Raw genomic sequence first — 113799 nt, forward strand, 5'->3', positions numbered from 1 at the left:
AGCTTGCCGAGTTCGGTGGCGATGTCCTGGAGTCCGTCGGCGAACTTCCCCTGGTCCTTCGTGTCGAGCGCGTCGACCTGCTTCTTCAGGCCGGCGTAGGAGGTGGACAGGCCGTTCAGGGCGGTCACGGCGTCCTGCTTCTTCTTCTCGCCGCCCTCGACACCGGGCGGCGGCCCCGCCTTCTGGATGGCCTGCGCGAGCGCCTTGTAGGCATCGGACATGTCCTGGAAGGCCTGGGAGTCGGTCTTCTGGACATTCGCCGGGGCGTTGTTGTCGGTGGCGGCACTCTTGATCGCGGCGTTGGCCGCGTCGACCTTCGCGTCCTGGGCGGGCAGCGCGTCGCAGACCTGTTTGGCCCAGGCGTCGAGTTCCTTGTCGCCGTCGTCGCTGCTGCTGCATCCCGACAACGCCAGTACGAGTACCGCACCGCCGGACAGTGCGGCCGCGAGCTTCTTGTTCACCGGATCGGTCCCTTCCATGGCTCTCGGCCCCGGAACATACACGCCGACCGGGTGACAACCCCAGAACGAATGTCCGCTATGAAAATAAATGAAGCCATTTATACCAAGAGAGAGAAGGCTCACGACCCGGGCCCGCGCGCAGCGGGGCGGGCGGACGACGCGTCACCACGTGCCGTCCGCCCGCCCTTTGAGCTGCGGGCCGTTCCCGGCCCCTACGAAACCACCGCCGGATCCGTGGACTTGGCCGGTTCGGCGGCGTTGTCCTCGTCACCCATGGCGATGCCGCGCCGCTTGGAGACGTAGACCGCGCCGACGATCACCACGAGCGCGAGGACCGCGATCGCGACCCGTACGCCGAGGTTCTCGTCGTCGCCGTAGCTGAACTCGATCACCGCGGGCGCGATGAGCAGCGCCACCAGGTTCATGACCTTCAGCAGTGGGTTGATCGCGGGTCCCGCGGTGTCCTTGAAGGGGTCGCCGACGGTGTCGCCGATGACGGTCGCCGCGTGGGCCTCGCTGCCCTTGCCGCCGTGGTGGCCGTCCTCGACGAGCTTCTTGGCGTTGTCCCAGGCACCGCCGGAGTTGGCGAGGAACACCGCCATCAGCGTGCCCGCGCCGATCGCGCCCGCGAGGAACGCGCCGAGGGCGCCGACGCCGAGCGTGAACCCGACGAAGATCGGCGCCAGCACCGCGAGCAGTCCGGGCGTGGCGAGTTCCCGCAGGGCGTCCCTGGTGCAGATGTCGACGACCTTGCCGTACTCGGGCTTCTCGCTGTAGTCCATGATCCCGGGCTTCTCCCGGAACTGCCGCCGCACCTCGTAGACCACGGAACCCGCCGAACGCGACACCGCGTTGATCGCCAGCCCCGAGAAGAGGAAGACGACCGCCGCGCCCGCGATCAGGCCGACCAGGTTGTTGGGCTGCGAGATGTCCATCATGAGGGTCATCGGCGCGCCGTCCCCGGAGAGCTTCTCGCCGACGTCCCGCGCGCCGGTGGTGATGGCGTCGCGGTACGACCCGAAGAGCGCCGACGCGGCCAGCACGGCCGTGGCGATGGCGATGCCCTTGGTGATGGCCTTGGTGGTGTTGCCGACGGCGTCGAGGTTGGTGAGCACCTGCGCCCCCGCCCCCTCCACGTCGCCGGACATCTCGGCGATGCCCTGCGCATTGTCGGAGACGGGTCCGAAGGTGTCCATCGCGACGATCACACCGACCGTGGTGAGCAGGCCGGTGCCGGCCAGCGCCACCGCGAACAGCGCCAGCATGATCGACGTACCGCCGAGCAGGAACGCCCCGTACACGCCCAGGCCGATCAGCAGGGCGGTGTACACGGCCGACTCGAGGCCGACGGAGATGCCGGCGAGGACGACGGTGGCCGGACCGGTCAGCGAGCTCTTGCCGATGTCGCGCACCGGGCGGCGCGTGGTCTCGGTGAAGTAACCGGTCAACTGCTGGATGACGGCGGCCAGGACGATGCCGATCGCCACGGCGACGACGGCCAGGACGCGCGGGTCGCCGTCCTTGCCCAGGATCGCCGCGTCGGTGACGCCGTCCAGGTCGGCGTACCTGCCGGGGAGGTAGACGAACACGGCCACGGCGACCAGCACGAGCGAGATCACCGCGGAGATGAAGAAGCCCCGGTTGATCGCGGACATGCCACTGCGGTCGGAGCGGCGCGGCGCCACCGCGAAGATGCCGATCATGGCCGTGATCACACCGATCGCGGGCACGAGCAGTGGGAAGGCGAGGCCGGCGTCGCCGAAGGCCACCTTGCCGAGGATCAGCGCGGCGACCAGCGTCACGGCGTACGACTCGAAGAGGTCGGCCGCCATGCCCGCGCAGTCACCGACGTTGTCGCCCACGTTGTCGGCGATGGTCGCGGCGTTGCGCGGATCGTCCTCCGGGATGCCCTTCTCGACCTTGCCGACCAGGTCGGCACCGACGTCGGCGGCCTTGGTGAAGATGCCGCCGCCGACCCTCATGAACATCGCGATGAGCGCCGCGCCGAGACCGAAGCCCTCCAGCACCTTCGGCGCGTCGGCCGCGTACACCAGCACCACGCACGAGGCGCCGAGCAGACCGAGCCCGACCGTGAACATGCCGACCACGCCGCCCGTGCGAAATGCGATCTTCATCGCTTTGTGCGAAACGGCCGTGAGATCCTTTTCCGGTTCCCCTTCCGCCGGAGTCGCTTCCCGGGCCGCGGCGGCGACCCGCACATTGCTGCGCACGGCGAGCCACATGCCGATATAGCCGGTGCCCGCCGAGAACGCCGCGCCGACCAGGAAGAAGATAGATCGTCCGGCACGTTGATTCCAGTCGTCCGCGGGCAGCAGCATGAGCAGGAAGAACACCACGACTGCGAATACGCCGAGTGTGCGCAACTGCCGGGTCAGGTAGGCGTTGGCGCCCTCCTGGATCGCCGCCGCGATCTTCTTCATGCTCTCGGTGCCCTCGCCCGCCGCGAGCACCTGGCGCAGCAGCACGCCCGCGACCACGAGCGCGGCCAGTGCGACGAACCCGATGACCACCACGAGGAGTCGGTTGCCGTCGGTCAGCACTGCGGCCGCGAGGGTTGTGGAGTGGTCCAACCGATGAGGGAGAGAAAGCCCCGCCATTCGTCCTCCTTGACGCTTGGGCTGAGCTCAAGATGTGGACGGATTCTAGGTACCGGAACCTGATCAAAACAGTGTGCGGCAAACGGAATTCGCCTTCGCGCGAAAATCCGTCACGGTAATGCCCTCAAAGCATTGTCGTTCGTGAATGGATTCACGAAAATCCGGCAAGATTCACTTGTCCGCCCGGCAAGATTCACTTTTTCAAGATTCACTTGCTGGCACCACTGTAAGCGCGCCGTCGCACCTGCGCACATGCCGAAGGGCCCCACCTCGTGGGGCCCTTCGGGTACGCGTGTGTCCGGTGGGCCGGACGGGGAGCGCCGGGGTCAGCCGAGCGCCGCGGCCGACGGCGCGGTCGGCCACGTCATGCGGATCAGCCCGCCGTGTTCGCCGGCGGTCACCTCCACGTCGTCGACGAGGCCGCTGATGACCGCGAGGCCCATCTCGTCCTCCTCGACGTCCGCGTCGACTTCACCGGAGCCCGGCACCCGGTCGCCGGGCGCGACGCGCGGAGCCTCGTCGCCCACCTCGATGGAGAACTGCTTCTCCTCCTCGATGAGCGACACCTTCACCGGGGCGGTGATGCCACCGCTCTGATGGAGTCCGACGGCACGGGAGCAGGCTTCACCGACGGCGAGCCGGACCTCGTCGAGAACGGCCTCGTCCACTCCGGACCTGCGCGCCACCGCTGCCGCCACCAGTCGGGCGGTCCTGACGTGCTCGGGCAGCGCGCTGAAGCGGAGCTCAACGGTGGCCATGCATCCCCCTCGGAACTACGGGCGTGCTGTCGGGGGGCCGGGCTGCCGAAAGCCCGGTACCCCGGTGTGTTCAACTGGGCCGTCCGGGCCACACGGGCCCGGACGGGGTGGTCAGTCGGTGGCCGCGACCGCTTCGTCGACCGAGGTGTGAATCGGGAACACCTTGGTCAGACCGGTGATGCGGAAGATCTTCAGAATGCGCTCCTGGTTGCAGACCAGGCGCAGCGAGCCCTCATGGGCACGCACCCGCTTCAAGCCACCGACCAGCACGCCGAGCCCGGTGGAGTCGAGGAAGTCCACGCCCTCCATGTCGACGACAAGGTGGAAATTGCCGTCGTTCACCAGCTCGACCAGCTGCTCGCGCAACTTGGGCGCGGTATATACGTCGATTTCGCCACCGACCTCGACGACCGTACGATCGCCGACGGTACGGGTCGACAGGGACAGGTCCACGGATCCTCCAGCACCTTGCTATCGAGCGGTCGTCCCTCGGAACACCTGAGCAGGAGCCCCCGGGACGGTACGCCAGCCGCGATGGCATTCAATCACTTACCGGCAGGCGTGCACGACGCCTTGGCTCCATTGTCCGTCACGCCAGTGACACACTCGGTGCCGATGGCCAAGAATCACCGATCCGATCGATCCCCGGCACAGCCCGCGCCCCGCCTGTCGCCGGGCCGGATCCTGGACCGGCTCGCCCCGGGACCGAGCCGGGCGTCGCGCATCACTCATACGGAGCATGTGCCCCCGCGCGCGGGCCGCCATGCCGTCTGGCCTGACCGGATTCGTCCGGAGGTCGTCGCGGCCCTGCAGGCCTGCGGCATCGAGCATCCCTGGGCGCACCAGGCCGCGGCCGCGGAGCACGCCCTGGACGGCGAGTCGGTGGTCGTCGCGACCGGAACCGCCTCAGGCAAGTCTTTGGCATATCTCGTACCGGTCCTGTCCACCCTCCTGGACGGCTCCCAGGCGCCGAACGGGCGTGGCGCCACGGCGCTGTACCTCGCGCCGACCAAGGCGCTGGCGGCGGACCAGTGCCGATCCGTGAAGGAACTTTCACAACCGCTGGGCACCGCGGTACGCCCGGCGGTGTACGACGGCGACACGCCGGTCGAGGAACGCGAGTGGATCCGCCAGTACGCCAACTACGTCCTCACCAACCCGGACATGCTGCACCGCGGCATCCTGCCGTCCCACCCCCGCTGGTCCTCCTTCCTGAAATCGCTGAAGTACGTCGTCATCGACGAGTGCCACACCTACCGCGGCGTGTTCGGCTCCCACGTGGCCCAGGTGCTGCGCCGCCTGCGCCGCCTGTGCGCCCGCTACGGCGCCTCCCCCGTCTTCCTGCTGGCCTCCGCGACGTCCGCCGAGCCCTCGGTGGCCGCCGGCCGCCTCACCGGCCTCCCGGTGGTCGAGGTAGCCGACGACGCCTCACCACGCGGCGAACTGGTGTTCGCCCTCTGGGAGCCGCCGCTCACCGAGATGCGGGGCGAGAGGGGCGCTCCCGTCCGCCGCACCGCCACCGCCGAGACCGCTGAACTCCTGACCGACCTGGCCGTCCAGGGCGTCCGCACCGTGGCTTTCGTCCGCTCCCGGCGCGGCGCGGAGCTGATCTCCCTCATCGCCCAGGAACGCCTCGCCGAGGTGGACCGCTCACTGTCCGGGCGTGTCGCGGCCTACCGCGGCGGCTACCTCCCCGAGGAACGCCGTGCTCTGGAGCAAGCCCTGCACTCGGGTGAACTCCTCGGTCTGGCCGCCACGACCGCCCTCGAACTCGGGATCGACGTCTCGGGTCTGGACGCCGTCCTCATCGCCGGATACCCCGGTACCCGCGCCTCGCTGTGGCAGCAGGCAGGGCGGGCGGGACGATCGGGTCAGGGAGCGCTGGCCGTGCTGGTCGCCCGGGACGACCCGCTGGACACCTTCCTCGTCCACCACCCGGAAGCCCTGTTCGACCGACCGGTGGAATCGACCGTCCTGGACCCCGACAACCCCTACGTCCTCGCCCCGCACCTGTGCGCGGCCGCCGCCGAACTCCCCCTCACCGAAGAGGACCTGGCACTGTTCGGCCCCGAGACCGAGGCACTGCTGCCCCAGTTGGAGGCCGCGAGACTGCTGCGCCGCCGGACGAAGGCCTGGCACTGGACCCGCCGCGAGCGGGCCGCCGACCTCACGGACATCCGGGGCGGAGGCGGCCGCCCGGTCCAGATCGTCGAGTCCGGCACGGGCCGTCTGCTCGGCACGGTCGACGAAGGCGCCGCCCACTCGACCGTTCACGGGGGAGCGGTCCATCTGCACCAGGGCCGCACCTACCTGGTGCGCTCCCTGGACCTGGAGGACTCGGTGGCCCTGGTCGAAGAGGCTAATCCGCCGTACACGACGGTCGCCCGCGACACGACGGCGATCTCCGTGCTGGAGACGGACGTCGAAATCCCCTGGGGTGAAGGCCGGTTGTGCTACGGCTCCGTCGAAGTCACCAACCAGGTGGTCTCCTTCCTGCGCCGACGCGTCATCACCGGTGAAGTACTGGGCGAGTCGAAGCTCGACCTCCCTCCTCGTACGCTGCGTACGCGGGCCGTGTGGTGGACGGTCACCGAGGACCAACTGGACGCCGCCCGCATCAATCCCGAGATCCTCGGTGGAGCCCTGCACGCCGCCGAGCACGCGTCCATCGGCATGCTGCCCCTCTTCGCGACCTGCGACCGCTGGGACATCGGCGGCGTCTCGATCCCCCTGCACCCCGACACCCTCCTCCCCACGGTCTTCGTCTACGACGGCCATCCCGGCGGCGCGGGCTTCGCCGAACGTGCCTTCCACACGGCCCGTTCCTGGCTGACGGCCACCCGCCAGGCCATCGCCTCCTGCGAGTGCGAGGCCGGCTGCCCGTCCTGCATCCAGTCCCCCAAGTGCGGCAACGGCAACGACCCTCTGCACAAGAGAGGCGCGCTCAGGCTCCTGACGGAACTGCTGCGGGGCGCGCCGGCGGAGGACGGCGGGACGGCGAAGGACGACAGCCCGGTGGAGAACGGCGGGACGGCGGAGGAGAGGGAGTCGGGAGAGCGGACGGAGTAGGCGGTGCGGCGCGGGGCCGCCCTGGGGCGGGGCAGGGAGGCCACCGTCGCCTCCCCCGGCAGCGCCGGCCCCGCAGGTCCCGCCCGGGCCCGGACCTCCACCGTGAACGGTCCCCGTCCCGCCGCCGCCGTCACGTCCGCCACCTCCCCCACCACCACGCACCGCACCAACCGTGCGCCCTGTGCCCGCGCCAACCGGTCCGCGCGGGCGCAGGCCGCCTCGGTGCCGTCCGTCCAGTGGTCCGCGGCCGCGAGTGCCGCGAGGTCGGCACCCCCGGCGGCACGGTGCCGGGCCAGGACAGCCTGCCCGAGGGCGAGTACGGCGCCGAAGACCACACACAGCACGGCGAGCACAGCGAGAGTCCATACGGTCGCGGATCCACGGTCGGTCCGACCTCGGCTCCGTGCCACGAGACCGCCCCTCCAGCCGTGGAGCCCCTCCCCTCCCGGGGGTGTCCCACGGGCAGGAGCGCCGACACCGCCTCCCCTCCAGCGCCGATGTCCGGCAGCGCCGCGGCCCGCCCGGAAACGCGCGGCACCTCCCCCGCATCCCCTCACGGTCCCGCCTCCGATCCGGCCCCGGCACCGCCGCCGTCCACCGTGATCCCCGCGTCCTCCGCCGCCGCCACGGCTTCCTCCCGTACCTCGAACGGCAACCCGCGCAGCACCGGCGGCCTCGCCACGACCACCACCCGGACCTGGTCCCCCTCCCGGGTGACCGACACCCGCGCCCCACGCGGTGCCGTCGCCCGCGTCACCTTCACGACCGCGTCGGCCGGGTCCTGCCGGGCGGCGGCCCGGGCGCCGGTCCTGGCCGCGTCCACGCACTGGATCTGGGCGGCCATGACCAGCAACCCCCAGACCAGCGCCATGGCGAACGCCACCAGCACCGGCAGCACCACGGCCGCCTCCGCCGTCACGAACCCCCGGTCCCCGCCTCGCGGCCGGTTCCGCTCACGTGCCCGCACTGAGTGCCCGCTTCACGATGTCCTGCAGCTCCGCCGCGACCGCCCCGCTCGTCACGACCTGGTAGAGGGCCACGGCGAACGCCACCGCCGCAACGATCCCCATCGCGTACTCGGACGTCACCATCCCCGCGTCCCTCCGCGCCACACGCACCCGGCGCACCAGGAAACGCAGCCTCGCTCGTACTGCCTTGCTCATTTCGACCCCCGTGAGTCTCGATCCCACTCATCGATGACCGGTCCCCGTGGACCAGCCGAACTGCTTGACCTGTTCGACCTGCTCGACCTGCTTCAGCCGCCTCCCTTGCCGTGCTTCTCCAACCGCTTGCACTCACAGGACGGCCCCGCCGACCGCCTTACCCGGCATCGTCGGCATCGTCGGCATCACCGGCCGGGACCGACTGACCCGGCCGCCCGTCAGATCCCCCTCACGGCCCACCCCCTCCCAGCACCCCGCCCGCCAGGCCGATCACGACGGGAACGATGCCCACGGCGATGAAGGCCGGCAGGAAGCACAGCCCCACCGGTGCGGTGACCATGACGGCGGCTCGTCGGGCGCGGGCCGTGCCGGCGCGGGCCCAGTCGGCGCGGGCGTCGGCCGCGATCCGGGCAACCGGCACCGCCGCCGGGAGACCGGACACGTCGGCGCGCTCCAGCAGCCGGGCCAGCGCCTCCGCCCCGGGCGCCGCTGCCAACCTCCGCCAGGCACTCGCGGGTTCACCTCCCAGACGCACCTCGGCGGCACCACGTGCCAACGCTCCTCCGACAGGCCCGTCGAGTGCTTCCCCCACGGCTTGTGCCGCGATCACCGGCCCCGCCCCCGCCGCGATGCACGCGGCCAGCAGATCGGCCGCGAGCGGCAGCTGCCGGGCCGCGGCCCGCACGTCGGCCTCACTCATCGACTCCGTCGTCTGCCGCCTGCGGCGCCACCACCACAGCACCGCCGCCCCGGTCAGCCCCAGGCCGAGACCGGCGATCCCACCGCCCAGCATCCACCCGGCCCCCACCGCTGCCGCCTCCGGCAGCCACCGGCGTACGGCCTCCCGCACCCCAGGCCGCGGACTCTGCGGCTCTGCCGAGCGGGCCAGCACCTCGGCGAGCCGCAGCCTCGCCCGCCGCCGTCGCCGCAAGGTGTCCGCGCACCGCACCGCCCACCCGAGGGCCATGGCGATTCCCACGGCCACCCCCAGCCTGTGGAGAACTTCCGCACTCATCCCGCCTCCCTCCCACTCGTTCGTCCTCCGGCCGCCTCACCCGGACGACCGCCGTAAACCCGCCTCGCACCCCCTCTTCCCCTCACCTCAAGCCCCCTCCGCACCCCGCATGATCCGCAGCGCCCACCACATCCCCAGCCCCTCCAGCACCCCACCGACGAGCAGGCACCCGAGGCCGGCCCCGGTGTGCAGCAGGACCTGCAGTGGGTCCGCGCCGAGTGCCGTGCCCAGGAGGAGGCCCAGGACCGGCAAGCCGGCAAGCATCACCGTGGTGGATCGGGCCCCAGCCAACTGAGCCATCAGGTCGGCGCGTTGGTCGCGTTCGGCGCGCAACGCCCCTTCTAGGCGGTCGAGTCCGACCGCAAGCCCCGCTCCCTGGTCCACGGCCACCCGCCAGCACGCCGCGAGCCCCAACAGACCGTCGGCCCCGGGCTGCCGTGCCGCACCGGTCAGCGCGCCGGGCACATCACCACCGAACCGGGCGGCCGCCAGCACGGCCGCCTGGGCCTCGCCGAGCCCTCCCGAGTCGCGTGCGGCGCGCTGCAAGGCCTCACCGGGTTGCCTCCCGGAGCGCACCTCCCCGGCGAGCGCCGCGCACAGCGCGATCACCGCGTCAGCCCGGCGTTCGCCCGCCCGCCGCGCCGACCGGGCCCGCCGCGCACGGCGCAGCAGGGGTACCCCTGCCGCCCCCGCGGCGACCGGCAGCACCGAGCCGCCGAGCACGGCCACAAGCAGTCCGACGACCGGTGACCACCACTCGGGCCGCCAGCGTCCACGCGCGCGCCGCAGATCGTGCGCCAGGTCCTGCCATGACGGTGGCCCACTGCCGGCCACCTCGCCCCCGGCCAGCAGCAACTGCGCCCGCCGAAGCACCGAGTACGGTCCGCACCACAGCAGGACCGCCACCCCGGCACAGGCAACGGCCGCGCTCATCGGCACCTCACCCATTCCGCCTGTCACGCTCACGGCTCCCCTCACTCCTCTCGCATCGCAGCAGCTCCCTCAACCGCTCCCAGCCGCGCTCGTACGCGAACGCATCCGACTGCCACCGCAGCGCCGGCACGGTCCGCACCAGCCCCGAGGGGTCCCGCTCCAGCACATGCACCTCGGCGATCCGCCTTCGCCCGGCCGGGTCGCGCACAAGGTGCAGCACCACGGACAGTGCGGCCGCCAACTGACTGTGCAGAGCCGCCCGGTCGAGCCCGGCCGCCGTGCCCAGCGCCTCCAGCCGGGCGGGAACGTCGGCGGCGGCATTCGCGTGGACCGTGCCGCACCCGCCCTCGTGGCCGGTGTTGAGCGCGGCCAGCAGATGGACGACCTCCGCTCCGCGCACCTCGCCCACGACCAGCCGATCCGGCCGCATCCGCAGCGCCTGCCGCACCAGGTCCTCGAGCGTGACCAGCCCGGCGCCCTCCTGGTTGGCCGGCCTGGTCTCCAGCCGGACGACGTGCGGGTGGTCAGGCCGCAGTTCCGCCGAGTCCTCCGCCAGCACGATCCGCTCCCCCGGCCCGACCAGGCCCAGCAGCGCGCTGAGCAGAGTCGTCTTGCCGGTGCCGGTGCCTCCGCTGACCAGGAAGGACAGACGGGCCCGCAGCAGTGCTCGCAGCACCTCGTCCCCACCCGGCGGAACCGTGCCCGCGGCCACGAGTTCGTCCAGGGTGAACGCCCGCGGCCGTACCACTCGCAGCGCCAGACAGGTGCAGCCGACGGCCACCGGGGGCAGTACGGCGTGCAGCCTGGTTCCGTCGGGCAGCCGCGCGTCGGCCCAGGGCCGGGCGTCGTCCAGGCGGCGTCCGGCCACCGCGGCCAAACGCTGCGCGAGGCGCCGCACGGCGGACGCGTCCGGGAAGGAGACGGCGGTCAGCTCCAGGCCACCGCCCCGGTCCACCCAGACCCGGTCAGGGGCCGACACCAGGACGTCCGTCACGGACGGGTCGGCGAGCAGTGGCTCCAGCGGGCCGCTGCCGACCAACTCGGACCGCAGTTGCTCGGCCGCCCCCAGCACTTCCGCGTCCCCGAGAACACGCCCCTGTTCGCGCAACGCCTGCGCCACGCGTGCGGGTGTCGGTTCGGCTCCGCTCTCGGCGAGCCACTGCCGTACGCCGTCGAGGAGTGCGCCGGATCCTCGCGGGCGGTCGAGCCGGGGCACAGTGCTCATACGGCGCCCGCCTCGGTCAGCGCCCGCTCCCAGAACTCCTTGCAGAAACGGGCGAGCGGTCCGCGCGCGGACCCACCGGGCGGTGCCTTGCCGCCGTCCGGGCGCAGCAGGCCGGACTCGACGGGCACCTCGCCGGCCAACGGCAGTCCGAGGAGGCGGGACACTTCACGGTCGTCGAGTCCGGGGGCGTACGGACCGCGTACCGCCACCCTCAGGTCGCGCAGGACCATGCCGACGGCGGACGCGACGCGTCCGGCCGCCGCGACGGCGCGCAGTTCGGCGGGGACCACGAGGAGGCCGACGTCGAGCTGGGCGAGGACCTCGGCGACCCCGTCGTCGATGCGCCGCGGCAGGTCGACGACGACCGTGCCGCCGCGGCGGCGGGCGGCGGCGAGCACTGCCCGCACGGCCTGTGGCGGGACGGCGACACAGTCACCGCGGTCCCAGCTGAGCACGCGCAGCTGATGCAGTGCGGGCAGCGACTCTTCCAGGGCTCCACCGCCGACGCGCCCTCGTGAGGCGGCGAATGCCGGCCAGCGCAGACCTTCGACGGTCTCACCGCCGAGCAGTACGTCGAGTCCGCCGCCCAGTGGATCCGCGTCCACCAGGAGGGTGCGCAGTCCCTCACGCGCGGAGGTGACGGCGAGAGCACAGGCGAGCGTGGACGCTCCGGCCCCGCCGCGCCCGCCGACGACTCCCACGGTGAGGGCGGGCCGCCCGACGCCCTCGGCGACGTCGGCGATCCGGTCGACGAGCCACTGCTCGCCGTCGGGGAGCACCAGGACGTGGTCGGCGCCGATCTCGACGGCCCTGCGCCACACCCCTGAGTCGTCCTGATCGTGCCCCACGAGGACCACTCCGCGGCGGCGGACCGCGCCACGCACGCGGCGTGCGGCGTCGTCACCGACCAGGACGAGCGGCGCGGACTCCCAGCCGCCCCGCTGCGCGGGCACCGAGTGGTGCACCTCGGGTGTGGCACCGGCCGCGGCGCACAGCCGCAGCAGGTCGTCGAGGAGTGCCGCGTCCTCGGTGACGATCAGTGGCCTGCCCTGCCGCCCTCCGACGGCGGGCGGCGGGTCGTGTGTGACGGCTCCGGTCACGGTTTTCCTCCCCCTTCGCCGCGTGACGCGCAGTCCTCTGCGGCCCCGCGAATCCCGTACGTGTGAAGAACCGGCACCCGGTCTCCATATGAAGGTCCGCCGGAAACCGGCTCGGGCGCCCGGCAAACGGAACCGGCCCGGAACTCGGCGTGAGCGAACGTGTGGGATTCACGGTGCAACGAAGCCGGAAATCGTGTGGATCTTGGTGGATAACTGTGGACCAGTGGGGAGTTGTGAATATCACCGTCACCCGTACCAGTGAGCGCCGTCCGCCCTGCGCAGGGCGCCCGCGGAGCAGCCAGCCAACTACACAGGGTGACAGGTCGTGGACGTGCCGAAGGGGCGACCTTCGTCGCGTCGACAGGGGAACGGCTCCGCACAGAGGGGGAAAATCCGTCCGGACATGCGACGACCCCCGCCGGGGGGGAGAGCGGGGGTCGTCTCCACGGCCGACTCGGGGGGGGAGGAGTCGGACCGGGTTAGCACGGTCGCGAACGATCCGTGACTTCCATGGTGTACCCGAGAGCCTTCTCAGGCAAACCCACACGCCGACCTTACGCCGAATGAGCTGCCCCTATGCTCAAGGGTGTGGAAAACCACTCCTTGCCCCGTACAGCGGCCTTCTTTGACCTGGACAAGACGGTCATTGCGAAGTCGAGCACACTCACCTTCAGCAAGTCCTTCTACCAAGGCGGGCTGATCAACCGCAGGGCGGCCTTGCGTACCGCGTATGCGCAGTTCGTCTTCCTCGTCGGCGGTATGGACCACGACCAGATGGAGCGGACTCGCGAGTACCTCTCCGCGATGGTCCGCGGCTGGAACGTCCGACAGGTGAAGGAGATCGTCGCCGAGACCCTTCACGATCTGATCGACCCGCTCATCTATGACGAGGCGGCCTCCCTGATCGAGCGGCACCACACCGCCGGCCGCGACGTCGTGATCGTGTCCACATCGGGCGCCGAAGTGGTCGAGCCGATCGGCGAGCTGCTCGGCGCGGACCGCGTGGTCGCCACCCGGATGGTCGTGGGCGAGGACGGCTGCTTCACCGGGGAGGTGGAGTACTACGCATACGGCCCGACCAAGGCCGAGGCCGTCAGGGAACTGGCGGAGTCCGAGGGCTACGACCTCGCGCGTTGTTACGCCTACAGCGACTCGGCGACCGACCTGCCGATGCTGGAGGCGGTCGGTCATCCACACGCCGTGAATCCGGACCGTGCGCTGCGCCGTGAGGCCGTCGCGCGCGGATGGCCGATCCTGGACTTCCACCGGCCGGTGCGCCTCAAGCAGCGGATTCCGGGGTTCTCCGTCCCGCCCCGTCCGGCGCTCGTCGCGGTGGCGGCGATGGGAGCCGCGGCGGCCACGGCGGGTCTGGTCTGGTACGCCAGCCGACGGCGGGCGGCGGCGACCGTCTGAGCCGCGATCACGCGCGGCCCTCCGCGACCGATTACCACCTGTTTGAGAGTAAAAGTAAAGAACGGACGCCAGCACTTCCGCTTACCGGGGTCCTGGAGTACAAAGGAGTCAACGGCCCGCGAGACCAAGGACATCCGAGAGGATCACCTTAATACCGCATTTGGCCCCACGGACCGAAGCATGAACACCGAGCACCCACGCGACGTCGACCCGTCGATTACGGGCCAGCCGCACCAGGTGACGGGCGAAGTTCCCGACCTGATGGGCATATATCGAGGACGCTTGGTAACCCGGTGAACATGCCAGCGGCGGTACGAGACCTCGTACCGCCGCAACTCTTCTCCGGCTTCTTCCGGGGTGCCCGGCTCCCTCGGGGGCGCCTTTCCGTCACGCCGCCCCGCGCTGAAGCGCCTCGCACACCGCTGTCGACTCGCGGGCCCCCAGTTCCACCGCCCTGCCGCAGTGGGCGATCCAGGCCGCCATGCCTTCCGGGGTACCGGAGACATAGCCGTCGAGGGCCGCGAGGTAGGCCGCCCGGCCCAGTTCCGCATGGCCCACCTCGGCGGGGCAGACCGCCTTGGGGTCGAGGCCGCTGCCGATCAGCACGATGCGCTCGGCGGCGCGTGCCACCAGGCCGTTGTGCGAGGCGAAGGGCCGCAGGGCGAGGAGTTCGCCGTGGACGACGGCGGCGGTGACCAGAGCAGGCGCGGAACTCCCCGCGAGGATCAGCTCGGACAGCCCCTCCAGCCTGCCGGAAACCTCGTCCGCACTCGGCTGGGGCAGCTCGATCAGCGGCTCTGCGACCGCCTCACCCGACCGCCTGGGCCGCCCCACCTCGTCGCCGTCGGTAGCCGCGGCGACCAGGTGCAGCCGCGCCAGCACCCGCAGGGGCGACTGCCGCCAGATGGACAGCAACTGGCCCGCCTCGGCGGTCAGCCGCAGCGCCGCGCCGACGACCCGTGCCTCGTCGTCGGCTCCGAAGTCGCTGCGTCGGCGCACCTCCTCCAGGACCCAGTCCGCCCCGGACAGCGCCGCCGAGCCGCGGGAGCCACGCAGGGCGGCCTCGGAGGTGATCGCCGCGCTGCGTCGCCGCATGACGCGGTGCCCGTAGACGCGGTCCACGGCTTTGCGCACGGTCTCGACGGAGTCGGCCACCCCGGGCAGCGATCCCAGGGCTGCGAGCGGATCGGCGGTAGCGCCTGTCGTACTCATGAGTACGACACTACGCAACAGAGGCACGGACCCCACGAAGGAGTGGTCTTCTTCACGCGGGAGCGCGACGCAACGCGTATGCGGCACTACTCTTGGTGAACATGAAAATTGCTTTCGTCGGGAAGGGCGGCAGCGGCAAGACCACGCTGTCCTCCCTCTTCGTCCGTCATCTCGCGGCCGGCGGCGCGCCGGTGATCGCGGTCGACGCGGACATCAACCAGCACCTGGGCGCCGCACTCGGGCTCGACGAGGCAGCGGCCGCGGCGCTGCCCGCGATGGGGGACCGACTGCCGCTGATCAAGGACTACCTGCGCGGCTCCAACCCCCGCATCGCCTCCACCGAGACAATGATCAAGACGACCCCGCCCGGCGAGGGTTCGCGGCTGCTGCGGGTGTCGGAGGACAACCCGGTGTACGACGCGTGCGCCCGGCCGGTGGAACTCGACGGCGGTGCCGTCCGTTTGATGGTCACGGGCCCCTTCACGGACGCCGACCTGGGGGTCGCCTGCTACCACTCCAAGACGGGAGCGGTGGAGCTGTGCCTGAACCACCTGGTGGACGGCCGCGACGAGTACGTGGTCGTCGACATGACAGCGGGCTCGGACTCCTTCGCCTCCGGCATGTTCACCCGTTTCGACATCACGTTCCTCGTCGCCGAGCCGACCCGGAGGGGGATCTCCGTCTATCGCCAGTACAAGGAGTACGCCCGTGACTTCGGCGTCGAGCTGAGGGTGGTGGGCAACAAGGTCCAGGGCCAGGACGACCTCGACTTCCTCCGCGCCGAGGTCGGGGACGACCTGCTCGTGACGGTCGGCCACTCGGACTGGGTGCGCGCCATGGAGAAGGGCCGGCCGCCCCGGTTCGACGCCCTGGAGGACGCCAACCGCCGCGCGCTGGATCTGCTGCGGGCGACCGCCGACTCGGCGTACGAGCGGCGCGACTGGGGGCGCTACACACGCCAGATGGTCCACTTCCACCTGAAGAACGCCCAGTCGTGGGGGAACGAGCGGACGGGGGCCGACCTGGCTGCGCAGATCGACCCCGGCTTCGTCCTCGGCGAGAGCCTGACCGCCTCGGTGTGACGGTCGCGCGGGCCGGTCCCGCGCGCCCCCGCCCACGACCGACCGCTACCGCTTGACCGCCGGCGCCCCGGGCACGCCCTTCGGGGCCGGGGCGGAACCGCCGGAGAGGAAGGACGCCCAGCCCTGCTTCGGGGCCTCGCCGACTCCGAGGGCGCGCAGCTTGGCCAGGGTCTGCGGGTCCTGGGCGTCCAGCCAGTCCGCGAGCTGCCGGAAGGAGACGCAACGCACCTCCTCCTTGGTGCACACGTTCTCCACGACCTCCTCGATGGCGCGCATGTACGTGCCGCCGTTCCAGGACTCGAAGTGGTTGCCGATGATCAGCGGCGCGCGGTTGCCGTCATAGGCCCGCTGGAAGCCCCTGAGCAGGCCGTCACGCATCTGGTCGCCCCAGTACTCGTGCTTGGCGGGGTCACCCTGGGTGGCGGTGCCGGACTGGTTGACCATGAAGTTGTAGTCCATGGTGAGCTGCTCGAAGGAGTGGCCGGGGAAAGGCACGAGCTGCATGGACAGATCCCACAGGCCCTCCTTCTTGCCGGGCCAGACCTGGTTGTTGACGCCGCTGGTGTCGTAGCGGAAGCCCAGCTCCCGGCCGGCCCTGCGGAAGTTCTCCTGCCCTTCGAGGCAGGGGGTGCGGGCGCCGATGAGTTCCTTGTCGTAGTCGAAGGGCAGCGGGGCCGCCTGCGCCATGCCGGTGTTGGTCTTCCAGGTCTTCACGAACTGCTTGGCCTGGGCGATCTCCTCCTTCCACTCCTCGACCGACCACTCACCGACGCCGCCCTTGCCACAGAAGTGACCGTTGAAGTGGGTGCCGATCTCGCTGCCCTCCAGCCATGCCAGACGGAGCTGCTTCACGGTGTCGGCGATGCCCTGCTCGTCGTTGAAGCCGATGTCGGAGCGGCCCGGCGAGTGCTGGGGCGGCCTGTAGAGGTCACGCTTGTGCTCCGGCAGCAGGTACACGCCACTGAGGAAATAGGTCATGGTGGCGTTGTTCTCCTTGGCCACCTTGCGGAAGTGGGAGAACAGCCGCTGGCTGTCCTCGCCCGCGCCGTCCCACGAGAAGACGACGAACTGCGGCGGCTTCTGCCCCGGCTTGAGGCGCTCCGGTCTGGGCAGATGGGGCTGAGCCCCGGTGAAAGCGGTGGAGCCGTCGCCGATGAGGCGGACGGCGTTCCCGGGCGCGGGGGCCGCCGGCTTCGCCTTCTGGGGCCCCGACGCCCCTCCTTCAGAACCGTGGGAACCACCGGTTCCCGTAGCGCAGCCGGCGAGCGCCGCGACCGCCGCGGCGATCACGGCGCCCGCGGCGATCCTCTGGGTGGCGGCCATCTTCCGCCCACCTTCTTCCTTCTCCAGGGCCAACAACGGTGCCGTCAACGTCACACGAGACCCGAAAAGGAATTAATACGACAAGCCGACCAAATGCTCAGTTCACTCACCTGAGTGGCCGGTTAACCCATTTGCCCTAAAAATCCATTCTTAGCCTTTACTCTGCATTACGATTCGTTTACTGATAGTTGATCCATCCCGCCGCTGTACGCCGTGACCCACGGCCGCAAATGCGACCGCGCAGCCCCGGAGGAGACGGGAAAATGTCAACCTGCGTCCCCGCTCGTACGCCGGACTCGCCACAGACCGAGCGCGTCCACCCACCCCACAACCCGCCGCCCGCACCGCACCGCCGCTTCCGCGTGGCGGGCGCCGACGTATCCGCCGCGATCGCGGTCTTCCTTATCGCCCTGCCCCTGTCCCTGGGCATCGCCCTGGCCACCGGCGCCCCCCTCCAGGCGGGCCTGGTCGCCGCCGCCGTCGGCGGGCTCGTCGCCGGACGGTTCGGCGGCTCACCTCTCCAGGTCAGCGGTCCCGCCGCCGGCCTGACCGTCGTCACCGCCGACCTCATCCACCGCTACGGCTGGCAAACCACCTGCGCCATCACCGTCCTGGCCGGACTAGCCCAACTCGGCCTCGGCTGCCTGCGCGTGGCCCGCAGTGCGCTCGCCGTCAGCCCCGCCATCGTGCACGGCATGCTCGCGGGCATCGGCGTCACCATCGCCGTCGCCCAGCTGCACATCGTCCTCGGCGGCAACCCGCAGAGCTCCGTACTCGACAACCTGAGCTCCCTGCCCGCCCAGTTGCTCGACCTGCACCCGGCCGCGGTGGCGGTCAGCGTTCTCACGCTGGCCCTGCTGCTGCTCTGGCCGCGCCTGCCCGGCCGCCTGGGCCGTCTGCTGCGCAAGGTGCCCGCCGCGCTGGTCGCCGTCACCGGGGCCACCGCGACCGCCGTGTCGGCCGGGCTCACCCAGCCCCGGGTCGAGCTGCCGTCCTGGAGCAGCCATGCCCTGGTGGGGCTGCCGGAAGGGCCGGTGCTCGGACTCGTCGCCGCCGTCCTCACCATCACGCTGGTGTGCAGCGTGCAGTCGCTGCTCGGCGCGGTCGCCGTGGACAAGCTGATCGCCGCCCGCCCCGGCCTGCCCGCCCCGGTGGGCCGCTCCGATCTCGATCGCGAACTGCTCGGCCAGGGTGCCGCCAATCTGGTCTCCGGCGCACTGGGCGGACTGCCCGTCGCGGGCGTGGCGGTACGCAGTTCCGCGAATGTGCACGCCGGTGCCGTCAGCCGGAACTCCACCATGCTGCACGGCGTTCTCGTAGTAGTCGCCGCGCTGCTGATGGTCCCGGTCCTGGAGCTGATCCCGCTCGCCTCGCTCGCAGCCCTGGTCATGGCCGTCGGCATCCAGATGGTGTCCCTGCACCACATCCGCACGGTGACCCGCCACCGAGAGGTGCCGGTGTACGCCCTCACCACCCTGGGCGTGGTGTTCCTCGGCGTCCTGCAGGGCGTGACTCTGGGGATCGCCGTGGCCGTCGCCGTCTCCATGCACCGCCTCGCCCGCACCCGCATCACCCACGAGGAGAAGGAAGGAGTCCATCACGTACACGTGCGAGGACAGTTGACGTTCCTGGCGGTGCCGCGCCTCAGCCGCGCTCTGCACCACGTGCCCCAAGGTGCCCATGTGATCGTCGAGTTGGACGGTTCCTTCATGGATCACGCGGCGTACGAGGCACTGCAGGACTGGCAGAGAACGCACACCGGGCAGGGCGGCTTCGTCGAGCTGACCGGCCGCCGCTCCGGGGCGGGGACCGTCCGCTCAGGTTCCGGTTCCGACGGCGAGGGTGACGACCCTGCCGCCCCACCCGTCAAAGTCGCCGTCTCCGCCGGCACGGCGGACAGTCCGCTCACCGGCTGTCGCTGCCGTCCCTGGACACCCTGGCGCAACCATCAGTGCGACGGCCCGATGTCGGCACCGCCGCCCGGTGTCCACGCCACGGAGCACCAGGAGAGCCTGTCGAAGGAGCCGTCCGGCGAAGAACCGGACGGACGGACCGGCACGCTCCCCGCGGAGTCCGCCCGGTCGGCCGCCGCGAGCGGGCTCGCCAGGTCCGCCACGCCACCGGCACTCACCGAGCCGACCGAACAGGCCGGACAAACCCCGCACACCCAGCGGATCGAACAGGCCGGACCCGCCGAACAGCCCGGGCATGCCCGGGCCCTCGGTGCCGCCGGCTCCCGGCCCAGTGCGCGTCAGCTGCTCCGCGGGATCAGCGCGTTCCAGCGAAACACCGCACCACTGGTACGGGGCGAGCTGGCACGGCTGGCGCGGGAAGGGCAGCAGCCGTCCCAGCTGTTCCTCACCTGCGCCGACTCGCGGCTGGTCACGTCGATGATCACCTCCAGTGGTCCTGGCGACCTGTTCGTGGTGCGCAATGTGGGCAACCTCGTGCCACCGCCCGGCGAGGAGAGCGGGGACGACTCGGTGGCGGCCGCGATCGAGTACGCGGTGGACGTGCTGAAGGTGCGGTCCATCACGGTCTGCGGGCACTCCGGCTGCGGGGCCATGCAAGCGCTGCTCAACGCCGAACCGGGTGACGCTCAGACACCGTTGCAGCGGTGGCTGCGGCATGGGCTGCCCAGCCTGGAGCGGATGGCCGACGCCGACCGGCCCCGGGCGCGGCTGGCCGGGCGGGCGGCCGCCGACGCGGTCGAGCAGCTGTGCCTGACCAATGTGGTCGAGCAGTTGGACCATCTGCGGGGCCATGGGTCGGTGGCGCGATCACTGCGGGCCGGCGAGCTCGAGCTGCACGGTATGTACTTCCACGTGGGCGAGGCACAGGCGTACCTGCTCGGTGAAAACCGCACGGGCGAGGGCGAACGCGAGGTGTTCGACCATGTGGGGGTGGCGGATCTGAGCGCGTGAGCGACCGGGGCGGGGCAACTGTGCCGCACTGCGGTCGGTCCGCCCCGCCCACTCCTCGCGAGCCCACCCGGCATCGCCCGGCTCACGCTCCCTCGGTGCCCGCACATCGACACCCGTCCACCCGCAGGTTCCCCCAGCCTTGCCACCTCGCCCCGCCCCCCTTCAGCCCGCCGCCCGCATCCCGCCCCCCATGAGTGTGAAAGCCGTTACACCCCATGAACTCCGTCCGGCCGGGATCCGTGGGTACGGATGACTCGAAGCGACAGAAAGAGCGCCGCGCCACACGGCCCCAACAGGTCTAAACCAATTTTCTGTCGACCCTTGTCACCGGCCCCCGGGTCTGATGAGCTGTGGCCTGGGACACAACGGACACCCTTGGAAAGGGAGATGTCGTGAGCAACGAAAGCCTGGCCAACCTGCTCAAGGAAGAGCGCAGGTTCGAGCCGCCCGCCGATCTGGCCGCCGGCGCCAATGTCACGGCGGAGGCGTACGAGCAGGCCAGGGCTGACCGGCTGGGTTTCTGGGCCGAGCAGGCGCGTCGGCTGGCCTGGGCCAAGGAGCCGACGGAGACCCTGGACTGGTCGAACCCGCCGTTCGCCAAGTGGTTCAAGGACGGCGAGCTGAATGTGGCGTACAACTGCGTCGACCGGCACGTGGAGGCCGGGCACGGCGACCGGGTCGCCATCCACTTCGAGGGCGAGCCGGGCGACAGCCGCGCCATCACCTACGCCCAGCTCAAGGACGAGGTCTCCCAGGCCGCCAACGCCCTGCTGGAACTCGGGGTCCGCGCGGGCGACCGGGTCGCGGTCTACATGCCGATGATCCCCGAGACGGCCATCGCGATGCTGGCGTGCGCCCGGATCGGGGCCGCGCACTCGGTGGTCTTCGGCGGCTTCTCCGCCGACGCGCTGGCCACCCGCATCCAGGACGCCGACGCCCGGGTCGTCATCACCGCCGACGGCGGCTACCGGCGTGGCAAGCCGTCCGCGCTGAAGCCTGCCGTCGACGAGGCGGTCACCAAGGCCGGCACCGTCGAGCACGTCCTGGTGGTGCGGCGCACCGGCCAGGACGTCGCCTTCGACGACAGCCGTGACGTGTGGTGGCACGAGATCGTCGAGCGGCAGTCGGCCGAGCACACCCCGCAGGCGTTCGGGGCCGAGCACCCGCTGTTCATCCTGTACACCTCCGGCACGACGGGGAAGCCGAAGGGCATCCTGCACACCTCCGGCGGCTACCTCACCCAGACCGCCTACACCCACCACGCCGTCTTCGACCTCAAGCCCGAGACGGACGTGTACTGGTGCACCGCCGACGTCGGCTGGGTCACCGGCCACTCCTACATCGTCTACGGGCCGCTCGCCAACGGCGCCACGCAGGTGATGTACGAGGGCACCCCGGACACCCCGCACCAGGGCCGGTTCTGGGAGATCGTGCAGAAGTACAAGGTGACGATCCTGTACACGGCGCCGACCGCGATCCGCACGTTCATGAAGTGGGGCGACGACATCCCCGCGAAGTTCGACCTCTCCAGCCTGCGGGTCCTGGGGTCGGTGGGCGAGCCGATCAACCCCGAGGCCTGGATCTGGTACCGCAAGCACATCGGCGCCGACCGCACCCCGATCGTGGACACCTGGTGGCAGACCGAGACCGGCGCCATGATGATCTCCCCGCTGCCCGGCGTCACCGCCACCAAGCCCGGCTCCGCCCAGACGCCCCTGCCCGGCATCTGCGCCACCGTCGTCGACGACGAGGCCAACGAGGTACCGGACGGCGGCGGCGGCTACCTCGTCCTGACCGAGCCGTGGCCGTCGATGCTGCGCACCATCTGGGGCGACGACCAGCGCTTCCTCGACACCTACTGGTCGCGCTTCGAGGGCAAGTACTTCGCCGGCGACGGCGCGAAGAAGGACGACGACGGCGACATCTGGCTGCTCGGCCGGGTCGACGACGTGATGCTCGTCTCCGGCCACAACATCTCCACCACCGAGGTCGAGTCCGCCCTCGTCTCCCACCCGTCCGTCGCCGAGGCCGCCGTGGTCGGCGCCGCCGACGAGACGACCGGGCAGGCGATCGTCGCCTTCGTCATCCTGCGCGGCACCGCGAACGCCGACGACGTCAACCTCGTCGCCGAGTTGCGCAACCACGTCGGCGCCGCCCTCGGCCCGATCGCCAAACCGAAGCGGATCCTGCCGGTCGCCGAACTCCCCAAGACCCGCTCCGGCAAGATCATGCGCCGTCTCCTGCGCGACGTCGCCGAGAACCGCCAGCTCGGCGACGTCACCACCCTCACCGACTCCACCGTCATGGACCTCATCCAGACCAACCTGCCCACCGCGAGCAGCGAGGACTGAGCACGGCTGTCCAGGGCACCCGCCGCCCGGTGCGCCGGGTGCCCTGGACGCGCCTACCGTGGGAGCCACCGGAACGCTCCGGGCCCCCCTTAGGTAAACTAAGCAAAGGTGAGCCGGGAAGTCTGGTCGGCACGAGTTCCGTGCTGTCCACCCACCGGAGGCCCACCGTGACCGCGCCCCGCTCCGACACCCCCCGCGCCACCCCTCCCCGCAAGGCCTTCGGACGCCTGTCCCTGCCCGAGCGGAACTACGTCGCGGACGCACTGCGCACCGAGACCGTGGGCGGCGTGCTGTTGCTGGTCGCCGCCGTCGCCGCGCTGATCTGGACGAACATACCCGCGCTGCACGACAGCTACGAGAGCGTCAGCCACTTCCACCTCGGCCCCGGGGCGCTCGGGCTGAACCTGTCGATCGAGCACTGGGCGGCCGACGGGCTGCTCGCCGTCTTCTTCTTCGTCGCCGGCATCGAGCTCAAGCGCGAACTCGTCGCCGGTGACCTCAAGGACCCGAAGGCCGCCGCGCTGCCCGTCGTCGCCGCCTTGTGCGGCATGGCCGTACCGGCACTGGTCTACGTACTGACCAACCTCACCGGCGGCGGTGCCCTGGACGGCTGGGCCGTGCCCACCGCCACCGACATCGCCTTCGCGCTCGCCGTCCTGGCCGTCATCGGCACCTCCCTGCCCAGTGCCCTGCGGGCCTTCCTGCTCACACTCGCCGTCGTCGACGACCTGTTCGCGATCCTGATCATCGCCGTCTTCTTCACCGACGGCATCGACTTCGCCGCGCTCGGCGGCGCGGTCGTCGGCCTGGGCTTGTTCTGGCTGCTGCTGCGCAAGGGCGTACGCGGCTGGTACGTGTACGTGCCGCTCGCGCTGGTGATCTGGGCGCTGATGTACAACAGCGGCGTCCACGCCACCATCGCGGGCGTCGCGATGGGCCTGATGCTGCGCTGCACCACCCGCGAGGGCGAGGAGCACTCCCTGGGCGAGCACATCGAACACCTCGTACGCCCGCTGTCGGCCGGCCTGGCGGTTCCGCTGTTCGCCCTGTTCAGCGCGGGGGTGTCGATCTCGGGCGGCGCGCTCGGGGACGTGTTCACCAAGCCGGAGACGCTGGGCGTCGTCCTGGGGCTCGTCGTCGGCAAGACGGTCGGCATCTTCGGCGGGACCTGGCTGACCGTCCGCTTCACGCGGGCCTCGCTCAGCGAGGACCTCGCCTGGGCGGACGTCTTCGCCGTGGCCTCGCTCGCCGGCATCGGCTTCACCGTCTCGCTGCTGATCGGAGAGCTGGCCTTCGAGGGCGACGCGGTCCTGACCGACGAGGTCAAGGCGGCCGTTCTGACGGGCTCGCTGATCGCCGCGGTCCTGGCGACCGTCCTGCTGAAGGTGCGCAACGCCAAGTACCGTCGGATCTGCCAGGACGAGGAGCGCGACGACGACCTCGACGGCATCCCGGACGTCTACGAGGAGGACGAGCCGGCGTACCACGCGCGCATGGCGGAGATCTACGACCGCAAGGCCGCCGAGCACCGCCGGCTCGCCGTGGAGAAGGCCGCCGAGAAGGCCGCGGCGCGCCACGGGATTGCCGAAGTGGCGGGCGGGGCGGGCGAGGAGGACGACCGTCCGGCATGATCTGACGGGACGGTACAAAGACGGGACCGCACGCAGTCAGGCAGAAGACGGCGGAACCGTACAAGACGAGGGAGACCGCGATGAGCGCACCCGACGGCAGCCCGGTCGGCGCCGAACGCAGCATCGGCCAGCTGTTCGCCTCCGCGACGACCGAGATGTCGGCGCTGGTGCACGACGAGATCGCGCTGGCGAAGGCCCAGCTCAAGCAGGACGTGAAGCGGGGGGCGACGAGCGGCGGCGCGTTCACGGTGGCAGGCGCGATCCTGCTGTTCTCGCTGCCGATGCTGAACTTCGCCCTCGCGTACGGCATCCGTACCTGGAGCCACTGGAACCTCGCGATCTGCTTCCTGCTGTCCTTCGCGGCGAACGTCCTCGTCGCCGTGGTCCTGGCGCTGATCGGCGTCGCCTTCGCCAAGAAGGCCAAGAAGGGCAAGGGCGCGCAGAAGGTCGCCGCCTCGGTGAAGGAGTCGGCGGGCGTCCTGCAGAACGCCAAGCCGCACCCGCGGCTCGAGCCGGCGCAGGACCGGGGTCCGAAGGCCATCGAGGCTGTGGCACGCTCGTCGTCATGACGGACCCCGCCACCCCTTCGGCTCAGCCCTCCTCGGTCGTACGGCCCGAGTTCGTCGGCGAGACCAAGGTGACCCACCGGGAGGTCGCCGCCAACGGCGCGCGCTTCCACATCGCCGAGCTGGGCGACGGCCCGCTCGTGATGCTCGTGCACGGCTTCCCCCAGTTCTGGTGGACGTGGCGGCACCAGCTGACCGCGCTGGCCGACGCCGGCTTCCGGGCCGTCGCCATGGACCTGCGGGGCGTGGGCGGCAGCGACCGCACGCCCCGCGGCTACGACCCGGCCAACCTCGCCCTCGACATCACCGGCGTGATCCGCTCCCTCGGTGAGCCGGACGCCGCGCTGGTCGGCCACGACCTGGGCGGCTATCTGGCGTGGACCGCGGCGGTCATGCGCCCCAAGCTCGTACGACGGCTCGCGGTCGCCTCGATGCCGCACCCGAGGCGCTGGCGCTCCGCGATGCTCGCCGACGTCCGGCAGACCACGGCCGGCTCGCACATCTGGGGGTTCCAGCGGCCCTGGATCCCGGAGCGGCAGCTCACCGCCGACGACGGCGAGCTGGTCGGCCGGCTGATCCGGGAGTGGTCCGGGCCCCGGCAGCCGGAGGACGAGGTGATCGAGACGTACCGGCGGGCGATGTGCATCCCCTCCACCGCGCACTGCTCGGTGGAGCCCTACCGGTGGCTGGTGCGGTCGCTGGCCCGGCCGGACGGGATCCAGTTCTACCGGCGCATGAAGCGGCCGGTGCGCGTGCCGACGCTGCATCTGCACGGCTCCCTGGACCCGGTGATGCGTACCCGCAGCGCGGCCGGTTCGGGCGAGTACGTCGAAGCGCCGTACCGCTGGCGGCTGTTCGACGGTCTCGGACACTTCCCGCACGAAGAGGATCCGGCCGCCTTCTCCACCGAACTGGTCAACTGGCTGAAGGATCCCGAACCCGATCGGTGACCGAATCGTCGCGCCCGGTGTCCGGAACTGAACGCGTGTCCCGCGAACAGCCAATTGCCCGGCGCATAGGCCAATTGCCGGGCCACCGGGCGGTTATCGACCTTGGGGCCCGGGCAGACGTCGGGGTATGGGCTGGACGCACGACTACAGTGACGCAGTACGCGACCGCCGCTCGGCCGGTGGTCTTGACTCCCACCGACGAGGCAGCGGACCGCAGTTGCAGGGAAACGACCTCCGGGTGGGCATTCCGCTCATCCTCCGCCGCCGGGCCCGCTGGGTCTCGGTACGCCTGCGTCACCCGCGCGACTGACGCTCTCGCGCTCTCCCCTCCGGGGGCTGGTCCCCCGGAGACGAAACGCTGTTTCCCACAGTGCCGAACCGCTGCTTCCGACAGGGCGTGGTGCCGGTCGCCCGATGACCGGCACCGCGTCACAAGGCGCAGTTGTCGCTGTCCACCTGCTGGTTGGCGGCGCGTCCACGGACGATGTCCTGCCGGATCTCGTCCGCGGTGAGCGCGTAGCCGGTGTCGGCATCGTCGAGGGACTTGGCGAAGACCACGCCGTAGACCTTGCCTTCGGGCGTGAGCAGCGGGCCGCCGGAGTTGCCCTGACGGACCGTCGCGTACAGCGAGTAGACGTCGCGGCGGACGGTGCCGCGGTGGTAGATGTCAGGACCGTTGGCCGTGATGCGGCCCCGCACGCGCGCCGCGCGGACGTCGTACGAGCCGTTCTCCGGGAAGCCGGCGACGATCGCGCCGTCCCCGCTCGCCGCGTCCCCGGTGGTGAACTGCAGTACGGGCGCGTCGAGATCGGGTACGTCGAGGACGGCGATGTCGCGCTTCCAGTCGTACAGCACGACCGTGGCGTCGTACTTGCGGCCCTCGCCGCCTATCTGGACGGTCGGCTCGTCGACACCGCCCACGACGTGCGCGTTGGTCATGACGCGACGCTCGCCGAAGACGAAGCCGGTGCCCTCCAGGACCTTGCCGCAACTCTCCGCGGTGCCCATGACCTTGACGATGGAGCGCTGTGCGCGGACCGCCACGGCACTGTTCGCCAGGGCCGGGTCGGGCGGCTGGACGTCGGTGATCGGCTCGTTGGCGAACGGGCTGAAGACCTGCGGGAAGCCGTTCTGGGCGAGGACGGAGGAGAAGTCGGCGAACCAGGTGTCGGCCCGGGCGGGCAGCGCCTCGGACACGCCGTGCAGCACCGTGGAGCTACGGACCTCCTTGCCCAGCGTGGGCAGCGTCGTACCGGCGAGGGCGGACCCGATCAGCCAGGCCACCAGCAGCATCGCGACGACGTTGACCAGGGCGCCGCCGGTCGCGTCCAGCGCGCGGGCCGGGGACCAGGTGATGTAGCGGCGCAGCTTGTTGCCCAGGTGGGTGGTGAGGGCCTGTCCCACGGAGGCGCAGACGATGACGACGACCACGGCGACGACGGCGGCCGTCGTGCTCACCTCGGCGTTGTCGGTCAGCCAGTCCCAGATGACCGGCAGCAGGTAGACGGCGACGAGACCGCCGCCCAGGAAACCGATCACCGACAGGATGCCGACGACGAAGCCCTGGCGGTAGCCGACGACCGCGAACCAGACGGCCGCGACCAGCAACAGGATGTCCAGCACGTTCACCGTTCAGGCCTCGCCTCTTTCTGCCCGGCCGCGGCAGGCCGGCCGGGGTCCGGAGGGTCGCCCCCCGGATGCACACAGCACGGACGACACCCTGTCATGACCGCCAGTCGAGTGGCACCAGCTTCTCGCGGTCCCAGGGGCGCTCCCAGCCCGCGTAGTGCAGGAGACGGTCGATCACGCCGGCGGTGAAGCCCCACACAAGGGCGGATTCGACCAGGAATGCCGGGCCCCGGTGGCCGCTGGGGTGGTACGCCGTGGCGCGGTTGGCGGGATCCGTGAGATCCGCCACGGGGACCGTGAACACGCGGGCGGTCTCGTTCGGATCGACCACGGCGACCGGGCTCGGCTCACGCCACCAGCCCAGCACGGGGGTCACGACGAACTTGCTGACCGGGATGTACAGCTTGGGCAGCACACCGAACAACTGGACGCCGGCCGGGTCGAGGCCGGTCTCCTCCTCGGCCTCGCGCAGGGCGGCCCGCAGCGGGCCGTCGCCGTGCGGATCGCCGTCCTGCGGGTCGAGGGCGCCGCCGGGGAAGGACGGCTGCCCGGCGTGCGAGCGCAGCGAGCTGGCCCGCTCCATGAGCAGCAGTTCGGGGCCGCGCTCACCGTCACCGAAGAGGATGAGGACCGCCGACTGCCGCCCGCCCCCGTCCTCCGGGGGCAGGAAGCGGCTCAGTTGGAGCGGCTGCACCGTGTCCACGGTGTCCGCCACCGGGCCCAGCCAGGCCGGCAGCCCCTTCTTGCTGAGGGTCACCGCCCCGCCCTGCGTGTCACTCGCGCGCGCCGTCACCGCACCACCCCCGGGTTCTGCCCGGTCCAACGCCCGGGGGCACGCGGATCGTTCCGGTTCGGCGGGGTCGTACCCAGCCTCATCCGGCCCCCAGCGGGGCGGCGGGGCGGCCGCCCGCGTCCAGGTAGGCCTGGGGCGGGTTCAGCCGTTGGCCGGGGAAGCCGCCCTTCTCGTACTTCAGGAGCTTCTTCGCCTTCTCCGGGTCCGTCTCCCCCTCGCCGTACGCCGGGCAGAGCGGCGCGATGGGGCAGGCACCGCAGGCGGGCTTGCGGGCGTGGCAGATGCGGCGGCCGTGGAAGATCACGTAGTGCGAGAGCATCGTCCACTCGCTCTTGGGGAAGAGCGAGCCGACGGCGGTCTCGATCTTGTCCGGCTCGGTCTCCTCGGTCCACTTCCAGCGCCTCACCAGCCGCTGGAAGTGCGTGTCCACGGTGATTCCCGGGCGGCCGAACGCGTTGCCCAGGACCACGAAGGCGGTCTTGCGGCCGACGCCGGGCAGCTTCACCAGGTCCTCCAGACGTCCGGGGACCTCTCCGTCGAACTGCTCGACCAGGGCCTTGGAGAGCCCTATCACCGACCTGGTCTTGGCGCGGAAGAAGCCGGTCGGACGCAGGATCTCCTCGACGTCCTCCGGGTCGGCGGCGGCCAGGTCCTCGGGGGTGGGGTACTTCGCGAAGAGGCCGGGGGTGGTCTGGTTGACCCGGAGGTCGGTGGTCTGGGCCGACAGGACGGTGGCGACCACGAGTTGGAAGGGGTTCTCGAAGTCCAGCTCGGGGTGGGCGTAGGGGTAGACCTCGGCGAGCTCGCGGTTGATGCGGCGGGCGCGGCGGACCAGGGCGGTGCGGGACCCGCTGCTGGAAGGCCTGGGCGACCTCGGCGACTTGGACGGTGCCGGAGCTGTCGCGGTGGTGCCTGCCGTCCTGGCGGCGGTCGCCTTCTTCGCGGCCGTCCCCTTCGCCGCTGCGGACGTCGAGGCGGCCGCCTTCTCCACAGCCGCCTTCTTCACGGTTTTCGCCCTCTCCTCGTCACCACCGGAGCCCTGTTCGCCCACGGCGGAATCGCGACGTTCAACCACCCGCCCAGCCCCCTTGGCCTGTGTTCTCACCGGCTGTTCGGACACCCGGCCAGCCTAAAGCCCGACACCGACATCCGCCCCGGACCCTGAAGATCAGCCCCCAATTGGACCCCTGACGCTTACCCCAGGACACCTGTGCGGCATCCTTGTGACAGATCACACTGTTTGGACCGCCCGGCAAAATGGGGAACACGGACCCCTGGCACACGGGGGAGCAAGATCCCCTGAGCAGGTCGACAAGGAGAGAACTCGTGGACGACGTCCTCCGGCGCAACCCGCTCTTCGCGGCACTCGACGACGAGCAGGCCGCGGAGCTCCGCGCCTCCATGAGCGAGGTGACGCTCGCCCGTGGCGACTCCCTGTTCCACGAGGGGGACCCCGGTGACCGGCTCTACGTCGTCACCGAGGGCAAGGTCAAGCTCCACCGCACCTCACCGGACGGCCGCGAGAACATGCTGGCCGTGGTCGGCCCCAGCGAACTGATCGGCGAGCTGTCGCTCTTCGACCCGGGCCCTCGGACGGCGACCGCCACCGCGCTGACCGAGGTCAAGCTGCTCGGCCTCGGCCACGGCGACCTCCAGCCCTGGCTGAACGCCCGCCCCGAGGTGGCCACCGCGCTTCTGCGCGCCGTCGCCCGGCGCCTGCGCAAGACCAACGACGCCATGTCCGACCTGGTCTTCTCCGATGTTCCCGGCCGCGTCGCGCGCGCCCTGCTGGACCTGTCCCGCCGCTTCGGCGTGCAGTCCGAGGAGGGCATCCACGTCGTCCACGACCTCACGCAGGAGGAGCTGGCCCAGCTGGTCGGCGCGTCCCGCGAGACCGTGAACAAGGCGCTGGCCGACTTCGCGCAGCGCGGGTGGCTCCGCCTGGAGGCCCGGGCGGTCATCCTGCTGGACGTGGAGCGACTGGCCAAGCGGTCCCGCTGACCGCCGGGTCCGGCCGACGGCCCGTTCGTGTGGGCGACCGTCGGCGGGCTCGGACTGCCGGTACGGGCGTCGCCCGGAGGCGGACCGCCTGACTGCCCCCGCGTGCCCGACGGCACCGGTCCCGTGCGCCGGGAGGGCCCTGTCCCAGGCGTGGGTGAAAAAAGGGGAGGCCTGTCGCCGCCTCCCGCAGCACAGTGACCCCATGAACGACATCCGTCCAGGTCTGGACGCCGAGGGGTTCATCGCACGCGAAGGTTCCCTCGCGCGCGTGCCGCACGTCTTCCGTCCCGTCGTCGCCGCGGCACGGGACCGGTTGCCGCACCTGTTCGGGGAGCGGTTGCACAGCGCGTACCTGTACGGGTCGATTCCCCGTGGCACCGCGCGCGTGGGGCGCAGCGATCTCGACCTCCTGGTCGCGCTGCACGAGGAGCCCACCGAGGCGGACCGGGCGGGCGGGCGCTCCCTCGGCGAGGCCCTCGACCGGGAGTACCCGCAGATCGACGGGGTCGGCACACTGCTTCACGGCCGCGCCCGGCTGCTGGGCGGCGCCGAGCGGTACGACCTGGGCTGGTTCGTGGCGTGCCTGTGCACACCGCTGCTGGGCGAGGACCTGGCCGGGCACCTGCCCCGCTACCGGCCCACCTCCCTGCTCGCGCGGGAGACCAACGGTGGCCTCGCGCTGCTCCTCCCGAGCTGGCGCGCGCGCATCGCCGGGGCGGAGGACACCGACACGGCCCGGCTGCCGCTGGTCCGGTTCATGTCCCGGCACCTCGTGCGCACCGCCTTCACCCTGGTCATGCCCCGCTGGAACGGCTGGACCAGCGACCTGCACGAGATGGCGGAGGCCTTCGCCGCGTACCACCCCGCGCGCGCGGAACAGCTCCGCGCGGCGGCCGTACGCGGATACGAGCCGACCGGGGACGCCGACGTGCTGCGGGAGTACGTCGAGGATCTCGGGCCCTGGCTGGCGGACACGTACGCGCGCGTGCACGGCGTGAAGACACCGGGGCCGGACCGACGGGGCGCCAGTGCTGTCCTGATCCGAACGAGAGACCCTAGATGAGGCCGTGCTCCCGGAGGTACTCCAGCTGGGCCCGTACCGACAGCTCCGCCGCCGGCCACAGGGAGCGGTCCACGTCCGCGTAGACGTGGCCCACGACCTCGGCGGGGCTGCGGAGACCGTTCTCCACGGCCGTCTCCACCTGGGCGAGGCGGTGGGCGCGGTGGGCGAGGTAGAACTCGACGGCGCCCTGGGCGTCCTCCAGGACGGGGCCGTGGCCCGGCAGGACGGTGTGGACGCCGTCGTCGACCGTGAGGGACCTGAGCCGGCGCAGGGAGTCCAGGTAGTCGCCCAGGCGGCCGTCGGGGTGCGCCACCACCGTCGTACCGCGGCCGAGGACCGTGTCGCCGGTCAGGACGGCGTGGTCGGCCGGCAGGTGGAAGCAGAGGGAGTCGGCGGTGTGGCCCGGCGTCGGGACGACCCTCAGCTCCAGGCCGCCGACCGTGACCACGTCACCGGCGGCCAGGCCCTCGTCGCCCAGCCGCAGCGCCGGGTCCAGGGCCCGCACCGCCGTGCCGGTCAGCTCGGCGAAGCGGACGGCGCCCTCGGCGTGGTCGGGGTGGCCGTGGGTGAGCAGGGTCAGGGCGACGCGCTTGCCGGCCCTCCGGGCGGTGTCGACGACCGCGCGCAGGTGCCCCTCGTCCAGCGGGCCCGGGTCGATCACGACGGCCAGGTCCGAGTCTGGCTCGGAGACGAGCCAGGTGTTCGTGCCGTCCAGGGTCATCGCGGAGGCGTTCGGGGCGAGGACGTTGACCGCGCGCGGGGTGGCGGGGCCCGAGAGGACCTGGCCTCGGGGCCGGCCGGGCAGGGCGGCTGCGTCGGTCATGCGGGGCCCCCACCGGCCGGGACGTGCTTGGTGAACTCGTCGTGACCGGGCCAGGACAGCACGACCTCGCCGTCCTCGAGGCGGGCCCGCGCCAGAACGGGGGTGAGGTCGCGTGCGGGTGCGGCGGCCAGCGCCTCGGCGGCCGTGCCGTACGGCAGCAGCTGGCGCAGGGTCGCGATCGTGGGCGGCATCATCAGCAGCTCGCCCTCGTCGTACGAGGCGGCGGCGTCGGCGGGGCGGATCCAGACCGTGCGGTCGGCCTCCGTGGAGGCGTTGCGGGTGCGCTGGCCCTCGGGGAGGGCGGCGACGAAGAACCAGGTGTCGTAGCGGCGGGGCTCGAACTCCGGGGTGATCCAGCGCGTCCAGGCGCCCAGCAGGTCGGAGCGCAGCACCAGCCCGCGCCGGTCGAGGAACTCCGCGAAGGACGTCTCGCGGGCGACGAGGGCGGCCCGGTCGGCCTCCCAGTCGTCGCCGGTGGTGTCGCCGACGACGGAGTCGGGGGTCGGCCCGGCGAGCAGCACACCGGCCTCCTCGTACGTCTCCCGTACGGCCGCGCACACGACGGCCTGGGCCGCCGTCTCGTCGACGCCGAGCCGCTCGGCCCACCACGCGCGCGTGGGGCCGGCCCAGCGCACGTGCCGGTCGTCGTCGCGCGGGTCGACTCCGCCGCCCGGATACGCGTACGCGCCTCCGGCGAAGGCCATGGAGGCGCGTCTGCGAAGCATGTGGACGACGGGGCCGCTGCCGGCGTCCTTCAGGAGCATCACCGTGGCCGCGCGTTTCGGGGCGACCGGGGTGAGCGTGCCGTCCGCGAGCGCACGGATCCGCTGCGGCCAGTCCGGGGGAAACCACTGCCCATTCGCCATGGCCGGAGGCTATCCCGTGACACGTGAATGTTCGAGAGGTGCCCGAGGTCGGACGGTACGCCGGTGGCGCGGCCCCGGCCGGCCGGCGTCGACCGGGCCGGCCGGCGTCGACCGGGCGGGCCGGCCGGCTACTGCGCCAGCTCGACCTGGATCTCCACCTCGACGGGCGCGTCCAGGGGCAGGACAGCGACGCCGACCGCGCTGCGCGCGTGCACGCCCTTGTCGCCGAGGACCTCGCCCAGCAGCTCGCTGGCGCCGTTGATGACGGCGGGCTGTCCGGTGAAGTCGGCGGCCGACGCCACGAAGCCCACGACCTTCACCACGCGCGCGACGCGGTCCAGGTCACCGGCGACCGACTTGACGGCGGCCAGGGCGTTCAGGGCGCAGGTGCGGGCCAGGTCCTTGGCCTCCTCGGGGGTGACCTCCGCGCCGACCTTGCCGGTGACCGGGAGCTTGCCGTCCACCATCGGCAGCTGGCCCGACGTGTACACGTACGGGCCGGACTGCACGGCCGGCTGGTAGGCCGCGAGGGGCGGAACGACCGCGGGCAGGGCCAGGCCCAGCTCGGCGAGTCTCGCCTCGACCGCGCTCACGCCTTCTCCCGCTTCAGGTAGGCCACGAGCTGCTCGGGGTTGTTCGGGCCGGGTACGACCTGGACGAGCTCCCAGCCGTCCTCGCCCCAGGTGTCCAGAATCTGCTTCGTGGCATGGACGAGCAGCGGCACGGTTGCGTATTCCCACTTGGTCATGGGCCGACTTTATCCGCTACGACGGCGCGGCCCGGTCCCCGGCCATGTGGCCGATCGAACACCGGTTGTCCACAGCCTCCCGATTGGCTCGCGCGCCGACTGGTTACGCTCGAAGACGTGAGCAGGCTCCAGGTCGTCAGCGGCAAGGGCGGGACCGGAAAGACCACGGTCGCCGCCGCTCTCGCGTTGGCTCTCGCGACCGAGGGGAAGCGGACGCTTCTCGTCGAGGTCGAGGGCCGCCAGGGCATCGCGCAGCTCTTCGAAACGGAGGCGCTGCCTTATGAGGAGCGGAAGATCGCCGTCGCTCCCGGGGGCGGGGAGGTGTTCGCCCTGGCCATAGACCCCGAACTGGCCCTTCTGGACTACCTCCAGATGTTCTACAAACTGGGCGGTGCGGGCCGCGCCCTGAAGAAGCTGGGCGCGATCGACTTCGCCACCACCATCGCGCCGGGCCTGAGGGACGTGCTCCTCACCGGCAAGGCGTGCGAGGCCGTGCGCAGGAAGGACAGGAGCGGGCGGTTCGTGTACGACCACATCGTCATGGACGCCCCGCCCACGGGCCGCGTCACCCGCTTCCTGAACGTGAACGACGAGGTCGCGGGCCTCGCCAGGATCGGCCCGATACACAACCAGGCGCAGGCCGTGATGCGGGTGCTGAAGTCCCCGGAGACGGCCGTGCACCTGGTGACGCTGCTGGAGGAGATGCCGGTCCAGGAGACCGCCGACGGCATCTCCGAACTGCGGGCCGCGAAGCTTCCCGTGGGGCGGGTCATCGTCAACATGGTCCGGCCGGAGGTGTTGGACGCGGACGGGATGGAACTCGTCAGGACGGTGGCGCGTTCCTCTGTTGCGCGGTCGCTGTCCGCCGCGGGACTGGGCGGGGCGCGCCGGGGCGGGCACGCCGAGCGGCTGGTGGACCCGCTCCTGACCCAGGCCGACGAGTACGCCGAGCGGTATGCGCTGGAGCACGAGCAGCGGGCCGTACTGGGCGAGCTGGGTCTGCCGTTGCACGAACTGCCGATGCTCGCCGAGGGCGTGGACCTGGCGGGCCTGTACGAACTCGCCGGCGAGCTGCGGAAGCAGGGGATGTCATGAGCGCGGACCAGCCTCGGGCCCAGGAGGGCTCTCGCCGCCTCTCCCCCGCGCGCACGCTGGACGTCGACCCCCTGCTCGACGACCCGGGGACCCGCATCGTGGTGTGCTGCGGTGCGGGCGGGGTCGGCAAGACGACGACCGCGGCGGCGCTGGGCCTCAGGGCGGCCGAGCGGGGCCGCAAGGTGGTCGTCCTCACCATCGACCCGGCGCGCCGGCTCGCGCAGTCCATGGGCATCGACTCGCTCGACAACACGCCCCGCCGTGTGAAGGGCGTCGAGGGGGACGGCGAGCTGCACGCGATGATGCTCGACATGAAGCGCACCTTCGACGAGGTCGTCGAGGCGCACGCGGATGCCGAGCGGGCGGCCTCGATCCTGTCGAACCCCTTCTACCAGTCGCTCTCCGCGGGCTTCGCCGGCACGCAGGAGTACATGGCGATGGAGAAGCTGGGGCAGCTGCGGGCGCGGGACGAGTGGGACCTGATCGTCGTCGACACGCCGCCGTCGCGCTCGGCGCTGGACTTCCTGGACGCGCCCAAGCGGCTCGGGTCGTTCCTGGACGGGCGGCTGATCCGGCTGCTGACGGCCCCCGCCAAGCTGGGCGGCCGCGCGGGGATGAAGTTCCTCAACGTCGGGATGTCGATGATGACCGGCACTCTCGGCAAGCTCCTCGGCGGCCAACTGCTCAAGGACGTCCAGACGTTCGTGTCCGCGATGGACACGACCTTCGGCGGTTTCCGCACGCGTGCCGACGCCACGTACAAGCTTCTCCAGGCACCCGGGACGGCGTTCCTGGTGGTGGCGGCGCCCGAGCGGGACGCGCTGCGGGAGGCGGCGTACTTCGTGGAGCGGCTGGCCACCGAGGACATGCCGCTGGCCGGGCTGGTGCTCAACCGGGTCCACGGCAGCGGCGCCGCTCAGCTGTCCGCCGAGCGGGCGCTCGCAGCCGCCGAAAATCTTGAGGAACCCCGCATTGTGGATCAGGACGGCGGGAAAGCTGGACTTCGTAACTCTCCCGACACGTACGGCAGTTCAGAAGCAACCGCTCCAGGGACACCGGCCGCCGACGGTGGCACCGGCGGCGGCTCCCCCACCGGCCCCGACCCGGAGCGGTCCGCCGACCGGCTCACCGCAGGCCTGCTGAGGCTGCACGCCGATCGTATGCACCTGCTCTCCCGGGAGCAGCACACGTGGGACCGCTTCGCCTCGCTGCATCCCGAGGTCGCGGTCGCCGAGGTGGCCGCGCTGGCCGGCGACGTACACGACCTGGCAGGGCTGCGGGACATCGGAAACCGGCTCGCGGCCAACCGGCCGGAGCTGCCCGAGACGGAGGTCTGAGGCTGAGGGGACCCACCAGAAGACGGACCTCTCAGCGGGGACCCACCGGGGGACGGACCCCTCAGCCCACCGCCGCGTAGTTCTCGTACACCTGGTCGTCGTCGAGCGGCACGATGCCCGCTCCGCGCTCGTACTCCGAGCGCGCGGTCTCCAGGAGCCGGCGCCAGGAGGTCACGGTCGGCCGCCTGCGCAGCAGTGCGCGGCGCTCGCGCTCGGTCATGCCTCCCCACACGCCGAACTCGACGCGATTGTCGAGCGCGTCCGCCAGGCACTCGGTGCGCACCGGGCATCCGGTGCACACCGCCTTGGCCCTGTTCTGCGCTGCTCCCTGAACGAACAATTCATCCGGATCAGTAGTGCGGCAGGCGGCCTGCGCACTCCAGTCGGTTACCCAGCCCATACCGGCGCCGTCCTCTCCCGAATCGAGGCTCCCCCACGGCGGCAGCGGCATATTCACCGCCGCCAGTTGAGGACGTTACGGAAGGTGGGCACAGCGCAACACCCCCTTCGGGCCCAATCTTGAATGGTCCGAACGGACTATGCGTAAGCGGCAGATCACCCGGGGGAGTGAGCCTGCGACATGTGCGACCATCCCGGCGAATCGGGACGGTTCGCTTGAGTCACAACGGACACCGATTGACACACAAGGCGGATTCGGACACGCCCTCATCAGAAAGCGAGGAACCTCCGGAACGATTCGGGGTCGCCGGACGTATTGATACGTAGCCCTGCTGCTGTGACAGTTGAGAGCAGCTTAGGCCAAGGCATTGACGCGTGTCCGGCGAATGAGAACGTAGGCTGCCCTCATGCCAAAGAAGAGCTCGGGCGGTGGTCTGACGGCGACCCAGCAGGCCGCCAAGTTCCTCGGTGTCAGTGTGCTCGCGGGAGCCGTGCTGGCCGGCATCGCGCTGCCCGCGGTCGGGGCGCTGGGACTGGCCGCGAAGGGGTCGGTGGAGTCCTTCGACGAACTCCCCGCCAACCTCAAGACGCCGCCGCTGAGCCAGCGCACCACGATCCTCGACGCCGAGGGCGACCAGATCGCCACGGTGTACTCCCGGGACCGCACGGTCGTCGACCTCAAGAACATCTCGCCGTACCTGCAGAAGGCGATCGTCGCGATCGAGGACTCCCGCTTCTACCAGCACGGCGCGGTGGACCTGAAGGGCGTCCTGCGCGCCCTCAACAAGAACGCGCAGAGCGGCGGCGTCTCCGAGGGAGCCTCGACGCTCACGCAGCAGTACGTGAAGAACGTCTTCGTCGAGGAGGCCGGTGACGACCCGACGAAGGTCGCGCAGGCCACCCAGCAGACCATCGGCCGGAAGATCCGCGAGCTGAAGTACGCGATCCAGGTCGAGGAGGAGCTGGGCAAGAAGAAGATCCTCGAGAACTACCTGAACATCACCTTCTTCGGCCAGCAGGCCTACGGCGTCGAGGCCGCGTCCCAGCGGTACTTCTCCAAGCACGCCAAGGACCTGACCCTCGCCGAGTCGGCCCTGCTGGCCGGCATCGTCCAGTCGCCCAGCCGCTACGACCCGGTCAACGACGAGGCCGAGGCCGTCAAGCGCCGCAACGTCGTGCTGGAGCGCATGGCCGAGGTCGGCGACGTCTCGCGGGCCGAGGCCGACAAGGCGAAGCAGGCCCCGCTGGGCCTGAAGGTCACCCAGCCGAAGAACGGCTGCATCACGGCCGTGCAGGGCGCCAGCTTCTTCTGCAAGTACGTCGAGCGGGTCTTCCTCAGCGACCCGGTCTTCGGCAAGACGAGGGAGGAGCGCGCCAAGGTCTGGAACCAGGGCGGCCTGACCATCCGCACGACGCTGGAACCGCAGGCCCAGGCGTCCGTGCAGGACTCGCTGAAGGACCACGTCTACAAGTCGGACAAGGTGGCCGCGGCCACCACTCTCGTCGAGCCCGGCACCGGCAAGATCCTCGCGATGGGCCAGTCGAAGCCGTACGGCTACGGCAAGGACGAGACCGAGTACAACTTCTCGGTCGACGCCGCGATGGGCGGGTCGAACTTCGGCTTCCCGACCGGCTCGACGTTCAAGCCGTTCGTGGCCGCGGCCGCGCTGGAGCAGGGCAAGCCGGTGACGCAGTCTTACCCGGCCCCGTTCAAGATGCCGTACCCCGAGAAGGTCCAGACGTGCAGCGGGAAGCCCTGGGTCAACGTCAGGGACGAGACCCTGGAGAACGAGGCCGAGTCCGAGGTCGGACCGTACGCGCTGAAGGAGGCCATGGAGCTGTCGGTCAACACCTACTTCGTGGAGATGCTCGGCGACATCGGCATGTGCCCCGTGGTGAAGATGAGCGACGCCCTCGGCGTCGTCCAGGGCAACGGCGACAAGGTGCCCGAGGTGCCGTCCTCGATGACCCTCGGCTCGACCGGCCTCTCGCCGCTGACCATGGCGAGCGCGTACGCCGCCTTCGCCAGCCGCGGGATGTACTGCACGCCGGTCGCCATCGAGTCGATCACCCAGACCGTGGGCGGCCAGAAGAAGTCGCTGGAGGTCCCGAAGTCGACCTGCTCGCGCGCGATGAGCGAGAAGACCGCGGACAGCATCAACACGCTGCTGAGCGGTGTGACCGACTCCGGCACGGGCAAGCAGGCCGGTCTGTCCGGTCGTGCGAACGCCGGCAAGACGGGTACGACGGACGAGCGCAAGAACGCCTGGTTCGTCGGCTACACGCCGAACCTCTCGGGTGCCGTCTGGGTCGGCAGCGCCTCCCAGAAGGTCAAGATGACCAACATCTCCATCGGCGGCACCTACCACGCCCAGGTCTACGGCGGTGACACCCCCGGCCCGATCTGGCGGGACGCCATGACCGGCGCGCTGGAGGGCAAGGAGGCTCCCTCCTTCAACCTCATCAGCATCCCGAGCGGCGAGAAGGACCCCAAGGAGGACGACCGCGGCGACGACGGGAACAACGGCGACGAGGGCTTCATCGGCGGCCTCATCGACGGCGGCACGACGGGCGACACCTCCGGCGGCATCACCCTCCCGGGCAACCTGTTCCAGGGACAGGGCAACGGGAGCGGCGGCGGCAGGGGCCGGGGCTGAGACCCCGGACACCTCTTCCACGGCTACGGCCCCTGCCTCCCCTCTGGGAGGACAGGGGCCGTAGCCGTCGCCGCAGGGCGCAGGGTCCAGGTGTCGTGCGGTGGTTCGGGTCAGCCCGCGAGGGCCTTCTTGACCACGGCGGCGACGCGGCCGCCCTCCGCCAGACCGGCCACCTTCGGGTTCACGATCTTCATGACGGCGCCCATCGCCCGCGGCCCCTCGGCACCGGCCGCCCTGGCCTCCGCGACGGCCTGGGTGACGATGGCCTCCAACTCGTCGTCACTGAGCTGCTTGGGCAGGTACACGGCGAGGATCTCGCCCTCCGCCCGCTCCCGCTCGGCCGACTCCGCGCGACCACCCTGCGCGAAGGCGTCCGCGGCCTCGCGGCGCTTCTTCGCCTCGCGGCTGATCACCTTCTGCACCTCGTCGTCGGAGAGCTCGCGCTTGGTGGTACCCGCGACCTCTTCCTTCGTGATCGCGGTGAGGGTCAGCCGGAGCGTCGAGGAGCGGAGCTCGTCGCGCTCCTTGATCGCAGCGTTGAGGTCTTCCTTGAGCTTCGACTTGAGCGTGGTCATGAGGGTGATTGTCGCAGGTGCGGACGGAGCGTCGCCCCTTCATTTACGCCCGTTCGCCGACGGCTCCTCACCGGCCCGCTCGCGGCGGACAGCCGCGGCCTGCGTCGGCGGCCTGCGCGGGCGGTGTTCCTTCAAGAGGGGCACGTCAGGGGAGACGTCGGGGCGGGCGCGTCAGGGGTCGAGGGGCCAGGGGGGCACGTCGGAGGTGAGGTACCGGAGTGGCACGTCAGGGACAACTGAGGGGCGTCTCGGGGAGGTTCCGGGGACGGTGGGGTCCTGGCCGTCGAACGGGTCTGACACGATGGTCGTATGCGCGCGCGATACGGAGTACCTCTGTCCATCGCGGCGGCTGGCGCCGCCGGTCTGGTGTACGCGGCGGGTTTCGAGGCCCGCTCCTTCCGCCTCCGAAGGGTGACGGTCCCCGTCCTGCCCGCCGGGATGCGCCCCCTGCGCGTGTTGCAGGTCTCCGACATCCACATGGTGAGCGGCCAGCGCAAGAAGCAGCGCTGGCTGCGCTCACTGGCCGGTCTGCGCCCCGACTTCGTGATCAACACCGGCGACAACCTGTCCGACCCGGAGGGCGTCCCCGAGGTCCTCGACGCGCTCGGCCCGCTGATGGAGTTCCCGGGGGCGTACGTCTTCGGCTCCAACGACTACTACGGCCCCAAGCTGCGCAATCCCGCCCGCTACCTGTTCGAGAAGGCCCAGGGCCGGCACGGACTGAACGGCAACGCGCCCGCGGTCGACGTCGTCCACAACCCGTGGGAGGACCTGCGCGACGGATTCGACGGCGCGGGCTGGCTGAACCTCACCAACACCCGCGGCACCCTGAAGGTCGAGGGCGTGTCGGTCGAGCTGACGGGACTGGACGACCCGCACATCAAGCGGGACCGGTACGCGCAGGTGGCCGGCGGCCCGTCGGAGACGGCGGACTTCTCGATGGGCGTCGTGCACGCGCCGTATCTCCGCGTCCTGGACTCGTACACGGCGGACGGCTACCCCCTGGTCCTGGCCGGCCACACGCACGGCGGCCAGCTCTGCCTCCCCTTCTACGGCGCCCTCGTCACCAACTGCGACCTGGACACGGACCGGGTGAAGGGCCTGTCCACCCACACGGCGGAGAGCCGGACGGCCTACCTGCACGTGTCGGCCGGCTGCGGCACCAACCGCTACACACCCGTGCGGTTCGCGTGCCCGCCGGAGGTGACGTTGTTGACGCTGGTGGGGAGGGAGTAGGGGGAGGCATTTACGGGGCGTGCAGGACTGGGGCGGGGCGTGCGGGACCGGGCGGGCCGGGCGGGGCGTGCGGGGCCGGGCCTGCGGGGCCGGGCACCGAGGACTGACGGGTGGGCAGGGAGAAGAGCTCTCACTCGAACAGGCCACCCGTATCGCCCCTTTTACCCCCTCTTCCTAGCTTGAAGGCATGACCGCCCCGATACCCAGGGACATGCCGGACCTGCCGGCCATCCCACGGACGCACTCGCTCCTGCCCTCCTTCGTCCCCGCCTCCGCGGTGGTGGCCCCGGCACGCCGTCCACTGGCGGGCGTCCTCCGGCTGCTCATCGCGGGGACGGCGACCGGCACCGTGACCCTCGCACTGCTGCTCGGCAGCCCCCTGCGGGCGCTGAGCCACTTCTCGGTCCAGAGCACGATCCTGCTGGCCCTGGTCACCCTGGCGTCGGCCCGCCGCGTCTGGACGGCGCGCCGCCCCCTCCCCTCCGCCCTGACGGGGGCGGCACTGCTCTACGCCGTGGCCAACGGTCTGGTGTACCACCTGCTGCTGGCGGACACGGCGAGTCCGTACTCGGTGACGGGCACGACCGGCACCCCGACGGGCTGGCACGCTGTCGCCCATCACCTCCTGCACACGGTGATCCCGGCGGCGGCCGTCCTGGACTGGCTGCTGCTGACGCCCTCGGCCCACCTGCACCTGCGCCAGGCGGCGACCTGGCTGGTCTACCCGCTGGCCTACCTGGGCTTCTTCCTGACCCGCGCCGCGCTGATCACCGCCGGCACACCCGACCGCTACTTCTACCCCTTCCTGGACGCCGCGGCCCACGGCTACAAGCACACCCTGGCCAACGCCCTCCTCCTCGGCCTCTCCCTCTACGCCCTGGCCGTCCTCCTGGTCGCCCTCGACCACGCCCGCCCGCACCCCGTCCGCCACCGCGTCAAAACCGGATTTCGTCTCTAGCCACCGGTGGGCTAAAGTAAACGACGTCGCCGCGACAAGCAGTAGAGCAGCGACATCGGGGTGTAGCGCAGCTTGGTAGCGCGCTTCGTTCGGGACGAAGAGGTCGTGGGTTCAAATCCCGCCACCCCGACAGTGAAGTACCAGGTCAGGGGCCTGATCCGCATCGCGGGTCGGGCCCCTGAGTGGTTCTGCGGGCCGTTTTGGGAGCTGGGCGCCAACCGCAGCAGGGGCGGGTCGAGGCGACGTGGTCACCAGAGAGGGCAACTCCCGTCGGCAGGGGTGCATCGAGGAGGTCGAGCGCCGGCCTCGTCGCTTCCGCCCTGCCATGCACCGCGGAGACGAAATCGTCGGTTTCCCGTGCGCACGCCGGGACGAAGCGATCGTTCTCGGACCGATGTCTCTGTTGCAGCCGGCCCAAGGCCGAGGCTCGGGCGTCAGTCGCTGACGTAGTTCCTTGCCTGGGCCGCCTCATCCGGGCCTTGGCCCGCGGTGAGCCAAAACTGCGGCGTTGAACCCGCTCCTGTCTCCCAGACAGTGGCCCGACACGGCGAAGAGATCCTTACTCTGGTCGGCAACGCCTCGGCTGCCATCGGCGGGCAGCTCTCACTGAACGCGTTGCCATCGGATGCCCTGCGCCCTCCCTCCCATCATCGAACCGCTAATTCGACGCTCCCGTCACAATGCCCAGAAGCGTGAGCGTGAAGAAGGCTGCACCCCAGGCCAGTGCGTGGCGTATGCAGCGGTATTTGGTCCAGACGATCTGGGACAGGATCGCCAGTTGGCTCAGGTCCCGGGACACGGGGTCGGTACGACGCACCATGCGCTCCAGGTGTGCGACCGACACGGCCAGCCGGGCGTCGCCGAAGTAATGAGTGCGGGAGTGATGGGGGCTTCCAAGGCGTGGGGTCATGGCCAGGCCCAGTAGGACGAGTGCCGGTACACAGGCGGCACAGCCCACCCAGAGGAGGAGTTGCGGAACGACTGGGTAGTGCCGCGGAGCGATGACGCTGCCGCCGATCACACCGAGCAGGGCGGTCAGGCTCGCGCCCAGAGACGCCAGTATGAGGCCGGCTTTGTTGTCCGCCCTCGCGAGCTCCTCACGGGCCTCGGACAGCAGGACCCTGGCGAGTTCCGCGCCCCGGTCGGGTGCAGCGCCGGTGTCGTTGTCAGGATCCGTGTCGGCGCCGCCTCCGTGTGTGGTCATGCCTCCCCTTCCTTTCCATCAGTGTCAGGCGGCCGCCCCGGCGTGCGGGACGGCCGTGGTGCTGTGTTCCCGGTGCAGGCAGGTGTGTCAGACCGTCGAGGAGTGGCGGATCTCGTCCTCCAGCGCGTTCACCGCCTGCCGGACCCGAATGTTCATCGTTGCCGTGTGTTCCCGGAACGCCGCCTCCGACTCGACGCGATGGCGCCGGACCTTCTGTTCGATGGCGTCCTGGGCGATCTCGAGGTTCGCCATGGCTCGGTGCTCGGCGAGCCGGACCTCCTCGCTGTGGATCTTTACCGCGCTGTTGCTTTCACCGGTGAGCATGCGGTCGTACGCGGTCTCACCGCTCAGGTACTTCACCAGCACGGGGAGCACATCGAGCATTACGAACAGCAGCCGGACCAGCCAGATACCCACGAACAGCACCGGGTTCCCGCTCGCGAGTTCGTCGAGTGCCCGGATCCGTTCCAGGACACCGATCTCCTTCTGCTTGGCGCGCTCACCGTCCAGCCGCCGTTCGATGCCGGCGGCCCGGCTCTTGAGGAACGCGCCACGTGACGAGGTCAGCTCGGCCTCGATTGTCGAGATGCGACTGTTCATGCCGACGAGTCGCTTCTCGTTCTCACTGGTGTGGTGGACGGTCCGGTAGTCGCGTGCCTTGTCGCGCAGACGCAGGCACTCGGACGTCCGTTGATACAGGCCGGTGGCGGCTATGCGGATCAGTCGGCGGCACTCGTCACGCACCTCGGAGTCGATGGTCTCCAGTCTGGTGGTGTCCCGGTCCACCCGCTTCTGCAGGGCGGCGGCGTCCGAGCGCAAAGCGGCCAGTTCCTCGGCACGCTCGCCGGGCGTCGCGCCGAAGGAAAGGATGTACGTCCTGTCGCAGCCCTTCGGAATGGCGGTCTGCGTCGTGGACGGTACGGGATTGCAGCGGACCAGGTTTGTGCGCAACTGGTCGATGACGTCCGTGCGTTCGTCCGCAACATGCTGCTCGATGGCCGTCTGGAAGATGCGCAGCACCAACGGCTCCGCGATCACCGCGCCAAGCATCAGAGCGATCAGCAGCCGCGTGAGGAGGGGGCCGACCCGCCGCCGCGCGTTCGGCTGCGGAGTGACCAGCCAGCGGTCGAGGTTGAGCACAAACAGCATCCAGATGACCGTCGGAATCAGGGCCGTGAAGGAGACCCTGCCGAGTGCCTCGGTCGCGAAGTTCCACATGGAGAACGCCGCGATGACGGAGGTACCGAGCACTACCCCGCCGAGGGCTGTGTACTTGCTCCGCTCGTATCTGACCCTGGCCAGCAGCTCCTCGTCGACGCCGGTCAGGGTACGCAGACGTCGTGCGGCGTCGAAGCCGATGCGGTTGGTGGCACGGCCAAGGGCCTCTTCACCGGTGGTGCGGGCAGAGGGCCCCTTACCCATGATGCGTGCAGAGGGCCCACTGCCCGTGGTGCGGGCAGCGGTCCGGCCGTTTGCGGTACGGAAGGCAGCCGCCGCATCGTCGATGGCCTGACCGTCCACCGTGCCGGAGGCCGTCACATGATCCGTCAGGAAGTCAGTCAACGAGATCGTCCTCGTCCTTGACGAAACCGCCCTCCGGGTCGCGCGAACCACCCCGGCCCGTTACCGTGCGGCCGGGGCGTGCCCTTCCCGACCCGACCATGCGGGTGGTGTCCGCAGCGGCCTCGATGCCGGGCGCGGCCTGGCCGCCCATCTCCCGCAGGACCTGGTCCAGCATCTGGTGGTAGTCGACGTACTCGCTGCCGGTCGCCTGCCGCAGCAGCGTCAGCAGCATCTCGCGGCGTATCTGTGCCTCCGCCGTCTCCAGCGACTGCGCGTGGGCCCGGTCCGCCGTTTCGTCCTTGTGGCGGCGGACCGACTCCTCCTCGGTGATCCGGTGGATACGGGCCGCCACCTCGGTCACGTCGATCTCCTTCCGGGCGATGCCGAAGGCGTCCACGTGGTCGGATCCCTGGGAGAGCAGTTCCGCGATCCGGAGCGCGTCCTGGGTCTCGAAGTCGCGCTGTCCACGCTGGAGTTCCCAGGATCGCCGCTCATCGCGCAGCTTCTGCTCCCAGTCCCGCAGCTCCTGTGACGCGTGCACCTCGGCGCTGACGAACTCGATGCTCATGCCCGCGACACGCGGCGGCACGATCGCGCTGTAGGCGGTCATACGGTGGCCGGCCTCGGTGCGCACCGCGTTGATCTCCTCCACACGGTGCCCGGCGCTCACCCTTGGCAGGTCGCTGTCGCCCATCAGGTAGGCGCGCAGGGGGACGGTGACGTCGATGACGCCCTGCCGTGCGACGACGGTCGGGTCCGTCACCTGGCAGGTGAAGGACGCCCGCACGGTGAAATTGTCCGCCTCGCTCATCGACGGCAGCGGGCGCTCCACATCGACCAGGCGCGCTCGGGTGTCGACCAGGCTGACCGAGGAGGCGTCGAGCACATCGGGGTGGGACGGGTCGAACACCATGCCCTCGGGGAAGGTGCGGTAGTTCCCGCCGACCCTGAAGACATGGACCGCGCCGGGCGGCAGCGGCGGCACGTCCTCGCGGCGGCGACGCCGAGACCACCAGGTGCCCTGGACCGTGGCCAGGATGTGCTCGGCTATGACCGGGTAGTTCACTTGTTTCGGCCTCCTTGGACGGAAGGGAAGGGAGCGGTGGGGATAAGGGACGTGACGGAACGCCGGGAGTCCGCAGACGCCTGGCCGCGCAGCGGTCCGAGGAGCACCTGCGCCAGCTGGACGGCACCGGGAATCGCGTAGTCGGGGTGCTTGAACGCGATGGACAGGTGATGGCGCAGCGCGGTCCACTGCCTCGGGCTCATGGCGTTCCGCATGGCTTCGCCGAGTTCGCGCACAGTGCCGGTGGCGGACGGGTCGTCGCGCAACTGCACCAGCGTCCGGCACAGCGCGCTCACCGCCCGGCTCCGGTTGCTGCTGTGCAGGACGTCCGCCCACAGCGACGCAAGATGGCGGGCACTGTCCGGGACACTGCGCAGGAGTGCCGCGGTCACGGGCTCAGCGGTCTCCAACCGTGTGGCTTCCAGAAGTTGGACGGCGATCCTCAGCGCGATCGACCGCTCCCGGGAGCCCGGCGCCACCTTCGCGATCACGGTCCGTACGTACCGGAGGATCAACAGGGCACGTTCGGGATCTCGTTCCGCGGTCTGCAGCAGCAGCACCAGGGAGTGGCGGGCCGAGAACGCGACCCGCTCGCCCCGGCACGCCAGGAACCACAGCCACTTGAGCGTCTCCAGTCGGTAGAGCGAGCCCAGGCGACCCGTCAGCGCCATGGCCGCCGTCACCGCACGCTCCGCACCGCGGTTGTCCATCCAGCTCACGACAGTGCTCAGGGCCTGCGGGGCGAGGTGCTCGACGTCGCACATGAACTGGAGCGTCAGCGCGGCGGTCACCCGTTGGTCGGTGACGCCTCCGGACCACACCGTCAGCAGGCTCTCGTCGACTTCGACCAGCGCGTACCGGGCCAGCAGCGCGACGCCCCGGGCCACCTCTGTCCGGGTGTCCAGGTCGCCCAGCAGTGCCAGTTCGCCCAGCCACCGGCGCAGCGGATACCAGAGCTCGTAGCCGTACAGGTCGTGCAGCTCCGCGATGACGAGTTCGCGGATGCGTGGCGAGGTGAAGACCAGGCACCGCTCGCTGCGCCCGGCGCTCCGGCTCGGGCCGAGCCTGTGCTCGGTTGTCACGAGTCCCACCGCCCGTTCGCGCCACCGGGCCCGGGACTGGCCCGCCACCGCACCGCTCGCCGGCACCGCGGTCGATCCGTCCAGCTCCGCGACCGGCGTCTCGCCGCTCTGCTCCCAGTTGCGCACGTGCGCGGCGAGCGCGGCGCACTCCTTCTCGAACGTCCGCTCCGGGATGCCCTCCAGGAAAGCCAGGGCCGCGAGTGGGAGCAGATCGTCCGCGGCCGGCCTCTCGCGGAACCACCCCTGCACCCGCTCCCGGTAGCGGTCCCGCAGGGTGTCCAGCGCCTTCTCCGCACCCTCCCGGGACAGGGCCACGGCCGCTGCGACGACGTCCGCCGGCCGCCGCTGTTCGCTGACCCGCTCCCGCAGCTCCTTCTCGGTGTCCGGCTCGAGGTTGACGTCCGGCAGCTGCCTCCGGCAGTGCTCGAACAGTTCCTCGGGGTCCGGGGCCTGCCACGGCACGCAGTGGTCCCGCAGCGCCAGCCGCCGGCGGGCCGTGTCGCCCGCCGTGATCACCAGGTACGACCCCTTGCGGCCCAGTTCCTCGCTCAACCGCCTGATGTCGTAAGCCTGCACGGCCGCGGGACGCAGTTCGCCGACGTAGTCGAGGATGACGTACCCCTGCCCCGGCTTGAGGTCCTGCGAAGCTGCCAGTTCGGCGAGGGCGTTGGCGGGCGACAGACTGCGCAGCCCGGCCTCCTTGCCCAGGATCCTCCTGAGCAGGGCGAGGGAGCCGGCGCTCCGGCCGCAGTTGTCCTGGCCGGTCAGTACGACGAGAGCGTCCTCGCGCAGCTTGCCGAGCGCCTCGTCGAAGCAGGGTTGCGGCGGGACGTGGAACCGCAGGGCCCGGTCCACCTCCTCGGGCTCGATGGTGCCGGGAGCGAGTCCGGGAGACGAGGCCGCGCCGAAGCCGAATGCCGCTCCGGAGGCGTCGACGACGCCGTAGAAGTTGTTGCTGACGAGCTGGTGGACGCGGCGCAGATCGTCAAAGCCCCGGTCGTCCTCCTCCCGATCGTCCGGCTCCTCGCGCCGCTCGGCGGCCGCGTCCCTGCCGGTGCCCGGGCCGAGATCCTCCTCCCCGGCCTCCGGCGCGCCGCCGTCCTCGTCAAAAGGCGATACGGCCGGCCTCTCGTCCGGGTCCGAAGCGTCAGCCACCGGCGCTCCCGAAGCCGAAGACGGCACCCCGGGCGTCCACGGAGCCGGCCACGTTGGTGACATTGATGCTTTCGGCCTGGTACTCGTTGCTGATCGCCGTTCCATCGCCGACCCCGCTCACGGCGGCCGCTCCGAGCCGGCCCACTGTGGGCACCTCCGACACCGGATCCGCGGGTCTCCCCGCCTCTGCGGTTCCGGGCTCACGTGAGGCGGCGGTCGGCACGCCGAGCGCGGGCACACTCAGCCAGGCGGGTGCCTCGTACTCCTTCACCTGGACGGTGACGTGGGTGAAGTCAGTGGTGGACAGGGTTGTGTGACCACCCGCCACCGTGGACCGGAAGACGTCGTCGGACAGCAACAGCACCAGGTCGGCGTCCGGGTGCGCGGCCAGGGCGTCGTAAAGCTGACGCGCGCCCAGCAGCCGTGCCGTGGCCACCACGGCCGAACCGGCGAAGCCGTTTTCAGCCAGCTCCACCAGCCCCTGGTGGACGACCGCCCGCAGGCGCATCCGGGCCTCGGGCACTCGTTGGGCGTTGTACCGACGCAGCTCGGCAACGAGATGGCGGACGTAGTCGTCGACCAACCGTGGCTCGGTACCGTCCAGGGGACGCACCGCGAGCTGTTCGTCGCCCTTGCGCTGGATCTGCCACTGCGTACGGTCCAGGCCGACGCCTCTGGCAGCGCGGTCGAGCAACCGCGGCAGGTCATGCTGAATTTCGGACTGACTACGGTCGTTCTTGCTGCCGTAGGCCTGTGCGTCCACGGCTATACAGGCGCAGTGACAGAACCCGGACCACTCAAGCACCGGATCATTCCTCTCTGGGCAGGGCGTGGGCAGACATGACCCACGAAGTGCTGTCCGAGAGGCTAGGAGAGTCCGAGTGAAGTGATCCCGTATCAATACGGGTTGTCAGCCACGACTTTGGCGAATTCAAGCAGTTTCGGAACGTCACAGATGGTTATGTTCCGGTAACTGCGTTCCACCAGCCCCTTGGCGGCCAGCGCGGCCAGACTCTTTTCGGCCGTGTTGAGAGCGAGGCCGGCCAGCGACGCGAGTTCTTTCTGGGTGAGTGTCACACCGAGGTCGCACCGCTTGCCGTCGCCGTCCGGCACGGGCTGGGCGTAGGCCTGACTCAACTCGGCCAGGACCCGGGCCAGCCGGGTCAGCGAGTCGTAGGCCTGGAAATCGATCCGGCGCCGGTTGGCCCAACGCAACCGGGCGCACAGCATGTGGAGGATGGCCCGTACGGCGTCCGGGTGACGGGTGAGGAAGGTCTCCAGCGCCCGCACCTGGATGATCCGGGCAGTCACGTCACTGCACGCGACCACCGTGCCAGACCTGGGGCGCTCCTCGAAGGCCGCCATTTCGCCGACCAGGTCACCCGCTATGCGGACGGCGAGCAGCATGTCGTAACCGCTCTCCGCACTGGCGACCACCTTCACGACACCACTCGTGATCAACAGGACGTGCCGGCTCTCGTCGCCCTGCTGCAGCAGCGTCCGATGCGGCGGATAGGCGATCGGGGTTCCCTGCCTCAGCAGTTCGTCGCGTGTGGCATTCCGTAACCGGCCGAGAAAGGTGGACGGCGGCCACGCGTGATTCACCAGCACCCCCGACGATCTCGCTCTGCAGCGCCGCGCGCCGTTCAGATGCCTGACCATGTTGCCGTCGAACCGTGTTCCGGAAAACAGTCAGGGCGACAGGTGACCTATTTTCTCGCTCCGCAGCCGGAATTGACCGAATGAACGTTCCTCATTGGAACAATTGGCTCGACTTTCGACTACCGGAACCTGCCCATCACCGCGCGGCGGCTCTCGGGGAGCCGACCCGCTGCCCGAGGTCGACGATCCGGACCGGCTGCCCGGTGGTACGGGCGACGGCCTCGAAGTCGCGGTCGTGGTGCAGCAGCGCGAATCCCGCTTCTTCGGCGGGGAACGCAGGGGGATCGGTGGGCGACGACCAGAAATCAGATCGGACGTCGGGGTCCGGGAGCGGGCCGACCGTCCGGATCGTCGGCGGCGCCACCGAGGACTTGGTGACATATGGGGTGGCGACCTCGAAGGTGGCCTCGAACGCCCGCAGAAGGGCGGACCTGCCCATGCCCGAGACGCCGTCGAACACGATCGACCGGCCTCCCCGCCCTGCTGTCACGTCCGCCGTCAACGAGCGCTACTCGTCCATGTGCTCCACGCGGTCGACGAACCCGGTCCCCACCACAGCCCCCATCCGGGTCACCCGTCACAGCACTTCCGTGCTCACAGAGTCACTCGTCGACCACGGTGAATCACGGGCGAGGGCGCCGGGCCGGGAATTCGACCACAGGTTCCGGCCTCGCGATTCGCTGTGGCGTCCCGGTGCCCGGACGGCGGCCCGCGGGGCGGTGGTGGCGGTTGTTCCGTGGTCCGGGATCTGTGGCGGAGCCGGCCGCCGGGGTGGGCCGTGGGGGGATCATGGGAGGTGGGTGGATGGCATCGTGTGTGGTGCCAGACGCTGCTTCCTCGCATGGTGGGAGGGAGGCGACGAACCGGGAAAGGACCGGCGACATGATCATCTTTGGGACCAAGGGGTATCTGTACCAGCTTGCGATACTGACGCTGGTGTGCGGGCGCTGCGGCAATCCGTCCGCGCACACGCTGCGGAAGCGGGTCACGAAGTTCACGCTGTTCTTCGTGCCGCTGTTCCCGATCTCGACGAAGTACACCACGCAGTGCACGTTCTGCGGGGCGGAGCAGAAGCTGGTGAAGGAGCAGGCCGAGCACCTGCAGGCACAGGCCGCCGGCGGGCAGGGCGGGCAGGCCTACGGGCAGCCGCAGCAGCAGCCGTACCAGTCCTGACACCACCGCTGGCGTCCACTGCCGTTTCAGGTGTTCCACGTCTCGTCGTAGGGATCCTCCGGCGCGGGCGTCGGCCTGGCCGCGGTGACCTCGATGAAGGGGATCGGGCCGTCGTTGACGGGGTCCTTGACGCGGTGCGGGGTGTAGGTGCCGGTGATCTCCAACCAGGTGTCCGGCTGGAGGACCGGGGGGATGCGGCCGGTCAGGCCCACTTTGACCGGTTGGGCGTCCGCCGCGCAGCAGTTGAGGGCCATGCGGACCAGGTACGGGGTGCCGTCGCGGTCCAGTGCCAGGAAGCCGGTGAGCCGGACGCTGCGGCCGGTGAGCGTGCGGCCGTCGTCGTAGGCCGCGCGGCCCGCGTAGTCGGTCACGCTGAGGCGGAGGGGGTCCGCGGCGGGCAGCGGCGGGTAGGCCGGCGGCTCCTGGAGCGCCGTACCGGCGCGGGTGGCGCTGTACGAGCCGAGGGCCGGCGGGGCCACCAGGATCAGGGCGAGGAGGGGAAGGACGAGCAGCCAGGAGACGCGGGGCTCGGGGTGGAGGGCCCGCGGGGCCCGGGGGGTGGTGGGGCTCTTCTTCTGTCGCGTCGCCCGCCACTCGTACCAGGCCGTCGCCAGTGCCGTCGCGATCAGGACCGCGCCCGCCGCCAGGAGCAGGGGGCGCAGGCCCGCCTTCACGTAGCGCAGGTAGAGGTCGGTGGTGCCCGCGTGCAGCAGGCTCGCGCCGAGGAGGAACAGGACGGCCGACTGGGCCTGGCGGTTCACAGCAGCACCGCCCCGGTCAGGATCGCCCCGGTGATCGCCAGCACGAAGGTGACGGGCGCGAAGCGGAGGGCGAAGCCGCGGCCGAACGTACCGGCCTGCATCGCGAACAGTTTCAGGTCGATCATCGGGCCGACGACGAGGAAGGCCAGCCGGGCCGTCAGCGAGAACTGCGTCAGCGACGCCGCCACGAACGCGTCCGCCTCCGAGCAGATCGACAGGACCACCGCCAGCACCGCGAGCGACAGCACCGCCACCGCCGGGTTGTCGGCCGCCGTACGCAGCCAGTGCTCCGGAGTCACCGCCTTGAGCGTCGCCGCCGCCATCGCGCCCACCACCAGGAAACCGCCCGCGTGCATCACGTCATGGCGCGTCGAGTCCCAGAACGCCTCGCCCCTGCTGCGGCCCTCGTGCCGTGCGTGCGCCGGCGGTCGCATCCAGTCCGCGCGGCCCAGGCGGTGCCACAGCCAGCCCATGGCGCAGGCCACCAGCAGGCTCGCCACGAAGCGGGCCGGGACCATCTCCGGGTTGCGGGGGAACGCCACCGCCGTCGCCGTCAGCACGATCGGGTTGATCGCCGGGGCGGAGAGGAGGAAGGCGAGCGCCGCGGCGGGGGTCACTCCGCGGCGCACCAGCGCACCCGCGACCGGTACGGACGCGCACTCGCAGCCCGGCAGGACCGCGCCCGCCAGACCGGCCACCGGGACCGCCAGCGCGGGCCGGCGGGGCAGGGCCCGGGCGAAGAAGGACGGCGGGACGTAGACCGCGATCGCCGCCGACAGCAGGACGCCCAGGACGAGGAACGGCAGCGCCTGGATCATCACCGCCACGAACACCGTCGTCCAGGTCTGCATCACCGGGGCGGAGAGGGCGCGGCGCAGGGGGGCCTGCAGCAGCACCATGAGGAGCAGAAGGAGGGTGAGGACCAGGGGGGAGGTCAGGCGGCGGGGGGCGGGGGCGGGGGGTGCGTTCCGGTTCCCGTTCCCACTCCCGTCTTCGCTCGGGGTGCCCGCTCCCTCCGAGCCCTTCGACGTGCCCGGCTGCTTCGGGGCCTGTTCTGTTGTGGCCACGGGTGGGGCACCTCCGGGTCGCGTCGTTCTCCCTCCCCTCTCTTACGGGCTCACGGCTCCGCTCGTTCAGGGCGGATCTGGAACCACCCGTCGCGGTGAGGCAGTCTTTCCCCTCGTGGCTGGTCTACCGAATCAGGGTCCGGCGCCGGGCGGGTCCGGCGCACACATGGTGGTGTGCGGCGATGACGGGCTCGCGCACCGGCTGGCCGCGGAGCTGCGCGGGGTGTACGAGGAGCAGGTCACGCTCGTCGTCCCACCTTCCGAGCGGGCGGTACGGCCGCCTGTCGTGGGACGTGCCCGCGCGGTGTCCGTGGCGCTGCTCGACCGGGTGGTGAGCGCTGCCGTCAATCGGGCCGCCGGGAACGGCGGGGGGACGGGAGCGGGGACCGCGGCGGGAACTGCGGCGGGGACAGGAGCCGGGTCGGGCGCGGTTGCCGGTACGGCGGGAAGTGGCGAAGCCGGTTTCGTGGGGCGGGTGTTGGAGGCCGTCGAGCCGACCGAGGCCGTGCTCGCCGAGGCAGGGGTGGAACGAGCGGCCGCGCTCGCGCTCGTCTACGACGACGACGAGACGAACATCCGCGCCGCCCTCACCGCCCGTCGGCTCAACCCCCGGCTGCGGCTCGTCCTGCGGTTGTACAACCGGCGGTTGGGGCAGCACATCGAGGAACTCCTCGACCAGGCTGCCGCCTTGGCGATGGTCGGCGGGGGCGGCGGGTCCGCGGTGGGGGACGCCTCCACGACCGTACTGTCCGATGCCGACACCGCCGCGCCCGCGTTGGCCGCGACCGCCGTCGCCGGCACCAGCAAGGTCGTCCAGACGGACGGGCTGTTGCTGCGGGCCGTCGAACGGCCCGCCCGCGGAGCCGGACGGGCCGCCGATCCCGGGCTGGCCACGCTCGCCCTGCTGTCCGCGACGAGCAACGACCCGGCCTTCGCGGACGGTTCCGAGACCAGCGGGGAGCAGGGACCGCTGCTGTTGCCGGACGCGGCCACGGTCGCCGCCGCGAACGGGCGGGGCAGCGTCGTGCTGGAACAGGTGTCGTACTCGGCCGGGCCCGCGTTGCCCTCCGGGCGGGGGGTCGGGGTCGTGGCACCGTTCGCCTCCCTGTTCTCGCGGCGGCTGCGGTGGTCGCTGGCGGGGCTCGTGGGGTGTGTCGTCGCGCTCGCGGTGGCGTTGTGGCTGGTGAGCGGCGTCCATCCGCTGGGGGCGGTGTATCTGACGCTGCTGGATCTGTTCGCGATCAACGATCCGGCGGTGGGGGAGTCGACCGAGCGGCAGGTTCTTCAACTGCTCTCCGGGCTCGTGGGGTTGCTGCTGCTGCCGGTGTTGTTGGCGGCCGTGCTGGAGGGGCTGGGGACGTTCCGGGCGGCCGGGGCGTTGCGGCGGCCGCCGCGGGGGCTGGGTGGGCATGTGGTGCTGCTGGGGCTGGGCAAGATCGGGACGCGGGTGCTGACGCGGCTGCGGGAGCTGGACATTCCCGTGGTGTGCGTGGAGGCCGCCCCGGAGGCACGGGGGGTCGCGGTGGCGCGGCGGTTGCGGGTGCCGGTGGTGCTGGGGGACGTCACGCAGGAGGGGGTGCTGGAGGCGGCGAAGATCCATCGGGCGCATGCGTTGCTGGCGGTGACCAGCTCCGACACGACGAATCTCGAGGCCGCGCTGTACGCACGGTCCTTACGGCACGATCTGCGGGTGGTGCTGCGGTTGTACGACGACGACTTCGCGACCGCGGTGTACCGCACGTTGCGGGCGGCGCATCCGCAGGCGTTGACGCGGAGCCGGAGCGTGACGCATCTGGCCGCGCCGTCGTTCGCGGGGGCGATGATGGGGCGGCAGATCCTGGGGGCGATTCCGGTGGAGCGGCGGGTGCTGTTGTTCGCTTCGCTGGAGGTCGGGGGGTACGGGCAGTTGGTGGGCAAGACGGTGGGGGAGGCGTTTCGGGCCGGGTACTGGAGGGTGCTGGCGTTGGAGGGGGCCGGGCGGGAGTCGTCCGGGGCGGGGGACGAGGGGCGGGGGGCCGGCGTCGGGGTGGGGGCCGGGGTGGGGCTGGTGTGGGATCTGCCCGACTCGTATGTGCTGCGGGGGGAGGACCGGGTGGTGTTGGCCGCTACGCGGCGGGGGTTGGCGGAGTTGTTGGGGCGGCGGCGGAGGGGAGCGGCGGGAGTGTAGCCGCCTTCTTTTCTCGCCCCCGCCGCCCCTGCCCGTCCCGTCCCCAGGGGCTTCGCCCCTTCGACCCCGGCGGGGACTCCGTCCCCCGCACCCCGGCCACCGGAACCCGCTCCGGAGGTGGCTCCGCCCCCGCGCCCCGGCCGCGGAAAACCGCCGCGTAGGGGGCGGGAACCCTGAACACCGACCGGGAACACGCCCCTCACACTCCCGACCGCGGAAACCCGCTCCGGAGGGGCGGGCCCCCGGGACGGCGGCGGGGGGCGTGCCCCTTGCTCTCGCGGCACGGTGGCCCGCCCCGGGAGGGTCGGCGGTCCCCGGGCACCGGCGAGGTGTCGCGCGCCCGGTCCCGGTCTCCGCACCCCTGTGGCAGGGGGCCGGTGTCAGGGTTTCCTCAGTGGTTCAGGTGTTTCTCCGCGAACTGCAGTTCCAGGCGGACCTGCTTGATGCGTTCGTCCACCACCAGGGAGCCGTGGCCCGCGTCGTAGCGGTAGACCTCGTGGAGGGCTCCTCTCGTCTCCAGGCGGGTCACGTAGTTGTCGACCTGGCGGATGGGGCAGCGGGGGTCGTTGACGCCGGCCGAGATGTAGACGGGGGCCTTGACCTGGTCCACGTAGGTCAGGGGGGAGGAGGCCGTGAAGCGGTCGGGGACCTCCTCGGGGGTGCCGCCCAGGAGCGTGCGGTCCATCGCCTTGAGGGCTTCCATCTCGTCGTGGTAGGCCGTGACGTAGTCGGCCACCGGGACCGCCGCGATGCCCAGTGCCCACGCCTCGGGCTGGGTGCCCAGGCCCAGGAGGGTCAGGTAGCCGCCCCAGGAGCCGCCGGTGAGGATCAGGCGGTCGGGGTCGGCCAGGCCCGAGGCCACCGCCCAGTCGCGGACCGCCGCGATGTCCTCCAGCTCGATCAGGCCGACCCGGTGCTTCAGGGCGTCCGTCCAGGCGCGGCCGTAGCCGGTGGAGCCGCGGTAGTTGACGCGGACGACCGCGTAGCCGTGGTCGACCCAGGCGGCGGGGCCGGCCGCGAAGGAGTCGCTGTCGTGCCAGGTGGGGCCGCCGTGGATGTCGAACACGGTGGGCAGGGGGCCGCTCGTGCCGGCCGGCTTCTGGACCAGGGCGTGGATGCGGCCGCCGGGGCCCTCCACCCACACGTCCTCCACCGGCACCGACCCCGGGGACTTCATACCGGGCGGGTCCAGGACCGGCTCGCCCGTCGTCGAGCGGACGGTGGGCGGCTCGGCCGCCGACGACCACAGGTACTCCACGCTGCCGTCGGGGCGGGCCGTCGCGCTCGAGACCGTGCCCGGCGGGGTCGGCACCCGCACGAGTTCCCGGCTCGTCAGGTCGTAGCGGAACAGCTCGCTGCGGGCCTCGAAGCTGTGCGAGACCAGGAGCCCGGAACCGTCCGGACACCACTCCGCGCCCACGTCGCCCGGCAGGTCGAGGGCCAGGTCGCTCTGCTCGCCGGTCGCCACGTCCCAGACGAGCGGCTCCCAGCGGCCCCGGCGCTGGTGGCCGATCAGCAGGCGGGTGTCGGCGTCGACGGGCGCGAAGCCCAGCACCTCGAGACCCAGTTCCCGGGTGCCGCCCTCGGTGTCGTCCAGTTCGGCGACCGTGGAGCCGTCGGGGCGCAGGACACGCAGCGCGGAGTGCATCGCGTCGCCGTGTTCGGTGTGCTCGATCGCGATCAGGGTGCCGTCGTGGGACAGGTCTCCGACGCCCGCCGACTCGCGGTGGCGGTACAGCTCGACCGGCGCCTCGCCGAGCCGCGCCACATGGATCGTCGTGCCGTCCTCGTCCGTGGAGCGACCCACCACCGCCGTACGGCCGTCCCTGCCCAGGGCCAGGCCCGCCGGGTACGACGGGTCGAGGCCCGGTGTCGCCAGTTCGTCCTCGCCGCCCTCGAAGGGCTGGCGGCGCCAGACCCCGAACTCGTCGCCGTCCTTGTCGTCGAACCACCAGATCCAGGCGCCGTCCGGGGAGAGCACGCCGTCCGTCGTGCCGTTGGCCCGGTTCGTCACCTGGCGCTGTTCGCCGGTGGACCGGTCCCAGGCGTACAGCTCGTACGTCCCTGTCGCGTTCGACACGAACAGGGAACGGTCCGGCGCGTCCTCCGCCCAGTCGGGCAGCGACACCCGGGGCGCCCGGAAGCGCTTCTCCCAGTCCGGCATCTCCTCGTACCGCTGCGGCGCGGCGGACCCGTTGCTCTCAGTCATGGCCCCATACTGCCCGCCTCCGCCGACAAAGGAGCACCACGGCCCCCAGCCTGTGGACAAACACGAGGCCACCCACGACCGCGCCTGTGGAAAACCCCGGTCCGCCGCGGCCACGCATGTGGACAAACCCGGAAGCCACGCATGTGGACAAACCCGGACCGCTCCCCGCCACCCTGTGGACGGACCCGAGCCGCCGCAGCCGCGCGTGCCCACCCCGCCGGCCCACCCCGCGGCCGCCCGCGCGCTCGCCCGGCCAATTCACCCGCCCTCCGCCGAACCACCCGCACCCCGCGCGCCCTCCCCGCGCCCACCCCGCGGACCACTCCCCCGCCGCCGCCCCGTACCGTTGTCGGTGTGTACCGGTTTCTGCTGACGCCCCGTTGGTGGGGGATCAACGTCTTCGTGCTGCTGGCCATCCCCTTCTGCGTGTTCATGGGGTCCTGGCAGCTGAGCCGGTTCGAGGCGCGCGTGGACGACCACCGCAGCGCCGAGGCGCAGGCCGACTCGGCCCGCACGCAGGCACCGCGCCCGCTGGCCGAGATGCTGCCCGTGGACAAGGCCACGTCCGGCAGGCGGGTCACCGCGAGCGGGCGGTACGGCGACCAGCTGCTGGTCCCCGACCGCGAGCTGGACGACCGGGCGGGCTTCTACGTGCTGACGCTGCTGCGCACCGACGGCGGCAGGGCCCTGCCCGTGGTGCGCGGCTGGCTGCCCGGTACGGCCGACGCCGCCAGGGCGCCGGCCCCGCCGGCCGGCGAGGTCAGCGTCACCGGCGCGCTCCAGGCGCCCGAGACGCCCGGTGACAACGGGGTGAGCGCGCGGGGCGGGCTGCCGCCCGGCCAGACCGGCGCGATCAGCACGGCCTCGCTGGTCAACCTCGTCTCCGACGACCTCTACGACGCCTGGGTCACCCTCGACACCGCCGACCCGGGGATGACGGCGGTGCCCGCGCGCGCGCCGAGCGGCACGGGGCTGGACCTGAAGGCGTTCCAGAACCTCGGTTACACCGGTGAGTGGTTCGTGTTCGCCGGGTTCGTGGTGTTCATGTGGTTCCGGTTGCTGCGGCGCGAGATCGAGTTCGCGCGGGACGCGGAGCTGGGGATCACCGGGCCCGACGCCTCCGCGTCACCCGAGGCCCCCGCGCCCACCGGATCCCCGGCCCCACCCGGCTCCCCCGCGTCCTCCAGCTCCCCCGCGTCCGGCTCCCCCGAGTCCTCCGGGTCGCCCGCGGCGGCTCAGGACGCCGACGTCGACGCCAGCACGCCCGTCCGGTAGACCGTTCCCGCGCACGCGTCCGGCACCGTCGCGCTCACCGTCGGCGAGCCGCCCTCCGCCGTGTACGTCACCAGGACGCTGCCGTCGGCCGTGCCGTCCTCGGTGAACAGCTGGGGGGCCGTGCCGGACGTGCCGCCGGTCGTGCCGTCCGTGGTGCCGCTCTGCTCGCTCGGGGAGGGGTCCGGGGAGGACGAGGGGCCGCCGGTGGTGCTGCCGCCGTCGGTGCCGCCGCTGGTGGGGCAGGTCTCGGAGGGCACCCAGGCGAACCGCACGTCGTACGCCGAGCCCGGGGCGAGGGCCAGCTGGGAGACGTAGAGGGAGGGGTCGGGCAGGTTGGCCGCCGCGTCACCGGAGGTGTGTTCGGCGAGGGTGATCTTCGCGGGGTCGGCGGCGCCCTGTGCGGTGGGCGTCACGGACACGCTCCCGCCGACGGTGCAGCCGCTGTCGGAGACGTTGACGACGCGGAAGGTGCCGTAGACGACGCCGGCCGAGTCGGGGACCTCCACGACGGCGCTGGAGTCGCCCAGCTGGGACGTGGTGCAGGCGGGGGCGTCGGCCGGGGAGGTGGCGGCGGGGCCGGTGCCGTCGGGTGAGCCGGTCGCGCTGCCGGAGGCCTTGGCGCCGGCGGTGTCCTCGGTGCTGTCCTGGCCGGGCCGGCCGGTGGTGCCGGCGGGGGCGCCGACCTTGCCGGAGGTGCCGCCGTCGGGGTCCTCGCCCTCACCGGCGCCGCCCTGGGTCTGGGAGGCCTGGCCGGCGATGGAGGGGTTGGCGTCGGAGCCGCCGGACTGGGAGACGTGCAGCAGGGCGGGGACGGCGGTGCCGACGAAGAGGGCCGCGGCGGCCATCCCGACGGCGGCCTGGCGCTTGCGGGCCCGGCGGGCGGGGACGGCCCGCCGGAGGTGCTCCAGCGTCCCGTCGCCCGGCGCCATCTCCTGGACCGCCTGGTGCAGCATGCGGCGCAGTGCCAGCTCGTCCGAGTCGAGCCCGTCGGGACTCTGGTCGTCGAGGTGGTGGTTCACGGTTCCGTTCCCAGCGTGCGATTGCTTCGGCTCTTGCTTGTGCGGCGGCGTCATCGGCTCGTGCCACGCGTACGGCTCGTGCCGCTCGCGCGCGTCCCCGCCGTCGGGTTCCTCGCCCAGCGCGCTCACGCCGCCGCCCCCATGGCGACGCGCAGGGCGGCGATGCCGCGCGACCCGTAGGCCTTGACCGAGCCGAGCGAGATGCCGAGGGTCTCGGCGACCTGGGCCTCGGTCATGTCGGCGAAGTAGCGCAGGACGAGGACCTCGCGCTGGCGGCGCTGGAGGCCCTTCATCGCCTTGATGAGGGAGTCGCGCTCCAGCTGGTCGTAGGCGCCCTCCTCCGCGCTGGCCATGTCCGGCATCGGCTTGGAGAGCAGCTTCAGGCCGAGGATGCGGCGGCGCAGGGCGGAGCGGGAGAGGTTGACGACCGTCTGGCGCAGGTAGGCGAGGGTCTTCTCCGGGTCGCGGACGCGTTTGCGCGCGGAGTGGACGCGGATGAAGGCCTCCTGGACGACGTCCTCGCAGGAGGCGGTGTCGTCGAGGAGGAGGGCGGCGAGACCGAGCAGCGAGCGGTAGTGGGCCCGGTAGGTCTCGGTGAGGTGGTCGACGGTGGTGCCGGCGGCGGCCACCTCGTCGGTGTCACGCTGGCTGGGTACGCGGGCAGGCCGCGCTGCGGGCATGGGCGCGATCACCGGCATGCCGCCGGGCGCGCCGGGCATGCGGGGTCGGAGGGCGCCGCGGGGCGGCCGTAGGGCCGTGCCGCGGGTCGCCGGGAAGTCGAGAACCTCTGCCACGTCTGTTGGACACGTTTCCCCCCGCCGGGGTTGTACGGGCCGGCCGCGAGTTTTGCGCCGGACGTCGGCCCACCCCCTCGCGCCCCTGCCCCGGATGCCCCGCTCGCACCCGCCGGCAGCCGCACGGGCGGCGCCTCCCATGCCCTCATCTGTCCCGTTCTTCCCCTGTATGTCATCTGTACGGGCGCCCCCACGCCCCGATCCCCGCGTCCCCATACGCCGGGATCACACCTCCGCGCACCCCGAAGGGTGACCGCAAAGACGCTCCCCGCGCTCCGCGTGGTTGCGGAGGGCGGGGAGGAAAACCTTCGAACACCATAGGTGTCCGATACAAGTGGTGCCGGCCGTCGACCTGCTCACATCGCCGTACGACAGATCCTACAAACGACGAAGCCGCCGGCCGGGGAATTTCCGGACGCCGGCTCCTGTCCCACCAAGCGTTGCGGACGCCGCGAACGTCACCCGTGCTCCGCCGCCACCAGTTCGGCGATCTGCGCGGTGTTGAGGGCGGCCCCCTTGCGCAGGTTGTCCCCGCACACGAAGAGTTCGAGCGCCGTGGGGTCGTCGAGCGCCCGGCGCACCCGGCCGACCCAGGTGGGGTCGGTGCCGACGACGTCGGCGGGCGTGGGGAACTCCCCGGCGGCCGGGTTGTCGAAGAGGACGACGCCGGGGGCGGTGGCGAGGATCTCGCGGGCGCCGCCGACGGTGACCTCGTCCTGGAAGCGGGCGTGGACGGTGAGGGAGTGCACGGTGATCACCGGCACGCGCACACAGGTCACGGCGACGGGCAGCTTCGGCAGTCCGAGGATCTTGCGGGACTCGTCCCGAACCTTCATCTCCTCCGACGACCAGCCGTCCTCGCGCGGCGACCCGGCCCACGGCACGACGTTCAGCGCGACCGGCTCCGGGAAGGGTCCCGTCCGGTCGCCGACGGCCCGCCGTACGTCACCGGGGCTGGTCCCCAGTTCCGTACCGGCGACCATGGACAGTTGCCGGCGCAGTGTCTCCACGCCGGCCCGGCCCGCCCCGCTGACCGCCTGGTACGACGACACCACCAGCTCGCGCAGGCCGTACTCGGCGTGCAGCGCGCCCAGCGCGACGATCATCGACAGGGTGGTGCAGTTCGGGTTGGCGACGATGCCGCGGGGCCGGTTGCGCACGGCGTGGGCGTTCACCTCGGGGACGACCAGGGGCACGTCCGGGTCCATCCGGAAGGCGCCCGAGTTGTCCACGACCACCACGCCCCTGGCGGCGGCGAGCGGCGCCCACCGCTCGGCGACCTCGTCCGGCACGTCGAACATCGCGACGTCGACGCCGTCGAAGGCCTCCTCGGTGAGCGCCACCACCTCGACCTCCTCACCGCGCACGGCCAGCTTGCGGCCGGCCGAGCGCGGCGAGGCGATCAGTCGGATCTCGCCCCAGACGTCGGCGCGCTGGGACAGGATCTTCAGCATGACCGTGCCGACCGCTCCGGTCGCTCCCACGACCGCGAGCGTCGGTCGTCGGATCATCGCCCGGTGCCCCCGTAGACGACGGCCTCGTCGCTGTCGGAGTCGAGCCCGAAGGCGGTGTGCACGGCGCGCACGGCCTCCGGCACGTCGTCGGCGCGGGTGACCACCGAGATGCGGATCTCGGAGGTCGAGATCAGCTCGATGTTGACGCCCGCGTCGGACAGTGCCTTGAAGAAGTCGGCGGTGACGCCCGGGTTGGTCTTCATGCCGGCGCCGACGAGGGAGATCTTGCCGATCTGGTCGTCGTAGCGCAGGGAGTCGAAGCCGATGCCGCTCTTGTTCTTCTCCAGGGCGTCGATCGCCTTGCGGCCCTCGGACTTCGGCAGCGTGAAGGAGATGTCCGTGAGGCCGGTGGAGGCCGCGGACACGTTCTGCACGATCATGTCGAGGTTGATCTGCTCGTCGGCGACCGTGCGGAAGATCGTGGCCGCCTCGCCCGGCTTGTCCGGCACGCCGACGACCGTGATCTTGGCCTCGGAGGTGTCGTGCGCGACACCGGAGATGATGGCCTGCTCCACCTGCTTGTCCCCTTGCTCGATCGGCTCGCTGCTGACCCAGGTGCCCGGAAGTCCGCTGAAGGACGAACGGACGTGGATCGGGATGTTGTACCGGCGGGCGTACTCCACGCAGCGGTGGAGCAGCACCTTCGACCCGGACGAGGCCAGTTCGAGCATGTCCTCGAAGGAGATCCAGTCGATCTTCCGGGCCTTCTTCACCACGCGCGGGTCGGCGGTGAACACGCCGTCGACGTCGGTGTAGATCTCGCACACCTCGGCGTCGAGGGCGGCCGCGAGGGCCACGGCGGTGGTGTCGGACCCGCCGCGCCCCAGCGTGGTGATGTCCTTGGTGTCCTGGCTGACGCCCTGGAACCCGGCGACGATGGCGATGTTGCCCTCGTCGAGCGAGTCACGGATCCGGCCCGGCGTGACATCGATGATCCGGGCTTTGTTGTGGACCGAGTCGGTGATGACACCTGCCTGGCTGCCGGTGAAGCTCTGGGCGGAGTGGCCCAGGTTCTTGATCGCCATGGCCAGCAGGGCCATGGAGATCCGCTCTCCGGCGGTCAGCAGCATGTCGAGCTCGCGCCCGGCAGGGATCGGGGAAACCTGCTCCGCGAGATCGATCAGCTCGTCCGTCGTGTCGCCCATCGCGGAAACCACTGCCACCACCTGGTGGCCGTCCTTCTTGGCTTCCACGATCCGCTTGGCGACGCGCTTGATGCCCTCGGCATCGGCTACGGAGGAGCCTCCGTACTTCTGCACGACAAGGCCCACGTGCGCTCCTCGCTCAGTTTGTCTTTTTCCGCACGTACGCCCTTGTACTGCGGGTCGGCTCAGTCTAACGAGCGCCCGAAAACCGCCCCCGGGATACCGCATGGTGAGACTCCCGGGGGCCGTCCGGGCAGGTCGTCCAGGACAGTCCCTGCCCACTGACACCGAAGTGAAAGCCGGGAGTGAGGTTTCCCGCACTATCGGCACGCGGAGCGGCCGAGTGCTACCTGAGCGACCCCGGTCCCGGGTGGCCGCCGATCTCCTCGGCCATCACCAGGCCCGCCTCGAACTCCAGGGTGTCGTCGCCGTCGCCCTGGTCGGTGTCCAGGCCGTCCAGTTCCTGCAGGGGCTGGTTGAGGCGGACGTGGGCCAGGACCGAGTGGAGGGCGCGCAGGGTCGCCGAGGCCGTGGCGCCCCAGTTGGAGAAGTACGAGAACTGCCACCACCACAGGGCCTCGGAGGTACGGCCGGCCCGGTAGTGGACCATGCCGTGCCGGAGGTCGGCGATGACGTCGGCGAGGTCGTCGGAGATGCGGGCGGGGACGGGCGCCTTGCGGGGCTCGTAGGGGTCGAAGACCTCGGAGTAGACGTCGACCGGCTCCAGGAGACGGGCGAGGTTCTCGCGCAGCTCGTCCGCGTCGGGCTCGAATCCGGGGTCGGGCTCGTAGCGCTCGTCGGGGACGATGTCCTCGTGGGCGCCGAGGCGGCCGCCGGCCAGCAGCAGCTGGGAGACCTCCAGCAGGAGGAAGGGGACGGCCGAGTCCGGCTCGTCGCCCTTGGCGACCTCGGAGACCGCGACCAGGAAGCTCTCGATCTGGTCGGCGATCTGGACGACGAAGTCGTCCGGGTTCTGCTCGGTCGCGTGCAGCGTGGCGTCAGACATCTAGGAGTCGTCTCCCCTCGAAGGCGCGGCCGAGCGTGACCTCGTCCGCGTACTCCAGGTCGCCACCCACCGGGAGGCCGCTGGCCAGGCGGGTGACCTTCAGGCCCATGGGCTTGATCATGCGGGCGAGGTACGTGGCCGTCGCCTCGCCCTCGAGATTCGGGTCCGTGGCGAGGATCAGCTCCGTGACGGCGCCGTCGGCGAGGCGGGCCAGCAGTTCCCTGATGCGCAGGTCGTCGGGGCCGACGCCCTCGATCGGGCTGATCGCCCCGCCCAGGACGTGGTACTTGCCCCGGAACTCGCGGGTGCGCTCGATCGCCACCACGTCCTTCGGCTCCTCCACCACACAGATGACGGAGAGGTCGCGGCGGGGGTCGCGGCAGATGTTGCACAGCTCCTCCTGCGCCACGTTGCCGCAGGTCGCGCAGAAGCGGACCTTCGCCTTGACCTCCATCAGGCACTGCGCGAGACGCCGTACGTCCGTCGGTTCCGCCTGGAGGATGTGGAAGGCGATCCGCTGCGCGCTCTTGGGACCGACGCCGGGGAGCCGCCCCAGTTCGTCGATGAGGTCCTGGACCACGCCTTCGTACAACGGACTGCCGTCCTTCCTGAGGTTCCTTGCAGTACGTACGGTAGTTGGCCGCCGCCCGTCCTAGGAAGGCGGTGCGGGCGTCGCGTGGGCGACGGACATCGAAACGGCCGGGCCCGGGGCGGGGTCAGAACGGCAGGCCGGGGATGCCTCCGCCGCCGAGCCCCTGGGCGAGCGGGCCGAGCTTCTGCTGCTGGAGGTTCTGCGCGTTCTCGTTGGCCGCCTGGACGGCCGCGACGACGAGGTCGGCAAGGGTGTCGGTGTCCTCGGGGTCCACCGCCTTCGGGTCGATCTTCAGGGCGCGCAGCTCGCCGGCGCCCGTCACGGTGGCCCGCACCAGGCCGCCGCCGGCCTGGCCGTCGACCTCCGTGTTCGCCAGCTCCTCCTGGGCACGCGCCAGATCCTGCTGCATCTTCTGGGCCTGCTGGAGCAACTGCTGCATGTTGGGCTGGCCACCACCGGGAATCACGATCAGCTCCTCTTCCGGGCCTTGTTCGGTACGGGGTTTTCCCGCTCGGCACGAGCCTACGTGGTCTGTGCGGGTGTCGCTCCAGCACTCTTTCGAGTGAGTCCCGGGTGTGGCCTATACCTGATCAAGGCCCACTTCCGGGCGGAAAAGAGGCGAACCCTTCCTCTTCGCCACCCATTGGGAGGTAGGAAAGGGTCCGGCGCATCAGCACCGGGAGTCACGGTGGCATCGGACGGCATCGGGTGGCATCAGGCTTCGCGCGACGGGATCGGTCGGACAGTAGGGAGTGCCGGGTGGGTCAGCAGCCGGAGAGGCAGCCCGAGGGTCCGTCCCAGGACGGGCGGAGCGGGGGCGCGGCATGGCTGCGGCCGGGCGACCTGACCGGGCGGGCCTTTCCGCTCGGGGACTGGGGCGAGCCGGCCGAGCGGCTCGACGAGCTGTACCGATGGGTCGAGCGGGGCGCGCTGGACACGGCCGCCTGGTACCTCGCCGACCGGGTGTGGAAGCGGCGGGTGGCACGGGTCCTGCGGGGCGGGGCCGCGGCGGGGGCGGTGACGGGGGCGGCGCTGCCGCTGCTCGACGTCGCCGGGGCGACGGGCGGGGTGGCGCCCTGGGGGTACCTGGCGCTGCTGGCGGCGGCGGCGTGCCTGGCCGGCGACCGGTTCTTCGGGCTGACGGCCGGGTGGATGAGGGACATGGCCACGGCGCAGGCGGTGCAGCGGAGGCTGCAGGTGCTGCAGTTCGAGTGGGCGGCGGAGAGCGTGCGGGAGGTGCTGGGGCCGGCGGAGGGAACGGCCGGCGAGGCCGCCGAGCGGTGCCTGGGGGTGCTGCGGCGGTTCTCGGAGGACGTGACCGAGCTGGTGCGGGTGGAGACGGTGGACTGGATGGTGTCGTTCCGCACGGGGGCGGCGCCGATGGGGTTGCAGGGGGTGGGCGTCTCCGAGGGCGGGGGTCGGGGTGCCGGGGTGGCTCACGGGCGGGTTCCGTTGCCGCCCGGGGGTGCGGGGCGGCCCCACATGCCCCGGCAGCGGCCGCCCGAGCCGCGGTGACCTGCCGGTGGCCGGGCCGACCGTGACCTGCCGGTGGCGGGCCGACGGTTTCCTCGCCCCCGCCGCCCCTTCCCGACCCGATCCCGGGGACCGCGCCCCCCCGGACCCCCGCATTCGGCCTGAACGGCCTCGTCCTCGATCACCGGACGGGCTGACATGTCCTGAGCGGCGCCTTTCAGCCGCGTCAGCTCCGGCTGTACGTCAGCTTTTCGCCGGTCGTGGGGTTGAGGCGTTCCAGCCGGCCGTCCGACAGGAGCGTCACCTCCGTGGCCGCGCCCGGGGAGCAGGAGGAGAGGGGTTCGCCCGTGGTGACCTTCGAGGGGCCCAGGGCCAGGGGCGACCGTGCGGTCGGGACCTGGCTCAGGGCGGCAGCGAACTCGCAGTGGTAGGCATCGCCGTCGGCCACCAGGCGCAGGACCGTGTCGCCCACCTCGCCCTGGGTGAGGGTCAGGCGGCGGGTGTCGGCACCGTTGATCGTGGTGGTCCAGGTGCCCAGGTAGGCCTCGGGGATCCGGCCCTCCTCCGGTGAGGGGGACGGGGAGGAGGGGGAAGGCGACGGGGACGGGGACCCGGAATCCGTCGGCGTCGCGGGGGCCGACGTCGTCGGGGCCGGGAGCGCGCCGGAGGTGCCGTCGTCGCCGTTCATGAGCGCGTACACCGTGCCGCCGGCGGCGAGCGCGACCACCGCGGCGATCACGCCGAGCAGCACCGTGGAACGGCCGCCGCGGCGGGGCGGGTCCTGGAGGTCGTCGGTGTGGCCGGGGTGGCCGGGGTCGTCGCCGCGCGGGGTTCCGTGCGCCACCGCGTCGGCCGCGTAGGGGTTGTGCGGGACCGGCACCTGCATCGGCATCGGCATCGGCGCCTGCGTCGGTGGCGGCATCGGTTGCCGGGGCGGGGCCGGGTACTGCTGGGGGTGGCCGTACGCCGGGTGGGGCGCGGCCAGGGTGGGGACGTGGTCGGGCGGGGCCGCGAGGGTGCCGCGGGGACCCAAGTGGTGCGGGGCGGCCTGGGTGAAGGCTCCTTGGGGGTCCTCCGTCTCCAGGAGCCGCACGGCGTGCCGGCCCAGCTGGGCGACGAGGGCGCCCGGCAGCCACGGGTCGCGGGAGCGGCCGTCGGCGACGGTGTCCTCGGCGCCGGTGCGCTCCAGGATCCACTCCAGCGTGGGCCGGGTCGCCGGGTCCTTGCGCAGGCAGGCGCGGACCAGGTCGGCGATGCCCTCGGGCAGGCGCGTGAGGTCGGGCTCCTCCTCTGCTATGCGGAACAGCAGCGCGTGGACGCCCTGCTGGTCGGCGGAGCCGAAGGGGAGGTCGCCGGTGGCGGCGTAGGCGAGGACGGAGCCCAGGCAGAAGACGTCGCACGCGGGCGTGATCCGGTCACCGCGCACCTGCTCGGGGGCCATGAAGCCCGGCGAGCCGATCAGCGCGCCGGTCTGGGTGAGGCCGCCGTCGCCGAGCCGGGTCAGGTCACCGTCGCCGGTCACGGTCTCCAGGGCCCGCGCGACACCGAAGTCGATGACGCGCGGGCCCTCGATGGTGACCATCACGTTGGACGGCTTGAGATCGCGGTGGACGATGCCGGCCGCGTGGATGTTGGTGAGGGCGTGCGCGAGGCCGGCGGCGAGGATGCGCACCGACCGCTCGGGCAGCGGGCCGTGGTCGTGGTCCACCACCTGCTGGAGGCTGGGCCCGGCGACGTAGCCGGTGGCGACCCAGGGCACGGCGGCCTCGGTGTCGGCGTCGAGGACGGGTGCGGTCCAGAACCCGCCGACGCGCTGGGCGTTGCGCACCTCCTGGCGGAACCGTGCCCGGAACTCCTCGCGCTCGGCCAGTTCCGGCCGGACCAGCTTCACGGCGACGGTCCGTCCGCGGTCCGAGCGGGCCAGGAAGACCTGCCCCATACCGCCCGACCCCAGCCGCCCGAGCAGCCGGTAGCCGCCGATCCGCTGTGGATCCCCCGGCCCCAGCTTCTCCATGGCAGCTTCGCCTTTCCCCCACAGATGTGATGCCGCCGAGGATAAACCGGCCGTTCCGGGAGTCGAGCGGTGTGGTGTCTACGGTTCCGTAACAGGCGCTTCGGGCCGGGGTCTCCCGGTCCGAGTCACGGCCGTGCCCGTGACGGGTCCTCGGCGCGGGCCCCCTGACGTGGCGCGGCGCGGGACTCCGGGCGGGACTCGGCGCGGGACTCCGGGCGGGACTCGGGACCGGGCGGCTCCAGTTCCTCCAGCACCCGGGACAGCCGTTCCAGCACGCGGACGGCCTCGGCCAGCTCCGCCTCGCCGTACGCCTCGGCCAGCCGGTCGGCGAAGGCCGCGTGGCCGGGGTCGACACGGGCGATCGCGGCGCGCCCGCGCGCGGTGGGCGCCAGCAGTTTCGCGCGCCGGTGCGCCGGGTTGGGCCGGTACTCCGCGAGCCCCCGGCCGACCAGCAGGTCGGACACGCGCTGCACGCTCTGCCGCGTGATGCCCATGGCGCGGGCGATGCCGGACACCGGGAGGGGCTCGGTGAGGACCGCGCCGAGCACCTGCCACCACGCCGCGGTGAGGCCGGAGGGCCGGGCGAGCTCCTCCGCGACGCCGAGGAACTGGCCGTTGAGCCTGAAGACACCGAGCGCGCTCCGGCTGAGCAGGTCCTGCCGCTCCCGGCTCACCGCGTCCCGGCCTTCTGCAGGACGGCGTAGGCCTCCGGGTCGGAGTCGTGGAACAGCCGGTACCAGGCGTCCAGCACCTCGCCGTCGTACACGCCGAGGAGGCGGAGGACCTCGCGGGCGAAGGCGACGGGCTCGGTGGGTCCGGCGGTGATCAGGTTTCCGTCGGTGACGGCGTCGGCGTCGACGTAGCGGTCGCCGCCCCCGTATCCGGTGGCGGTGAGGTAGAAGGAGACGGCGCTGGTGTGGGCGCGGTCGTCGAGCAGGCCGGCACGGGCGAGTCCGGCGGTGGCGCCGCAGATCGCCGCGACGGGGGTGCCCGCGGCCAGGAACTCCCCCGCCGCCCGGGCGAAGGGCGCGAGGTCGTCGGAGGTGTCCCACAGGTCGGCGCCCGGCAGGATCAGCAGCGCGCCGTCCTCGGGGCGTACGTCCGCCAGCGCGAGGTCGGGCCGGACCCGGAGTCCGCCGAGGCTGGTCACGGGGTGCGTCGAGGGGCCGACCGTGCGGATCTCGTACCCGCCCCGGGCGAGGTGGGCGGTCGCGTGGCCGGTCTCCCAGTCGGCGAGGGTGTCGTAGACGGCGAGGTACACGGGCTTGCGGGTGGCGCGGCTGGTGTTCATGACTTCTCCTCGGCCGGTGGAGCCTTATGACAGCATGCTGCCTTTTCGACAGCATGCTGTCAATAAAGGTCCGCCGTCGTGGTCCGGTCCTGCCGTTCACGCCCGACAACCTGTCGCGGAATCCCCCCGCCCACGGAACAGGACGCCGATACCGCTTCCGCATCGCGGACATTTACGCTCGCCCGCATGACCCCTCAGACCGACCCCCAGGCCGGCGCCGCCGTGAAGGCCGCGGACCGCGCGCACGTCTTCCACTCCTGGTCCGCGCAGGAACTCATCGACCCGCTCGCCGTGGCCGGCGCCGAGGGGTCGTACTTCTGGGACTACGACGGCAGGCGCTACCTCGACCTCACCAGCGGGCTCGTCTACACGAACATCGGCTACCAGCACCCCAAGGTCGTCGCCGCGATCCAGGAGCAGGCCGCGCGCCTGACCACGTTCGCGCCCGCCTTCGCCGTCGAGGCCCGCTCGGAGGCGGCCCGGCTGATCGCCGAGCGCACCCCCGGCGACCTCGACAAGATCTTCTTCACCAACGGCGGCGCCGACGCCGTGGAGCACGCGGTGCGCATGGCGCGCCTGCACACCGGGCGGACCAAGGTGCTGTCGGCGTACCGCTCCTACCACGGCGGCACCCAGCAGGCCGTGAACATCACCGGCGACCCGCGCCGCTGGGCCTCCGACTCGGCCGCGGCCGGGGTCGTGCACTTCTGGGCACCGTTCCTGTACCGCTCCCGCTTCTACGCGGAGACGGAGGAGCAGGAGTGCGCGCGGGCGCTGGAGCACCTGGAGACGACGATCGCCTTCGAGGGGCCCGCGACGATCGCCGCGATCGTCCTGGAGACCATCCCCGGCACCGCCGGGATCATGGTGCCGCCGCCCGGCTACCTGGCCGGCGTCCGCGAGCTGTGCGACAAGTACGGGATCGTCTTCGTCCTGGACGAGGTGATGGCCGGGTTCGGGCGCACCGGTGAGTGGTTCGCGGCCGACCTGGCGGGGGTCGTGCCCGACCTGATGACCTTCGCCAAGGGTGTGAACAGCGGATACGTGCCGCTGGGCGGCGTCGCCATCTCGGGCGCGATCGCGGAGACCTTCGGCAAGCGGCCGTACCCCGGTGGCCTCACCTACTCGGGGCACCCGCTGGCCTGCGCCGCCGCCGTCGCCACGATCAACGTGATGGCGCAGGAGGGCGTCGTGGAGAACGCGAGGGACCTCGGCGCCTCCGTCGTCGGGCCGGGGCTGCGGGAGCTGGCCGAACGCCACCCGAGCGTCGGCGAGGTGCGCGGTGTCGGCATGTTCTGGGCGCTGGAGCTGGTGAAGGACCGCGAGACGCGCGAGCCGCTGGTGCCGTACAACGCCACCGGTGAGGCGAACGCGCCGATGGCCGCGTTCGGGGCCGCCGCGAAGAAGGCCGGGGTGTGGCCCTTCGTCAACATGAACCGCACCCACTTCGTGCCGCCGTGCAACGCCGGCGAGGCGGAGCTGAAGGAGGGGCTCGCGGCGCTGGACACGGCGCTGTCGGTGGCCGACGAGTACACCGCGTAGCCCCCGGGCGGAGCGGACGGCCCCCGGGCGGAGCGGACGGCCCTCGGTCACACCGGGCGGCGGTCGAGCGCACGGACGACTGCCGACGACGGCTGCCGGGGGCACCGACGGCCGTCGAGCGCGCCGGACGGCCGCGGGTGTGCGGACAAGCCGCGGACCAGCTCCTGAATTCGTCGAACGCGTAAGGTGGCGTGCTCGTACATACCGACGAGCACGCCATCGGCCGATGGCGCTCACGCCGTCGACCGGCGTACGCGACGAGGACGAGGGAGACGCCCCGACCATGCCCGGCAGCAGCGGCAAGGGCGCCGTGACCCGCAGCACCCTGCGGCAGCAGATCGCCGACGCCCTGCGCGACGAGGTGCTGGCGGGACGGCTCCAGCCGGGCCAGGAGTTCACGGTGAAGGAGATCGCCGACCAGTACGGCGTCTCCGCGACGCCCGTCCGCGAGGCACTGGTCGATCTGTCGGCGCAGGGGCTGCTGGACGCCGACCAGCACCGGGGCTTCCGGGTGCACGAGTACACCGTGGCCGACTTCCGGGGGATGGTCGAGGCGCGCAGCCTGGTCATCGAGGGCATGTTCCTCGCCCTGGACGAGGGCAGGCAGCCCTTCCGGAGCCTGGACGACCCGCGGATCGCGGCGGCCGTCGCGGGGGTGCGCCGGCGCGGCGAGGAGGCGCAGCGGGCCGCGGCGGCCGGCGACCTCACCGTGCTCATCGGCTACGACCTGCGGTTCTGGCGCGAGCTGAGCGCCCTGTTCGGCAATCCCTACCTCGCCGACTTCCTGAACCGGCTGCGCCTGCAGACCTGGGTGTGCCTGGTGCAGCACCTGCGCCGGCTGACCGAACTGCGCGGCAACCTGTGGTCCGGCCACACCGAACTGGTCGACGCCCTCCACCGCCGCGACACCGCCACGGCCCGCACTATCATCGACGCTTACCACACGCACTCCCTCGCGCTGATCGAGCGGCTGGCGGCCGGATGAGCGGGACGGACACCGCCGAGGAGTCCCACGGCGCCCCCGAGTCCCGAGAAGTGCCCGAGACCCGCAGCGCCCCCGAGACCCGCAGCGCCCCCGAGACCAGTCGGGTCCCCGGGACCCGCAGCGCCCCCGAGACCGGCCGGGTCCCCGAGTCCGGCGTCGTCCCCGAGTCCGACAGCGCCCCCGAGACCCGCAGCGCCCCCGAGACCGGTCGGGTCCCCGAGACCCGCAGCGCCCCCGAGACCGGCCGGGTCCCCGAGTCCGGCGTCGTCCCCGAGTCCGACAGCGCCCCCGAGACCCACGACGTGCCCGCGTCCCGCCGGCCTCCCGCCCTCTCCGTCGTGGTCCCCGCCTACAACGAGGAACAGCGGTTGGGCCCCACCCTCGACGCGCTCACCCGGCAGCTCGCCGCCGCCGGGGACCGGTGGGACGGCTGGGAGATCGTGGTCGCCGACGACGGTTCCACCGACGCCACCCGCGAGATCGTCACCCGGCGCCGCGACCCCCGGCTGCGGCTGGTCACCAGTCCCCGCAACCGCGGCAAGGGCCACGCCCTGCGGCTCGGCGTGGGCGCCAGCCGGGGGCGCCGGGTGCTGATCACCGACGCCGATCTCGCCGTGCCCGTCGGCGAGTTGGAGCGGCTCGACGAGGCTCTCACCGAGGGCGGCGCGGCGGTCGGCTCCCGTGCCGTGCCCGGGGCGACGCTGGGCGAGCGCCGGCACCCGGTGCGCGAACTGCTCGGCGGCGCGGGCAACCTGCTCATCCGCGGGACGGTTGTGCGCGGGATACGCGACACCCAGTGCGGGTTCAAGCTGTTCGACGGCGAGAAGGTCCGCGCCGCGTTCGCCGCGTCCCGGCTGGACGGCTGGGCCATCGACGTGGAGGTGCTGCGCCACTTCCAGCGGGCGGGCTGGCCGGTCGCCGAGGTGCCCGTGCACTGGTCGCCCCGGCCCGGCTCCAAGCTCCGCCCGCTGGACTACCCGCGCTTCCTGCGCGACCTGGTCCGCCTGCGCCTCCCCGCCGTGAGGGCCGCCGACGCCGTCGCCTGCGCCCTGTTCCTCGCCATGGCCGTCGCGCTCTACGCCGGCCGCTTCTTCGACCCGGCGCACCGTTATCTCACCGACTCCCTCCAGGACCAGAACCAGTGGGAGTGGTTCTTCGCGGTGACCGCCGACAACGTCGTACACCTGCGGAACCCGCTGTTCAGCGACCTCCAGGGGGCCCCCGACGGGGTGAACCTGATGGCGAACACCGCCATGTTCGGCCTGTCGGTCCCGCTCACCCCGGTCACGCTCCTGTGGGGTCCGGCCGTCGCCCTCAGCCTGGCGATGACGCTGGGTCTCGCGGCCACCGCAGCGGCCTGGTACCGGCTGATGCTGCGCCGGCTCGTGACGCGGCGCGGGGCGGCCCTCACCGGGGCCGCGCTGGCCGCCTTCGCGCCGCCGATGGTCAGCCACGCCAACGCCCACCCCAACTTCGTCGTCCTGTTCATGATCCCGGTGATCGTCGAGCGGACCCTGCGGCTGTGCGCGGGCACCCGGGTCACCCACGACGCCGTGGTCCTCGGCCTGATGACGGCCTACCAGGTGTTCCTCGGCGAGGAGGCCCTGCTGCTGGCCGCGCTGGGCATGGTCCTGTTCGCCGCCGCCCACGCGGCCGCGCGCCCCCGCGCGGCCCGCGCCGCCGCACGTCCCCTGCTGCGCGGCCTGGCGCTCGCCGCGGCGGTCTGCCTGACCCTGGTCGTCTACCCGCTGGCCTGGCAGTTCTCCGGACCGCAGAGCTACACCCACCTCGACCACGGGCCCGGCGCCGCCAACCCGGTGCGCGCCCTGTTCACCTTCGCCGAGCGGTCCCTCCTCGCCGGCGACGCCGGCCGGGCGGACGCCCTCTCCCTCAACCGGACCGAACAGAACGCCTTCTACGGCTGGCCCCTGCTCCTCCTCGCCCTCGCGATCACCGTCGGCCTGTGGCGCCGGCCCGTCGTCAGGGCACTGGCGTTCACCGCGGCCGCCGCGGCCCTCCTCTCCCTGGGCCCGCGCGTCCGCGTCCCGGCGACCGGCGCCGAGCTCCCCGGCCCCTGGGCACCACTGGCGCACCTGCCGCTGCTGGAATCGGTCATCGTCGGCCGCGTCGCGCTGATCTGCGCGCCCGTCCTCGGCATGCTGCTCGCCCTCGCCGTCGACCGGTCGGCGAGCATCCGCTCCCCGGCCCCGCGGTACGCCGTCCCGCTGGTCGTCTGCCTGGCCCTGCTCCCCCTGGTCCCGGCCCCGCTGCGGTCCGAGCCGCGCGCCGGGGCGCCCGCCTTCTTCACCGACGGCGCCTGGAAGGGGTACGTCGGCCCCGGCGAGTCCCTCGTGCCGGTGCCGCTGCCCGACCCCACCGCCGCCGAGGCCCTGCACTGGCAGACCGCCGCCGGCCTCGGCTTCCGGATGCCGGGCGGCTACTTCAACCGGCCCTACGGCGACGGCGACCGCGGCGGTGTCTACGGCGTGCCGCTGAACTGGACGGCGGGCCTGCTGAAGGACGTGCGGGAGACGGGCTTCGCCCAGGTGATCGACGACCGGGCGCGGGAGCAGGCCCGGCGGGACCTCGCGTACTGGCGGGCGGGCGCGCTGGTGCTCGCGCCGCAGCCGCACGACGGGCCGCTGCGGGCCACCGTGGACGAGCTCGTGGGCCGGCCCGGTAGGTGGGTGGCCGGAGTGTGGGTATGGGACCTGCACGAAGGGAGCTGACGCAGGACGCACCGACTACCCTTCCCAGTTCGGGCAGCAATGACCGCGCGACACCCTGAGTGAGGAGCTCTCTTTGGCCTGTGACCTGTGGCTGGTGCCGCTCGTCGACGTGTTGTGCCACACCCCCGACAACCCCTTCGCCGAGGAACTCGCGCAGTACAACAAGGTGCTGGCCGAGTCGGGACTCCCCCCCGTGCCGGTGTACCAGTACATGCCGGGGCTGTCCGGCGACGTCGCCCCCGTGGCCGGCTTCGACTACGACGCCCTGCACTTCCTGCGGCGCGCCTACCTGCTCCAGGTGTGCGGACTGCCGGTGACCCCGGTCGACGCCCTGGGCGGCGACTACGAGCAGCTCCTGGAGATGTTCGAGTCGACGGCCCAGCAGTCCCACCTGGTGTGGCACTACGACCACGCCGGCGCCTACGTCCCGGTGGACTTCCCGCAGCCCCTGTCCAACGACGAGCTGCTCGCCGGCGGCGGCCCGCTCGGCTCCTCGCAGTCCCTGCTGCGGGAACTCGAGTACGTCGCCCCCTCGATCGGCATCGACCCCGCCAACCCGCCGGCCGCGCCGCAGCCCCCGGCCGCCCCGACGGAGCTGGAGGAACCGGCCGCCGCGCCGCCGTACGACCCGAGCCCGTTCGCCCGCGAACGGCACGTGTGGCTCGGGCTGCACGCGGCGGCCACCAGGAGTCTGGCGCAGGGGTCGATGATCGTGTTCAGCTGAGCCGGACCGCCCCGGCCCCGGGGCTCAACGGCCCAGCTGGGAGAGGCCCTTCCGCACGTCGTCCATGTTCATCACCGGCGTGTAGGAGATCTCCGCGCCGAGGTGGAGGAAGAACGGCTCGCTGATCACCGGCATCTGGGAGCTGTCCTGCAGGTCGAAGACCATGTAGGCGGTGCGCTTGCCGTGATCGGTCGTGAAGTAGGCCGCCTCGGGGTGGATCTGCTCCGCGGTCTCCTGGATCAGCTTCTCCAGGGTGCCGTTGTGGATGGCCTCGTTTGCCTTTTCCGTGTCCATGCTTGCCTTGAGCAGTACGCGCATCGCACTCACCTTCTTCTCGTCGACGCGCGAGGGGTTCCTTCCAGCGTATGCCCGTGCGCCCGTGTCTCCCCGCGGGACCGGCGCCGCCGGACGCGCCGACGGCCGCCTCCCGCGAGAGCGGAAGGCGGCCGTCGGCACGGTCCCCGGCGGTTCTCCGGGTGCCTCAGATGAACGAGTTGATCTCGATCGTCTCGTCCCGGCCCGGGCCCACGCCGATCGCGGAGATCGGGGCGCCGGACATCTCCTCCAGCGCCTTGACGTAGTTCTGGGCGTTCTTGGGCAGGTCCTCGAAGGTCTTGGCCTTCGTGATGTCCTCGGACCAGCCCGGGAGGGTCTCGTAGATCGGCTTCGCGTGGTGGAAGTCGCTCTGCGAGTAAGGCAGTTCCTCGACGCGCCTGCCGTCGATCTCGTACGCCACGCAGACCGGGATCTGCTCCCAGCCGGTCAGGACGTCGAGCTTGGTGAGGAAGAAGTCGGTCAGGCCGTTCACGCGGGTCGCGTAGCGGGCGATGACCGCGTCGAACCAGCCGCAGCGGCGGTCACGGCCGGTGGTGACGCCCCGCTCGCCGCCGATGCGGCGCAGCGCGGCGCCGTCCTCGTCGAACAGCTCCGTCGGGAACGGGCCGGCGCCGACCCGGGTCGTGTACGCCTTGAGGATGCCGATGACCCGGCTGATCTTCGTCGGGCCCACGCCGGCACCGGTGCAGGCGCCGCCCGCGGTCGGGTTCGACGAGGTGACGAAGGGGTACGTGCCGTGGTCGATGTCCAGGAGCGTGCCCTGGCCGCCCTCGAACAGGACCACCTTGTCGTCCTCGAGGGCCTGGTTGAGCACCAGGACCGTGTCGGCGACGTACGGGCGCAGCTTCTCCGCGTAGCCCAGCAGCTCCTCGACGACCTGCTCGACCGCGATGGCGCGGCGGTTGTACAGCTTGGTCAGCAGCTGGTTCTTGACGTCGAGCGCCGCCTCGACCTTCTGCTCCAGGATCGACTCGTCGTACAGGTCCTGTACGCGGATGCCGACCCGGTTGATCTTGTCGGCGTAGGTCGGGCCGATGCCCCGTCCCGTGGTGCCGATCTTCCGCTTTCCGAGGAAGCGTTCCGTCACCTTGTCGACAGTCACGTTGTAGGGCGTGATGATGTGCGCGTTGCCGCTGATGAGCAGCTTCGACGTGTCGACGCCTCGCTCGTTCAGACCGCTCAGCTCGGAGAGCAGGACCGACGGATCGACGACGACTCCGTTTCCGATGACGGGCGTACATCCGGGCGACAGGATTCCGGAAGGGAGGAGGTGCAATGCGTACTTCTGGTCGCCCACGACGACCGTGTGGCCGGCGTTGTTGCCGCCCTGGTAACGCACTACATAGTCCACCGAGCCGCCGAGCAGGTCGGTGGCCTTTCCCTTGCCCTCGTCACCCCACTGAGCACCGAGCAGCACAAGTGCGGGCACGCGCGTACACCCCTTCCGGGTGGGGCATGTCCAGGGTCAGGGGCGTACGCGGAGGCTCTGACCACCGCGTGCACCACGACCGTCGTCGGTCGCGGCACCGCGACCGTCATCGGCCACCGCGCGACCGTCTTCGGCCGCACACCGTCGGACCCGGATGCCCCGGAATAGACGAAGCCCCTGGCGCAATAGCGCAAGGGGCTCTTGCACAAAGATGCTACCCGAGGAAGCGAGGCAGGACCGAGGTGGCGACTTTCGCGACGCCGGAGCAGCTGCTGGTGATCATCGATCCGGTCGCCCTGAGGACGGACGGAGAGTCCGTACGGATCGCGAAAGACGTGCTCAGCGCGGGTGCGGCGACGAAAGTGTGCCTCCCGGAGGACGCCGAGGAATTCGCCCGCGTCCTCGCGCGCCGCGGCTCGCGGCGGCCGGTGGTGATCGGGGACGACCGCGCGCTGATGCGGGCGGTGACCCTGCTGCACCGGCGGCGGGAGCTGGACGGATGCGCGCTGTCGATGGTGCCCGTGGGCGGCTCCCTGAGCGTCGCGCACGCCCTGGGGGTGCCCCTGGGCGCGGTCGCGGCGGCGCGGGCCGTCCTGGACGGCGCCGAGCGGCGTCTGGACCTGCTCGTCGACGACAGCGACGGGGTCGTCCTGGGCGCGCTGCGGATACCGCCGCTGTCCGGCCGGGACGCGCAGCCGGACGCGGCCGGCGTACGGCCGTGGCTGCGGACGACCTGCCGGTCCCTGGTGCGCACGCTGGTGCCGTCCCGGCCGGCCCCGGCCCCGCCTGCGCCCGGCCCCGCCCGGCTGCGCGTCGAGGTCGACGGGGTGACGCTGGTCGACCTGGACCAGCCGGTCGAGGCGGTGACGGTGACCCCGGACGCCTCCGGCACGGCGGCGGTGGAGGTCCGGCCGGTCTCGGTGGGCGCGGAGGCGTCCCCGCTGCAGGCCCGCGGCCGCACCGTCACGGTGTCCGGGGCCGACTTCCGCTACCGGGCCGACACGGCGGTGGCGGGGCCCGTACGGCGCCGGACGTGGGTGGTCCGCGAAGGCGCGCTGGGGCTGGTGCTGCCGGAGCGGTGAGCGGGACCGGGCGGGGTGCCGGACGAGGACCTGTCGAGGGACTGGGGCGCCCGGTGGCGGGGCGCCCGGGACCGGGAGTCCGGCGGTTCAGGCGATCTCCACGTCGAGTCCTTCCAGGCCCCTGATCACGAAGTTCGGTGTGCGGGCGGGCTCCGCCGCCAGGCGCAGGGTGGGCGCCTTCTCCAGGAGGGCCCGCATCGAGGCGGCCAGCTCCATGCGGGCCAGGGGTGCGCCGATGCAGTAGTGGATGCCCGCGCTGAAGGAGATGTGCGGGTTCTCCGCGCGGGTCAGGTCCAGGCGGTCCGGGTCGGTGAAGACCGCGGGGTCGTGGTTGGCGGAGCCGAACAGCATCGCGATCTCCGCGCCCCGCGGGATCACCGTGCCGTCGATCTCGATCTCGTCGAGGACCCAGCGCTCGAAGAGCTGGAGCGGGGTGTCGTAGCGCATCAGCTCCTCCACGGCGGAGGGGACCAGCGCGTGGTCGGCGCGCAGGGCCGCCAGCTGGCCGGGGTCGCGGAACAGCGCCCACCAGCCGTTGACCGTGGCGTTGACCGTCGCCTCGTGGCCCGCGTTCAGCAGGAGCACGGCCGTCGAGATCATCTCCTGTTCGGTGAGCCGGTCGCCCTCGTCGTGGGCTGCGACCATCCCGGAGACCAGGTCGTCGCCGGGCTCCTCGCGGCGGGCCGCGATCAGCTCCCGCAGGTAGGCGGAGAACTCCTGTGACGCCCGCACCGCCCGGCGGGCCGTCTCCGGCGACGGGCTCAGCTCGTACATCCCGCAGATGTCCGCCGACCACGGCCTGAGCGGGGCCCGTTCCGACGCCGGGATCCCCAGCATCTCGGCGATCACCGCCACCGGCAGCGGTTCCGCGACGTCCGTCAGCAGGTCGCCGCCGCCGGCCGCCACCAGCTTGTCGACCAGCTCACCGGCCAGCCGCTCGACGTACGGCTTGAGCCGCTCGACCGTGCGGGGCGTGAACGCCTTGGACACCAGCCGCCGGATCCGGGTGTGGTCCGGCGGTTCCAGGTCGAGCATCCCGTGGTCGTTGAGGGTGTGGAACGGCTCGTGCTCGGCCGGGGGCGCCGTCCGCCCGAAGTCCTCGTGCGTGAAACGGTGTCGGTAGGTCCGCCCGAGCCGCCGGTCCCGCAGCAGCGCCGAGACGTCCGCGTGGTGCGGCACCAGCCACTGGTCGGTGCGCTCGTAGCGGATCACCCGGCCCCGCTCCCGCAACTCGGCGTACGCCGGGTACGGGTCGGCCACGAACGCCGGGTCCCAGGGATCGAAGCGAAGGTCGTCGACTGCTGCCATGACCGGACGCTAGCCCGTCGACCCCACTGCTGACCAGGGGCGTCTCACCCGGGCCTGACCAGCCGCGCCTCGTAGGCGAACACCGCCGCCTGGGTACGGTCCCGCAGGCCCAGCTTCACCAGGATCCTGCTGACGTGCGTCTTGATCGTGGACTCCGCCACCACCAGCCGCCCGGCGATCTCCGCGTTGGACAGGCCCTGCGCGATGAGGACCAGGACCTCCGTCTCGCGCTCGGTCAGGTCGCCGTAGGACGCCTGGGCGGCGCGGGGCAGCCGGGGGCCGTCGGACAGCCGGGAGAACTCGGTGATCAGACGCCGGGTGACGGACGGGGCGAGGAGCGCTTCCCCGGCGGCCACGATCCGTACCCCGTCCGCGAGTTGGCGCGCCGAGGCGTCCTTCAGCAGGAAGCCGGAGGCCCCGGCGCGCAACGCCTGGTAGACGTACTCGTCGAGGTCGAAGGTGGTGAGGACCAGCACCTTCGCCGTGCCGTCCGCGGCCACGATCTCCCGTGTCGCCTCGATGCCGTTCAGCTCGGGCATGCGGATGTCCATCAGGACGACGTCGGGCGCCAGTTCACGGACGCGGTCCACCGCCTCGCGGCCGTTCACCGCCTCTCCGACGACCTCGATGTCCGGCATCGCGTTGAGCAGGACGGAGAAGCCCTCGCGGACCATCATCTGGTCGTCCGCGACCAGTACCCGGATGGTCATGCCGCACCGTCGTCCGCCGTGGCCATCGGCACCGGGAGGAACACGGCCACCTCGTAGCCGCCGTCCCCCGTCGGGCCCGCCGTCATCTCGCCGTCCAGCATGGTCACCCGCTCCCGCATGCCCGTGATGCCGTGCCCGGCTCCCGGTGAGGGTTTCACCAGGGCGGGGTCGGTCGGCGGGCCGTTGACGACGCGCAGGCCCAGCCCGCCGAGCACGTAGCCGATCTCCACGCGGGCGCTCGCGCCGGGCGCGTGCCGCAGGGTGTTGCTCAGCGCCTCCTGCACGATCCGGTACGCCGACAGCTCCACGCCCTGCGGCAGTTCCCGCACCGCGCCGGTCACCGCCTTCTCGACCGGCAGACCGGCCTCCCGCACGTTGGCCAGCAGCCCGTCCAGCTCGGCGAGCGTGGGCTGCGGGGCGTCCGGGGCCTCGTAGTCCTCGGCGCGGACCACGCCCAGGACCCGGCGCAGCTCGGTCAGGGCCGCGACCGCGTTCTCCCGGATCGTCGCGAACGCCTTCTCCAGCTCGGGCGGCGGGTTCTCCACCCGGTAGGGGGCGGCCTCCGCCTGGATGGCGACGACCGACATGTGGTGGGCGACCACGTCGTGCAGCTCGCGGGCGATGGTGGTGCGCTCCTCCAGCAGCGTGCGCCGGGAGCGCTCGTGCGCGGTCACCGTCTGCTGGGCCGTGACCTCCTCCTCGGCCTGCCGTCGGATGTGCCAGACGGTGACGGCGAGCAGGACGAGCGCCGAGACGACCAGCATCGGCCCGACGTTGGTGTAGTAGTGGCTCCCGCCGAACACCGCCTCGGCGACGAGGCCGTAGACGACGGTCAGCAGCCACATCCAGGCCGCCGTGCGCGGCCGGGTGCGTATCGCCACGACCGTCAGCACGAGGAGGTGGGAGATGAACGTGCCCGGCAGCCACGGCCAGTCGCTCCACGCCGAGCCGAAGGCGGCGACGAGCGTGGTGGACACCAGCGACAGCCAGAACGCCCCCACCGGGCGGACCAGGGTCAGCAGCACCGGTGCCAGCGCCAGCAGCCCGCACACCAGGCCCACCAGGCCGCTGTCCTCGGCGAAGGAGGCCAGGAAGGCGAGCGCGCCGCCCGCTCCGACCAGCGCGTGCCGGGACCAGGTCGCGTACACCCGCTTGCGGCCGGTCAGCCGGCGGGTGAGGCGGCCGTCCGGCTCGCGGCGGGGCAGCGGACGGTAGGCGAAGGCATCCTCGAACAGGTCCTCCCGCAGCCCCCGCACGGCGCCCACGGCCGCCCTGATCTCCGGGCTGCGCGGCCGGTAGGCCGCGTACGGGTCGTCCGGCGGCGTTGTCTGTGTCTGGGGCGTCTGGGTCGTCTCGGTCACATCAGCACCGTAGGGGGAGGCGGGGGCGGCGGTCGTCACCAGTGAGAGGGGTTTCGCCGGGTCCCTCTCAAGTACTACGGGCCGGGGTACGACGGGCCGGGGTACGACGGCCCCCCACCGCAGCCCCGCCGTCCCCTCACCACGCCAGCTGCGCGATCTCCTCCGCCACCACCGCGCACGCGTCCGCCACCGGGTCGATCAGTGGGAAGTGGCCGACGTCCTCCAGCAGCGTCAGGCCCACCACCTCGCCCGCCTTCGCCGCCGCGTCCGCGTACGACTCGGCGACGGCCTCCGGGACGATCAGGTCGGTGCGGCCCTGGACCAGGGTCGTCGCGATGCCGGTCGGCAGCAGCAGCGCGGGGTCGGCGTACGGCCGCCGCTCGCCGGCGTGCGCCTCGCCGCCGAGGAGTTGCCGCACCGCGCCGCCGCACACGTCGAGCTTCTCCGCGACCCCGAAGTCGGCGATCGGCGCGAGGGCGACCACGCCGCGCAGCGGGGGCGGCCCGTCGACGCGCCAGGGCGCGCCGGCCGGCAGGACGTGCCGGGCCGCGGCCCACAGCGCGAGGTGGCCGCCCGCCGAGTGGCCGGTGAGCACCGTGCGGCGGGTGTCCGCCTGCGGCAGGGCCTCCCGGACGAGGGCGGGCAGCGCGTCCAGCGCGGCGGCGACGTCGTCGAAGGTGTCGGGCCAGCGGCCCGCCGCCGTCACCGCCCCGCCCGGCGTACCACCGGAGACCGCGCCGGCGAAGACCGTGCCACCGGCGGCCCCGCCCCCGGCGACCGCCGCGCCCCGCCGGTACTCCACGTTGGCCACGGCGAAGCCCCGCCGCGCCAGGAAGTCCGCGAACGGCGTGAGGTGCCGGCGGTCGTACGGCGCCCGCCACGCTCCTCCGTGCAGGACGACCACCAGCGGCACGGGGCCGGTCGCGCCGCGCGGGGCGTAGAAGTCGATCAGCTGGTCGGGATGGTCGCCGTAGGCGGCGGTGGCGTCGGGCTCGACCGCCGGATGCGAGAAGGCCGACTCCTCCTCGGCGGCGGCCCGGGCTGCGACGGCGTCGTCCGGCATGCTCCAACCTCTCAGCGGCAAAACGGAATTGGACGGAACGGTTCTGGCGGCCCCGGTGGGGATTCGGCCGTTGGCGGGGACGGTATCAGGCCGGTGACGTGCGCGGACACACGGATGTCACGCTCGGTGAGGGTCAAACGGTTCTGTTGTTTCGTTACGCTGACGTCCTGCGCGGGACGTCGCCCGCGCGTGCGCCAAGGAGGCCGTCATGTCCGCCGAGCCCGGCACCGTGCGTCCCGGAGGGCGCACCGCACGTGTGCGTGCCGCCGTGCTGCGGGCGGCCGGGGACGTCCTGGTCGAGGAGGGTTTCGACCGGCTCGACCTCGCGGACGTCGCGCGGCGTGCGGAGGTCGGCAGGACGACCGTGTACCGGCGGTGGGGGTCCGTGACGGGGCTGGTCGCCGATCTCCTCGCCGAGATGGCGGAGACGTCGTCGCCCCGCGCGGAGACCGGGGCGGTGCTGACCGACCTGCTGGCCAACGCGGGTCTCGTGCAGCGGACGCTGGCCGACGTCCGGCAGGGGGCGCTGTTCCGGGCGGTGATCGCGGCGGCGGCCTGTGACGCGCGTACGGCGCAGGCGTTGCGGCGGTTCTACGCGGTGCGGGTCGCCGAGTGGGCACCGTGCGTGGAACAGGCGGTCGCACGCGGGGAGTTGCCCGCGGGGACCGACGCGGGGGCGGTGGTGCGGGCGGTCTCGGCACCGCTGTACTACGAGTGGCTGACCGCGGGGGTGGTGCCGGACGCCCCTGCCGCGGAGCGGGCCGCGCGCGCCGCGCACGCGGCTGCCGCGGCAGGGGTGTACGTCCGTACCGGGGGATGACCGGCCCGGTGCGACCGGGCCGGTGCGACCGGGCCGGTGCGAAGGAAGGAGCTAGCCCCCCAGCACCTCCCCCAGCACCGCCGCCGCCCGCTCCACGTCCGCGAATCCGACGTACAGCGGGGTGAAGCCGAAGCGCAGCACGTCCGGCCGGCGGAAGTCGCCGACCACTCCGCGCTCGATCAGCCGGCGCATCACCTCGTCCGCCCCGTCGCAGCGCAGGGCGATCTGGCTGCCCCGCTGCTCGTGCGGGCGGGGCGTGAGGCACTCCACCGTGCCGTCGGGGACGTACGCCGCGACGCACTCCAGGAAGAAGTCCGTCAGGGCGAGGGACTTGGCGCGGACCGTGTCGACGGACACGCCCTCCCAGACCTCCAGCGCCGCCTCCAGGGCGAGCATGGACAGGATGTCCGGGGTGCCGACGCGCCCGCGCAGGGCGCCCGGGGCGGGTTCGTAGGCGGACCGCATGCCGAACGGTTCGGCGTGCGAGTTCCACCCCGGCAGCGGGGAGTCGAAGCGGCCCTGGTGCTCACGCCGCACGTACAGGTACGCCGGTGCGCCGGGGCCGCCGTTGAGGTACTTGTAGGTGCAGCCGACCGCGAGGTCCACGCCGTGCTCGTCGAGGCCGACCGGCAGCGCGCCCGCGCTGTGGCACAGGTCCCACACGGAGACCGCGCCCGCCGCGTGCACGGCGGCGGTGAGGGCGGGCAGGTCGTGCAGCCGGCCGGTGCGGTAGTCGACGTGGTTGAGCAGCACCGCGGCCGTACGGTCCGACAGGGCCGCCGGCACCTCGGCCGGGGTCACCGGCCGCAGGGTGCGGCCGGTGAGCCGGGCCGCCGACTCCGCGATGTAGCCGTCGGTGGGGAAGGTGGTCGCGTCGACGAGGATCTCGTCCCGCTCCTCCCCCGCCAGCCGCACCGCGCCCACGACCGCCTTGAGGACGTTGACGCTGGTGGAGTCGCCCACGACGATCTGCCCGGCGTCCGCGCCCACCAGCGGGGCGATCCGGTCGCCGATCCGCTCGGGCGCGGTCCACCAGCCGCTCTCGTCCCAGGAGCGGATGCGCAGCTCGCCCCACTGGCGGCGGACGACGTCCTCCAGCCGCCCGGGGACGGACACGGGCAGCGCGCCCAGCGAGTTGCCGTCGAGGTAGACGACCTCGTCGAGGACGAACTCCTTGCGCTTGTGGGCCAGTCCGTCGGCGGAGTCCAGCTCGTGGGCCCTGTGGGAGAGACCGGACCGGAGATCAGACATGGGAGCGCGCCGTCCACAGCTCGGGGAAGACGTTGTTGCGCGCGCGCTTCTCCAGCCAGGCCACGCCGGCCGAACCGCCCGTGCCCGTCTTGGCTCCCATCGCGCGCCGGGTGGCGACGAGGTGGTCGTTGCGCCAGCGCCACACCAGCTCGGCGACGTCGGTCAACGCCTCGCCGAGGCGGGCGAGTTCGTCGGACTCGTCGCCCGCGTAGAGGGCGGTCCACACCGCCTCCACCTCCGGCGACGGCTCGTAGCGTCGGGAGACGTCACGCGTCAGAGCGGCCTCGGGGACGGCGTGCCCGCGCCGGGCGAGGAGCCGCAGGACCTCGTCGTAGAGGCTCGGCTCGTGCAGCGCCTTCTCCAGCTCGGCGTGGACGCGCGGGGCGCCGCGGTGCGGCACCAGCATCGACGCGGACTTGTCGCCGAGCAGGAACTCCATGCGGCGGTACATCGCGGACTGGAAGCCGGAGCCCTCGCCCAGCGCGCCGCGGTACGAGTTGAACTGGGCCGGCGTGAGCTGTCCGAGCGGCTTCCAGGAGGCGTTCAGCGCCTCCAGCTCGCGCACGGAGCGCTTCAGCGCGGCGACGGCCGTCGGCACGTCGTCCCGGCGCAGGGCGCCGGCCGCGGTCTCCCACTCGTGGACGATCACCGTGAACCACAGCTCCATCACCTGGGTCGTGACCAGGAAGACCATCTCTCCGGGATCGTCGGAGAGGGTGTGCTGGAGGTGGGTGAGCACGTCCGCCTTGACGTAGTCCTCGTACGGCGTCGTGCCTGCGAAGTCGAGATGCGGGGTCTCGGGCTCGTGAGCCTCGTGGGACATCGCTGTCTCCTGATGTGTACTCCGGGTAGCGGTCCGCCCCTGCCGTTACCGACACGGGGGCCCCGGTCCCCAGGGGGCATCTTCCGCAATCGTCACCCGAAAGTGCAAGGCCCGCCCGGTCGCACCGGGCGGGCCCGTACCCCGAAGGGGCCGGTCGGGACTCAGCCCGGGAGCGGCCCGGGACCGGCCCAGGACCGGCCCGGGAGCGGCCTGGGAGCGGCCCAGGACCGGCCGGGGACTAGCCCAGCGTCTGGGCCGCCGTCGGCGAGGAGTCCTTCAGGAACTGCGTGCAGCGCTCGTACTCCTCCCGCTCGCCGATCGACCCGGCGGCGCGGGCGAGGGCGTGCAGGGCGCGCAGGAAGCCGCGGTTGGGTTCGTGCTCCCAGGGCACCGGCCCGTGGCCCTTCCAGCCGCTGCGGCGCAGGCTGTCCAGGCCGCGGTGGTAGCCGGTACGGGCGTAGGCGTACGACTCCACCACGCTGCCGCGCTCGAACGCGTCGTCGGCGAGCCGGGCCCAGGCCAGGGAGGACGTGGGGTACTTGGCGGCGACGTCGGCGGGGGCCGTGCCGGCCGCGAGCAGCTCGCGGGGCTCGGGATCGTCGGGCAGGTGGGTCGGGGGCGGTCCCCCGAGCAGGTTCTCGTGAATGGACATGGGTCCAGTCTGGAGGACCCGCCGGGGTTCACGCCGACGGGGTCGCGCCCCTCCCCTCCCGCCTTCCTTCAGCTCTCCGGTTCCGCGGGCCCCGCCGGCAGCCGCGCCGACGCCCGCTCCCCCTCCAGCGGGGGTGCCAGTACGGCCCCGTGGGTCCTGCACTCCGGGTGGCGGCAGTCCGGGGGCGGGCGGCGTACGGTCGTGAAGGCGATCAGCGAGGCGACGACCAGCGCCCCCGCGCACCACAGCATGGCCCGCCCGAACGCGTCGTCGAAGGCGTCGGCCGAGCGGTACGCCTCCGCGCCCATCCCGGTCAGCAGGGGCAGCGCGGCCACCGCGACGAGGCCCGCCGCGCGCGCCGCCGCGTTGTTGATGCCGCTGGCCAAGCCCACGCGGGAGACGTCCACCGAGGCCAGGACAGTCGCGGTCAGGGGGGCGACCAGGGTGACCAGGCCGAGACCGAGCACCAGGACGGCGGGCAGGACGTCGGCGGCGTAGGAGGCGCCGGGGCCGACCCGCAGCATCAGCAGCATCCCGGCCGCGGCCAGCAGCGGGCCGGCGGTGAGCGGGACACGCGGGCCGATCCGCTCGGCCAGCTGGCCGGAGCGGGCGGAGAGCAGCAGCATCAGGACGGTCGTCGGCAGCAGGGCCGTACCCGCGCCGAGGGCGGAGTAGCCGGCCACGACCTGGAGCTGGAGCGCGGACAGGAAGAAGAAGCCGCCGAGGGCCGCGTACACGCACAGGGTGACCAGGTTGACGGCCGTGAACTGGCGGGAGGCGAAGATGCCGGGCGGCATCATCGGGTCCGGGCGGTGCCGCTCGACCCGCACGAAGGCCACCGCGGCGGCGAGACCGGCCACCGCCGCCACCGCCGCCACCGCCACGGTCGCGGACCCCCCGCCCGCCTCGATCAGCGCGTACGTCACGAGCGCGAGGGCGACGGCGCCCAGCACCGCGCCGAGGACGTCGAAGCGGCCGTGCGCCTTCCCGTCGCCCGACTCGGGGACGTGCCGCAGGGCGACCGGTACGCACAGCACGGCGAGCGGCACGTTGAGCAGGAACACCCAGCGCCAGCCGGGACCGTCCACCAGCCAGCCGCCCAGGAAGGGCCCCACGGCCGCGCCGACGCCCCCGAAGCCGGACCACAGGCCCACGGCCCGGCTGCGGTCGTCGCGGTGGAAGGAGGCCTGGATGAGGGCGAGGGAGCCGGGGGTCAGGAGGGCGCCGCCGACGCCCTGGAGGGCGCGGGCGGCGATCAGCACGCCGGCGTTCGGGGCGAGTCCGCACAGCAGGGAGGCCACGGCGAACCAGACCACGCCCACCACGAAGACCTTGCGGCGGCCGTACCGGTCGCCGAGGGAGCCGCCGAGCAGGATCAGCCCGGCCAGGGTGACCAGGTAGGCGTTGGAGGTCCACTGCAGGGCGGCGAGGTCGGCGTCCAGGTCGCGGCCGATGCGGGGCAGGGCGATGTTGACGACGGTCGAGTCCAGCATGGCCATGCTGGAGCCGAGGACCGTGGTGAACAGGATCCACCTGCCCTGGGGCGAGGCCAGCCGGACGTCGGGCATGGTCCCAGGTATACCGCGAGCCCGGCGCCGGGGCACCGGGCTCGCGAGGTACGGCGTAGCGGACCGGGATGATCCGGCCGGCGGGCCGTTACTTGATCTTCGTGCCCGCCGAGCGCAGGTTCTGCGTGGCCTCGACGACACGCGCGGCCATGCCGGCCTCGGCCAGCTTGCCCCAGGTCCGCGGGTCGTAGGTCTTCTTGGAGCCGACCTCGCCGTCGACCTTGAGGACGCCGTCGTAGTTGCGGAACACGTGGTCGACGACGGGACGCGTGAAGGCGTACTGCGTGTCCGTGTCGAGGTTCATCTTGACGACGCCGTTCTCCAGCGCGGTCGCGATCTCCTCCGCGGAGGAGCCGGAGCCGCCGTGGAAGACGAAGTCGAACGGCTTGCTGCCGGCCGGCTGACCGTACTTGGCCGCGACGCCGTCGTTGAGCTCCTTCAGCAGGTCGGGGCGGAGCACGACGTTGCCCGGCTTGTACACGCCGTGCACGTTGCCGAAGGACGCGGCGAGCAGGTAGCGGCCCTTCTCGCCCAGGCCGAGGGCCTCGGCGGTGCGGAGCGCGTCGTCGACCGTCGTGTAGAGGGAGTCGTTGATCTCGTGCGAGACGCCGTCCTCCTCGCCGCCGGTCGGGGTGATCTCGACCTCGAGGATGATCCTCGCGGCGCGGGCCTTCGCCAGCAGCTCCTGCGCGATGGAGAGGTTGTCGGCGAGGGTCTCGGCGGAGCCGTCCCACATGTGGGACTGGAACAGCGGGCCGAGGCCGGCCTCGACGCGCTTGCGGGAGAGCTCCAGCAGCGGACGCACGTACCCGTCGAGCTTGTCCTTCGGGCAGTGGTCGGTGTGCAGGGCGACCGTGACCGGGTACTTCTCGGCGACGATGTGCGCGAACTCCGCGAGGGCGACGGCGCCGGTCACCATGTCCTTGCTGTACTGGCCGCCCAGGAACTCGGCGCCGCCGGTCGAGATCTGGATGATGCCGTCGCTCTCCGCCTCCGCGAAGCCGCGCAGAGCCGCGTGCAGGGTCTGGGTCGAGGTGACGTTGATGGCCGGGTAGGCGAACTTGCCTGCCTTCGCCCGGTCGAGCATCTCGTCGTAGACCTCGGGGGTTGCGATGGGCATTCGTCCGCTCCTTGGGTGTGCGGGTTGGCGTTCTGAGTCTTACGGCCCTGACCTAGACCTTGGGTGCGACGTCATCGTCGTGCCCATCTTTCCAGACCTGCGCGGCAGGTCCGTGTGCCGGTCAAGTCCAGGTCATACCGGGTCGTCAGTCCAGACCCAGTTCATCCTTCGAGAAGGCGAACAGGTACGGCACGCCCGCACCCGCCTCGATCTTCTCCGCGGCGCCGGTCGCCCGGTCCACGATGGTCGCCACGGCCACCACCTCGGCGCCCGCCTCCCGCACGGCCTCCACGGCGGTCAGCGGGGACCCGCCGGTGGTGGAGGTGTCCTCGACGACCAGGACCCGGCGGCCCCTGATGTCGGGGCCCTCGACGCGCCGCTGCATCCCGTGCGCCTTCGCCGCCTTGCGCACGACGAAGGCGTCCAGCCTGCGGCCCCGCGCGGCGGCGGCGTGCAGCATCGCGCCGGCGACGGGGTCGGCGCCCATGGTCAGTCCGCCCACCGCGTCGAAGTCCAGCTCGGCGGTCAGGTCGAGCAGCACCTGCCCGACCAGCGGGGCGGCCTCGCCGTCGAGGGTGACGCGGCGCAGGTCGACGTAGTAGTCGGCCTCCAGACCCGAGGAGAGGGTCACCTTGCCGTGCACCACGGCCTTGTCCTTGATCTGCTGCAGCAGCGCGCCGCGTACGTCGTCCGTCATGCCCCTCAGCTTAGAGGCGGGTCCAGGACCAGGTGGTCGTGGCCTCCAGCGGCTCCAGGGGCGTGACCAGGCGCGGGAGGGTGTTCAGGCCGTCGGGCGGGCCGGTCTGCGGTTCCACGCACACGGCGGCCTCCTGCTCGTCGTAGACGACGACCCACTTCTCCCGGCTCGTCACCTCCAGGCGGAGCCGGCCCGGCCAGGTGAGGGTGACCGAGACGCCGTCGGGCATGCCGAAGCAGTCGTCCCAGGGGCCGGGCTTCGGCTCGATCCGGTTGCCGGTCGGCAGGTGGTCCCCGCCGCGCTCCTCCTGCCAGGCGGGGTCGAAGGCGACCTGAACGTCCTCACTCGTCCCGCCGGTCCCGCCGGTCTCGGCGGTCCCGGCGCCGAGGTTCCGGTTGAACCAGGGGTGCCAGCCGATCTGCGCCGGGAACGACGAGCCGTGCGTCTCCACCGCCATGGACAGCGTCAACGCGTCCTCGGTCAGCGCGACGATCTGAGTGACCCGGCCGGGGTAGGGCCAGGGGTCGACCAGGTCGTACGTCAGGACCGCCTCGTCCGCCGACCTGCGGGCCACCTTCCAGGCGCCGTCGCGGACGGTGCCGTGGATGGCGTGCGGCGGGGCGTTGAGCGGCATTTGGTGCACGTCCGCGCCGTCCCGGAAGCGGCCGTCCCTGATCCGCCCGCACCAGGGCACCATCGGGAAGCAGCCGAAGCGGTCGCCCTGCCGCAGCAGCTCCGCCCCGCCGACCCGCAGCCCTCCGACCCGCCCGCCGTTGCCGGGCCGGACGGTCACCTCCGCGTCTCCCGCGGTCAGCGTGAAGTCTTCGTCGCTCACGGGACGACCCTATCGAGGTGATCAAGGGGGTGTCGGGTGTCACCGCGGCGTTCAGGACACCGGCGGCACGGCGTCCAGGACACCGGCGCGGCGTTCAGGACACCGGCGGCACGGCGTCCGGGTCACCGGCGGCACGACGTCCGGGTCACCGGCGCGGCGTCCGGGTCACCGGCGGCGCCGCAGCGCCCGGCCGACCACGATCGCCGACGCCACTGCCAGCGCGGCCGCGGGGGCCGCCCAGCGCAGGGCGTTGTCCCGGGCGGCGGTCTGCGGCGCCGGGACCGGGGCGTACCGGCCGCGCGGCGGGGCGTGGTCCACCTCCTCCGCGCTGCGTCCGATCATCGTGCGGCGCGCGTGTGCGGCCTCGGCCAGGGGGACGCCGGGGTCCGGGAACCCTGCGACGGCGTCCACCGCGTGCGTCGGGCCCACGTCGTCCGCGTCCTCCAGGTCGTCCGCGTCCTCGACGTCGTCGGTGTCGTCCAGGCCGTCGACGTCGTCGACGTCGTCCAGGTCGTCCGCGTCGGCCGACCCGTTCACGGAGTTCAGAACGGCGGGGCCGGGCGGGGGGACCTCGGCCTCGGTGACGGTGGCCGCGGCGGGAGGTTCCCCGGCCGCCGCCCCCTCCGCTTCCGCTTCCGCTTCGGCCCCGAGGTTCTCCGCCCACCGGTCCAGGAGGCGTAGGGCCGCCGAGTCCACGGCGTCCGCCGGGAGTTCCGCGATCCGGCCGTCCGCCGTCGCCGTACCCGCGAAGCGGAGCGTGGTGGCCCCGTCGGTCTCCCGCAGGACCAGGGCGAGCGCGAGTTCGACCGTTCCGGAGCCGCGGGCCTCGGTGGCGCCGCCCTCGACGGCGTATCCGCCGTCCTCGCGGGCGGTGACGCGCAGGGCGCCGCGGTAGGTGATGGTGTGGCCGCCCACGCGCAGCTTCAGCCGGCCGGCGACGGGCTCGGTGCCCGCGTCCTGCTGGAAGCCGGGCAGGGCCCGGGCCACCCGCGCGGGGTCGGCGAGGGCCGCCCGCAGTCGCTCTGCCGGAACCGGAACGAACACCTCATGCTCCATAAGGGCGGAGCCTACCCAGCGCGTCCGGGAATGCACCCGCCGAAACCTGGATCGGCACCCCCGCGCACCGGCCGGGGGTACCCTGCGCGCGCCCAGTGGCGCGGGTGGTCCAGGGTGGAGGCCCGCTCAGTGGCGCGGGTGGTCCAGAGTGGAGGCCCGCTCAGTGGCGCGGGTGGACCAGGGTGGAGGCCCGCAGGCCGGCCGGGCCCGTCCGCAGCGCCCGTTCGCCGGGGCCGAGCCGCAGGTCGGGGCGGGTCCCGGCCGCGGCCAGGACGAAGCCCCAGTCGCCCTCGGCCCGGTAGGGGGCGGTGCGCAGGCCCGCCGCGCGCATCGTCGTCTCGACCGTCCAGAAGGTGTACGGCCGGACGTCCACCGGGCCGGCGTGGACCGCGAGCCGGCCGCCCGGGCGCAGGGCTCGGCGGGCGAGGCCGTAGAACTCCTGGGAGTACTGCTTCGTGCCGGCGGTCATGCCGGGGTCGGGCAGGTCGGCGATCACCACGTCGTAGGTGCCCGACGGGGTCTCGCGCAGCCGGCGGAAGGCGTCGCCGACGGTGACGCGGACACGCGGGTCGTCGATGGCGTGGCCGTTCAGGCGGGAGAGCCCGGGGTCGGCGCGGGCCAGCCGGATCAGGGCGGGGTCGAGGTCGACGACGTCGACGCGGCGGGTGCCGGGTCGGGTGAGGACCTCGCGGACGGCCAGTCCGTCGCCGCCGCCGAGGACGAGCACGCGCGCGTGCGGGCCGGCCGTCGCGGGGCGGACCAGGGCCCGGTGGTAGCGGAGCTGGTCGTGGCCGCCGCCGCGGAGCCGGCCGTCGAGGTAGAGGGCGAGGGGGCGGCCGCGGGTGCCGCCGGTGAGGACGATCTCCTGGACGCCGGTGTGCAGGGCGACCCGGACGTCGTCGCCGTAGACCGCGTGGCGGGCCGCCTGTTCGAAGTCGTCGACGAGCACGGCGGCGCAGGCGAGGACGGCGAGGACGGTGCCGTTGGCCACGAGGAGGAGCCGGCGGGTGCGGCGGGTGAGGTCGCGGCGGAACAGGCCGAGGACGAGGGCGCCCCCGGCGATCACGTTGACCGCGCCGGTCAGCAGGGAGCTGGTCAGCTGGCCCAGGAAGGGCAGCAGCAGGAACGGGAAGGCCAGGCCGCCGACCAGCGCGCCCACGTAGTCCGCGGCGAACAGGTCGGCGACCGCGCCGCCCGCGTCCTGGCGGCGGACGCGCTGGATCAGTTCCATCAGCAGCGGCACCTCGGCACCGATGAGCAGTCCGATGGTGAGGCAGAAGGCGACGAGCAGGACGCGCGGGCCGTTCTCCCACGGGCCGCCCCAGCCGCCCGTCCAGGCGAACACGGCGTACAGGGCCATGGCGCTGCAGCCGCCGACCAGGGCGAGGACCACCTCGACGGCGGCGAAACCGGCGGCGGCGAGGCGGCGCAGCCGTTTGGCCGCGAGGGAGCCGATGCCCATCGCGAACACCACGACGGACAGCACGACGGAGGTCTGGGTGACCGAGTCGCCCATCAAGTACGAGGCGAGGGCAACCAGTTCGAGTTCGTACACCAGACCGCAGGCCGCGCAGACGAACACGCACGCGAGCACCAGGAACCGTCCGGTGTCCGGCCGGACGGGCAGTCGCGCGGGCCCGCGCCGGGACGGAACACCGGGCGGGGCCGGTGCGTGCGGTTCGATCACGACTGCGACGTTACGTGACGATTACGACACCCTTCGTCACCCACACGTGTGAAATTCGCGGTCGATCAGGTGCCCGCGCGTTTGAGTCATCGAGGCGCGGTTCAGTGCGCCGGCACTCTCACGCCCACCCGCGTCCTGGTCGCCACCAGTTGCCCGTCCTGCGGGTAGGCGTGCCAGGTCCGCCAGTGCACATGGCCCTCGTGGCGCTGCGCGAGCAGGGCCGTGAAGGCGTGCGGGCTGCCCGGGAAGACGCCCGCGAGGCCGTGCGGGTGGTCGGAGACCAGGGCCAGCAGTTCCTGGGCCCGGCTCGCGAACTGGTCCGGCGTCAGCGTCTCGACGCGGGCCGCGAACTCGTACTCCCAGTCACCCAGCCGCTTGGCCACGCCGAGCGGGAGGGGGGTGCTGCTGCCGGGGATGCACGCGACCGTCTCGGAACAGAAGCCCCGCTCCTCCTCAAGGAGCACCTGGTGCGAGGCACCGAGCAGCCTCAACTGGATTACGGCTCCGGACAGTTCGAGGTCGAGCGTGGCCAGGGCGGGCAGCGGCTCACGCCCCAGGGCCCAGGCCAGGTCGGCCGCGCACGTGTCGGTGTAGGAGGTGTTCAGGGTCGTGAGCATGACTCGGCTCCGCTAGAACGCACAGAAGAAGGAAAGGTCCGGCGCACCCCCGGTGGCTCCGAGGGAAGTCGGCCCCGGCCGGCCCGGCGTGGGGAGGACGTCCGCGCGAGACGTCCGAGGGGTCCGAGGGGCTGCGTTGGTGTTTTAGAGGGAATCATGAACTGTGGCGACACCACAGCGTTTTTACCCAACTTCGTGGGGTTTCCATCCCTCAGAGGGCTCCTCAGCTCAACTGTTCAACCTCGGCGTGCGCGGGCGCGGCCGGGAACCGCCCTCGCACGCCCCGTGCACCCCGTACGCCCCACACGCCGGACACGCCGGACACGCCGGACACGGTGCGGCCGCGGGGCGCCCTCGGTCGGGGGACGGCCCCGCGGCCCGGGTGCGGCTCCCCCCGGGAAAGCTCAGCTGCCCCGTGTCAGCTGCCGCCTCCGCCGCATCCGCCGCCGCCGCCCCCGCAGGAGGAGCCGCCCCCGCAGGAGTGACCGCCGCCCGAGTGAGAGCCGCCGGAACCGCTGCCCGAGTCACTGCCCGAGGAGGAGCCGCACGTCACGGCTGCCCCGCCGCCGGCGGCCCACCAGCTGCTGCCGCTGTCCGTGCTGCTGCTGCCGCCGCCGCTTCCCCCGCGTGAACGGGAGCCGGGCCGGGCCGCTCCCCGGTGTCCGGCGGTGCTCCTGCGGACGGCCGTGACGATGACGACCACCAGCAGGACGACGACTGCGAGTACCGCCAGGATGATGCCGACTGCCATGGCTCTCACCCTCCTTCCGAATCCCCCGAAGCGGCCCCCCGTGGGCGCCTCGCGCAACCGGTGCGACCGGCGCGTGCACGGGGGATGCCCGGCCGCCCCGGCCGCCAAAGCACACTTGAGGAAGTCCAGAGCTTCGGCGCAGGATGACCGGTATGACCGCCACCGCACGCCCCTTCCTCAACAGCCGTCTCGCCGAGTTCGGGACGACGGTCTTCGCCGAGATGTCCGCGCTGGCCCTGCGGACCGGGTCCCTCAACCTCGGCCAGGGCTTCCCGGACACGGACGGGCCCGAGGAGATCCGCGAGGCGGCCGTACGGGCGCTGCGGGACGGACGCGGCAACCAGTACCCGCCGGGCCCCGGCGTCCCCGAGCTGCGCACGGCGGTCGCCGGGCACCAGCACCGCCGCTACGGCCTGACGTTCGACCCCGACACGGAGGTCCTGGTCACCGCGGGCGCGACCGAGGCGATCGCCGCCGCCCTCCTGGCCCTGCTGGAGCCGGGGGACGAGGTCGTCGCCCTGGAGCCGTACTACGACTCCTACGCGGCCTGCATCGCCATGGCGGGCGCCGCGCGGGTGCCGGTGACGCTGCGGCCCGACCCCGCACAGGCCCGGTTCCGCCTCGACCTCGACGAGCTGCGCGACGCGGTGACGGACCGCACGCGCCTCCTGCTGATCAACACCCCGCACAACCCGACCGGCACGGTCCTCACCCGCGAGGAGCTGACCGCGATCGCCGAACTGGCGGTGGAGCGCGACCTGCTGGTCGTCACCGACGAGGTGTACGAGCACCTGGTCTTCGACGGTGCCGAGCACGTGCCCCTGGCCACGCTGCCGGGGATGCGGGAGCGGACGGTCACCATCGGTTCCGCCGGCAAGACCTTCTCGTTCACGGGCTGGAAGGTCGGCTGGGTTACCGGCGCCCCCGGTCTCGTCGCCGCCGTCCGCTCGGCCAAGCAGTTCCTGACGTACGTGGCCTCCGGACCCTTCCAGTACGCGGTCGCCGAGGCCCTGCGCCTGCCGGACGCGTACTTCGACGGCTTCCGCGAAGACATGCGGGCCAAGCGGGACCTGCTCAGCGACGGCCTGCGCGCAGCCGGGTTCCGCGTCCACCGGCCACAGGGCACGTACTTCATCACCACCGACATCCGGCCCCTCGGCGAGAGCGACGGCATCGCCTTCTGTCGCTCCCTCCCCGAACGCGCGGGCGTCGTCGCCATCCCCAACGCGGTCTTCTACGACCACAAGGACGCGGGCGCGCCGTACATCCGCTTCGCGTTCTGCAAACGCGTCGAGGTACTGGCGGACGCGGCGGAACGGCTCCGCAAGGCGTTCGCGCACTGACCCATGTCGGAGCTCAGGTGTCGTAGACGGTGGAGCGATGCCCGACGTGTACGACCCACACCACCAGCTCGCCGTTGTCGATTGTGTAGATCACGCGGTAGTCGCCTACCCGTAGGCGCCGCCGGTCGGGCTGGGAGACGAGGGCCGTGGTGTTGAACCCCATCGGGTCGTTCTCCAGCTCAGCCAGCTTGGCCAAAATGCGGAGGGCCATGTCTCGCGGCACCTTGCGGAGTTCGGCCTGAGCCTCGGCTCGGAAGACGGTGCGGTACTCACTCACTGCGTGCCAGCGTCTCCCTCATGATGTCCTCGATAGGGATGCCGGGTGCCGGGTTGGTCATGCGCTCGTCGATGATCCGGTTGATCTCGCGCTCTTCCCACTCCTGGTATTTGCGCAGCACTTCGATGGACACCACGGCGGCGACCTGCTTGCCGCGCCGGGTGATGACGGTAGGTACGTCGTCCCGATCGGCCCGCTCCACGACCTCGGCCAGGTGTGCCCGGACATCGCGGATCGACTCTATGGGCATGGGCTGCGTCATGTACCCAAGGGTACCGAGTGTCCCATGTGTACACAACAGCCCACTGTCTCTCGAACATGTAGCCCCGTGGGCCCTCACGCGAATACGTGCGCGAACAAGGCGTCGCCTGGGTTACCGGCGCCCCCGATCTCGTCGCCGCCGTCCGCTCGGCCAAGCAGTTCCTGACGTATGTCGCCTCCGGGCCCTTCGAACAGCTCCATGTCCCGGTAACCGGCCCGGGACCCCAGAGCCGGCACGTACAGCCATCGCTCGGGATCGTCGTCCTCCTCGGCCTCGGGCCCAGGCCCCGGCTCATCGGTGAACGCAGGCCGGCACTCCCCGGTGGACAGATCGATCCGGCCACCGGACTCGGCCGGGTCGCCCTCCAGCAGCATGGCGAGCATCTCCAGATCGACCGCGAGCGGGCGCAGGAGGGGGATCGCCGCGTCTCCCGTGGCCGCGCGCAACCGATCCGCCAGCTCCTCATCGCCCCGGAAGCCGCGCTCCTGGAGCGCGCCGAGAAACAGGGCCGCCATCTCCGCAGCCCCCGGCAGGCCCTGCGCCGCGGCCCCGGCCACACCATCGCCGGCCGGCTGCAGCGCCTCACGCACGGGTCCACGACGCAACGCTGCAACCAGCGCCACTCCGTCCTGCGCGTGGAGCGCGCCACGCAGGGCCCGCAGCCCGTCCTCGCCCCACCCCTCAACCACGACCCCGACGGTAACGCGCCACCGAGGACGTACGACACCGGGACCCATCGGTTTCCCTCCGCCCGGCTCCGTGCCAGTGCCAGCGCACCCGGCGCCTGGGGGGGCACAGGCGGTGTTGCCCAGTCAGCGGCGCCGCTTGCGGCCGCTCTTGTCTGAGGAGCGCCGAGCCTTCCGGGCGCGGCGGATGCGGGTGCCGTGGGTACCCAGTGCCCGGGCCGCCAGCTGCCTGAGCTCGTCGAGTCCGGACCGGTCCGGGTGCGCGGAGTCCAACGCGGCGGCAACCGCGTCCCTGGCCTGGGGACCCTGGGCGCGCAGCGTCTCCTCGGCGCCGTCCCCGCCGCCCGCCAACTCCACGAGCTGAAGCAGGCTCTCGGCGAGCACCAGCAGAGACTCTGCATCGGTCATGTCTTCTGGGGACAGCAACTCACGGTGCGCCAGCGCGTTCAGCGCCAGCGGCGCCAGCTGTGTGTCCCGCCGCAGCGTGCGCAGCAGCCGCTCGCCCTCACCGTCCGACAACGCCGCCAGCAGCACGTCGAGCATCGCCTGCGCACGCGTGTGGAAGGTCATGCTCCTTACGGCGTCGGTCAGTTGCCGCAGGGCACCTTCCCGCTCGCCGCGGGCCGTGATCCAGCCGGCCAGCTCCGTGCGGGCGGCGTCCGGGTCGTAGTCCTCGGCCAGCACCCCCAGCAGACCGGCCGCCGGCGCCTGGGCCAGTTCACCGACCAAGGGTGCGTCCCTGCCGGCCGCCAGCAACCGCTGTCGTACGGCCCGGGTACCGAGCTCGGTGAGACGGATGAGCTCGACCGGCCCGGCGGTCAGCTCCTCCCGCCGGGCATCGGCACGCTCCCGCGCCGCCGGGTCCGTTGCCGCCCCCGCGACGCCCAGCAGCTCCGCGAACTCCGGCGGCATGTCCGCGAGCAGCTCGGGTCCGGCATCGGAGAGGTCGACGTCGAGGAACACCGGATCGGCCATCCCACGGTCACGCTCGATCGCGCCCAGATCGTCCAGCAGGTCGAGCACCGTGCGCAGGTCCCGGTCGGCGTGCTCGAACCACATCCGGTGCCGAAGATCCAACCCGCCATCGAGCTGGAAGGAGCTCCGGTAGACCAGGTGTACCGTGTCGCGCAGCCGCGGCCAGGGCATCGGGAACGGCAGGCTGTAGAGCGTGTTCAGCACATCCTCCAGGACGTCCTCGTAGACGTCGAAGAGCATCGACTCGACGTGCCAGCCGCTACGCGCCCCGATCAGGGCCTGCCGCAGTTCGAAGCACGCGTCGAAGGCGCGCAGCCACAGCCGAAGCGGGTCGGCCAGCACCGGCCGGGCCTTGGCCACCGCGTACAACCGCCCCTTGACCACCCGGACCAGGCGCGTCTTCTTCGCCCACTCCATCAGCAGTCCCAGCTGCGGCAGGTCGGCCGAAGAGCGCACCCCCCTCGGTCTTGTCGCCAGTGCCGAGCAGGTCCACCAACTCGCGGGCATCCGCCATCCGCAGCCGTCCCGTCGCCGTCACGGGGCGGCCGTCCTGCCCCACCCACTCGGTGAGTCCGCGCAACTGCGCCACGGTCGTCGACGCCCCGGCCGGTCGGCGCAGTTCGTCGTCCGGGGGGAGCATGACGGGCAGTTGCGGCTCGGCTCGGGCCGAGCCGGACAGCGCACGGCCGGTCAGCCGCCGTTCTATGATCGCGTCGAGGACCTGCTGATCGTAGGCGGCCTCCCCACGCCGCGCCCGGTCCGCGAAGCGCTGCAACGCCGCCCCGTCCTGGACGTCCACGCCCTGCTCGGCGGCCGTCATCGCCCAGAGCTTCGCCAGTCCCCAGCGAGTGCGGTCCGTCATCGCCGCCAGATGCTGGTCCGCGACCCTGTCGACCGCGGCAAGGGAATCCTGGAGTGAGGGCCCGCGCGGGTCCGCCAACTGCGCGGCGTGCAGATAGTGCAGCAGCGTGCGCAGTGTGCCCGGGGCGTCGCCGCGTTCCTCCCCGGGAAGCTCGGTGACCTGCTGGGGAAGCCAGGAGAGCAGCAGTTCCTTCACATGGCGCGGCTCCCACAGCCCCAGCCGGCCGTCGGCAGTCGCCCGGTGTCGGTAGTCCAGGGCCGCCTCGGCAGTGAATCCGTCCACCGGCAGCCCCTGCTCTCCGGCCCAGGCGGTCGACCAGCAGCCCGCACGCCGCCTCGAACTCCTCCTCGGCCTCGGGTTCGAACCGCATCCGCATGAAATTCGTCCGACCTGTCAGCAGCAGTCCTTGCCGTGCCACGCTATCGCCGAACCGGGGCCGGCAACTCGGCCGAGGACGAACGGCCCCGCTACCTCAGGGCAGCACGTGGTGGTTGTCGCCCGCAGTAAACGCGACTTCGAACTTCCTTGCGATGAACCGGACTTCGTCGCACGGACTCACGGCATAGAACGGAACGGGCCTGGCCGCACCGGGAGCCCCTCGTCAGCGGGCGTCCGCCTCGGGCTCCGGGCGCGGGAGCTCGTCGAGGTCGAGGGTGAAGGTGCGGCCGTCGGCCAGGGGAATGGGGAGCTTGCCCGTGCCGTACTTGTGGGTGTGCGCCGCGATGTAGCCGGTGGCGGTCGGCTGGGTGTGGAGGACGACTTCCTGCGCGTACGGGTCCACGACCAGGTAGATCGGGATGCCGTACCGGCCGTACTTCGCGGTGCAGTCGTCGTAGTCCTTGCGTGCGGAGGAGGTCGAGACGACCTCGGAGATCAGCAGGACGTCCTCGAAGCCGTAGCGCTTGCCCTCCCGGCGGGCGTCCTCGCGAAGGATCGCCAGGTCAGGGGCGGAGTTCTCGTCGGCGGGGAAGTCGATGTAGACGTCGGAGGTGACCTTCGCGTGACGGCCGAGGGCGAGAGCGGAGTCGATCTGCATCGATCTGATGGTGCTGGAGTGCTCTTCGCTCTGCGGAGTCATGATCACCTTTCCGTCGGCCCCGAACAGGACCGTGTATCCCCTGGGGAACTCGGTGTGCACGATCGCGTCGACGCTCATGGACGGCTCCTTCCCGTGTGTGGTCAGAATACGGCGGGCAGCGTGCTCTCACCGAGCCCGGCGGTCCGGCTGTGAGCCCGGTCCGGACTCACGCGAATGGGTGTGTGAACGTGGAGTCGACCGGGTGACGGCCCCGCCCCGCTGGTCTCGGCCGTGCGCGCGGCGAAGCAGTACCTGACGTATGTCGCCTCCGGCCCGTTCCAGTACGCCGTCGCCGAGGCCCTGGCCCTCCCCGACACCTACTTCGACGCCTTCCGCGCGGACATGCCGGACAAGCGGGACCTGCTGGCGGCCGGCCTCACGAAGGCGGGCTTCGCGGTCTACCGCCCGGCGGGCACGTACTTCATCACCGCCGACATCCGCCCCCTCGGCGAGACGGACGGCATCACCTTCTGCCGCGCCCTCCCGGAACTTCCGCGCCGAAGGCGCACCCGATCGCGGCCGTCAATCCGGCGCTTGCCCACACCACAAGGACCGACGTACAATTTCTTGTACGTTGGAGGAGGTTCGACCGTGAAGACCATGTCGTATTCCGAGTCGCGCGCGCGGTACGCCGAGGTGCTCAACTCCGTCACCGACGACCGCGAAGAGGTCGTCATCACCCGGGCCGGGCGTGAGCCGGTCGTCATCGTCTCCCTTGAGGACTACGAGTCCCTGAAGGAGACGGCGTACCTGCTGCGGAACCCGGCAAACGCCCGGCGCCTGCTCGCGTCCATCGACGAACTGGAGAACGGCGGCGGCACCGTGCGCGAGTTGGCGACCGGAGAATAAAGGCCGGGAATGAAGATCACCTTCTCCTCCCGCGCCTGGGAGGACTATCTGTGGTGGCAGCTTCAGGACCGGAAGATCCTCAAGCGCATCAACACGCTCATCGCGGACATCGCCCGGAACGGCAACGAGGGGATCGGCAAACCGGAGCCGCTCAAGCACGGGTTCCAGGGTTACTGGTCACGCCGCATCAACGACGAGCACCGACTGGTCTACAAGGCCACCGAGGACGGCGTCCTGATCGCGCAGTGCCGTTACCACTACGAGAACTGACAGGACTCGACCTGATCCAGCACAGCGCCTGCTGACCCCTGTGTCACGCAGCGCTCACGCAGGCCACCGGCGGTTGATGCCGGGTTCCGGATCCTCACCGGGCAACAGCTCGAACATGGTGGGTAGGTTTCTCTCACGAGTGCCCGACGTCTGCGGACGGCGACGGAGACCGCGATCGCGGCTTCGAGGAGTACGACAGCATCGGTAGCCTGCGCCGCCATGATGCGCGCTTGGACCCTGTCCACGCTGCTTGTGCTCTGCGGTTCAGCCGCCGCGACCGGGATCCTGGCGCATGAGACGACGCCTTCCGCCCGGCGCCCTTGACCAGCCGTTCATTTATGAAAGCTAGAACTCCTGGTCAAGATTTGCCCCCTCAGGGGCGCGAAAACATCCGGATGTGAGATTGACCAAAATTTTGGGGTCTTTCTCCGTCCCGGTTGCAGGGCTCGACACCCACAGCTCAGCATTCAAGGAGAAGGGCTCCTTCTTGGAGTCGGCCGTAATCTCCAGCGTCTTGCTCTTGCTGTTGTTGGGGCCGTATTCGACGATCTTCCAGCCCTGCTCAGGGAGATTGCCCTTCAGGCGCTGAAAGCCGTCCCTCAATTCGTCCTCGGAGACGCCGTAGACGGACCACGGGTGAACAGTGCTGTAAAGGCGCTCAGGGTCTTCTTCGCAGGGTGCGATACCGGGTCCGGGCTCAGTCACCTTCCCTTCCTTGATGCCAATCATGTCGTAGATCTGGCTGGAAACAGCCTTCGCCTTCTCCCGAGCCTCTTCCAGGCCGAGCGTAGTGCTCTTGGAGCTGGCGGATTCATCAGCTGCAGATGCGTTTTCACTGCGGTCCACTGTGCTCGAACATCCTGTTCCGGCGAGAGAAAGAACAGCGATCAAGAAGGCAGCACCAAGGCGGAGCACCCGAAGGCGGCGATTGCGGTCGGGGGAAATCAATCGTCTTCCTCTACCTTGTCGTAGCGGCCGGCAACCACCGCTGCCTGGTTCTTGAGGCTTTGCGAGCTTTCATTCCAATAGTCACTGTGGCCACCTGTGTCCACGTCCATGCGATGGGCGCCGAAGGCTTCGCCGGAGGGGATGACCTGAACGTACCCGGCGTTGAAGGGAATTCCGTTCCAGGTCTCGACGTCCCACTTTTCACCGCCGAGGCGAGCCACCTTGCCACCAGCCGGCACGGGGTCGCTGGTCGCGGCCTCGGACCATACATGGCCCTTACCCACATCGAGATCATTCGCATCGCCCACGAGCATGCCAGGGCTGCCTGCCACGACGATGTCGTCCGTCGACATGCCCCCTTCCGCCATGGACGCGGCGCCAACCGTCGTAGAACCGTAGCTGTGGCCGATGACTGTCGTGTGGCTGGCGTCCGGACCGCCTTGAGCCGTCTCGAGTCCGTCCAGGAATCTGTTGAGCTTCGGTGCTCCGTCATACGCCCAGTGGTCATCCATCGCCTCCGGCGCGATGTTCTGCGGGGCGTCGTAGCCGATCCAGGTGATCGTGGACACGGACTGACCGGGATTCATTGCGTGAGCTTCTGCCCATACCCTGGTCATTCGCCCGATGTCCCCACCGGCTCCTTCGAGGCGTGATTTCGTTCCCGGCACGTATACTGCCGTATGGTCCGCCGTGTCCGGGTTTCCGTTGGCGACGATCGCGTGTCCATTACCCTTGGTGTCGAAGCCAAGGAGGTAAGCCGGAGGAAGTCCGTCCTTACCTGTGGCATCAAAGCGACTCTGGATGGAATTCATGCCTTTGAGGGTATTTTCCAGAGAGGATTTTCTGTCACTGTATTTTTCGTCCCATTCCTGCCATTTCTCGTTCAAACGCGGATAGCCACCGTGGGGTCCGTAGATGTAGCGCTCAGGCTCGGGAGGAATGGAGTCCAGATGCATCTGGTACTTCGCCTGCGTTTCCGCCAAAACCGTACGGTTGGCATCGTCACGAACTTCGGCCGGCAGACCGTCGAGCGCGCCGACGGCAGCCGGACGGAGGGTCAGGTAGGCCGTCTGCTGCTCTGCGGTGAGGCTCTTCCACCAGTCGGCGTTGTCCTCCGGGCTGCCACTCTTGGGTGGTTCTTTGATGCTGTCGAGATATTCTCCGGCACCCTTGAGGACACCGTCGGTGTCCTGCTTCACGTCTGCCCAGTCGCGGTCGGAGACGGTCAGGTCGTCGTCGGCCTTCAGCGCCCGTAGCTTCGGAGCCCACTTCCCGTCGGCCTCCGTGGCCTCCTTGAGAGCGGTGGCGATCTGATTGGCGTACTCCTGCGCCAGAAGGCGGTGGGGATTGGGATCGACGTTGCCCGCCTGGCGACCGATCGCGGCAGCAGTCGGGTCCGTCAGGCCGGACACCGTGCCGCCTTCGGGAATTCTGCCGTCGGTTCCCTCCCCGCCCGACGGATAACTGATCGAACCGTCGGTGTTGACGGTGAACTTTTCCGTCAACGCGCCCGCGACTGCGATATCCAGCCTCTTCTTGGCTGCTTCCAGGTCGTACGAGAAGCCGTTGAGCGCCGTGCTGATCAGACCGCACTCGACCTGGGTGTAGTGGAAGTTCTCGGCCGCTTCCTTGAGCTGGCCCAGTGCTGCGTCGGCGGCCTCGCCTTTCAAGGACTCACGCATGGCCGCGGCGATCTGGTTTTCGATGCGGTCCTTGGCGGCGCCGGCCATGTCACTCGTTGTGCGGTACCCGTCCGCGGCATCCGCGAACTCGGACGGTTTGAGGGCCTTGAGCGTCGCGTAGTCCATGGCTCCCGATCACCGACCCTCGGACTTACCGCCGCCGGCGGGAGTGTCCTCGTACTGGACCTTCAGCCCGGTGATCTCAGCCTTGATCGCCTCATCGGTCTTCAGCTGGTCGTTGCCCACCTTCTCGAACAGCTCGGCCAGCTTGCCGCACCGCTTGCTCACATCCTGGAGATAGCGCTTCCAGGAACCGTAAACCTCCAACTGAGCCGCAGCGGTAAGGCATTCGGAATCCTTGCCGAGTCCTGTCTGACCGTCTGCCATCCTCGCCAGCGCCTTGGTGATGGGCTCGCGCAGTCCCCCCACACTCGTCCCGGCTTTGGTCCACACCGCCTTGTCGGACCGCATCCCGTCGGAACCGCCACCACTGTCCCACGGCCCTCCGCCGCCACCGCTGCCTCCCTGGTCGGCCGGCAGTTGGTTGAGCTGCATCTGCGTAGTTAGTGTGCCGCTCGACCGCAACGGCTTTGAGCTGCTCCCACTCCTCCCACACCATGCGCGATGCCTCCCCGTGTCTTGTCGTGCGTGGACGGGCGAATGCGAGCCTGAGACCACAACACCGCACTGACCAAGACGTACCGTAATGCCCCTGCATCACGTGCCCCATCGGTATCGGCCACCATGGCGTCTGAGTATCTGTACTCAGACGAACCCGGTCCTCGACCGGACGGGGTGACACTGCCGATGTGTTCGGAGGCGGGTACAGGGTCGGCGTTGATGCGTGCGGTTGCCCGCCACGAGACGATCGCTCGGTGCACGGCCTCCCTGGCGACCGGCTCGGCGGCATCGGACAGCGCTTCCAGAAGCTCGACCGTGAATTGCCGGACGTCCTCGGCATCCAGATGACGCGCCCACGGGAACACCTCGGGTAGCGCGGGCAAAAACGACTTGGCGGCGTCATCCTGTTTCCTCGGGGCAAGGAGCCGCCGGGACGCAAGCCCGCCCGCGAATCTGTCGGCCATTTTCTCTGCTCAGCCCGCCGCGCGGAGTTCGTCCTCGGCGCGGCAGTCCCGGCAGCGGACGTGTCCCGCCGTGCGCATCGGCCGCTCGCAGCCGTCGCAGTTCACCCGGGGTACGACCGCCGGGCGTACGGGAGGCTCCGCGCTTCTGACCGGTAGCGGCAGGGGCGTCTCCCCGAGCCGGTAGGGGAGGATGCCGACGGGGCGGGCCAGCAGAGGGGACGGGAGCCCGGCGGTGAGGTGGTCCGTGATGTGGGTGGGCAGCAGGCCCGCCGCGAGCCACCGGCTGACGGCCGGGGCGAGGCGGGCCACCTCCCGTTCGGACAGGATGAGGCGGGGGTCGGCCCGGCGCAGGCCGGCGAGTACGGCGACGGCTCGGGGGTCGGCCTCGGCGAGCAGGGTCGGGGTCTCGGGCCCGGTGAGCGGAGCAGGGGTCTCAGCCTCGGTGAGCGAGGCCGGGCTCTCGGGCTCGGCGAGCGGGGCCGGGGTCTCGGGCTCGGCGAGCGGGGCCGGGGTCTCGGGCTCGGCCTGTACGGGGGCCGCGCGGTTTGCCGTACGGCCGCTGGTGCCGGCGGGGTCGTCGTCGCGACGGCGGGCTTCCTCCGGGGCCGGGGCGGCTCGGGAGGCCCGTCCGGGTTCGGCGCGCCGCCGGGGACGTCGTAGAAGTACGTCCGGGTGCGGACCTGGCCGGAGGGGGTTCGCTCGCGGCGGCGTTCCAGGTGTCCGGCGGCTTCCAGTTCCCGGAGCGCCCGCGAGATGAGGATCTCGCCCTCGCTGAAGTGCTCGCACAGGGCGGCGATGCTCACGGGGGAGCCGTCGGGCAGGGAGGCGATGTACGCCGCGACGCCGACCGTGACCGCGCTGCCGCGCCGCTGGGCGAGGGCGTTGGAGATCACCGTGAAGTCGGCCGTGAGGCGGGTGCGGACGTGGATCACGCCGGAGGTCGGTGTTCCGGCGTCGGCGCGCAGGCGCGCGTTAGACTGCGAGTCAGCCATTGGGAAGGTTGAGGCTTCCTGATCGGTCAGGCCCTCGATCGGGATTGCAGTCCCGGCCGGGGGCCGTCGTCTGTGTGGGGTTGCGCGGCGAACGTAACCGCCCGTGTCCCGCCCCCGCAAGCCGGTCACCCGGACGGGTGACGCGGGCTTCACGGCCGGGGAGGGTGGGGGGGCGGGTAGTTCTTTCCCCCGGTTCTTTCAGGAGGTCAGCGGCCGACCGGACCCTCGCGGACAAGGGTCCGGTGAGCCCGGAACACGGACGGCGGCCGGGACCCGGCCGCCTCAGAAACAGTGCTGCCCGGCCTTCAACTCGCCTATGAAAACGGCCCAGGCGGCAGTCTCGAAACACAGCGCCGGACCCTGCGGGACCTTGCTGTCACGAACCGGGACGACGGCCCGGAACCCGTCGGCCACCTCCACGCAGTCGCCCCCCTCCTGATTGCTGTAGCTGCTCCTGCGCCACACGGCGCCGTTCAGATCGGGACGGGACCTTCGCTCCACGGTGGTTGTCCTCCCTCACGGATCGGATCATGTCGAGCGACATGAGCGGGGGCAGCGCTGCCGCCCGCAGCCGATCGTAGGTCAGCGCGAAACTCCTCACCTCGTCCGGATCCTCGACGAGTTGGCCGAAGTGCGCGCCTTCCGTGTAGGCGGTCTCCGAGCCGTCCGGCATGGTGAGCACCGTGAGCGAGCCGCCCATGACGTCGTGCTCACCCTGGTCGAACGGCAGTACCTGCAAGGTGATGTGAGACTTCGTCACGGTATCGAGAAGCCGTGTCAGCTGCTCGCGCATCACCGTCTGGCCGCCGACCGGACGCCGGAGCACCGCCTCGTCGAGGACCACCCACAGCTCGGGACGGTCGGGGCTGCCGAGACGCTCCTGTCGTCCCATGCGAAGGGCGACCCGCTCCTCCAACTGCTCTTCGCTGCCGAGTGTTCGGCCGACTCTCAGCACCGCCCGCGCATAGTCCTCCGTCTGCAACAGACCCGGCACCACGTGTGCCGCGTACTGCCGGACGGCCACCGCCCGCGCCGAGTACTCCATGAACTTCCTCGACCAGTCCGGGAACGCCTCCCGGTAGACGTACGGCCACAGGTCCACCAGCAGGTCGTCCGCGCCGAGGGCCGCGTCCAGGGCGCGGGCCAGTTCCAGGGTCGGCTTCGCTCCGGACGCCCGCTCGATCTGCGTGATGCGCGTGCTCACCACGTGCGTCCTGTCGCCCGGTTCGGCCTGGGTCAGCCCGGCCGCCGTGCGGAGCCTGCGGACCCGCGCGCCGAAGAGGGCCGCCATGGACGTACTGGGGTCAATTCCGTTGGCCAAGGCGTCACTTCCGTTCCTTACGGGAGGAAAAGTAAGGCTGTGTCACCTGTTGAGCGTAGGGCGGCCTGCCGATCCTTGGGTACGGAACGTGACGAAGCGTGTACGTCACGGGAGTTCTCCCTCTTCACAGCGGACAAGGACGGACAAGCCGTGCTGACAACAACGACCACCCCTGAGCAGGAACTGCCCTCGTTCGCGGCGCGGTTCGCCTCCACGCCCCGTGGCGCGCGGCTCGCCCGGCGTCTCGCCGTCCGGCGCATGGAGGAGTGGGGGCACCCGCCGGCGTCGGACGCCTCGTGCGCGGTCGCGCTCGTCGTCGGCGAGCTGGCGGCGAACGCCGTGCGGCACGGCCGCGTCCCCGGGCACGACTTCGGGCTGCGGCTCGTCCTCGACGCGGCCGCGGATCTGGTGCGCGTCGAGGTCGCGGACGCCGCCGCCGCGAAGCGGCCGCCCACGGCCCCGCCGTCGTCGTACCCCGAGGGCGAGTCCGGCCGAGGACTGCTCCTGGTGGACGTCCTGGCCGTGCGCTGGGGGACGGAACCCCGTCGGCCGGTGGGCAAGACGGTGTGGGCGGAGGTGTCCACCGGGGCGTCGCACCATGCGTAGCAGCAGGCCACGCATGAAGTACGTCGCGTACTTGACGTACCTGGAACCGGGGCGCACCCTGGGAAGAACAGGGCGAACGAGGAGGCGGGTCATGGCGGCCGCGGTGCACTATGACAGCTACACCCAGGCGCGCGCGCACCTGAAGGACCTCCTCGACGCGGCCGACGAGGGACGGGTGGCGACCGTGCGGCGTGACTCCGGCCGCTCGGCGGTCGTGGACGTGGAGCGGCTGCGCCACTGCCTGTCGCTGGTGTGCCCCTCGAAGGCGGAGGTGGTCGCCGAGGCGGGGGGCTGGTCCGTCTTCCTGCCCGGCCTGCCGCTGGCCGCCGACGGGGCGTCGTTCGACGAGGCCATAGGGGAGATGGTCCAGGTCCTGCGCGAGTACGCCGAGGACTGGCAGGCCAGGCTGCGGCTCGCCCCCAACCACGCGGACAACTGGGGCCTGGTGCAGCTGGTCGCCCTCAGCGACGACGGGGAACTGCGCGACTGGCTGGTGGGTGCTCCACAGTGACCCGGCCCCAGCCCGACCGGGAGAACCACGACCGTTTCTGCCGCGTGGAGAAGTGGCTGCGCGTCCGGGACGCGCGCGGGCGCACCGGCACCCACCACGTGACCTACGAACTCACCCTGCACGACGGCCGGGTCCTGCGTACCCGCATCTCGCACCCGGTCGACCGCACCACGTACGGCATGGCGATGTGGCGGCACATCCTGCGGGACCAACTGGACGTGACCGAGGACGTGTTCTGGGCCTGCGCGCAGCGGGGTGAGCTGCCCGACCGGGGTGCTCCCAAGCCGCCGCGCGAGGCGCTTCCCGCCGATCTGGTGCATCTGCTCATCCACCGGGCGGGCGTCGGCGAGGACGTCGTGGCGGGGATGACCCGGGACGAGGCGGTGGCGAGGCTCCAGCAGTACTGGACGGACGGGAGCTGAGCCGCGCCCGGCGAGGCATCCGCCGTCCACAGCCTGTGGGCGACCGGACCGCGGCCGCGTACGGCGAGAGCCCGGCCCTGGCGCGCGACCGTGGTCGGTCGCGGCCCTGGCCGGGCTCTCGGTCGCCTGGGCGGGCGGCGGGCGCCGTTCGCCCGGGGCGGGGAGGCCGGCTACTCGTCGTCCGCGGGCTTGTCCGCGTCCTCGGCCGACGCCGACTCCAGGCCCAGCTGCTCCACGAGCCACTTGTCGAACTCGATGGAGGCGCGCACCCAGCTCACCGTCGAGGAGACGAAGAACTCGATGTTGACGCCGGCACCGATCAGCATCTGCGTCTCGCCGATGAGGCGGACGGTGCCGTCGTCGTGGGTGTGCGTGTACACCTTGGGCCACAGGGTGCGGCGGTTCCAGTCGTCGATGGCCTCCAGGATCTGGGGCTTCTCGTCGATCTGGTGCGGCCGGTCGAAGAACGTGCGCACCGAGTAGACCGCCTGGTCGCCCTCGCCGCGGAACATGAAGTACGTGCGGAATTCCTCCCACGGCGCCGCGAGGTCTCCCTCGTCGTCGACGACGTACTTCAGCTCCATCTGGTCGAGGAGCTGCTTCACGAGGTCCTGATCCGGAACGACGGGGCCCGCCGGTCCCTGGGGCTGCGGCTCGGGCTGGCCCCCGAAGTTCGGAATCGAGGACGGGTCGATGGTCACCGTGATTTTCCCTTCGTACGGATCTGGCCATCCTCCCCCATGCGGGGCGGGGGGTGGCAACCCCCGCCCCGAGGGTTCACCTCCGGTTGGCGCAATTCCGCTCAGGGCGTGTGTCCGGCCGGGCGCGGGCGCCGGTCAGAGGGTCTTTCCGGTCGGCGCGGGGCCCACGATCAGGCCGTCCCCGAAGGCGTCGACCCGGACCGTGTCGCCGTCCTTGACCTCGCCCGCGAGGATCTCCTTGGCGAGGCGGTCGCCGATGGCGGTCTGGACGAGGCGGCGCAGCGGCCGGGCGCCGTACGCCGGGTCGTTGCCCTCGTCGGCGAGCCAGGTGAGGGCCTCCTCGGTGACCTCCAGGGTGAGCCGCCGCTCGGCCAGCCGCTTGGCGAGGCGGTCGATCTGGAGCCGCGCGATCCGGGACAGCTCCTCCTTGTTCAGCGCCGAGAAGACCACCAGGTCGTCGAGCCGGTTGAGGAACTCCGGCTTGAAGGACGCCCGGACCACCTCCAGGACCTGCTCCTTCTTCTCGGCCTCGGTGGAGAGCGGGTCGACCAGGTAGTGGCTGCCCAGGTTGGACGTCAGCACCAGGATGGTGTTGCGGAAGTCGACCGTGCGGCCCTGTCCGTCGGTGAGGCGCCCGTCGTCGAGGACCTGCAGCAGGATGTCGAAGACCTCCGGGTGCGCCTTCTCCACCTCGTCCAGCAGCACCACGCTGTACGGCCGGCGCCGCACGGCCTCGGTGAGCTGGCCGCCCTCCTCGTAGCCGACGTAGCCGGGCGGGGCGCCGACGAGCCGGGCCACGCTGTGCTTCTCGCCGTACTCCGACATGTCGATGCGGATCATGGCCCGCTCGTCGTCGAAGAGGAAGTCGGCGAGGGCCTTGGCCAGCTCGGTCTTGCCGACGCCGGTCGGGCCGAGGAAGAGGAAGGAGCCGGTCGGGCGGTCGGGGTCGGCGATGCCGGCCCGCGAGCGGCGCACGGCGTCGGAGACGGCCCGGACGGCCTCGCCCTGGCCGATGAGCCGCTTGCCCAGCTCGTCCTCCATGCGCAGCAGCTTCTGCGTCTCTCCCTCCAGGAGGCGGCCGGCCGGGATGCCGGTCCAGGAGGCGACGACGTCGGCGATGTCGTCGGAGCCGACCTCCTCCTTGACCATGGTGTCCTTGGCGGCCTCCTCCTCGGCCTCGGACGCGGCCTCCAGGTCGCGCTCCAGGGTCGGGATCTCGCCGTACAGCAGCTTGCTGGCGGTGTCGAAGTCGCCGTCGCGCTGCGCCCGTTCGGCCTGGCCGCGCAGGTCGTCGAGCCGCTCCTTCAGCTCACCGACGCGGTTGAGGGACTGCTTCTCCTTCTCCCAGCGGGCGGTGAGGCCGCGCAGCTCCTCCTCCTTGTCGGCGAGGTCGCGGCGCAGCTTCTCCAGACGCTCGCGGGAGGCGGGGTCGGTCTCCTTGTCGAGGGCGAGTTCCTCCATCTTCAGCCGGTCGACGGCGCGCTGGAGTTCGTCGATCTCGACGGGCGACGAGTCGATCTCCATGCGCAGCCGGGAGGCCGCCTCGTCGACGAGGTCGATGGCCTTGTCGGGCAGGAAGCGGGAGGTGATGTACCGGTCGGACAGGGTGGCCGCGGCGACCAGCGCGCTGTCGGCGATCTGGACCTTGTGGTGGGCCTCGTAGCGCCCCTTGAGGCCGCGCAGGATGGCGATGGTGTCCTCGACGGACGGTTCGGCGACGAGCACCTGCTGGAAGCGCCGCTCCAGTGCCGCGTCCTTCTCGATCCGCTCGCGGTACTCGTCCAGGGTCGTCGCGCCGACCATGCGCAGCTCACCGCGGGCGAGCATCGGCTTGAGCATGTTGCCCGCGTCCATCGCCGAGTCGCCGCCCGCGCCGGCGCCCACGACGGTGTGCAGCTCGTCGATGAAGGTGATGATCTGCCCGTCGGAGTCCTTGATCTCGGCGAGGACGGTCTTCAGCCGCTCCTCGAACTCACCGCGGTACTTGGCCCCGGCGACCATGGCCCCGAGGTCGAGCGAGACGAGCCGCTTGTTCCTGAGGGACTCGGGCACGTCCCCCTTCACGATCCGCTGGGCGAGCCCCTCGACGACGGCGGTCTTGCCGACGCCGGGCTCGCCGATGAGGACCGGGTTGTTCTTCGTGCGGCGGGACAGCACCTGGACGACCCGCCGGATCTCGGTGTCCCGGCCGATGACCGGGTCGAGCCGGCCCTCGCGGGCGGCGGCGGTGAAGTCGGTGCCGAACTTCTCCAGCGCCTTGTACTGCCCCTCGGGGTCGGCGCTGGTCACCCGGCGTCCGCCGCGGGCCTTGCGGAAGGCGTCCAGCAGTTTCTTCGCGGTGGCCCCCTGCCGGTCGAGCACCTCGCCGGCCCGGCCGCCCTTCGCGGCGGTCCCGATGAGCAGGTGCTCGGTGGAGAGGTACTCGTCGCCGAGTTCCCGCGCGCGCTCCTGGGCGTCCGCGATCACGGCGAGCAGTTCGCGGTTGGGCTGCGGGGGCGCGACGGTGGACCCAGCCACGCTGGGCAGCGAGCCGAGCACCTGCTCGGCGCCCGCGCGCACGGCGGCCTGGTCGGCGCCGGCGGCGGCGAGCAGGTCGACGATGTTCTCGTTCTCCTGCCCCTGGAGCAGCGCGAGGAGCAGGTGTGCCGGGGTGAGGTCGGGGTGTCCTGCGGACAGGGCCCGGTTGCCGGCGGTCTGGATGGCTTCTCGGCTCCGGTTGGTCAGCTCTGCGTCCACGGTCGCTGTCTCCTCCTTGCGGGTCAGCCGTCGTCACTGACTCTGTCAGCGTACATAAACTTGAGTCTATTCCACTCAAGGTTGCGTCCGGGAGTCCTCCAGGGGCTAGGTTCCAGCCATGGCCGCATACCCGCAGGACCCGGGCGCTCCCGACGCGCCGTACCTCGACTTCTGGCGCGAAAAACACCTGTGCACCCTGACCACACCACGCCCGGACGGCTCTCCGCACGTCGTTCCGGTCGGAGTGACGTACGACCCCGGGGGCCGGCTCGCCCGGGTGATCGCGGACCGGGCGAGCACGAAGGTGCGCAACGTCCTGGCGGCCGGCGCGGAGGGCGCCCGGGTCGCGGTGTGCCAGGTGGACGGCAGGCGCTGGGCCACGCTGGAGGGCCGGGCCCTCGTCCGCGCCGAGCCGGACCGGGTCGCGGAGGCGGAACGCCGTTACGCCGAGCGCTACGGCCGGACCCCGCGCCCCAATCCGACGCGCGTGGTGATCGAGATCGAGCTGACGCGGGCGATGGGCCGGGGCTGAGGGGCACGGCGGGTGAGCCGGGCGCGACGGGCGCGACCCGCCGGGGACGACAGGGCGCGACGGGCCGGGGAGGACGGGCGCGGCGCGCCCGGGAGGACGGGGCACGACGGGCGCGACGGGCGCGACGGGCCGGGAAGGACAGAGCGCGACGGACCGGGAGGACGGGGGCGACGGACCGGTCGGCGGGTGACGAGATCCGCACCGGTGACTTCCGGCCACCTCACGGGGGTCCGACAACCGGAAACGTCCCCGCGAACGACAGCGGCGTCACCGTGTTCAGGTCACGGTGACGCCGCTGCGGGGGGAAGTACCTGCGCGATCTGTTACGACGGGGGAATCGCGTCAGGCACTGCGGGGGGTGGCTGAAATGGTCCTGGGGACAGCCGGGCTCGCCGACTCCGCCAGCTGGTGGTCCCGCTGGTCCAGGTTGACGAAGATCATTCCGTACCGGATGGCGCACCGCACGGGCTGGGGGGCTCCGCGGGGGCGCCGCAGACACCGGTACGCACGTACGTCGTCGTCCTCGTCCCGGGTCACGACGACCGGCTCCCCGAACACCGTCACCATCAACGAGTCACCGCTGTGGGGGATGGCGGTGACCAGGTCGATGAAGTGCCAGCCGGAGCGGTAGGCCGTGGCCATCTCGCGTCGGAAGGAGCGGTCGTCAGGAGGGGTCGTCATCTGCCCGTCAGCCCCAACTGCTGTCGTCCGCGCCGTTCGGCGCCACGATGCCCCAACTACTGTCGTCGCCACCGTTCGGCGTCACCACGCCCCAGCTGCTGTCGTCGGTGACGACGACACTCGGCTGCCCCGAACCCCAGCTGCTGTCCGCCGGAGCGCCGCTCTCCGCGCCCGCGAGGCCACTCAGTACTCCGAAGGCCACAGCGGCAGAGAAGGCGGCGACAAGAACCGAGCGAAGCTTTCTCTTGCCCATAGTCGGCTTCGTCCTCACTTGATGGTCACCTCTTCCCCCGTCGAGTAAGACGATGGCTCATTCGGGCACGTCGTGGCCACACGATCGGTGCATCATGTTCCTGCATGTTCAGGACCCTGGGGGGTGGAAATTTGGAAACTATCGGGACTAAAGGGACACATCCCCATGCGGTGACCGAATTGTGTGAGGCCGGCGCCCGGCTGTACGCGCAGGCGCTGCGCGCCGGACGCATCGCACGCGTGGACGCGGAACCCGCTCCGTGCCTGATGGAGTTCGCCCTCCTGCATCCGGACCCCGACGACGCCGACTGGCTGCGTCCCGTACCGCCGGCGGTCGCCCTGGCCCAGCGACTGAACCCCATCGAACGCGAGATCA

General features: G+C 71.6%; 106 protein-coding genes, 1 tRNA gene and 3 pseudogenes (2 of these 110 only partly in view). 36 read left to right on the forward strand and 74 right to left on the reverse strand.

Annotated elements, in window-relative coordinates; genetic code table 11:
• From ACGFQC_RS09520 to bldG, 4 genes are all read right to left on the reverse strand, one after another.
• Window positions 1-479 carry the 5' portion of a small secreted protein gene (locus ACGFQC_RS09520; protein ID WP_363087408.1) on the reverse strand. It extends 124 nt beyond the left edge of the window, so only the first 479 of its 603 coding nucleotides appear in the window; the start codon lies at window positions 477-479; the stop codon falls past the left edge of the window.
• A 194-nt stretch (window positions 480-673) separates the two neighbouring features.
• Window positions 674-3079, reverse strand: coding sequence for a sodium-translocating pyrophosphatase (locus ACGFQC_RS09525; RefSeq protein ID WP_363087409.1), 2406 nt, complete (start codon window positions 3077-3079; stop codon window positions 674-676).
• Window positions 3080-3405: 326 nt separating this feature from the next.
• Window positions 3406-3837: an ATP-binding protein gene (locus ACGFQC_RS09530; RefSeq protein WP_363087410.1), complete on the reverse strand. Its 432-nt coding sequence runs from the start codon at window positions 3835-3837 to the stop codon at window positions 3406-3408.
• A gap of 111 nt (window positions 3838-3948) precedes the next feature.
• Window positions 3949-4290 carry an anti-sigma factor antagonist BldG gene (gene bldG, locus ACGFQC_RS09535; protein ID WP_009189842.1) on the reverse strand — a complete coding sequence of 114 codons (342 nt, stop codon included), beginning with the start codon at window positions 4288-4290 and terminating at the stop codon, window positions 3949-3951.
• An 81-nt stretch (window positions 4291-4371) separates the two neighbouring features.
• Between bldG and ACGFQC_RS09540 the strand changes: the two genes are divergently transcribed.
• The gene (locus ACGFQC_RS09540; protein WP_363087411.1) at window positions 4372-6906 is read left to right on the forward strand and encodes a DEAD/DEAH box helicase; all 2535 of its coding nucleotides are present in this window, start codon (window positions 4372-4374) and stop codon (window positions 6904-6906) included.
• Window positions 6907-6968: 62 nt separating this feature from the next.
• Here the strand turns inward: ACGFQC_RS09540 and ACGFQC_RS09545 are convergent.
• The 7 genes and pseudogenes from ACGFQC_RS09545 to ssd form a co-directional block, all read right to left on the reverse strand.
• Window positions 6969-7316 (reverse strand): annotated as a pseudogene (locus ACGFQC_RS09545) (Rv3654c family TadE-like protein); the annotation flags it as partial.
• 143 nt (window positions 7317-7459) lie between these two features.
• On the reverse strand, window positions 7460-7825 hold the full coding sequence (locus ACGFQC_RS09550; RefSeq protein WP_363087412.1) for a TadE family type IV pilus minor pilin: 366 nt from the start codon (window positions 7823-7825) through the stop codon (window positions 7460-7462).
• 34 nt (window positions 7826-7859) lie between these two features.
• Window positions 7860-8069 (reverse strand): DUF4244 domain-containing protein, encoded by a 210-nt coding sequence (locus ACGFQC_RS09555; RefSeq protein WP_363087413.1) that lies wholly within the window; start codon window positions 8067-8069, stop codon window positions 7860-7862.
• A gap of 229 nt (window positions 8070-8298) precedes the next feature.
• A complete protein-coding gene (locus tag ACGFQC_RS09560; RefSeq protein WP_363087414.1) occupies window positions 8299-9084 on the reverse strand; it encodes a type II secretion system F family protein in 786 nt (261 codons plus the stop codon).
• Between the two features lie 87 nt (window positions 9085-9171).
• On the reverse strand, window positions 9172-10017 hold the full coding sequence (locus ACGFQC_RS09565) for a type II secretion system F family protein (RefSeq protein ID WP_363087415.1): 846 nt from the start codon (window positions 10015-10017) through the stop codon (window positions 9172-9174).
• Window positions 10018-10024: 7 nt separating this feature from the next.
• The gene (locus ACGFQC_RS09570) at window positions 10025-11242 is read right to left on the reverse strand and encodes a TadA family conjugal transfer-associated ATPase (RefSeq protein ID WP_363087416.1); all 1218 of its coding nucleotides are present in this window, start codon (window positions 11240-11242) and stop codon (window positions 10025-10027) included.
• The gene (gene ssd, locus ACGFQC_RS09575) at window positions 11239-12342 is read right to left on the reverse strand and encodes a septum site-determining protein Ssd (RefSeq protein ID WP_363087417.1); all 1104 of its coding nucleotides are present in this window, start codon (window positions 12340-12342) and stop codon (window positions 11239-11241) included. The genes ACGFQC_RS09570 and ssd overlap by 4 nt, the downstream gene beginning before the upstream one ends.
• A gap of 576 nt (window positions 12343-12918) precedes the next feature.
• On the opposite strand from ssd, the gene ACGFQC_RS09580 reads away from it, so the two are divergent.
• Window positions 12919-13755, forward strand: coding sequence for an HAD family hydrolase (locus ACGFQC_RS09580; protein WP_363087418.1), 837 nt, complete (start codon window positions 12919-12921; stop codon window positions 13753-13755).
• A gap of 387 nt (window positions 13756-14142) precedes the next feature.
• Here the strand turns inward: ACGFQC_RS09580 and ACGFQC_RS09585 are convergent, their stop codons facing one another.
• A complete protein-coding gene (locus tag ACGFQC_RS09585; protein WP_363087419.1) occupies window positions 14143-14967 on the reverse strand; it encodes an oxidoreductase in 825 nt (274 codons plus the stop codon).
• 101 nt (window positions 14968-15068) lie between these two features.
• On the opposite strand from ACGFQC_RS09585, the gene ACGFQC_RS09590 reads away from it, so the two are divergent.
• Window positions 15069-16049: an ATP-binding protein gene (locus ACGFQC_RS09590; protein ID WP_363087420.1), complete on the forward strand. Its 981-nt coding sequence runs from the start codon at window positions 15069-15071 to the stop codon at window positions 16047-16049.
• A 45-nt stretch (window positions 16050-16094) separates the two neighbouring features.
• Here the strand turns inward: ACGFQC_RS09590 and ACGFQC_RS09595 are convergent, their stop codons facing one another.
• On the reverse strand, window positions 16095-17372 hold the full coding sequence (locus ACGFQC_RS09595) for a hypothetical protein (protein WP_363087421.1): 1278 nt from the start codon (window positions 17370-17372) through the stop codon (window positions 16095-16097).
• Window positions 17373-17635: 263 nt separating this feature from the next.
• Here ACGFQC_RS09595 and ACGFQC_RS09600 point away from each other — a divergent pair, with 263 nt between their 5' ends.
• The 6 genes from ACGFQC_RS09600 to ACGFQC_RS09625 all read left to right on the forward strand — a co-directional run bounded on the left by ACGFQC_RS09600 (window position 17636) and on the right by ACGFQC_RS09625 (window position 26104).
• On the forward strand, window positions 17636-20296 hold the full coding sequence (locus ACGFQC_RS09600; RefSeq protein ID WP_363087422.1) for a bifunctional SulP family inorganic anion transporter/carbonic anhydrase: 2661 nt from the start codon (window positions 17636-17638) through the stop codon (window positions 20294-20296).
• Window positions 20297-20688: 392 nt separating this feature from the next.
• Entirely contained in the window at window positions 20689-22647 is a 1959-nt protein-coding gene (gene acs / locus ACGFQC_RS09605; RefSeq protein ID WP_363087423.1) for an acetate--CoA ligase, read from the forward strand.
• A 167-nt stretch (window positions 22648-22814) separates the two neighbouring features.
• A complete protein-coding gene (gene nhaA / locus ACGFQC_RS09610) occupies window positions 22815-24278 on the forward strand; it encodes a Na+/H+ antiporter NhaA (protein WP_363087424.1) in 1464 nt (487 codons plus the stop codon).
• Between the two features lie 80 nt (window positions 24279-24358).
• Window positions 24359-24847: a phage holin family protein gene (locus ACGFQC_RS09615; protein ID WP_363087425.1), complete on the forward strand. Its 489-nt coding sequence runs from the start codon at window positions 24359-24361 to the stop codon at window positions 24845-24847.
• A complete protein-coding gene (locus ACGFQC_RS09620; protein ID WP_363087426.1) occupies window positions 24844-25794 on the forward strand; it encodes an alpha/beta hydrolase in 951 nt (316 codons plus the stop codon). The genes ACGFQC_RS09615 and ACGFQC_RS09620 overlap by 4 nt, the downstream gene beginning before the upstream one ends.
• A gap of 127 nt (window positions 25795-25921) precedes the next feature.
• Complete coding sequence (locus ACGFQC_RS09625; RefSeq protein ID WP_363087427.1) at window positions 25922-26104, forward strand: hypothetical protein; 183 nt, start codon at window positions 25922-25924, stop codon at window positions 26102-26104.
• A gap of 119 nt (window positions 26105-26223) precedes the next feature.
• Here ACGFQC_RS09625 and ACGFQC_RS09630 read toward each other — a convergent pair whose 3' ends face one another.
• The 3 genes from ACGFQC_RS09630 to nth form a co-directional block, all read right to left on the reverse strand.
• Window positions 26224-27423: a MarP family serine protease gene (locus ACGFQC_RS09630; protein WP_363087428.1), complete on the reverse strand. Its 1200-nt coding sequence runs from the start codon at window positions 27421-27423 to the stop codon at window positions 26224-26226.
• A 94-nt stretch (window positions 27424-27517) separates the two neighbouring features.
• The gene (locus ACGFQC_RS09635; protein WP_363087429.1) at window positions 27518-28180 is read right to left on the reverse strand and encodes a CoA pyrophosphatase; all 663 of its coding nucleotides are present in this window, start codon (window positions 28178-28180) and stop codon (window positions 27518-27520) included.
• A gap of 115 nt (window positions 28181-28295) precedes the next feature.
• On the reverse strand, window positions 28296-29336 hold the full coding sequence (gene nth, locus ACGFQC_RS09640; RefSeq protein WP_393288011.1) for an endonuclease III: 1041 nt from the start codon (window positions 29334-29336) through the stop codon (window positions 28296-28298).
• Window positions 29337-29542: 206 nt separating this feature from the next.
• Between nth and ACGFQC_RS09645 the strand changes: the two genes are divergently transcribed.
• The gene (locus ACGFQC_RS09645; protein WP_020129286.1) at window positions 29543-30217 is read left to right on the forward strand and encodes a Crp/Fnr family transcriptional regulator; all 675 of its coding nucleotides are present in this window, start codon (window positions 29543-29545) and stop codon (window positions 30215-30217) included.
• 202 nt (window positions 30218-30419) lie between these two features.
• Window positions 30420-31280, forward strand: a complete 861-nt coding sequence (locus tag ACGFQC_RS09650) for a nucleotidyltransferase domain-containing protein (RefSeq protein ID WP_363087430.1) — start codon at window positions 30420-30422, stop codon at window positions 31278-31280.
• Here ACGFQC_RS09650 and ACGFQC_RS09655 read toward each other — a convergent pair.
• The 4 genes from ACGFQC_RS09655 to ACGFQC_RS09670 all read right to left on the reverse strand — a co-directional run bounded on the left by ACGFQC_RS09655 (window position 31273) and on the right by ACGFQC_RS09670 (window position 33717).
• Window positions 31273-32103: an MBL fold metallo-hydrolase gene (locus ACGFQC_RS09655; RefSeq protein WP_363087431.1), complete on the reverse strand. Its 831-nt coding sequence runs from the start codon at window positions 32101-32103 to the stop codon at window positions 31273-31275. The genes ACGFQC_RS09650 and ACGFQC_RS09655 overlap by 8 nt on opposite strands.
• Window positions 32100-32969, reverse strand: coding sequence for an NUDIX hydrolase (locus ACGFQC_RS09660; RefSeq protein ID WP_363087432.1), 870 nt, complete (start codon window positions 32967-32969; stop codon window positions 32100-32102). Before ACGFQC_RS09660 ends, ACGFQC_RS09655 begins: the two co-directional genes overlap by 4 nt.
• A gap of 128 nt (window positions 32970-33097) precedes the next feature.
• Entirely contained in the window at window positions 33098-33562 is a 465-nt protein-coding gene (locus ACGFQC_RS09665; RefSeq protein WP_363087433.1) for a RidA family protein, read from the reverse strand.
• Window positions 33559-33717 carry a DUF4177 domain-containing protein gene (locus ACGFQC_RS09670; RefSeq protein WP_003967454.1) on the reverse strand — a complete coding sequence of 53 codons (159 nt, stop codon included), beginning with the start codon at window positions 33715-33717 and terminating at the stop codon, window positions 33559-33561. Before ACGFQC_RS09670 ends, ACGFQC_RS09665 begins: the two co-directional genes overlap by 4 nt.
• 117 nt (window positions 33718-33834) lie before the next feature.
• On the opposite strand from ACGFQC_RS09670, the gene ACGFQC_RS09675 reads away from it, so the two are divergent.
• Window positions 33835-34812 (forward strand): ArsA-related P-loop ATPase, encoded by a 978-nt coding sequence (locus ACGFQC_RS09675; RefSeq protein WP_363087434.1) that lies wholly within the window; start codon window positions 33835-33837, stop codon window positions 34810-34812.
• Complete coding sequence (locus tag ACGFQC_RS09680) at window positions 34809-36149, forward strand: ArsA family ATPase (RefSeq protein WP_363087435.1); 1341 nt, start codon at window positions 34809-34811, stop codon at window positions 36147-36149. Before ACGFQC_RS09675 ends, ACGFQC_RS09680 begins: the two co-directional genes overlap by 4 nt.
• Window positions 36150-36210: 61 nt before the next feature.
• Here ACGFQC_RS09680 and wblA read toward each other — a convergent pair whose 3' ends face one another.
• Window positions 36211-36549, reverse strand: coding sequence for a transcriptional regulator WblA (wblA, locus tag ACGFQC_RS09685; RefSeq protein WP_324787120.1), 339 nt, complete (start codon window positions 36547-36549; stop codon window positions 36211-36213).
• A gap of 406 nt (window positions 36550-36955) precedes the next feature.
• Between wblA and ACGFQC_RS09690 the strand changes: the two genes are divergently transcribed.
• On the forward strand, window positions 36956-39205 hold the full coding sequence (locus tag ACGFQC_RS09690; protein WP_363087436.1) for a transglycosylase domain-containing protein: 2250 nt from the start codon (window positions 36956-36958) through the stop codon (window positions 39203-39205).
• Between the two features lie 110 nt (window positions 39206-39315).
• Here the strand turns inward: ACGFQC_RS09690 and ACGFQC_RS09695 are convergent, their stop codons facing one another.
• On the reverse strand, window positions 39316-39780 hold the full coding sequence (locus ACGFQC_RS09695) for a GatB/YqeY domain-containing protein (RefSeq protein WP_363087437.1): 465 nt from the start codon (window positions 39778-39780) through the stop codon (window positions 39316-39318).
• Between the two features lie 309 nt (window positions 39781-40089).
• Between ACGFQC_RS09695 and ACGFQC_RS09700 the strand changes: the two genes are divergently transcribed.
• The 3 genes from ACGFQC_RS09700 (at window position 40090) to ACGFQC_RS09710 (ending at window position 42104) form a co-directional block, all read left to right on the forward strand.
• The gene (locus ACGFQC_RS09700) at window positions 40090-41016 is read left to right on the forward strand and encodes a metallophosphoesterase (protein WP_363087438.1); all 927 of its coding nucleotides are present in this window, start codon (window positions 40090-40092) and stop codon (window positions 41014-41016) included.
• A gap of 187 nt (window positions 41017-41203) precedes the next feature.
• A complete protein-coding gene (locus ACGFQC_RS09705) occupies window positions 41204-41974 on the forward strand; it encodes a Pr6Pr family membrane protein (RefSeq protein WP_363087439.1) in 771 nt (256 codons plus the stop codon).
• 56 nt (window positions 41975-42030) lie between these two features.
• Window positions 42031-42104, forward strand: a tRNA-Pro gene (locus ACGFQC_RS09710).
• 528 nt (window positions 42105-42632) lie between these two features.
• Here ACGFQC_RS09710 and ACGFQC_RS09715 read toward each other — a convergent pair.
• From ACGFQC_RS09715 to ACGFQC_RS09745, 7 genes are all read right to left on the reverse strand, one after another.
• Window positions 42633-43178 carry a Pycsar system effector family protein gene (locus ACGFQC_RS09715; protein WP_363087440.1) on the reverse strand — a complete coding sequence of 182 codons (546 nt, stop codon included), beginning with the start codon at window positions 43176-43178 and terminating at the stop codon, window positions 42633-42635.
• 87 nt (window positions 43179-43265) lie between these two features.
• Window positions 43266-44741, reverse strand: a complete 1476-nt coding sequence (locus ACGFQC_RS09720) for a DUF4407 domain-containing protein (protein ID WP_363087441.1) — start codon at window positions 44739-44741, stop codon at window positions 43266-43268.
• Window positions 44734-45807, reverse strand: coding sequence for a hypothetical protein (locus ACGFQC_RS09725; RefSeq protein ID WP_363087442.1), 1074 nt, complete (start codon window positions 45805-45807; stop codon window positions 44734-44736). Before ACGFQC_RS09725 ends, ACGFQC_RS09720 begins: the two co-directional genes overlap by 8 nt.
• Window positions 45804-48044, reverse strand: coding sequence for a hypothetical protein (locus tag ACGFQC_RS09730; RefSeq protein WP_363087443.1), 2241 nt, complete (start codon window positions 48042-48044; stop codon window positions 45804-45806). The genes ACGFQC_RS09725 and ACGFQC_RS09730 overlap by 4 nt, the downstream gene beginning before the upstream one ends.
• Window positions 48037-48807, reverse strand: coding sequence for a hypothetical protein (locus ACGFQC_RS09735; RefSeq protein WP_363087444.1), 771 nt, complete (start codon window positions 48805-48807; stop codon window positions 48037-48039). Before ACGFQC_RS09735 ends, ACGFQC_RS09730 begins: the two co-directional genes overlap by 8 nt.
• A gap of 134 nt (window positions 48808-48941) precedes the next feature.
• Window positions 48942-49655, reverse strand: coding sequence for a Crp/Fnr family transcriptional regulator (locus ACGFQC_RS09740; protein WP_393288016.1), 714 nt, complete (start codon window positions 49653-49655; stop codon window positions 48942-48944).
• A 187-nt stretch (window positions 49656-49842) separates the two neighbouring features.
• Window positions 49843-50166: a hypothetical protein gene (locus tag ACGFQC_RS09745; protein ID WP_363087446.1), complete on the reverse strand. Its 324-nt coding sequence runs from the start codon at window positions 50164-50166 to the stop codon at window positions 49843-49845.
• 422 nt (window positions 50167-50588) lie between these two features.
• Here ACGFQC_RS09745 and ACGFQC_RS09750 point away from each other — a divergent pair, with 422 nt between their 5' ends.
• A complete protein-coding gene (locus ACGFQC_RS09750; RefSeq protein WP_363087447.1) occupies window positions 50589-50879 on the forward strand; it encodes a zinc-ribbon domain-containing protein in 291 nt (96 codons plus the stop codon).
• A 26-nt stretch (window positions 50880-50905) separates the two neighbouring features.
• Here the strand turns inward: ACGFQC_RS09750 and ACGFQC_RS09755 are convergent, their stop codons facing one another.
• Window positions 50906-51640, reverse strand: a complete 735-nt coding sequence (locus tag ACGFQC_RS09755) for a TIGR03943 family putative permease subunit (RefSeq protein WP_363087448.1) — start codon at window positions 51638-51640, stop codon at window positions 50906-50908.
• A complete protein-coding gene (locus ACGFQC_RS09760) occupies window positions 51637-52578 on the reverse strand; it encodes a permease (protein WP_363087705.1) in 942 nt (313 codons plus the stop codon). Before ACGFQC_RS09760 ends, ACGFQC_RS09755 begins: the two co-directional genes overlap by 4 nt.
• Before the next feature lie 295 nt (window positions 52579-52873).
• Here ACGFQC_RS09760 and ACGFQC_RS09765 point away from each other — a divergent pair, with 295 nt between their 5' ends.
• The gene (locus ACGFQC_RS09765; RefSeq protein WP_363087449.1) at window positions 52874-54874 is read left to right on the forward strand and encodes an NAD-binding protein; all 2001 of its coding nucleotides are present in this window, start codon (window positions 52874-52876) and stop codon (window positions 54872-54874) included.
• Between the two features lie 391 nt (window positions 54875-55265).
• Here the strand turns inward: ACGFQC_RS09765 and ACGFQC_RS09770 are convergent, their stop codons facing one another.
• Complete coding sequence (locus tag ACGFQC_RS09770) at window positions 55266-57083, reverse strand: prolyl oligopeptidase family serine peptidase (protein ID WP_363087450.1); 1818 nt, start codon at window positions 57081-57083, stop codon at window positions 55266-55268.
• A 354-nt stretch (window positions 57084-57437) separates the two neighbouring features.
• Here ACGFQC_RS09770 and ACGFQC_RS09775 point away from each other — a divergent pair, with 354 nt between their 5' ends.
• Window positions 57438-58358: an SURF1 family protein gene (locus tag ACGFQC_RS09775; RefSeq protein WP_363087451.1), complete on the forward strand. Its 921-nt coding sequence runs from the start codon at window positions 57438-57440 to the stop codon at window positions 58356-58358.
• Here ACGFQC_RS09775 and ACGFQC_RS09780 read toward each other — a convergent pair.
• The 7 genes from ACGFQC_RS09780 to ACGFQC_RS09810 all read right to left on the reverse strand — a co-directional run bounded on the left by ACGFQC_RS09780 (window position 58319) and on the right by ACGFQC_RS09810 (window position 64894).
• Complete coding sequence (locus tag ACGFQC_RS09780; protein ID WP_393288116.1) at window positions 58319-59377, reverse strand: hypothetical protein; 1059 nt, start codon at window positions 59375-59377, stop codon at window positions 58319-58321. The two genes, ACGFQC_RS09775 and ACGFQC_RS09780, sit on opposite strands and share 40 nt — an antisense overlap.
• A 125-nt stretch (window positions 59378-59502) precedes the next feature.
• Window positions 59503-60171 carry a SigE family RNA polymerase sigma factor gene (locus ACGFQC_RS09785; RefSeq protein WP_393288018.1) on the reverse strand — a complete coding sequence of 223 codons (669 nt, stop codon included), beginning with the start codon at window positions 60169-60171 and terminating at the stop codon, window positions 59503-59505.
• Between the two features lie 458 nt (window positions 60172-60629).
• Window positions 60630-61682: an aspartate-semialdehyde dehydrogenase gene (locus ACGFQC_RS09790; protein ID WP_363087452.1), complete on the reverse strand. Its 1053-nt coding sequence runs from the start codon at window positions 61680-61682 to the stop codon at window positions 60630-60632.
• Window positions 61679-62956 (reverse strand): aspartate kinase, encoded by a 1278-nt coding sequence (locus tag ACGFQC_RS09795; protein ID WP_363087453.1) that lies wholly within the window; start codon window positions 62954-62956, stop codon window positions 61679-61681. The genes ACGFQC_RS09790 and ACGFQC_RS09795 overlap by 4 nt, the downstream gene beginning before the upstream one ends.
• 220 nt (window positions 62957-63176) lie before the next feature.
• Window positions 63177-63836 (reverse strand): DUF5063 domain-containing protein, encoded by a 660-nt coding sequence (locus ACGFQC_RS09800; RefSeq protein WP_363087454.1) that lies wholly within the window; start codon window positions 63834-63836, stop codon window positions 63177-63179.
• Window positions 63829-64428 (reverse strand): recombination mediator RecR, encoded by a 600-nt coding sequence (gene recR, locus ACGFQC_RS09805; RefSeq protein ID WP_363087455.1) that lies wholly within the window; start codon window positions 64426-64428, stop codon window positions 63829-63831. The genes ACGFQC_RS09800 and recR overlap by 8 nt, the downstream gene beginning before the upstream one ends.
• Before the next feature lie 124 nt (window positions 64429-64552).
• Window positions 64553-64894 (reverse strand): YbaB/EbfC family nucleoid-associated protein, encoded by a 342-nt coding sequence (locus tag ACGFQC_RS09810; protein WP_363087456.1) that lies wholly within the window; start codon window positions 64892-64894, stop codon window positions 64553-64555.
• 293 nt (window positions 64895-65187) lie between these two features.
• On the opposite strand from ACGFQC_RS09810, the gene ACGFQC_RS09815 reads away from it, so the two are divergent.
• Window positions 65188-65943, forward strand: a complete 756-nt coding sequence (locus ACGFQC_RS09815) for an SLATT domain-containing protein (protein WP_363087457.1) — start codon at window positions 65188-65190, stop codon at window positions 65941-65943.
• Between the two features lie 184 nt (window positions 65944-66127).
• Here ACGFQC_RS09815 and ACGFQC_RS09820 read toward each other — a convergent pair whose 3' ends face one another.
• The 3 genes from ACGFQC_RS09820 to ACGFQC_RS09830 form a co-directional block, all read right to left on the reverse strand.
• Window positions 66128-67915 carry a serine/threonine-protein kinase gene (locus tag ACGFQC_RS09820; protein WP_363087458.1) on the reverse strand — a complete coding sequence of 596 codons (1788 nt, stop codon included), beginning with the start codon at window positions 67913-67915 and terminating at the stop codon, window positions 66128-66130.
• A gap of 125 nt (window positions 67916-68040) precedes the next feature.
• A complete protein-coding gene (locus tag ACGFQC_RS09825) occupies window positions 68041-68589 on the reverse strand; it encodes a MarR family transcriptional regulator (protein ID WP_363087459.1) in 549 nt (182 codons plus the stop codon).
• Window positions 68586-69206 (reverse strand): type 1 glutamine amidotransferase family protein, encoded by a 621-nt coding sequence (locus ACGFQC_RS09830; RefSeq protein WP_363087460.1) that lies wholly within the window; start codon window positions 69204-69206, stop codon window positions 68586-68588. The genes ACGFQC_RS09825 and ACGFQC_RS09830 overlap by 4 nt, the downstream gene beginning before the upstream one ends.
• A 186-nt stretch (window positions 69207-69392) precedes the next feature.
• Here ACGFQC_RS09830 and ACGFQC_RS09835 point away from each other — a divergent pair, with 186 nt between their 5' ends.
• The 4 genes from ACGFQC_RS09835 to ACGFQC_RS09850 all read left to right on the forward strand — a co-directional run bounded on the left by ACGFQC_RS09835 (window position 69393) and on the right by ACGFQC_RS09850 (window position 75186).
• Window positions 69393-70748 (forward strand): aspartate aminotransferase family protein, encoded by a 1356-nt coding sequence (locus ACGFQC_RS09835; protein WP_363087461.1) that lies wholly within the window; start codon window positions 69393-69395, stop codon window positions 70746-70748.
• 283 nt (window positions 70749-71031) lie between these two features.
• On the forward strand, window positions 71032-71733 hold the full coding sequence (locus tag ACGFQC_RS09840; RefSeq protein WP_363087708.1) for a GntR family transcriptional regulator: 702 nt from the start codon (window positions 71032-71034) through the stop codon (window positions 71731-71733).
• Window positions 71730-74462 carry a glycosyltransferase gene (locus tag ACGFQC_RS09845; RefSeq protein ID WP_363087462.1) on the forward strand — a complete coding sequence of 911 codons (2733 nt, stop codon included), beginning with the start codon at window positions 71730-71732 and terminating at the stop codon, window positions 74460-74462. Before ACGFQC_RS09840 ends, ACGFQC_RS09845 begins: the two co-directional genes overlap by 4 nt.
• 73 nt (window positions 74463-74535) lie before the next feature.
• Window positions 74536-75186: a hypothetical protein gene (locus tag ACGFQC_RS09850; protein WP_363087463.1), complete on the forward strand. Its 651-nt coding sequence runs from the start codon at window positions 74536-74538 to the stop codon at window positions 75184-75186.
• A 24-nt stretch (window positions 75187-75210) separates the two neighbouring features.
• Here the strand turns inward: ACGFQC_RS09850 and ACGFQC_RS09855 are convergent, their stop codons facing one another.
• On the reverse strand, window positions 75211-75504 hold the full coding sequence (locus ACGFQC_RS09855) for a hypothetical protein (RefSeq protein WP_363087464.1): 294 nt from the start codon (window positions 75502-75504) through the stop codon (window positions 75211-75213).
• A gap of 163 nt (window positions 75505-75667) precedes the next feature.
• Complete coding sequence (locus ACGFQC_RS09860) at window positions 75668-76951, reverse strand: adenylosuccinate synthase (RefSeq protein ID WP_363087465.1); 1284 nt, start codon at window positions 76949-76951, stop codon at window positions 75668-75670.
• A 242-nt stretch (window positions 76952-77193) separates the two neighbouring features.
• Between ACGFQC_RS09860 and ACGFQC_RS09865 the strand changes: the two genes are divergently transcribed.
• Window positions 77194-78033 (forward strand): diacylglycerol kinase, encoded by an 840-nt coding sequence (locus tag ACGFQC_RS09865; protein WP_363087466.1) that lies wholly within the window; start codon window positions 77194-77196, stop codon window positions 78031-78033.
• Between the two features lie 87 nt (window positions 78034-78120).
• Here the strand turns inward: ACGFQC_RS09865 and ACGFQC_RS09870 are convergent, their stop codons facing one another.
• The 4 genes from ACGFQC_RS09870 to ACGFQC_RS09885 all read right to left on the reverse strand — a co-directional run bounded on the left by ACGFQC_RS09870 (window position 78121) and on the right by ACGFQC_RS09885 (window position 82475).
• Window positions 78121-79341, reverse strand: a complete 1221-nt coding sequence (locus tag ACGFQC_RS09870; protein ID WP_363087467.1) for a cytochrome P450 — start codon at window positions 79339-79341, stop codon at window positions 78121-78123.
• Window positions 79342-79385: 44 nt separating this feature from the next.
• Entirely contained in the window at window positions 79386-80051 is a 666-nt protein-coding gene (locus ACGFQC_RS09875; protein ID WP_363087468.1) for a response regulator transcription factor, read from the reverse strand.
• Window positions 80048-81412: a histidine kinase gene (locus ACGFQC_RS09880; RefSeq protein ID WP_363087469.1), complete on the reverse strand. Its 1365-nt coding sequence runs from the start codon at window positions 81410-81412 to the stop codon at window positions 80048-80050. Before ACGFQC_RS09880 ends, ACGFQC_RS09875 begins: the two co-directional genes overlap by 4 nt.
• A gap of 136 nt (window positions 81413-81548) precedes the next feature.
• Window positions 81549-82475, reverse strand: coding sequence for an alpha/beta hydrolase (locus ACGFQC_RS09885; RefSeq protein ID WP_363087470.1), 927 nt, complete (start codon window positions 82473-82475; stop codon window positions 81549-81551).
• 208 nt (window positions 82476-82683) lie between these two features.
• Between ACGFQC_RS09885 and ACGFQC_RS09890 the strand changes: the two genes are divergently transcribed.
• Entirely contained in the window at window positions 82684-83295 is a 612-nt protein-coding gene (locus tag ACGFQC_RS09890) for a TetR/AcrR family transcriptional regulator (RefSeq protein ID WP_363087471.1), read from the forward strand.
• 51 nt (window positions 83296-83346) lie between these two features.
• Here the strand turns inward: ACGFQC_RS09890 and kynU are convergent, their stop codons facing one another.
• The 11 genes from kynU to ACGFQC_RS09945 form a co-directional block, all read right to left on the reverse strand.
• Complete coding sequence (gene kynU / locus ACGFQC_RS09895; protein WP_363087472.1) at window positions 83347-84546, reverse strand: kynureninase; 1200 nt, start codon at window positions 84544-84546, stop codon at window positions 83347-83349.
• Window positions 84539-85369: a tryptophan 2,3-dioxygenase family protein gene (locus ACGFQC_RS09900; protein WP_363087473.1), complete on the reverse strand. Its 831-nt coding sequence runs from the start codon at window positions 85367-85369 to the stop codon at window positions 84539-84541. Before ACGFQC_RS09900 ends, kynU begins: the two co-directional genes overlap by 8 nt.
• Window positions 85370-85607: 238 nt before the next feature.
• A complete protein-coding gene (locus tag ACGFQC_RS09905) occupies window positions 85608-86021 on the reverse strand; it encodes a DUF3151 domain-containing protein (RefSeq protein ID WP_363087474.1) in 414 nt (137 codons plus the stop codon).
• A gap of 68 nt (window positions 86022-86089) precedes the next feature.
• Window positions 86090-87589, reverse strand: coding sequence for an MFS transporter (locus tag ACGFQC_RS09910; protein WP_363087475.1), 1500 nt, complete (start codon window positions 87587-87589; stop codon window positions 86090-86092).
• Between the two features lie 88 nt (window positions 87590-87677).
• The gene (gene fbaA, locus ACGFQC_RS09915; RefSeq protein WP_363087476.1) at window positions 87678-88709 is read right to left on the reverse strand and encodes a class II fructose-bisphosphate aldolase; all 1032 of its coding nucleotides are present in this window, start codon (window positions 88707-88709) and stop codon (window positions 87678-87680) included.
• 145 nt (window positions 88710-88854) lie between these two features.
• Window positions 88855-89406 carry an orotate phosphoribosyltransferase gene (pyrE, locus tag ACGFQC_RS09920; protein ID WP_363087477.1) on the reverse strand — a complete coding sequence of 184 codons (552 nt, stop codon included), beginning with the start codon at window positions 89404-89406 and terminating at the stop codon, window positions 88855-88857.
• 10 nt (window positions 89407-89416) lie between these two features.
• Window positions 89417-90241 (reverse strand): aldose 1-epimerase, encoded by an 825-nt coding sequence (locus tag ACGFQC_RS09925; RefSeq protein ID WP_363087478.1) that lies wholly within the window; start codon window positions 90239-90241, stop codon window positions 89417-89419.
• Between the two features lie 165 nt (window positions 90242-90406).
• Window positions 90407-91297 (reverse strand): SRPBCC domain-containing protein, encoded by an 891-nt coding sequence (locus ACGFQC_RS09930; protein ID WP_363087479.1) that lies wholly within the window; start codon window positions 91295-91297, stop codon window positions 90407-90409.
• 160 nt (window positions 91298-91457) lie between these two features.
• Complete coding sequence (locus ACGFQC_RS09935; protein WP_363087480.1) at window positions 91458-92984, reverse strand: polyamine aminopropyltransferase; 1527 nt, start codon at window positions 92982-92984, stop codon at window positions 91458-91460.
• Window positions 92985-93085: 101 nt separating this feature from the next.
• Entirely contained in the window at window positions 93086-93601 is a 516-nt protein-coding gene (locus tag ACGFQC_RS09940) for a DUF2617 family protein (RefSeq protein ID WP_363087481.1), read from the reverse strand.
• Between the two features lie 418 nt (window positions 93602-94019).
• Window positions 94020-94352 (reverse strand): hypothetical protein, encoded by a 333-nt coding sequence (locus ACGFQC_RS09945; RefSeq protein WP_363087482.1) that lies wholly within the window; start codon window positions 94350-94352, stop codon window positions 94020-94022.
• A 143-nt stretch (window positions 94353-94495) separates the two neighbouring features.
• On the opposite strand from ACGFQC_RS09945, the gene ACGFQC_RS09950 reads away from it, so the two are divergent.
• Window positions 94496-95695: a pyridoxal phosphate-dependent aminotransferase gene (locus ACGFQC_RS09950; protein WP_363087483.1), complete on the forward strand. Its 1200-nt coding sequence runs from the start codon at window positions 94496-94498 to the stop codon at window positions 95693-95695.
• A gap of 13 nt (window positions 95696-95708) precedes the next feature.
• On the opposite strand, the gene ACGFQC_RS09955 is transcribed toward ACGFQC_RS09950, so the two are convergent.
• The 5 genes from ACGFQC_RS09955 to ACGFQC_RS09975 all read right to left on the reverse strand — a co-directional run bounded on the left by ACGFQC_RS09955 (window position 95709) and on the right by ACGFQC_RS09975 (window position 99913).
• Window positions 95709-95972 (reverse strand): type II toxin-antitoxin system RelE/ParE family toxin, encoded by a 264-nt coding sequence (locus ACGFQC_RS09955; RefSeq protein ID WP_363087484.1) that lies wholly within the window; start codon window positions 95970-95972, stop codon window positions 95709-95711.
• Window positions 95965-96234 (reverse strand): type II toxin-antitoxin system Phd/YefM family antitoxin, encoded by a 270-nt coding sequence (locus ACGFQC_RS09960; protein WP_005483715.1) that lies wholly within the window; start codon window positions 96232-96234, stop codon window positions 95965-95967. The genes ACGFQC_RS09955 and ACGFQC_RS09960 overlap by 8 nt, the downstream gene beginning before the upstream one ends.
• Window positions 96235-96308: 74 nt before the next feature.
• On the reverse strand, window positions 96309-96923 hold the full coding sequence (locus tag ACGFQC_RS09965) for a hypothetical protein (RefSeq protein WP_363087723.1): 615 nt from the start codon (window positions 96921-96923) through the stop codon (window positions 96309-96311).
• A gap of 123 nt (window positions 96924-97046) precedes the next feature.
• Entirely contained in the window at window positions 97047-98351 is a 1305-nt protein-coding gene (locus ACGFQC_RS09970) for a hypothetical protein (RefSeq protein WP_363087485.1), read from the reverse strand.
• A 1007-nt stretch (window positions 98352-99358) separates the two neighbouring features.
• Window positions 99359-99913, reverse strand: coding sequence for a Uma2 family endonuclease (locus tag ACGFQC_RS09975; RefSeq protein ID WP_363087486.1), 555 nt, complete (start codon window positions 99911-99913; stop codon window positions 99359-99361).
• 141 nt (window positions 99914-100054) lie between these two features.
• Between ACGFQC_RS09975 and ACGFQC_RS09980 the strand changes: the two are divergent.
• The 3 genes and pseudogenes from ACGFQC_RS09980 to ACGFQC_RS09990 form a co-directional block, all read left to right on the forward strand.
• Window positions 100055-100324: pseudogene (locus ACGFQC_RS09980) on the forward strand (aminotransferase class I/II-fold pyridoxal phosphate-dependent enzyme); the annotation flags it as partial.
• Window positions 100325-100435: 111 nt separating this feature from the next.
• Window positions 100436-100684: a type II toxin-antitoxin system prevent-host-death family antitoxin gene (locus ACGFQC_RS09985; RefSeq protein WP_363087709.1), complete on the forward strand. Its 249-nt coding sequence runs from the start codon at window positions 100436-100438 to the stop codon at window positions 100682-100684.
• Window positions 100685-100693: 9 nt separating this feature from the next.
• Window positions 100694-100954 carry a Txe/YoeB family addiction module toxin gene (locus ACGFQC_RS09990; RefSeq protein WP_363087487.1) on the forward strand — a complete coding sequence of 87 codons (261 nt, stop codon included), beginning with the start codon at window positions 100694-100696 and terminating at the stop codon, window positions 100952-100954.
• 345 nt (window positions 100955-101299) lie between these two features.
• Here ACGFQC_RS09990 and ACGFQC_RS09995 read toward each other — a convergent pair whose 3' ends face one another.
• The 6 genes and pseudogenes from ACGFQC_RS09995 to ACGFQC_RS10020 all read right to left on the reverse strand — a co-directional run bounded on the left by ACGFQC_RS09995 (window position 101300) and on the right by ACGFQC_RS10020 (window position 106952).
• Entirely contained in the window at window positions 101300-101902 is a 603-nt protein-coding gene (locus ACGFQC_RS09995; protein ID WP_363087488.1) for a hypothetical protein, read from the reverse strand.
• The gene (locus tag ACGFQC_RS10000; RefSeq protein ID WP_363087489.1) at window positions 101899-103710 is read right to left on the reverse strand and encodes an alpha/beta hydrolase; all 1812 of its coding nucleotides are present in this window, start codon (window positions 103708-103710) and stop codon (window positions 101899-101901) included. Before ACGFQC_RS10000 ends, ACGFQC_RS09995 begins: the two co-directional genes overlap by 4 nt.
• Window positions 103711-103719: 9 nt before the next feature.
• Window positions 103720-104139, reverse strand: a complete 420-nt coding sequence (locus tag ACGFQC_RS10005; RefSeq protein WP_363087490.1) for a hypothetical protein — start codon at window positions 104137-104139, stop codon at window positions 103720-103722.
• 539 nt (window positions 104140-104678) lie between these two features.
• Window positions 104679-105661: pseudogene (locus tag ACGFQC_RS10010) on the reverse strand (hypothetical protein).
• Between the two features lie 282 nt (window positions 105662-105943).
• Complete coding sequence (locus tag ACGFQC_RS10015) at window positions 105944-106126, reverse strand: DUF397 domain-containing protein (protein WP_363087491.1); 183 nt, start codon at window positions 106124-106126, stop codon at window positions 105944-105946.
• On the reverse strand, window positions 106038-106952 hold the full coding sequence (locus tag ACGFQC_RS10020; RefSeq protein ID WP_363087710.1) for a helix-turn-helix transcriptional regulator: 915 nt from the start codon (window positions 106950-106952) through the stop codon (window positions 106038-106040). The genes ACGFQC_RS10015 and ACGFQC_RS10020 overlap by 89 nt, the downstream gene beginning before the upstream one ends.
• Before the next feature lie 180 nt (window positions 106953-107132).
• On the opposite strand from ACGFQC_RS10020, the gene ACGFQC_RS10025 reads away from it, so the two are divergent.
• The 3 genes from ACGFQC_RS10025 to ACGFQC_RS10035 all read left to right on the forward strand — a co-directional run bounded on the left by ACGFQC_RS10025 (window position 107133) and on the right by ACGFQC_RS10035 (window position 108521).
• Window positions 107133-107588 carry an ATP-binding protein gene (locus ACGFQC_RS10025; RefSeq protein WP_363087492.1) on the forward strand — a complete coding sequence of 152 codons (456 nt, stop codon included), beginning with the start codon at window positions 107133-107135 and terminating at the stop codon, window positions 107586-107588.
• Window positions 107589-107679: 91 nt separating this feature from the next.
• Window positions 107680-108099 carry a prevent-host-death protein gene (locus ACGFQC_RS10030; protein WP_363087493.1) on the forward strand — a complete coding sequence of 140 codons (420 nt, stop codon included), beginning with the start codon at window positions 107680-107682 and terminating at the stop codon, window positions 108097-108099.
• On the forward strand, window positions 108096-108521 hold the full coding sequence (locus tag ACGFQC_RS10035) for a cytotoxic translational repressor of toxin-antitoxin stability system (protein ID WP_363087494.1): 426 nt from the start codon (window positions 108096-108098) through the stop codon (window positions 108519-108521). The genes ACGFQC_RS10030 and ACGFQC_RS10035 overlap by 4 nt, the downstream gene beginning before the upstream one ends.
• A gap of 170 nt (window positions 108522-108691) precedes the next feature.
• On the opposite strand, the gene ACGFQC_RS10040 is transcribed toward ACGFQC_RS10035, so the two are convergent.
• Window positions 108692-109222: a YbjN domain-containing protein gene (locus ACGFQC_RS10040; protein ID WP_363087495.1), complete on the reverse strand. Its 531-nt coding sequence runs from the start codon at window positions 109220-109222 to the stop codon at window positions 108692-108694.
• A 135-nt stretch (window positions 109223-109357) separates the two neighbouring features.
• Entirely contained in the window at window positions 109358-111958 is a 2601-nt protein-coding gene (clpB, locus tag ACGFQC_RS10045; protein ID WP_363087496.1) for an ATP-dependent chaperone ClpB, read from the reverse strand.
• Between the two features lie 118 nt (window positions 111959-112076).
• Here clpB and ACGFQC_RS10050 point away from each other — a divergent pair, with 118 nt between their 5' ends.
• Window positions 112077-112490 (forward strand): TIGR03618 family F420-dependent PPOX class oxidoreductase, encoded by a 414-nt coding sequence (locus ACGFQC_RS10050; protein WP_363087497.1) that lies wholly within the window; start codon window positions 112077-112079, stop codon window positions 112488-112490.
• 342 nt (window positions 112491-112832) lie between these two features.
• On the opposite strand, the gene ACGFQC_RS10055 is transcribed toward ACGFQC_RS10050, so the two are convergent.
• Entirely contained in the window at window positions 112833-113171 is a 339-nt protein-coding gene (locus ACGFQC_RS10055; protein ID WP_363087498.1) for a hypothetical protein, read from the reverse strand.
• Between the two features lie 7 nt (window positions 113172-113178).
• Complete coding sequence (locus ACGFQC_RS10060) at window positions 113179-113424, reverse strand: hypothetical protein (RefSeq protein WP_363087499.1); 246 nt, start codon at window positions 113422-113424, stop codon at window positions 113179-113181.
• Window positions 113425-113528: 104 nt separating this feature from the next.
• Between ACGFQC_RS10060 and ACGFQC_RS10065 the strand changes: the two genes are divergently transcribed.
• On the forward strand, window positions 113529-113799 hold the beginning of the coding sequence (locus ACGFQC_RS10065; RefSeq protein WP_363087500.1) for a helix-turn-helix transcriptional regulator. The gene runs 749 nt beyond the window's last position; the window shows 271 of its 1020 coding nt (coding positions 1-271); its start codon is at window positions 113529-113531; its stop codon lies beyond the right edge, outside the window.

The sequence above is a fragment of the Streptomyces sp. NPDC048734 genome, from assembly GCF_043198675.1.
GTDB lineage: Bacteria > Actinomycetota > Actinomycetes > Streptomycetales > Streptomycetaceae > Streptomyces.

Bases quoted from the DNA above. Each gene is read 5' to 3' on its own strand.
- ACGFQC_RS09525 (WP_363087409.1), bottom strand. From the start codon at position 3,079: ATGGCGGGGCTTTCTCTCCCTCATCGGTTGGACCACTCCACAACCCTC.
- ACGFQC_RS09530 (WP_363087410.1), bottom strand. From the start codon at position 3,837: ATGGCCACCGTTGAGCTCCGCTTCAGCGCGCTGCCCGAGCACGTCAGG.
- ACGFQC_RS09540 (WP_363087411.1), top strand. From the start codon at position 4,372: ATGGCATTCAATCACTTACCGGCAGGCGTGCACGACGCCTTGGCTCCA.
- ACGFQC_RS09555 (WP_363087413.1), bottom strand. From the start codon at position 8,069: ATGAGCAAGGCAGTACGAGCGAGGCTGCGTTTCCTGGTGCGCCGGGTG.
- ACGFQC_RS09560 (WP_363087414.1), bottom strand. From the start codon at position 9,084: ATGAGTGCGGAAGTTCTCCACAGGCTGGGGGTGGCCGTGGGAATCGCC.
- ACGFQC_RS09565 (WP_363087415.1), bottom strand. From the start codon at position 10,017: ATGAGCGCGGCCGTTGCCTGTGCCGGGGTGGCGGTCCTGCTGTGGTGC.
- ACGFQC_RS09570 (WP_363087416.1), bottom strand. From the start codon at position 11,242: ATGAGCACTGTGCCCCGGCTCGACCGCCCGCGAGGATCCGGCGCACTC.
- ACGFQC_RS09580 (WP_363087418.1), top strand. From the start codon at position 12,919: ATGCTCAAGGGTGTGGAAAACCACTCCTTGCCCCGTACAGCGGCCTTC.
- ACGFQC_RS09585 (WP_363087419.1), bottom strand. From the start codon at position 14,967: ATGAGTACGACAGGCGCTACCGCCGATCCGCTCGCAGCCCTGGGATCG.
- ACGFQC_RS09590 (WP_363087420.1), top strand. From the start codon at position 15,069: ATGAAAATTGCTTTCGTCGGGAAGGGCGGCAGCGGCAAGACCACGCTG.
- ACGFQC_RS09595 (WP_363087421.1), bottom strand. From the start codon at position 17,372: ATGGCCGCCACCCAGAGGATCGCCGCGGGCGCCGTGATCGCCGCGGCG.
- ACGFQC_RS09600 (WP_363087422.1), top strand. From the start codon at position 17,636: ATGTCAACCTGCGTCCCCGCTCGTACGCCGGACTCGCCACAGACCGAG.
- ACGFQC_RS09615 (WP_363087425.1), top strand. From the start codon at position 24,359: ATGAGCGCACCCGACGGCAGCCCGGTCGGCGCCGAACGCAGCATCGGC.
- ACGFQC_RS09620 (WP_363087426.1), top strand. From the start codon at position 24,844: ATGACGGACCCCGCCACCCCTTCGGCTCAGCCCTCCTCGGTCGTACGG.
- ACGFQC_RS09625 (WP_363087427.1), top strand. From the start codon at position 25,922: ATGGGCTGGACGCACGACTACAGTGACGCAGTACGCGACCGCCGCTCG.
- ACGFQC_RS09650 (WP_363087430.1), top strand. From the start codon at position 30,420: ATGAACGACATCCGTCCAGGTCTGGACGCCGAGGGGTTCATCGCACGC.
- ACGFQC_RS09655 (WP_363087431.1), bottom strand. From the start codon at position 32,103: ATGACCGACGCAGCCGCCCTGCCCGGCCGGCCCCGAGGCCAGGTCCTC.
- ACGFQC_RS09660 (WP_363087432.1), bottom strand. From the start codon at position 32,969: ATGGCGAATGGGCAGTGGTTTCCCCCGGACTGGCCGCAGCGGATCCGT.
- ACGFQC_RS09670 (WP_003967454.1), bottom strand. From the start codon at position 33,717: ATGACCAAGTGGGAATACGCAACCGTGCCGCTGCTCGTCCATGCCACG.
- ACGFQC_RS09680 (WP_363087435.1), top strand. From the start codon at position 34,809: ATGAGCGCGGACCAGCCTCGGGCCCAGGAGGGCTCTCGCCGCCTCTCC.
- wblA (WP_324787120.1), bottom strand. From the start codon at position 36,549: ATGGGCTGGGTAACCGACTGGAGTGCGCAGGCCGCCTGCCGCACTACT.
- ACGFQC_RS09690 (WP_363087436.1), top strand. From the start codon at position 36,956: ATGCCAAAGAAGAGCTCGGGCGGTGGTCTGACGGCGACCCAGCAGGCC.
- ACGFQC_RS09695 (WP_363087437.1), bottom strand. From the start codon at position 39,780: ATGACCACGCTCAAGTCGAAGCTCAAGGAAGACCTCAACGCTGCGATC.
- ACGFQC_RS09700 (WP_363087438.1), top strand. From the start codon at position 40,090: ATGCGCGCGCGATACGGAGTACCTCTGTCCATCGCGGCGGCTGGCGCC.
- ACGFQC_RS09705 (WP_363087439.1), top strand. From the start codon at position 41,204: ATGACCGCCCCGATACCCAGGGACATGCCGGACCTGCCGGCCATCCCA.
- ACGFQC_RS09715 (WP_363087440.1), bottom strand. From the start codon at position 43,178: ATGACCACACACGGAGGCGGCGCCGACACGGATCCTGACAACGACACC.
- ACGFQC_RS09750 (WP_363087447.1), top strand. From the start codon at position 50,589: ATGATCATCTTTGGGACCAAGGGGTATCTGTACCAGCTTGCGATACTG.
- ACGFQC_RS09765 (WP_363087449.1), top strand. From the start codon at position 52,874: ATGGTGGTGTGCGGCGATGACGGGCTCGCGCACCGGCTGGCCGCGGAG.
- ACGFQC_RS09770 (WP_363087450.1), bottom strand. From the start codon at position 57,083: ATGACTGAGAGCAACGGGTCCGCCGCGCCGCAGCGGTACGAGGAGATG.
- ACGFQC_RS09790 (WP_363087452.1), bottom strand. From the start codon at position 61,682: ATGATCCGACGACCGACGCTCGCGGTCGTGGGAGCGACCGGAGCGGTC.
- ACGFQC_RS09800 (WP_363087454.1), bottom strand. From the start codon at position 63,836: ATGTCTGACGCCACGCTGCACGCGACCGAGCAGAACCCGGACGACTTC.
- ACGFQC_RS09820 (WP_363087458.1), bottom strand. From the start codon at position 67,915: ATGGAGAAGCTGGGGCCGGGGGATCCACAGCGGATCGGCGGCTACCGG.
- ACGFQC_RS09830 (WP_363087460.1), bottom strand. From the start codon at position 69,206: ATGAACACCAGCCGCGCCACCCGCAAGCCCGTGTACCTCGCCGTCTAC.
- ACGFQC_RS09835 (WP_363087461.1), top strand. From the start codon at position 69,393: ATGACCCCTCAGACCGACCCCCAGGCCGGCGCCGCCGTGAAGGCCGCG.
- ACGFQC_RS09840 (WP_363087708.1), top strand. From the start codon at position 71,032: ATGCCCGGCAGCAGCGGCAAGGGCGCCGTGACCCGCAGCACCCTGCGG.
- ACGFQC_RS09845 (WP_363087462.1), top strand. From the start codon at position 71,730: ATGAGCGGGACGGACACCGCCGAGGAGTCCCACGGCGCCCCCGAGTCC.
- ACGFQC_RS09855 (WP_363087464.1), bottom strand. From the start codon at position 75,504: ATGCGCGTACTGCTCAAGGCAAGCATGGACACGGAAAAGGCAAACGAG.
- ACGFQC_RS09870 (WP_363087467.1), bottom strand. From the start codon at position 79,341: ATGGCAGCAGTCGACGACCTTCGCTTCGATCCCTGGGACCCGGCGTTC.
- ACGFQC_RS09875 (WP_363087468.1), bottom strand. From the start codon at position 80,051: ATGACCATCCGGGTACTGGTCGCGGACGACCAGATGATGGTCCGCGAG.
- ACGFQC_RS09885 (WP_363087470.1), bottom strand. From the start codon at position 82,475: ATGCCGGACGACGCCGTCGCAGCCCGGGCCGCCGCCGAGGAGGAGTCG.
- ACGFQC_RS09890 (WP_363087471.1), top strand. From the start codon at position 82,684: ATGTCCGCCGAGCCCGGCACCGTGCGTCCCGGAGGGCGCACCGCACGT.
- kynU (WP_363087472.1), bottom strand. From the start codon at position 84,546: ATGTCTGATCTCCGGTCCGGTCTCTCCCACAGGGCCCACGAGCTGGAC.
- ACGFQC_RS09900 (WP_363087473.1), bottom strand. From the start codon at position 85,369: ATGTCCCACGAGGCTCACGAGCCCGAGACCCCGCATCTCGACTTCGCA.
- ACGFQC_RS09905 (WP_363087474.1), bottom strand. From the start codon at position 86,021: ATGTCCATTCACGAGAACCTGCTCGGGGGACCGCCCCCGACCCACCTG.
- ACGFQC_RS09910 (WP_363087475.1), bottom strand. From the start codon at position 87,589: ATGCCCGACGTCCGGCTGGCCTCGCCCCAGGGCAGGTGGATCCTGTTC.
- fbaA (WP_363087476.1), bottom strand. From the start codon at position 88,709: ATGCCCATCGCAACCCCCGAGGTCTACGACGAGATGCTCGACCGGGCG.
- pyrE (WP_363087477.1), bottom strand. From the start codon at position 89,406: ATGACGGACGACGTACGCGGCGCGCTGCTGCAGCAGATCAAGGACAAG.
- ACGFQC_RS09930 (WP_363087479.1), bottom strand. From the start codon at position 91,297: ATGGAGCATGAGGTGTTCGTTCCGGTTCCGGCAGAGCGACTGCGGGCG.
- ACGFQC_RS09940 (WP_363087481.1), bottom strand. From the start codon at position 93,601: ATGCTCACGACCCTGAACACCTCCTACACCGACACGTGCGCGGCCGAC.
- ACGFQC_RS09945 (WP_363087482.1), bottom strand. From the start codon at position 94,352: ATGGCAGTCGGCATCATCCTGGCGGTACTCGCAGTCGTCGTCCTGCTG.
- ACGFQC_RS09950 (WP_363087483.1), top strand. From the start codon at position 94,496: ATGACCGGTATGACCGCCACCGCACGCCCCTTCCTCAACAGCCGTCTC.
- ACGFQC_RS09960 (WP_005483715.1), bottom strand. From the start codon at position 96,234: ATGACGCAGCCCATGCCCATAGAGTCGATCCGCGATGTCCGGGCACAC.
- ACGFQC_RS09975 (WP_363087486.1), bottom strand. From the start codon at position 99,913: ATGAGCGTCGACGCGATCGTGCACACCGAGTTCCCCAGGGGATACACG.
- ACGFQC_RS09985 (WP_363087709.1), top strand. From the start codon at position 100,436: ATGTCGTATTCCGAGTCGCGCGCGCGGTACGCCGAGGTGCTCAACTCC.
- ACGFQC_RS09990 (WP_363087487.1), top strand. From the start codon at position 100,694: ATGAAGATCACCTTCTCCTCCCGCGCCTGGGAGGACTATCTGTGGTGG.
- ACGFQC_RS10000 (WP_363087489.1), bottom strand. From the start codon at position 103,710: ATGGACTACGCGACGCTCAAGGCCCTCAAACCGTCCGAGTTCGCGGAT.
- ACGFQC_RS10005 (WP_363087490.1), bottom strand. From the start codon at position 104,139: ATGCAGCTCAACCAACTGCCGGCCGACCAGGGAGGCAGCGGTGGCGGC.
- ACGFQC_RS10020 (WP_363087710.1), bottom strand. From the start codon at position 106,952: ATGGCGGCCCTCTTCGGCGCGCGGGTCCGCAGGCTCCGCACGGCGGCC.
- ACGFQC_RS10030 (WP_363087493.1), top strand. From the start codon at position 107,680: ATGGCGGCCGCGGTGCACTATGACAGCTACACCCAGGCGCGCGCGCAC.
- ACGFQC_RS10050 (WP_363087497.1), top strand. From the start codon at position 112,077: ATGGCCGCATACCCGCAGGACCCGGGCGCTCCCGACGCGCCGTACCTC.
- ACGFQC_RS10055 (WP_363087498.1), bottom strand. From the start codon at position 113,171: ATGACGACCCCTCCTGACGACCGCTCCTTCCGACGCGAGATGGCCACG.
- ACGFQC_RS10060 (WP_363087499.1), bottom strand. From the start codon at position 113,424: ATGGGCAAGAGAAAGCTTCGCTCGGTTCTTGTCGCCGCCTTCTCTGCC.